Below are 114,491 nucleotides of genomic sequence, written 5' to 3'. Positions count from 1 at the left end.
TCCAGTCCAGGCTGACGCGCGTGCCGAGCACCCCGGCGACGGCCCACTCGACGTGCGGGCACAGCGCGCGCGGCGCGGAGTGCACGTACAGAACTCCACGAGTCGTCACCGGAACCTCCGGGCTGAGCGGGTCGTCTTCGATCGGGCGGAACGGTCACGGCCCGGCGGGCCGCGTTGAGGGCGAGGCTACCGTGCGACGGGGCAAGGAGTGTGACGTACCGTCCGTCCCGGTGGCGGGAAAGTCGTGCCTTTCACCCGGCAGGACGTCTGTGCGGGGGCCGGGGTTCATTCCGGACGGGTGCCTCGAAGAAGCGGGAACTCCCGCGCGTTGTTATGGGTTGGGGGACGGCACGGACGTGGTGGGACGCTCGGGGAGGCGGCGGATGACGCAGGGGACGCGGAGGCGGGGACACCGTGCGCGGGCCGTGCTCGCCGCGGTGGCGGCCGTCGCGTTCGGCGTGGCGGGCTGCGACGCGGGCGGCGGTGAGAAGCCCGGTGCGGCCGCTTCGAGGACGTCTTCTCCCCGGCCGACGCCGCTGTGGGACACCCGCCCGGACTCGGTGGCCGCGGTGGGCGACTCCATCACCCGCGGGTTCGACGCCTGCGCGGTGCTGACGGACTGTCCGCAGGTGTCGTGGGCGACGGGTGACAGCGAGGAGATCGACAGCCTGGCCGTACGGCTGCTGGGGCGGGCCGGGGCGGCAGGGCGAAGCTGGAACTACGCGGCGACCGGCGCGCGGATGGAGGACCTGCCGCGCCAGATGGCGCGCGCGGTGAAGCGGCAGCCGGAGCTGGTGGCGGTGATGGTGGGGGCGAACGACGCCTGCCGGGAGAGCGTGGCCGCGATGACGCCCGTGGAGGAGTTCCGCGCGGACTTCGAGGCGGCGATGCGCACCCTGCGCGAGGCGCTGCCGAAGACACAGGTGTACGTGGCGAGCGTGCCGGACCTCAAGCGGCTGTGGTCGCAGGGGCGGACCAGCGCGCTGGGCAAGCAGATCTGGAAGCTGGGCATCTGCCCGTCGATGCTGGGCGACGCGGACGCGACGGACACGGCGGCGACCGAGCGGCGGGCGACGGTGCAGCAGCGGGTGGAGGACTACAACGAGGTGCTGCGGGAGGTGTGCGCGAAGGACCGCCGCTGCCGCACCGACGGCGGCGAGGTGTACGCGTACCGGTTCGGCACCGGGCAGCTCAGCCGCTGGGACTGGTTCCACCCGAGCGTCGACGGACAGGCGAAGCTCGCGGAGATCGCCTACCGGACGGTCACGGCGCCGGGCCCGTGACCTATTGTTTCGCACATGAACGAACTCATCGGCACACTTTCCGACGGCACGCCGGTGCACCGCTGGACCCTGGAGCGGGCGGGCGTACGGGTACGGATCCTGTCGTACGGCGGGATCGTGCAGGACGTCGAGGTGCCGGACCGGGACGGGCGGACCGGGAACGTGGTGCTGGGGTTCGACGGCCTGGACGGCTATCTCACGCACCCGGAGCCCTTCCTGGGCGCCCTGATCGGCCGGTACGCCAACCGGATCGGCGGCGCGCGCTTCACCCTGGACGGCACCGAGCACGTCCTCGCGCCGAACGACGGGCCGAACTCGCTGCACGGCGGTGAGCGGGGCTTCGACAAGCGCGTCTGGGACGTCACCGAGGTCGCGCACGGGCTGCGGCTGTCGCTGGTCGCCGAGGACGGCGAGGAGGGCTTCCCGGGCCGGCTGGAGGTCAAGGTGACCTACACGCTGGACGAGCGGGGCGCGCTGCACATCGCGTACGAGGCGGTGACGGACGCCCCGACGCATGTGAACCTGACCAACCACACGTACTGGAACCTGGCCGGTTCCGGCACCGCGCGCGGGCACGAGCTGCGGGTGGCCGCGTCCCGGTACACGCCGTCAGGTCCCGACCTGATCCCGGCCGGCGGGCCCGCGGACGTCTCCGGCACCCGCTACGACTTCCGTGAGGCGCGCAAGGCGGGCGGCGGCTACGACGACAACTTCGTGCTGGACAAGGGGGTGACGGCGGCCCCCGAGGAGGTGGCCGAGCTGTACGACCCCGCGTCGGGCCGGGTGCTGACGGTGGCCACCACGGAACCGGGCATCCAGGTGTACACCGCGGACCACATCGGGGAGCCGTTCGAGCCGGGCGCGGGCATCGCGCTGGAGACACAGCACTTCCCGGACTCGCCGAACCGTCCGGAGTTCCCGAGCACGGTGCTGCGGCCGGGCGAGGTGTTCCGCTCGACGACGGTGTACGGCTTCTCGGTGCGGTAGCGGGCGGGCCCCGCACGGGGTCAGGACCCGGCGGGTCCCGGACACACATGAGCCCCGGTCCGGGGTCAGGGTCCCGGGCCGGGGCTGTACATGGGATACCCCGCAGGACCCCGACGTTAACCGCTGACCCGCTCCGGCGGCCGGGGATCGGGGCCACGGGAGGAATCCCGTACGAACCCTTCACATTCGGCCACGGGGTGTGCCTGCGTCGGCCGGGCGGCGCCCTTCGCACCGTGGTGTGATCCACCTCGGTCACGCGATACTGCGGGCTTCCGGCATCCACCCGTACCCCACGACGACGGAAGGCCCACCTCCTGTGATCTCACCCCGTGTGCGCATCGGTGTGCTCGGTCTGGCCCTGCTGGCCGCCCTGTCCTCCCCCGCCACCGCCACCGCCGCCGGACCGGCGGCCCCCGGTTCCGCCGCGCCGCCGACCGTCGAGGAACTGCGCCTCGACAAGGCCGCACCGCAGGAGATACTCCGGCGCTCCGGCTTCGACACGGTCGCGCCCGACTTCGCCCGCGCCCTGGACCGGGCCCGCTCCTACGCCCAGGCGCGGCGGGTCGTGGAACGGGAGGGTTCCGCGCTGTGGCGCAGGGCCGTGGACCGGGTGCAGGGCCGCGGCCCTGCGGGCGGCGACCTGAGCCGGGACGACGACCGGCCGCTGTACTGGGCGCGGCTCGGCATGACGCGTGAACTGCGCGGCTGGGAGCCCCGGTTCGGGCTGGACGCGGAGCGGCGGGCGCGGCTGATCGACACGCTGGAGCGGACCTCGCGCGGGCAGACCGCGATCCGCTACCCGCACGGCGAGGGCCTGAAGCGGGTGCTGGTGACCGGCTTCGACCCGTTCACGCTGGACCGGGACATCCGTATCTCCAACCCGTCGGGGGCCGTCGCGCTGGCCCTGGACGGCACGGTGATCGAGACGGCGAGCGGGCCGGCGCGTGTCGAGACGGCCGTGTTCCCGGTGCGCTGGCGGGACTTCACCGACGGCACGGTGGAGCGGGCACTGCGGCCGCACCTGCCCGGGGTCGACCTGTTCACGACGGTGAGCCAGGGCCGGGTGGGCCGTGTCGACGTCGAGCGCACCAACGGCGCCTGGCGGGGCGGCTTCGGGGACAACGAGAACACCGGGCGGCCCGAGACCGTCCCGGTGTCCGACCCGGCCTCGCAGCCGCAGTGGACGTCGACGACGCTGCCGTACGCGGCGATCACGGCGGCGCAGACCGGGCGGTTCCCGGTGTACGACAACACGAGCGTGACGGAGATCCCGGCGGGAGGCACGGAACCCGTCGTGCGGCCGGAGGGGCCGACGCCGGGCTCGACGGCCCGTGCCGGGGGCGGCGGCGACTACCTGTCCAACGAGATCGCCTACCGGGCGACGCTGCTGCGTGACCGGCTGGGGCTGCACGACACCCTGCCGGGCGGGCATGTGCACACGCCGGTGCTGGAGTTCGGGGCGGGCAACACCACGGAGGTCACCGACCCGCGGTTCGTGCGGAACCGGCTGGACATCGTCGCCCAGGTGCGCGCGATCGTGTCCGTCGCGGTCAGTGCGTCGGAGCGAGCGCGAGGCTGACACCGAGGCCGGCCAGCGCGGTCCCGATCACCTTGTTGAGGACGCGCTGGCCGCGCAGCATCAGGCCGCGCATCCGGTCGTGGGAGAAGAACAGCGCGACGGCGGCGAACCACAGCAGATGGGCCAGCGACATGAACAGGCCGTAGCCCGCCTGCTGGAGCGGCGGTGTCCCGGGGCCGACGACCTGCGCGAACGTCGAGACGACGAAGAGCGTCGTCTTGGGGTTGAGGACGTTGGTCAGGAACCCGGTGCGCAGCGCGGCGAGCGGGGTCAGACCGGTGCGGTGCTCCAGGTCGACGGTGACCTCGGCGCGGGTGCGGAAGGTGCGTACGCCGATGTACACCAGGTAGGCCGCGCCGGTCAGTTTGACCACCGTGAACAGGAAGGCCGAGGAGGCGATCAGCAGGCCCACGCCGAGCATGGTGTACGTGACGTGGACCAGGACCCCGGCGGCCACCCCGGCGGCGCCGAGCAGGCCGGTGCGGCGGCCGTACAGGTAGCTGTTGCGAACCACCATGGCGAAGTCGGCGCCGGGGGCGATCACCGCGAGGACGGTGATCAGGGCGACGGCAAGGATCTCGGTCACGTGCCGACCCCCTCCTCCTCCGGTTCGTCCGCGACGCCGCCCTCCTCCGTCTCCTCGCCCATCAGGTCGCGGGCCATGAGGGTGGCGCCGGCGACCGCGCCGGGCATCAGGAACACCGCGACGAACGGCACGAGGAACGCCAGCGCGAGGGGCGTGCCGAAGCCCCAGACGAGGGTCTTGCGGGAGCGCAGCAGCGCCAGCCGCTCGCGGACCTCGACGCCGCGCCGCTGAAGTGCGACGGCGGTCAGTTCCTCGGTGAGGAAGAAGCCGGTGACGAAGAAGCCGATCACCGGGACGACGGTCTGCCCGGCGACCGGGACGAAACCGAGCGCGAACAGCAGCACCGCCCACACGGCCGCCCGCGCGACGATGCGCAGGCTGTCGCGGGCGGAGATCCACAGCTCCCGCCACAGCGGCAGGTCCGACTCGGGCGCGGTGCCGTCGGGCGAGACGTCCCGGTCGACCTTCTCGGAGAGGCTCTCGTAGAAGGGCTGCCCGATGAGCAGGGTCATCGCGGTGAAGGTGAGCACGCTCAGCAGCAGGGCGAGCGCGAACAGCACGGCGGTGAGGAAGCCGCGGAAGAGACCCGCCCAGGGGTCGGCCCAGTCGTCGGCGAACGGCGTCGCCCAGCCGACGAGGTCCGCGCCCCACAGGGCGAGCGCGACCAGGGTGGCCGCGTACAGCACCAGGGTGATCAGGCCGGGCAGCAGCCCGAAGCCGTACTGCCGGCCGTGCCGGCCGACCCACTTCTGGCCCTTCAGCAAGTACCGGAATCCGGCCCCTAGATCGCGCATGGGGAGGACTGTAGCGGGACCGTGGACGCAGGCATGGGACAGGGCCGCACCCCACGTCCAGGGGTGCGGCCCCCGCCGTACGCAACGACACCGGCCGGGCAGGCGTCACGGCCGTCCCGGCCCGGGTGTCACCGGGCGAGGGTGGCCCCGGCGGCCTCCTCCTCGTCCGTGGCGGGACGGTGCGAGCCGTCCGGTCCGCGCAGGGCGACGAGGACCAGCAGGACGGTCATGACGGCGACGCCCGCCCACATGGCCCGCTGCCAGCCCTCGACGAAGGACTCCTGGGCGGCGAGCACCAGGTCCCGGGCCTGTCCGCCGGTGCTCGGGGCCACCTCGACGGCGTTGGCCACTCCCTCCCGCGCGGTGTCCGCGGCCTCCCGGGGGATGCCGTCGAGCCGGTCGTCGACGGCGGCGCGGTAGCCGCCGGCCACGAGCGCGCCGAGCAGTGCCACACCGAGGGCCGTGCCGAACTCCCGGGTGATGTCGTTGAGGGCCGAGGCGACGCCCTGCCGGTCGCGGGGCAGGGAGGCGGTGATCGTCTCGGTGGAGGGCGTCATCGACAGGCCCATGCCCGCGCCCATGGCGAGCGTGCCGGGCAGCACGGACAGGTAGCCGCCGTCGACGGAGACGAACAGGGCCATCAGCGTGAGGCCCAGGGCGGACAGGGCGATGCCCGCCGTCATGGTGGACCGCGCGCCGATCGCGGCGGCCGCTCGCGGGGCCAGGCCGGACGTGGCCATCATGGTGACGGCCATGGGCATCATCGCCGCCGTGGACAGCAGGCCCGACCAGCCCAGCACGGCCTGGAAGAACGGGAACAGCACGACGGCGACACCGGCCTGGACCCCGAACACGACGAGCAGGGTGAGGGAGCCGCCGGCCAGACCTCGCTCGCGGAAGAGGCGTACGTCCAGCAGCGAGGCGTCACGCCGGCGCAGCTCCCAGGCGACGAAGGCGACGGCCGCGACCAGTCCTGCCGCGAGGCCGATGAGCGTCCGGGGGGCGGTCCAGCCGCGCTCGGGGCCTTCCTGGAGGACGAAGATCAGGCCGACGACGGCGACGGCGGACAGCAGCGCGCCTCCCGTGTCGAAGGAGGAGGCGGGGCGTTCGCGGGAGTCGGGCACCGACTTCACGGTCGTCACCAGTGCCACGGCCGCCAGTGCCACGGGCAGCGCGAACAGCCACCGCCAGTCCGCGACGTCCACGAGGAGCGCGGAGAGGAACATCCCGAGGATGCCGCCGCCTCCGGCCACCCCGGTCCACACGCCGATCGCCCTGCCGCGTTCCTCCTCGGGGAACGTGGAGGTGATCACGGCCAGCGTGATCGGCATGATCATGGCCGCGCCGATGCCCGCGGCCACCCGGGCGCCGATCATCACGGCGGCCGACGGAGCGAACGCCGCCACCACGCCGGCCGCGCCGAAGAGGACCAGCCCCGCGATCAGCACCGGTTTGCGGCCCAGGCGGTCGCCGACCGCGCCGAGCGGCAGGAGCAGGGCGGCCAGGGCGAGGGTGTAGACGTTGACGATCCACAGGACGGTCGTCTGGGAGGCGCCCCACTCGACGGCCATATGGGTCTGGGCGACGTTCAGGCCGGACACCGACGCGACGACGGCCATCAGCGCGATCGACACGGCGGTCAGGACCGCGCGCAGTCGTCGCGCGTCCGGCGTTCCGGTGCCGCTCGGTGGCGCGTCCGCCGCCCGGAAGGGCTGGTCGCTGCTCATGTTGTCCTCCGGGAAAAGGGCATACGGGATCGGCGCCGGAGCAGGGCCGGCCGCCGAAGAGGGACGACGCGGGGCGGCGGACGCGCGGACCACCGCCCCGCTCTTCCCCGACGCCAAGCCGCATTGCGCCAAGGGCATACGATGTTGCCCATGACGCAAGAAGACGGCGGCTTGGACGGCCTCGTACGCAAACGGATCCGGGCGCTGCGGGTCGCGCAGGGGTGGTCCCTGGAGGAACTGGCGACCCGTGCCAACCTCAGCCAGTCCTCGCTGAGCCGGATCGAGAACGGGCAGCGCCGGCTCGCCCTGGACCAGCTCGTCGTCCTCGCCCGGGCCCTGGACACCACCCTGGACCAGCTCGTGGAGAACGCCGACGACGACGTCGTCGTCAGCCCGATGGTCGACGGCGCCCACGGCCTGATGCGCTGGCCCGTGAAGGGCGACCCCGGGATGAGCGTGGTGCGTCAGCGGCTGACCGCTCCCCCGCCCGACAGTCCCGCCCGGATGCGCGCCCACCCCGGCCGGGAATGGCTGGTCGTGCTCTCCGGCACCGCGGTCCTGATGCTCGGGCACCGGCGGTACCGCGTCGAGACCAACCAGGCCGCCGAGTTCCCCACCATGACGCCGCACGCGATCGGGGCGGAGGGCGGCCCGTGCGAGATCCTCGGCATCTTCGACCGCGACGCCCGCCGCGGCCACCAGCGGGACACCGGCGACCGCGCGGAGGGCGGCGGTCCGCGGGGCGCGTAGCCACGCGCGAAAGGACCGCACCCGGCGGCACGGATCGTGCGGCCGGGTGCGGTCCAGCGACTCCGGGGAGCCTGTCGTCAGAGCTTGACGATCATCTTGCCGGTGTTGTCGCCGCGCAGGACGCCGAGGAAGGCGTCCAGGTTGTTCTCGATGCCCTCCACGACCGTCTCGCGGTACTTCAGCTCGCCGGAGCGGACCCAGGCGCCGACCTCCTCCACGAACTGCGGCTGCAGGTCGTAGTGGTCGCCGACGAGGAAGCCCTCGATGCGGCCGCGGGTCTGGATGAGGCGGGCGAGGTTCTTCGGGCCGGGCGCGGGCTCGGTGTTGTTGTAGACGGAGATCGCGCCGCAGACGGCGATGCGGCCGTCCCGGTTCAGGGAGCCGATGGCCGCCTCCAGGTGGTCGCCGCCCACGTTGTCGAAGTACACGTCGACGCCGTCGGGGGCGGCGGCGCGCAGCTGCTCGCTCACGGGGCCGTTCCTGTAGTTGAACGCGGCGTCGAAGCCGTACTCCTCGGTGAGGAGCTTGACCTTCTCGTCGGAGCCGGCGGAGCCGATCACCCGGGAGGCGCCCTTGAGCTTGGCGATCTGGCCGACCTGGCTGCCGACGGCGCCGGCCGCGCCGGACACGAAGACGGAGTCGCCCTCCTTGAAGGACGCGGTGCGCAGCAGGCCCGCGTAGGCGGTGAGGCCGGTCATGCCGAGCACGCCCAGGTACGCCGACAGGGGCGCGGCCTGCGGGTCCACCTTCACGGCGGTCTTCGCGTCCACGACGGCGTACTCACGCCAGCCGAGGAAGTGCAGGACGTGGTCGCCGACGGAGATCCCCTCGGCGTTCGACGCGACGACCTCGCCGACGGCGCCGCCCTGCATGGCCTTGCCCAGCTCGTAGGGCGCGACGTAGGACTTGGCGGCGCTCATGCGGCCGCGCATGTACGGGTCGACGGAGAGGTACTCGTTGCGCACCAGCACCTGGCCCTCGCCCGGGGTCCGGACCTCCGCCTCGACCAGGGCGAAGTTCTCCGGCTCGGGCCAGCCGACCGGACGGCTCACCAGGTGCCACTCGCGGGCGGTGGCGGGGGGCGTGGGCGTGTCGGTCATACGGAGCACCTTTCCTCTAATACTTCAGTACCTGAAACAACCATGCGACTGAATATTTCAGGATGTCAAGCACATGGGTACCCTGGTGGGCATGGCCACACCCCGTTCCGCGCCCAGCCGTCCCGACGCTCTCACTCTGGAGGTCGTCGAGCTGATCGGCGCGGTCGTGGCGCGCTATCACGAGGAGTACGAGGAGGCCGCCGCGGAGCACGCGCTGACCGGCGCGCAGGCGCGGCTGCTGAGCCTGCTCAGTCTGGAGCCGCTGCCGATGCGGAGGCTGGCGCAGCGGCTGAAGTGCGAGCCGTCGAACGTGACGGGCATCGTCGACCGGCTGGAGGCCCGCGGCCTGGTGGAGCGCCGGCCCGACCCGGCGGACCGGCGCGTGAAGCTGGCTGCGGCGACGGACGAGGGGCGGCGGGTGGCGCGCGGTCTCCAGGAGTCCCTGCGGTTCGCCCGCGAGCCGCTGGCGGGGCTGTCCGACCCGGAGCGGGTCGCGCTGCGGGACGCGCTGCGGCGGATGCTGGGGATCGAGGGCGAGGTCCAGGGCGGCTAGGACCTGGGCGGGCCTGGCGCCCGCCGGCGGCGTTGTCGCGCCGCGCGCTCCCGGGGCCGACGGCCGGGGCAGGTCCTAGGGCCCGGCGCCGGGTCCTGGGCGAACATGGCCGCGCAGGGCGGTCGTCTCAGGTCAGCCCACGCGGGCCACGAGACCGGGCGCCGCGTGGGGCGCGGCGCGTCCGTGAAGTGGGCGTGGCCCGGGGGTGTTCACGTGCACCACCACAGGAACCTCTCGCACGTCTTCGTCGGTTCGGGTTCCGGCTCGGGTTCGTCCGTCGTGGGGTCCGGGTCGGGGGTGTCCGTCTCCGGGGGGTCCTGCGAGGGCTGTTCCGGGGTGGGGTCACCGGCCGTGGGGGTCTCGGCGGGGGCCGAGGACGCCGTCGCCTCCGCCGACTCCTCGTCCGCCTCCTCCGACTCCTTGTCCTCGGGGGAGGACGCGGAGGCCGAGGCGGAGCCCGACGCTTCAGGGCTGGGGGACGTCCCAGGCTCCCCCGGGCGCGGGGCGCTTCCGCTCGCCGACCCGCCGGGCTCGACCTCGTCCGCCCCGCCGTCGACCGACTCCTCACCCGCCACCGCCGGACGCGGCTCGGAGCCGGGGGCGTCCAGGCCCAGTTCCGCCAGGCTCAGTCCGCCGGCCGCGAGGACGAAACCGGCGACGATCAGCAGGGTGCGGTTGCGCCGGCGGCGGTGGGCGGCCGCCTTGCGGTCCCGGCGGCTCTGTCCGCCGTGCCGGTCCTCGTCCTCCTCCGGGTCCCGGCCCCGGCGCCGGGCGGCGCGCCGTCCGAGCGGGGCATCGGACTCGACGTCCTCCCGGTCCTCGTGCGCGTCGTCCGGTCCGTCGTCGGTATCGTCGGTATGGGCGCCCCTGCCGGCGTGGACACCGCTGTCGGCGTGGACACCGCTGTCGGCGTAGGCATCGTTGTCGGCGTAGGCGCCCTCGGCGCGGGCGTCGTCGGCACGGGGGTGGCCGTCGCTCTCGTGGTACGCGTCGCTCAGGGCGTACCCGCCGCTCTCGCCGTACCCCCCGCCCGCGCCGTGCCCGCCGCTCCCCGCGGGTGCGTACGTACCAGGGGTCTCGCCCACGGGGTCCGCCGGCGCCGCCTGCCGGGCGCGCAGCGTCTCGACGGGCGTGCCGCAACCGGGGCAGGCCAGGGCGCCGTTGAGGTGCCGTCGGCACGGGTGGCAAAAGTCCATGACGCGGGAAGGTTAGGTTCCGGTCCCGTCCGGTTCCTAGGCCTTGCTGTGAAGGTTTGGTGCGGACCTTTACGCAATGGTTTCGAAACCGGAGAAACCCTTGAGTGCGCGACCCATTGACACCCCCGCCGCACCCTCTTTACTGTCTCGCCAGCATTTCGAACGTGTGACGAAATATCGAACGCGTCGATCCGCCGCATCCGATGCCAGTCCACCACCGCAGCGAGGGGTCAACTGCCGTGCGCATCACCGGAATCAGCACACACGTGGTCGGGACGCCGTGGCGCAACCTGACGTACGTCCAGGTGCACACCGACGAAGGGATCACCGGGGTCGGCGAGACCAGGATGCTCGGCCACACCGACGCCCTCCTGGGCTACCTGAAGGAGGCCGAGGCCAACCACATTCTCGGCTCCGACCCGTTCGCCGTCGAGGACCTGGTCCGCCGCATGAAGTACGGCGACTACGGCCGGGCGGGCGAGATCGTGATGTCCGGCATCGCCGTCGTGGAGACGGCCTGCTGGGACATCAAGGGCAAGGCGCTCGGCGTCCCCGTCTGGCAGTTGCTGGGCGGCAAGGTCACCGACAAGGTGAAGGCGTACGCCAACGGCTGGTACACCACGGAGCGCACCCCGGAGGCGTACCACAAGGCGGCACGCGCGGTCATGGAGCGCGGGTACCGGGCGCTGAAGATCGACCCCTTCGGCACGGGTCACTTCGAATTCGACCACAAGGAGACCCTCTACGCCGTCTCCCTGATCGAGGCGGTGCGGGACGCGATCGGTCCCGAGGCGGAGCTGATGCTGGAGATGCACGGCCGCTTCTCCCCCGCCACCGCCGTCCGTCTCGCGCACGAGCTGGCGCCGTTCCGGCCGGCCTGGCTGGAGGAGCCGGTGCCGCCGGAGAACCTGAAGGCGCTGGAGAAGGTCGCCGCGAAGGTGGACATGCCGGTCGCGACCGGTGAGCGCATCCACGACCGCATCGAGTTCCGCGAGCTGTTCGAGAGCCAGGCCGCCGACATCATCCAGCCCGACGTCGGGCACATCGGCGGCATCTGGGAGACCCGCAAGCTGGCGGCGACCGCCGAGACCCACTACACGCTGGTCGCCCCGCACAACGTCGGCGGCCCGGTGCTCACCGCCGCGTCCCTCCAGGTCGGCTTCACCACCCCGAACTTCAAGATCCTGGAGCACTTCAACGACTTCGCGGACGCGGAGATCAAGAAGGTGGTCAAGGGCGCGCCCGTGGTCGACCCGGAGGACGGCTGCTTCCACCTCTCCGACGCTCCCGGTCTCGGCGTCGAGCTGGACGTGGACGCGGCCGCCGAGTTCCCGCAGCAGCAGGCGCGGTTCGACCTGTGGGCCGAGGGCTGGGAGCAGCGCAGGCCGAAGGGCACGGGCCGGTGAGCACCGAAGTCGTCGTCGAGGCGCCCGGCGCCCACCGCCTGGTCCCGCACGAGCCCCGCGAGCCCGGCCCCGGGGAGGCGCTGGTGCGCGTGCACGCGGTCGGCATCTGCGGCAGCGACCGCGAGGTCTACCAGGGCAACAGGCCTCAGGGGTACGTCCGTTACCCGCTCACCCCGGGCCACGAGTGGTCCGGCGCCGTCGCCGCCGTCGGTGACGGGGTGCCCGCGGGCCTGGTGGGACGCAAGGTGGTCGGCGAGGGCTTCCGCAACTGCCAGGTGTGCGACCGCTGTCACGCCGGGGAGACCACGCTGTGCACGGCGGGCTACGAGGAGACCGGGTTCACCCAGCCGGGCGCCATGGCCCCCACGCTGACCCTGCCCGCCCGGCTGCTGCACCCTTTGCCGGACGACGCCGACCTGACCGCGGCGGCGCTGCTGGAGCCGGCCGCGTGCATCGCCGCCGCCGCGCTGAAGGCGCGCGCGGTGCCCGGCGAGCGGGTCGCGGTGGTCGGCACCGGCACGCTGGGGATGTTCGCGGTGCAGTTCCTCAGGGCCGCCTCGCCCGCCGAGCTGCTGGTGGTGGGCACCCGGGACGACCGGGAGGCGCTGTCGAGGCGGTTCGGCGCCACGGACTTCCGCACCAAGGACCGGCCGCTGCCGGACGACGTGGACGTGGTGATCGAGACGGCCGGGTCCGCCGACGCGGCCCGTACCGCGGCCGGACTGCTCCGGCGCGGCGGCCGCCTGGTGCTCACCGGCATCCCGGCGCCGGGCGCGGACGGGCTGGACCCGACCGACCTGGTGGTGCGGCAGCTGGAGGTGCACACCGTGTTCGGCGCGCCGCCGGACGCCTGGGCGCACACGGTGCGGATGTTCGGCGCGGGGCTGCTCGACCCGCTGCCGCTGGTCACCCATGAACTGCCGCTCGCTGAGTTCCCCGACGCCATCGAGCTGGCGGGGTCCGGCGATCCGAAGGTGGGCAAGGTCCTGCTGCGTCCCTGAACCCGTGCCGGTACGAGGACGAGCCGACGGCCCTCGTACCGGCGCGCCCCCGACCCGAACACCCTCCGACGTCCCGCCCCGGACCCGGCCGGCCCGTGCCGCGGACCGCGAACCTCGTCCGACATATCGAACACCGAAGGACACCCTGTGACCGACGCTTCCGCCACGGCGCCCCGCAGGCCCGGTGAGCAGGCGCTCACCGCGCTCGGCCTGGGCGCGCCCGCCCTCGACCCCGCCGACGCCTCGCCGCACTCCTTCCCCGGCGGCGGCCGCTGGCGCACCGAGGTCCCCTCGTGCGAGGGGCCCGAGGCGCTGGCGGTGGTGCTGAAGGAGGCCTCCCGCCTCGACGTGCCGGTGCACCGGATCAGCCAGGGCAGCGGCGTGTGGATGCTGACCGACGCCGAGATCACCGAGATGGTGGAGGCGACCGCCGAACGGGACATCGAGCTGTGCCTGTTCACCGGCCCGCGCGGCACCTGGGACATCGGCGGCTCCACCCGCACCGACTCGCACGGCGCCGGACTGCGCGCCCGGGGCCACGACGCGGTGGCCGGCTGCGTCGAGGACGCGGTGCGCGCCACCGAACTGGGCGTGAAGTGCCTGCTGGTGGCCGACGAGGGCGTGCTGTGGACGCTGCACCGGGCGCGGGCGGCGGGCATCCTCCCGGCGGACACCACGCTGAAGGTGTCGGCGCTGGTCGGGCCGGTCAACCCGGCGTCGTTCGCGGTGCACGAGCGGCTCGGCGCGGACTCCATCAACGTGCCCAGCGATCTGACGCTCACCCATCTCACGGAGATCCGCCGGGTGTCGGCGGCGCCGATGGACATGTACATCGAGGCTCCCGACGACCTCGGCGGTTATGTGCGGATGTACGAGGTGGCCGAGCTGATCCGGCGCGGCGCCCCGGTGTACCTGAAGTTCGGGCTGGCCAAGGCGCCCGGCATCTACCCGTACGGCCACCACCTGCGGGAGGTCGCGCTGGCCACGGCGAAGGAGCGGGTGCGGCGCGGCCGGCTGGCGCTGGACCTGCTGGCGCGGCACGGCGCCGACGCCGGTATGGCGCCGCTCGGCTCGCGTCTTCCGGGAGACCTGCGCAGGTTCGACATCCCGTCATAACGTTCCGGAAACTCAGCTTCACACAAGTGGACACAGCCGCGCACAATCCCACACACCTGCTGCCCGGCTCCGGGGGTGACGCCCCCTCGGCCGCACATCCCGGCACCGCTTCGCACACGGCACCACCGACTCGTACCGAGTCACCGACTCAGCTCAACTCGCCCGAGGATCAAGGAAGATCATCATGCGTAACCGCAGAGCCGCATTCGCCGCCACGGCCACCGCCGTCGCCCTCGCCCTCTCCCTGACCGCCTGCGGCCAGAACAGCGAGGGCGGCAGCGAGAACAAGAAGGGGAGCTCCGAGGGAGCGACCATCGGCATCGCGATGCCGACCAAGTCCTCCGAGCGGTGGATCGCCGACGGCAACAACGTCGTCAAGAACCTGGAGGCCAAGGGTTACAAGACGAAGCTGGTGTTCGGCGAGGACGAGCCGGACCAGCAGGTGTCGCAGATCGAGAACATGATCACGCAGGGTGTGGACGCCCTGATCGTGGCGGCCATCGACAACAAGTCGCTGGGCAACGTGCTCCAGCAGGCCGCCGACGCCGACATCCCGGTCATCTCCTACGACCGCCTCATCCTCGGCACCGAGAACGTCGACTACTACGCCTCCTTCGACAACGAGAAGGTCGGCGAGCTGCAGGGCACCTACATCGCCGAGCAGCTGGGCCTGGCGGACGGCAGCGAGAAGGGCCCGTTCAACATCGAGCTGTTCGCGGGCTCCAACGACGACAACAACACCCGCTACTTCTTCCAGGGCGCGATGAACGTGCTGCAGCCCTACATCGACAAGAAGCAGCTCGTCGTCCGCTCCGGCCAGACCGAGCTGACCCAGGTCACCACGCTGCGCTGGGACGGCGCCACCGCTCAGCGGCGCATGGACGACATCCTCACCAAGTCGTACAAGAGCGCCAAGGTCGACGCGGTGCTCTCCCCGTACGACGGCATCTCCATCGGCATCCTGTCCGCGCTGAAGTCGGACGGCTACGGCACCGCGAGCAAGCCGCTGCCCGTCATCACCGGCCAGGACGCCGAGGTCGCCTCGGTGAAGTCGATCATCGCCGGCGAGCAGTCGATGACCGTCTACAAGGACCTCCGGCAGCTCGCGAAGGTGGCCTCCGACATGGTGGACGCCCTGCTCAACGACAAGAAGCCCGAGGTCAACGACACCAAGACGTACGACAACGGCTCGAAGGTGGTGCCGGCGTACCTGCTGGAGCCGGTCGCCGTGAACAAGGACAACTACCGCAAGGCCCTCGTCGACTCCGGCTACTACAAGGAAAGCGACCTCAAGTAACCGCCGGACCAACGGATTGGAAGGCACGACCATGGCGGGACCCGTCCTGGAAATGCGCTCGATCGTCAAGACCTTTCCCGGCGTCAAGGCGCTGTCGGACGTCAACCTGACCGTCCGGCAGGGCGAGGTCCACGCCGTCTGCGGGGAGAACGGCGCCGGCAAGTCGACCCTGATGAAGGTGCTGTCCGGCGTCCATCCGCACGGCACCTACGAGGGGGAGATCCTCTTCGAGGGGGAGGTCTGCCGATTCAAGGACATCCGGGCGAGCGAGCAGCGCGGCATCGTGATCATCCACCAGGAGCTGGCGCTGGTGCCGTTCCTCTCCCTCGCGGAGAACATCTTCCTCGGCAACGAACACGCGAAGCGCGGCTTCATCGACTGGAACGAGACGCTGAGGCACGCCACCGAGGTGCTGCGCCGGGTGGGCCTCGACGACCACCCGGAGACCCGGGTCGCCGACATCGGCGTCGGCAAGCAGCAGCTGGTGGAGATCGCCAAGGCGCTGTCCAAGAAGGTCAAGCTGCTGATCCTCGACGAGCCGACCGCGGCGCTGAACGACGAGGACAGCGGCAAGCTCCTGGACCTGATCCTGGAGCTGAAGAAGCAGGGCATCACCTCGATCGTCATCTCGCACAAGCTCAACGAGATCCGCCGGGTCGCCGACTCGGTGACCATCCTGCGCGACGGGCGGACCATCGAGACGCTCGACGTGAAGGACGCCGGGACCACCGAGGACCGGATCATCAGCGGCATGGTCGGCCGGGACCTGGAGCACCGCTTCCCGGAGCGCACCCCGCACGAGCCGGAGGAGGGCGCCGCGCCCGCCCTGGAGATCCGCGGGTGGACCGTGCACCACCCCATCGACCAGCACCGCAAGGTGGTCGACGACGTGTCGCTGCACGTGCGGCGCGGGGAGATCGTCGGCATCGCCGGGCTGATGGGCGCCGGCCGCACGGAGCTGGCGATGAGCGTCTTCGGGCGCTCCTACGGCCGGTACGCGGACGGCACGGTGCTCAAGGACGGCGAGGAGATCCGTACGAAGACGGTCCCCGAGGCGGTGCGGCACGGCATCGCGTACGTCACCGAGGACCGCAAGCACTACGGGCTCAACCTCATCGACACCATCAACCGGAACATCTCGCTGAGCGCGCTGGGCAAGGTGGCGCGGGCCGGTGTGGTCGACGAGCACGAGGAGCGGAGGGTCGCCGAGTCCTTCCGCACCTCGATGAACATCAAGGCGCCGACCGTGTTCGAGCCGGTGAGCAAGCTGTCGGGCGGCAACCAGCAGAAGGTCGTCCTCAGCAAGTGGATCTTCACGGGCCCGGACGTGCTGATCCTGGACGAGCCCACCCGCGGCATCGACGTGGGCGCCAAGTACGAGATCTACACGGTCATCGACCGGCTGGCCGCCGAGGGCAAGGCGGTCGTCTTCATCTCCTCCGAGCTGCCGGAGCTGCTCGGCATGTGCGACCGCATCTACACCATGGCCGCCGGACGGCTGACCGGGGAGTTCTCGCGGTCCGAGGCCTCGCAGGAATCGCTGATGCGTCAGATGACGAAGGACAAAGAGGTAACCCGATGAGCACGGATGTGACCGCCAAGACGCCGGCCCCGGCGCCGTCCGGCAAGGGCGGCGGTGCCGCGGGCGGCGGACTGTGGGGGCTGGTCCTGGAGGGCATGCGCCGCAACATGCGGCAGTACGGCATGCTGATCGCCCTCGGACTGATCGTGACGCTGTTCGCGGTGTGGACCGACGGCGACCTGCTGCTGCCCCGCAACGTCTCCAACCTGGTGCTGCAGAACAGCCACATCCTGATCCTGGCGATCGGCATGATGCTGGTCATCATCGCGGGCCACATCGACCTGTCGGTGGGATCGCTGACCGCGTTCGTCGGCGCGCTGGCCGCCGTGCTCATGGTCAAGAACGACATGCCGTGGCCCCTGGCCGTGGCGCTGTGCCTGGTCATCGGCGCGGTCTCCGGGGCCGTGCAGGGGTTCCTCATCGCCTACGGCGGCATACCGTCGTTCATCGTCACCCTCGCGGGCATGCTGATCTTCCGCGGACTGACGGAGATCTATCTGGAGGGCCAGACCCTCGGCCCGTTCCCCGAGGGCGAGCAGAAGATCGGCATGGGCTTCCTGCCCGAGGTCGGCCCGGAGACCAACTACCACAACCTCACGCTGCTGCTGGGTCTCGTGCTGATCGCCGCCGTGCTGCTCCAGGAGGTGCGGGACCGCAAGCGGCAGAAGTCGTTCTCGCTGGACGTGCTGCCGCGCAACCTCTTCCTGCTGAAGCTGGTCGCGGTGACCGCGGCCGTCCTCACGGTCACCCTGCTGCTCGCCAGCTACAAGGGCACACCGATCGTGCTGCTGATCCTGGGCGTGCTGGTGGTCGGTTACAGCTACGTGATGCGCAACTCCGTCTTCGGCCGCCACATCTACGCCATCGGCGGCAACCTGCCGGCGGCCAAGCTGTCCGGTGTGAAGGACAAGAAGGTCACCTTCGCCGTCTTCCTCAACATGGGCCTGCTCGCGGCCCTGGCCGGTCTGGTGGTCGCCGCCCGGCTGAACGCGGCCTCGCCGAAGGCGGGCCTCAACTTCGAACTCGAGGCGATCGCCTCGGCGTTCATCGGCGGGGCCTCCATGAGCGGCGGTGTCGGCACCGTGCTCGGCGCCATCATCGGCGGTCTCGTCCTCGGCGTGCTGAACAACGGCATGAACCTCCTCAGCGTCGGCACCGACTGGCAGCAGGTCATCAAGGGCTTCGCCCTGCTGGCCGCGGTCGGCTTCGACGTGTGGAACAAGCGCAAGGTCGGTTCGTAAGTCAGCCCGGGCCCCGCCGCGCGGCGGGGCCCCTTCCCCTCAGGGAGCCGCACTGATGGAACTGAACAGACGCACGGTCATCGCGGGAGCCGCCGCGGCGGGAGCGGCCTCAGTGGCCGGCACGGCCTGGGGCGGGACGGCGCACGCCTCGTCCAGGGGCCGGGGCCGGCCGGTCCGGGAGCTGTTCGGCAGGCTCGCCGACGGCACCCGGGTCGACCGCTGGACGCTGGAGAACGGCGGCACCCGGATGGGGGTCCTCTCCTACGGCGGCATCGTCCACTCGCTGGAGGTCCCCGACCGGCGCGGCCGGTACGCCAACATCTCCCTCGGCCTGCGCACCCTGGAGGAGTACGTCGCCTCCAGCCCGTACTTCGGGGCGCTGATCGGCCGGTACGGCAACCGCATCGGCAAAGGGACCTTCACCCTCGACGGCACCCGGTACCAGCTCTCCGTCAACGACGGCGAGAACAGCCTGCACGGCGGCGCGCAGGGCTTCGACAAGCGGGTCTGGGACGTCGAGCCGTTCACCCGCGGCTCCGACGTGGGCCTGCACCTGTACTACACGTCCGTCGACGGGGAGATGGGCTACCCGGGCACCCTGCGCACCAAGGTGACGTACACCCTCACCCGGCACGGCGACTGGCGCGTCGACTACGAGGCCGTCACCGACCGGCCCACGGTCGTCAACCTCACCAGCCACGTCTACTGGAACCTGGCCGGCGAGGGCAGCGGCAGCATCGTCGACCACGAGCTGTCGATCGCCGCCTCCCGCTACACGCCGGTCGACGCGGGCCTGATCCCCACCGGCGAGCTGGCGAAGGTCGCCGGCACCCCGTTCGACTTCCGGCGCGCCAAGCCGGTCGGCCGGGACATCCGCACCGCCCACCAGCAACTGCTGTACGGGCAGGGCTTCGACCACAACTGGGTGCTGGACAAGGGCATCACCGCGCGCCCGGAGCACGCGGCGACCCTGCGCGACCCGGCCTCGGGGCGCACCCTGCGCATCGCGACGAACGAGCCGGGCCTGCAGTTCTACTCCGGCAACTTCCTCGACGGCACCCTCGTCGGCAGCGGCGGCCGGGTGTACCGGCAGGGCGACGGGCTGTGCCTGGAGACCCAGCACTTCCCGGACTCCCCCAACCGGCCGTCGTTCCCCTCGACCGTGCTGCGGCCCGGGGAGACGTACCGGACGACGACCGTGCACAGCTTCGGGACGTGAGCCGCGCGCCGGTGTGAGCGCTCCGGTGCGGACGTCAGGGTGTGAGCGGTTCCGGTGTGAGAACGATCACGAGGCGTCCTCACATTTTCCTCACACGTGCTGAACGGCGCCCCGCTCCGCTCCGTACTCCTGGGTGGCCCGTGCTCCCCCGCGCGGGCCACCCAGGCATGACGGGCCCGTCACGTCCCCGGCGGGCCCGCCGCACACGGAGGTTCCCTTGGCCGACAACGTCACCTCGTTGTTCCGCAGCACGGCGGCGCACAGCCCGTCGATGGCGGCGCTTTCGCGGGAGAGCGACGGGGCCGGTCCGGTGGACTTCTGCATTCCCTGCAATCCGTACTTCCCCACCCCCGCCATGTTCGAGGAGATGGCGTCCCGGCTGCGCGACATCATCACGTACTACCCGAGCAGCGCGGACACCATCACCGCCGAGCTGTGCAGCCTCCTCCAACTGCCGCCGCAGTGCGTGGCGATGGGCAACGGCTCGACGGAACTCATCACCTGGATCGACCATCTGCTGGTGCGCGAGTCGCTCGCCGTGCCCGTGCCGACGTTCGGCCGCTGGACCGACCAGCCGATGGAGACAGGCAAGCGGGTCGACATGTTCCCGCTCCAGGAGTCCAGCGGCTTCGCCCTGGACCTCGCGCAGTACGCCGAGTTCATCCGCGCCCGCGGCACCCGGGTCGCCGTCATCTGCAACCCGAACAACCCCGACGGCGGCTTCCTGCACAAGCACGCGGTCGTGCAGTTCATGGACGCCATGGCCGACCTGGACCTCGTGGTGATCGACGAGTCGTTCCTGGAGTTCGCCGACGCCGAGAACGAGCCGAGCGTGGTGCAGGAGGCGATGCTGCGCCCCAACGTCATCGTGCTGCGCAGCCTCGGCAAGAACTTCGGCCTGCACGGCATCCGCTTCGGCTATCTGGTCGCCAACCCGGCGCTGGCCGGGCGGGTGCGCTCCATGCTCCCCAAGTGGAACCTCAACTCCTTCGCCGAGCACGTGGTGTTCATGCTGAAGGAGCACGGCGCCGAGTACGCGCAGAGCCTGCACCAGGTGCGCCGCGACCGGATGGACATGTCCGGTCAGCTCTCCTCGCTGCCCGGCCTCACGGTCTACCCCTCGCAGGGCAACTTCCTCTTCGTGCGCCTGCCCGTCGGCGCCGAGGGGACGGTGGTGCGCGACCGGCTGCTCACCGAGCACCGGATCCTGGTGCGTGAGTGCGGCAACAAGATCGGCTCGTCCAGCCGCTTCCTGCGTCTCGTGGTGCGCCCCCAGGTCGACGTCCGTCGCCTGGTGACCGGCCTGGAACAGGTGCTCTACGGGACGTCCAGGAGGGGAGCCGCCGTGCCCGAGCAGGCCACAGGGACCGGCTACAGCTCGGGCACGGCGGCGGTGGACCGTCTGGTGAGCCAGACCAACGGGGCCGGGACGCGCGGCCTCGCACAGGCCGCCGGCGCCGGCATGCCGCTCCCCGCCGCCGTACCCGCCCCCGCGGTGGGCCCGGGCGGCGGGATGCCGGTGCCGGCCGCGGCGGGGGTGCCGCAGCCGGAACCCCGGCCCGTGCCGCAGGAGGCGCCCCGGCCGCAGCCCGCCCCCCAGCCCGTGCCCCAGCCGGTTCCCGTGCCGCAGCCGCAGCCCGTGCCGCAGCAGTTCCCGCAGCCGGCGGCGTACCCGGAGCCGGCCCCGCAGCCCGCCCCGGCCGCGCCGCCCCTCGCCCCGGCGGCCGCGTTCGCGGCGCCCGCGCCGGCGCCCGCGCAGGTCCCGCCGGCCACCGGGCCCACCCCGCCCGGCGTCCCGGCGCGCGGCGGGCTGACGGCCGCCCAGGTACGGGGCACGGACGGGCTGTCCATGGCCCCGGCGACGGGCTGGCCGGGGGCGCAGAGCTGGCCGGACGCGGCGGGGATGGGCCAGGCGGCGGGCTGAGGCACCCGGCCCGGTACCGGCGTCCACTTCCCTCACTGCCCTGCCGAGGTCTCCGTCGGGGTCGGGCAGGGTGCTCCGGTGCCGGACGGTGAGGCCGTGGTGTCGGGCTCGGGGACGGTCGGCTGCGGGGAGCAGGTGACCGAGGTGGTCGGGTCCGGTGAGGGCTCGGCGGTCCCGGTCGGGGACTCGACGGGCGGTTCCGTGGGCTCCTGGCTCGTCGGGGGGTCCGTCGGTGTGGGGGTCGGGGACGTGCTGGGACCGGGTGACGGCGATGTGGGGTCGGGGGTGTCCGGGGCGGACGGGGAAGGACGCGGGGACGGTCCGGTCCCGCTGGAAGGGCTGGGCTGCGGTCCGATGACGACGCCTCCGCCACGGCCCCCGCTGCCGTCGTCGACCGGTTCGGTCGCCGGGGTGCCGCCGCCCGCGCCGGGGCTGCGGGGGACGACGCCCTCGCCGTCGGGCACGGCGTGGACCCCGTCGCTGTAGAACGCCAGCCAGTACCGGACCAGACGCAGGTAGGAGCGGGAGTGGTTGTAGCTCAGCACCGCCCGGTCCAGGTCCGCCGGGCGGCGCAGGTCCCGGTCGCCGGCGCACAGGTAGTGGCCGGCCGCCAGCGCCGCGTCGAAGATGTTGTTCGGGTCGGCGCGGCCGTCGCCGTTGCCGTCCGTGCCCCAGCGGGCCCAGGTGGACGGCAGGAACTGCATCGGGCCCACCGCGCGGTCGTAGACGGTGTCGCCGTCGTGGGCGCCCCCGTCCGTGTCCCGGATCAACGCGAAACCCCGTCCGTCGAGGGGCGGCCCGGTGATGCGGCCGAGCGTCGTGCCGTTCTCGTCGACCGCGCCGCCGCGGGCCTGCCCGGACTCGACCTTGCCGATGGCGGCGGGCAGTTCCCAGGGCAGCCGGCAGCCGGGGTCCGTCCTGGCGACCGAGGACTCGGCGGCACGGTAGGCGCGCAGCACGGTGGCCGGGATGCCCGACTCGGCGCGGACCTGCCGATGCAGCACGGGTGAGGCGGACGCGGCCGTCGCGGTGCGCAAGGGCGGGAGTTCGGTGTGGTATGAGCCGTCACCCGGCGGGAAGAGCTCCGCGTACGGGTCGCCCGTGGACGCCGGCCGCCCGCCGTCACCCGCCGGTTCGGCCCGGGCCTTCGTGGCGTCCCTGACGAGGGCGGGCCCCTGCGAAGCGGTCAGGGCCGTCATGGCCGCCACGGCGAGCACACTCGCCCGCAGCCCCCTGCGGGCCCGGCCGGAGTACCGGCGTCGGGATCGTCGTACGGACATGGGCGTCACTCCTGTCGGATCCGGGTGCGGTGCGGCGCCCCTGCGGGGGGCGTGCGGGGTGGTGCAGGGCCCCTACGGGGGCCGACGAGCAGGTGCCGGGTCGTGCTACGCCCCTGCCGGGGCACGTGCGGGGCGCCGGATGGCGCAGTAGCTCTGCGGGGCCGACACGCGGGGTGCCGGGTGGTGCGGGCGCCGGGGGCGCGTGGTGCGGTCGGGCGCATGGCCCGCACGTGCCGAGTCCCTGACGGTGCGGGTGTGCCGGTGGCACCGGGGAGGTGCGGCGCCCGAGGTGCGTGGCGGCGTCCCGCCGCGCCCGGCCGCCGCGCCCCTGCGGCTACGTGCGGCCGAAGGTGTCCAGGGCCGAGATGAGCCAGCGGCCGTCGCGGTGGACGGTGTCCACCGCGAGCATCGCGGCCGCGTACACGCCGTCGTCCTGCTCGGCGCCCGCCGTCCGTGCGGTGGTGGCGACGCTGCTCTGGTCGGCGTAGACGAGGACCCGCGCCCGGTCGCCGTCGATCCGTTCGACCGCGGTCTCGGTGACCGCCGTGGTGATCACCGCCTTCCGCGCGTCGGCCCGCTCGCGGACGGCGGCGAACAACTCCCGGTGCTGGGCGACGGCCTTCCCCGTCAGAAGATCCTTCGCGGCCCGGTCGAAGGCCGCGGGATCCGCGTGGTCGTAGGAGAACAGCCGGTCGACGGCCTCGGCCACCTGCCCCTTGATCTCGCTGGTGCGGGCGACGTCGGTCAACGCGGTGTTGGTCCGCGCGGGTTCGGCGCGCAGCGCCTCGGCCTCCGCGTGGGCCCACCCCGCGAAGGCTCCGAGGAGCACGGTCAGCGCGCAGAGTGCCGCCAGGCCCCAGGGACGGCGGGACCGGGCGGGGCCGTTCTCCTCGTCCCGGTGCGACGAGGGCGGCGCCTTCACGGCGGTGCGGACGGCCGCGCCGCGCGTGCCGGGGCGGGCCTCCACGGCCTGCGGGCGGGCCGCGCGGGCCTGGCGGAGCCGCTGGCGGTTGATGTGGTGACGGGTCGTCGACATGGTGGTTGTCCTCCTCGCTGCGGCCGGCCGGTGCGGTACGGGCCGGTCAGCCGGCCGGTGCGCCGCCGACGGGCGCCTGGCCGAGAGCGCTCAGCTTCCACCGGCCGTCGGTCCGGGTGAGCTCGCCGAGCATGCGGCTGTCCTTGTCGGTCCGGGTCCCGTCGGCCGCCCGGACGGTGACGCGCAGGGCGACCAGCACCCGGGCGCGCCCGGCACGGTCGTCGAGTTCGGTGACGGCTCCGGACAGCACCCGGGCCGTGCTGACCGTCCTCGCCTCCTTCACCTGGTCGGCGAAGCCGTCCCGGCCGGAGGTGAGCTGCTCGTGCAGCTCCCCCGTCGTCGACGCTTCCCAGAGGTCCAGTCCCCGGTCCAGGTCACGGTGGTCGAGGGTGTTGAGGTTCTGCACGGCCTGCTCGCCCGCGGCGAGCGCCCGGTCCCGCTGCGCGGCGTAGGCGGCGCGGTCGTCGTGGGCGGCGCCGTACCAGTCCTGGCCGGCCCACGCGGCGAAACCGCCGGCGACGAGGGCGAGAGCGAGAGCCGGCGCGTACGGGGTCCGGAGGCGGCGCGGGACACGGCGGCGGGCCGGTCGTTCCATCAGGTGCTCCTGTCTCCCGCGCGTGTCAGCGGGTTTCGATGTCGACGATCCGCCACCGGTCGTCCTCGAGCCGTGCCGTGACCGTGAGCTGCGCCGCCGCCGTGGTCGCCGCGTCCTCGCCCCGGCGGGAGGTCTGGTCGAGGAAGACCAGCAGGCGGGCCCGGTCGCCGTCGAGTTCCACCACGCCGGTGCGGACGGCGCGGGTGCTCAGGGTGACGCGCTGCGCGGTGAGGTCCTGGCGGACGCGGTCGAAGAGGGTGGCGTACTGGCGGGCGGCCTTCCCGTCGAGGGCGGTGCGTGCGGAGCGCTCGGCGGCGGCGGTGCCGTCGGGTGTGTAGGAGAAGATCCGGGCGAGGGCGTCGCCGACGTCCCCGGCTACCCGGCTGGTGGCCTCGGTGTCGGTGAGCGCCCTGTTGCGGGCGGACCCGTCCGACCGCAGCTGGTGGGCCGCGTGGAGGAAGCCGCAGCCGCCGAGGAGCAGGACCGCGACGGCTCCCGCCGCGACGGCACGCCTCAGCCGCGGTCCCGGGGAACGGCCGCTTTCCCGGCGGCTGTTCTCGGAGCCGCCGCCGAGGTCGCGCCCCTCCTGCGAGCTCTTCGTCCCTGCGTCCTCCCCGGCGGGATCCTGTTCCGTACCGGCCTCGCGGGGCGGCCACGTCCGTGTCATCGGGTCCCCTCCTGCCTGGCCGCCTGGACCGGGACGGCGCTCAGCGCCTTCACCTTCCAGACGTCCTCGCCCGTGCGGGCCAGGACCGCCTCCAGGCGCTTGCGGTCGACGGCCGGCTTTCCCGCCCCGGCCGGGACGGTCTCGACGCGGACCGTGGCGATGAGCTTCGCCGTGCCGGAGCGGGTGTCGAGCGCCGTGACGGCGGCCTCGGTGACCGTGCCGCGCGCCGAGGCGCCCGCCCGGGCCTCGGTGGCGCCGAGCTCCTCGCGCAGCGGCCCGGTGGAGACGCGGCGCCAGTCCCGGACGCTCCCCTCGGCGCGCTGCCGCGTGGAGGCGTCGATCGTGGTGAGCGCGGCGAGGGCCCGGCGCCCGTCGGCGAGCGCGGCGTCCCGTTCCCTGCCGTACGCGAGACCGTCGTCGGCGCGCGCCTGGGCGTACGTCCAGGCGCTCGTGCCGCAGAAGCCGAGGGCCAGCGCGAGCCCCGTCCCGGCGATGATCCGGGCCCGCCTCATCGGGTGCCTCCCGGGGCGGGCGCGAGGACGTGCGTCAGGTCGCGCGGCGCCTCGCCGCTCTGTCCGGGCAGGGCGAGCGCGCCGGGCGGCGCCGCGCTGCCGGACTGCCGCGCCGCGCCGCTGCCGGAGGGCAGGGAGCCGGGGCGGGCCGGTTCGGGCACCGCGCCGCCCTTGGGGGCGTTGGCCGAGCCGCGCACGTTCTTGCCCGTCGACGGCGGGGCGGTGCAGCCCGCGCCGGTGTTCAGGGGCGGGGCGGTGCCGAGGTCGAGGCCGTTGCGGTAGCGCGTGGCGCCGTACCCGGCGGTGCAGGGCAGGGGGTCGAAGAAGGTGACGGCCATGCCGATGTTCAGCTTCCCTCCGTCGACGGCGGTGGAGCCGGCGGAGACGACCGCCGGGTAGGTCACGAGCAGTTCCTCGATGCCCCGCTGCCGGGTGACGGCCACCTCGGCGGTGGTGAGCAGGTTGGCGAGCACGACACCGAGGCTCGGGTCGAGGTCCCGCAGCACGCCGCTGACCTGGGTGGCGGCCTCGGGGGTGACCGTGAGGAGACGGCGCAGGTCGGCGTCGGACCCCTTGAGGGCGCGGGCCAGTTCCTCCGCTCCCCGGGCGAAGCCGCGGATGGCCGCGCCCTCCTGCGCCTGGGTGCGCAGCACGGTCTCGCCGTCCTCGATGAGCAGGACGGTGGACGGCAGGGCGCGGTCGGCGGCCTCGACGAAGTCGCTGCCGCTGTCGAGCAGCACCTGGAGGTCGTCGCCGTGTCCCTCGAAGGCCTCCCCCAGCTCGTCGACGACCGTACGCAGATCGTCCTGCGGCACCGACCGCACCAGGTCGTCCACACGGGAGAGGACGTCGGTGACGGGGGCGGGCACCTGGGTGTCGGCCTGGTCGATGCGGGCGCCGTCCGTCAGGTAGGGGGAGCCGTCGCTCTCGGGCCGCAGGTCGATGTACTGCTCGCCCACGGCGGAGAGCGCGGCGACCACGGCCTTGGTGTCGGCGGGGATGCGGGGCGCCGACTTCTTGATCCGCAGCTCGGCGACGACCCCGTCGTCGGTCAGTCGCAGGGGGCCGACGCGGCCCACCGAGACGCCTCGGTAGGTGACGTCGGCATGGGTGAACAGGCCGCCCGTGCGCGGCAGTCGCACGTCGACGGTGTAGTGGTCGGCGACGCCGACGTGCCGGCCGAGGTCGGCGTAGCGGATCCCGAGGTAGGACAGGGCGAGCACGGCGACGAGGAGGAAGGCGAGGTTCTTCAGCCGTACGGCGAGGGTGATCACGAGCCGTCACCCGCCTCCGGTGACGCCGGTGCGGTGGTCGCGGGCGCGGAGGGCAGCGGGAGCGGGTCGTCGATCGGCGGGATCACCTGGGTCCCGGGGACGGCGACGACGCCGAGGTAGGCGTTGAGGTAGTCGCCCTTCACGCCGTTCAGCACCTCGTCGGTGAACGGGTAGGTCACCAGCACCTGAAGCGCGTCGGGCAGGTCCGCGCCGGCGTCGGCGAGCTCCTTCAGCGTCGGCGCGACGGCTCTGAGGTCGGCGATCATGTCGTCCTTGCTCGCGTCGACGGTGGACACGGCGACACCGGAGAGCGTGTCGAGGGAGCGCAGCATGGTGAGCAGGGAGCCGCGCTGCCGCTCCAGCGTCTTCAGTCCGGGCGAGAGGCCGGTGAGGACGGTTCCGACGTCGTCCTTACGGTGGGCGAGGGTGGAGGAGAGCCGGTTGACGGCGTCGAGCGCGTCGGTGATGTCCCCCCGGTGGTCGTCGAGTTCGGTCACCAGGGTGTTGACCCGCCGGAGCATGGAGCGGACCTCTGGCTCCCGGCCGCCGAGCGCCGCGTTCAGTTCCCGGGTGATGGTGCGGAGCTGGTTGACGCCACCGCCGTTGAGCAGCAGGGACAGCGCGCCGAACACCTCCTCCACCTCGGTGCTGCGGCTGGTGCGGGACAGCGGGATGACGCCGCCGTCGGCGAGCCGGCCGTTCCCGCCGCCGGGCGGCGCGGCGAGCTGCACGTACTTCTCGCCCAGCAGGCTGGACTGTCCCAGGCGCGCGGTGGCGTCGGCGGGCAGCCGTACGTCGCCGTTGATCTGCATGGTGACGCGGGCCGTCCAGTCGTCGCCGAGTTCGATGCGGCTGATCCGGCCGACGGCGACGTCGTTGACCCGGACCGCGGAGTGCGGGACGAGACTGAGGACGTCGTCGAGTTCGGCGGTGACGGTGTAGGGGCGGTCACCGAGGTCGGCGCCGCCGGGCAGCGGCAGGTCCTCGACGCCGTCGAAGCCGCGGGGCAGGACGGTGACACCGCCCACGGCGAGGGTGAAGCCGAGGCCGAGGGCGAGCAGTCCGCCCGCGGTGAGGCCGGCCACCCGGCCGGTGGTGAGGGCGCCGCGTCCGAGCGCCGAGGCGGCCCGTTCGCCGAGCCGTGTGCCGCGCCTCATCTCTCCCCCTTCCGCTCGGTCGCGGGTCCGTCGCCGCTGACGGCGGCTCCGGTGGCGGGCAACGGCAGGAGCGGGCCTCCCATGCTGATCTCGTTGAGGTTCGCGCGGCCGTCGAGGGTGCGGGTGTCGGGGCTGTAGGCGTTCACGACGTTGCCGGCGGCCAGCGGCGCCACGTCCAGCGCCTCGGCCAGCGAGGCCCGTTGCTCGACGAGGGTGCGGGTGACGGGGACGAGCCGGTCGACGTTCTTCTTCAGCTCGCCCCGGTTGTCCTCGATGAAGGTCTTCACCTGGCCGAGTGCCTTGCCGAGTTCCTCGAGCGCGCCGGTGAGGTCGTCCTTGTTGTCGGCGAAGAAGCCGACGACCTCGTCGAGGCGTTCCTGCGCGGTGCGCACGTCGGTGTCCTTGTCCTTGAGCATGGTGGTGAAGGTCTGGAGGCTGCGGAGCGTGCGGAACAGGTCGCCGCTGCTGCCGTCCAGGGTCCTGGCCGCCTTGCCGAACTCCTCGACGCCGTCGCCGATGGCCTTGCCGTTGCCGTCGAGGTTGGCGGCGCCGGTCCGCAGCAGTCCGGACAGGGCGCCCTCGGCGTTGGCGCCGTCCGGGCCGAGCGCGTCGGCGAGTTCGGTGATCGAGTCGTAGATCTGGTCGATCTCGACCGGGACGCGGTTGCGGGAGGCGGGCAGGACGGCGCCGTCGGCGAGGGCGGGGCCGGTGCTGTGGGCGGGGGTGAGCTGCACGTAGCGGTCGGCGACGACGCTGGGGGCGACGACGACGGCCCGCGCGTTCTCGGGAACCTTGATCCCCTCGTCGAGGCGCAGGTCCACGCGGACGGTGGTGCCCTGCGGCCGCACCGACTCCACCTCGCCGGCCCGTACGCCGAGGATGCGCAGGTCGGATCCGGCGTGGACGCCGACGACGCGGTCGAAGTAGGCGGTGATGCGCAGCCCTTCGGGGCGGAGGGCCGAGGCGGCGGCGAGGCCGCCGGCGGCCAGCACCACCAGGGCGAGCAGTCCGCCGATGATCTTTCTGCGTCGGGTCATCGCTCACCGCTCCCCGCGGCCGCCGTCCGCTGCTGGGGCGGCAGGCATCCGGTCTCGGGCCGGGACGTCTCCGGCAGGTAGTCGCGGGGCACGACGCCGCACAGGTAGCTGTCGAACCAGCGCCCGTTGCCGAGGGTGTTGCCGACCAGCCGGTAGTACGGGCCGACCAGGGCGAGCGTCCTGCCCAGCTGGTCGTTGTTCTTCTCCAGGACGCCGGTCACCCGGCCGAGGGCCTTGAGGGTGGGGCCGAGCTGTTTCTCGTTGTCCTTCACCAGGCCGCGCAGTTCGGCGCCGAGGTCTCGGCTGCCCTTGAGGAGGGCGCTGATGGCGGCCCGCCGCTTCCTGAGTTCGCCGAGCAGGGAGCCGCCGTCCTCGATGAGGGTCTCGAAGCTGGACTTCTTGTTCTCCAGCGTCTTGCTGAAGCGGGCGCTGCCCTGGAGGAGGCGGGAGAGTTCCGCGTCGCGTCCGGAGACGGAGCGGGACAGGTCGGACAGGCCGGTGGCGGCCTTGCTCACGTGGGGCGGTGAGTCCTCGAAGGTGTCGGAGATGGTTCTGAAGCTCTCCGCGAGCCGGCGGGTGTCGATGGCGTCGACGGTGCCGCTGAGGTCCTGGAAGGCCTGGGTGACGTCGTAGGGGGAGGTGGTGCGGGACGAAGGGATGCGGCTGGCGGGGTCCTGCGGCCGGGAGCCGAGCGGGTCGACGGCCAGGTACTTGTCGCCGAGGACGGTCTTGACGGCGATGGCGGCGGTGCTGCGGTCGCCGATCCAGGCGTCCTCGACCTCGAAGGACACCTTCACCCTGGCGCCGTCCAGCGTGACGCCGGTGACCTGGCCGACCTTGACGCCGGCGATGCGCACCTCGTCGCCCTCGTCGAGGCCCGCCGCCTCGGTGAAGTCGGCGCTGTAGCCGGTGCCGCCGGTGAAGGGGAGCCGGTCCGCGCCGTAGGCGAGGCCGCCGAGCAGGGTGAGGGCGAGCAGACCGGCGACGCCGACGGCGACGGGGTCGCGGTCCTTGACCGGTTTCATGCGCGGGCGTCTCATCCGCGGCACCTCGATTCGGTGACGGCGATGCCGGTCGGGGGTTCGGAACCGTCGGAGGTGGTCACGCCGCTCACCCGTGCCTCGCAGAGGTAGAGGTTGAACCACGATCCGTAGGAGGACAGCCGGGCCAGGGCGGTCATCTTGGCGGGGGTGCGCTCGAGGAAGTTCTCGATCTGCGGGGTGTGGTCGCCGAGGTTGCGGGAGAGGCGGCCCAGTTCGCGGATGTCCCGCTTCAGGGGCGCGCGCCCGTCGTCGAGGAGGTCGGCGGTCACGGTGGTCAGGTCGCCCATGGCCGCGACGGCCCGGCCGAGGGGTTCGCGGTCCTCGTCGAAGCCCGAGACGAGTGCGCGCAGGGTGACGACGAGGTCGTCGAAGCTGTCCTCGCGGTCGTTGAGGGTGTCCAGGACGGTGGTGAGGTTCCTGACGACCGCGCCGATCACCTTGTCCTTGGCGGCGACGGTGGTGCTGAGCGAGCCGATGCGGCGGATCAGGCTGTCGACGGTGGCGCCCTCGCCCTGGAGGACCTGCACGATCGATCCGGCGAGTTCGTTGACGTCCTTCGGGGAGAGTCCTTCGAACAGCGGCTTGAAGCCGTTGAAGAGGAGGGTCAGGTCGAGCGCGGGAGTGGTGCGGTCCAGCGGCACGGTGGCGCCCTCCTCCAGCGTGCCGCCGAGCTCGCCGCTGCCCCGCCCGAGGGAGACGTAGCGCTGGCCGACCATGTTGAGGTACTTCACCGCGGCGGTGGTCGAGCGGGGCAGCCTGCGGTCCTCGCGGACGGTGAACGTGACCTGGGCGAGGCGTCGTTGGACGACGCGTACGTCGGTCACCTCGCCGACCGTGACGCCGGACACGCGCACGCTGTCCCCCTCCCGGAGCCCGGTGACGTCGGTGAAGAGGGCCTTGTAGACACGGCCGCCGCCCGCGCCGGAGCCGGCGACACCGAGGCCGAGCAGGGTGGTGGCGACGGCGGTGACCACCACGAAGACGAGGGACTTCAGCAGGGGGCCGGTCAGCGGGCGGCGCCGGGTGTGCCCGGTGTCGGCGCCGGTCATCCGAGGGTCACCTCCGTCCCGCGGTAGACGGGGCCGACGAGGAGGGTGCTCCAGTTGGGCAGGTCGCCGGGGGCCGCGCCGGCGGCGGGCGCGAGCAGCTCGTTGACGAGGTCGTTCTCCGCCGGGGAGTTGACGGGCCCGAGGTCCTCGGCCGCCGCGGCGGACGCGGACCGCGCGGCGGGCCGGGGCAGCGCGCCGACATAGGGCACGGAGGGGCAGCGCGGCCCGCCGCCGGAGTCGTACACCGGGGTGTCGCGGCCGGGGCGGTAGGCGCCGCGCGCGGCGACGGAGGTGACGTCGACGTGGATGCCGGGCCGGCCGGTGCCCTTGCCGAGCGCCCGGTCCATGGCCGGGACGAACTCGGCGAGGGTGCGCAGGGTGCACGGGAAGGAGGAGGAGTACTCGGCGAGCAGTTCGAGGGTGGGCCGGCCGGTGGCGGCGAGGCGGATGAGGTTGCCGCGGTTCTCGCGCAGGAAGTCCGTCATGTCCTCGGCCGTCCGGGTCGTGGTGCCTAGGGTGGTGGCGAGTTCGGCCTCCTTCCCGGCGAGGGTGCCGCTGGTGGTGGTGAAGTCGGTGAGCGCCGTGAGGATGTCGGGCGCGGCGTCCGCGTAGACATGGCTGACCTTCACGAGTTCCCTGAGGTCGCGGTTGAGGGCGGGCAGGTGCGGGTTGAACGCGGCCAGGTGCCGTTCCAGCCGGCCGAGCGTCCGGCCGAGCTGGTCGCCGCGTCCTTCCAGGGCCTGGGAGACGGCGGACAGGGTCGCGGCGAGCTTCTGCGGCTGGACGGCGGTGAGCATCGGCAGGACGTCGTCGAGCACCTGCTGGAGTTCGACGGCGTTGGCGGAGCGGTCCTGGGGGATGACGGCTCCGGCTGCCAGCGGCTCGGGCGAGGGGTTCTCGGGCGGTACGAGGGCCACGAACCGCTCGCCGAACAGCGTGGTCGGCAGCATCTGGGCGCGGACGTCGGAGGGGACGGCGTCCAGCGTGCCGGGTTTCATGGCGAGGGTGAGGCGGGCGCCGTCGCCCGTGGCGTCGACGGCGCGGACCTCGCCGACGACGACGCCGCGCAGTTTCACCTCGGCGCCCGGGTGCATCTGGTTGCCGACGCTGCCGGTCTCGACGACCACCGGGTCGGACGCGGTGAACTTCTTGTCGTGGACGGCGACGGCCAGCCAGATCAGCAGGGCGGGCGCCAGCACGAACACCACTCCGGCGAGCCGGCGGCGCAGCGTGTGTCCTCGGGCTTCCCAGGGTCCGCTCATCTCACCCCGCCACCTTCACGGTCGTGGTCGCGCCCCACAGGGCGAGCGACAGGAAGAAGTCGGTGACGCTGATCAGGACGATGGCGTTGCGCACGGACCGTCCGACGGCGACGCCGACGCCGGCGGGGCCGCCCGAGGCGCGGAACCCGTAGTAGCAGTGGGCGAGGATCACCATCACGCTGAAGATCAGGACTTTCAGCACGGAGAGCAGCACGTCCGTCGGGGAGAGGAAGAGGTTGAAGTAGTGGTCGTACGTGCCGCGTGACTGGCCGTTGAACAGGACGGTCACGGAGCGGGACGCGACGTAGGAGGAGAGCAGCCCGATCGCGTAGAGCGGGACGATGGCGACGACGCCGGCGATGATGCGGGTGGTGACCAGGTACGGCATGGAGCGGATGCCCATGCCCTCCAGGGCGTCGACCTCCTCGTTGATGCGCATGGCGCCGAGCTGGGCGGTGAAGCCCGCGCCGACGGTCGCGGAGAGGGCGAGGCCGGCCACCAGGGGGGCGATCTCCCGGGTGTTGAAGTAGGCGGAGACGAATCCGGTGAACGCGGCCGTGCCGATCTGGTCGAGGGCCGCGTGGCCCTGGAGTCCGACGACGGTGCCGGTGAAGAGCGTCATCGCGATCATCACGCCGACGGTGCCGCCGACGACGCCGAGGCCGCCGGAGCCGAAGGCCACCTCGGCCAGCAGGCGCTGCACCTCCTTGAGGTACCGGCGCAGCGTCCGCGGGATCCACAGCAGGGCCCGCAGGTAGAACAGCAGGTGGTCGCCGGAGCGGTCGAGCAGGGCGAGCGGGGAGGCCATCGGACCTCAGCCTCCCTTCGGCGGGACGATCCGGAGGTAGACGGCCGTCATCACCATGTTGACGAAGAAGAGCAGGAGGAAGGTGATGACGACGGACTGGTTGACGGCGTCGCCGACGCCCTTGGGGCCGCCGCGCGGGTTGAGGCCCCGGTAGGCGGCGACGATGCCGGCGATGAACCCGAAGACCAGCGCCTTCAGTTCGCTGACGTACAGGTCGGGGAGCTGGGCGAGGGCGGAGAAGCTGGAGAGGTAGGCGCCGGGGGTGCCGCCCTGCATGACGACGTTGAAGAAGTAGCCGCCGAGGATGCCGACGACGGAGACCAGGCCGTTGAGCAGGACCGCGACGCCCATGGCGGCCAGGACCCGGGGCACGACCAGCCGCTGCACCGGGGAGACGCCCATGACCTCCATGGCGTCGAGCTCCTCGCGGATGGTGCGGGAGCCGAGGTCGGCGCAGATGGCGGAACCGCCGGCGCCGGCGATCAGCAGGGCGACGATGAGCGGGCTCGCCTGCTGGACGACGGCGAGGACGCTGGCGCCGCCGGTGAAGGACTGGGCGCCCAGCTGCTGGGTGAGGGAGCCGACCTGGAGGGCGATGACGGCGCCGAAGGGGATCGAGACGAGGGCGGCGGGCAGGATCGTCACGCTCGCGACGAACCAGAACTGCTCGGTGAACTCGCGGAACTGGAAGGGTCTTCGGAAGACGGCGCGACCGACCTCGGCGGCGAGCGCGAAGAGCCGGCCGGTCTCGCGCAGCGCACCGGTGATCATGCGCCGCTCCCGGCGGCGGGCGCCGTGACGGTGGCCGCCGCCGCGTCCCGCGCGTAGGTCTCCCGGATGGCGGAGCGCGCGGCCGGCGGCAAAGTGTCGATCATGCTCATGACACGCTCGCGCCGTCGTGCGACGGCGCGGCGAGGCGGAAGACCGGGGGACGGCTCCAGCTGCGGCACGATCACCCGGGGCGCGGCGGGCGTCGCCCGGTCCGCCTCTGCGGCGAGGGTGGCCGCGTCCTTCTCCTCGGACATCCCGATGGGCCCCTCGCGCCGGCCGCCGAGGAACTGGGAGACGACCGGCTCGTCGCTGGTGAGCAGCACCTCGCGCGGACCGAAGGTGACCAGCTCACGCCGGAAGAGCATCCCCATGTTGTCGGGCACGGTGGCGGCGATGTCGAGGTTGTGGGTGACGATCAGCATCGTCGCGTCGATCTGCGCGTTCAGGTCGATCAGCAGCTGCGAGAGGTAGGCGGTGCGGACCGGGTCGAGCCCGGAGTCCGGCTCGTCGCACAGGATGATCTGCGGGTCGAGGACGAGCGCGCGGGCCAGCCCGGCCCGCTTGCGCATGCCTCCGCTGATCTCGCCCGGGAGCTTCCCCTCCGCCCCCAGCAGGCCGACGACCTCGATCCGCTCCATGACGATGCGGCGGATCTCGGACTCCTTCTTGCGGGTGTGCTCCCGCAGCGGGAAGGCGATGTTGTCGAAAAGGGACAGGGACCCGAAAAGCGCTCCGTCCTGGAACATGAGACCGAACAGCTTACGGGTCTCGTAAATGTCTTTCTCGGGACTGTTCACCATGTCCACCCCGTCGATGAGGACACGGCCCTTTTCGGGTTTGAGGAGCCCGATGAGCGACTTCAGGAAAACGGTTTTCCCGGTACCGGAAGGCCCCAGCATCACACTGACTTCTCCGGCCGGAAGGGTGAGTGACACGTCCCGCCAGATGTTCTGCCTGCCGAAGGACTTGGTCAGCCCTTCGACGACCACTTCGATTCCCATACCACCTCCAGCGGACGTCCGTGACACACCCCGCGGGCGCGTCTCGCCCGCCGCGACTTGTCACCACGCAGACAACACACCGGCCCGGCGCCTGTCCCGGGGGACGGGGCGGGATCTCGGGCCGCCGGGGGGCGGGGCAGCGCGAGATCCCACCGACGAACGCCCCGGCCCGGCGGGAGGGTGAGGCCGGTGACACGTCCGTCGTGACTCCGTCCGCCGAGGGCCGGCGGCAGGGAGCCGAGCACCGCACCGGCACGTTACGGCCGAGTAACCTCAACGGGCAACACCGCATGCCGAGTTTTCCGGGAGACCGGCCCACGCCCCGCGGAACCTGTCAGCGGGAGCACAAGAACGCCCCTGGAAACTGTCCGCCGGTGAGCATCCCGGCTGCCGCGCGCGCCTGCCGGGAAGCGCCTCGCCGACACCGGCCGAACCCGCATTCATTGACAACGCGTGATGAGTACGGCCGAGAATTCCCTCACTCAGGGAACAGCTTGTTCCCTTTCCCGGAAGAATCATGGAACGCCGCATTGTTCGGCCGCGTTTACCGCCAGTAACGTCATGGCACGTCCCATCCGGCCGACCCTCGAGGAGATACCCGGACATGACGCATCACCTGAAGAAAACAGCCGTCGCGGCGTGTGCGGCCGCGGCCGCTCTGGCTCTCACCGCCGGCACCGCCTCGGCGGCGCCCTCCACGGTGTGGACCGTCAGCCCGTCACCGGCCTCGTTCACCGCGGTGAACGCCGGCAACATCGTGCTGACCGCCACCATCCCGATGACCTGCACGGCCTCGAACGCGGGCGGGACGATGGCGAGCACCACCGGCAACCCGGCGAACGTCGCCGCCATCAGCACCATGAACTTCGGCACCTCCGGTGCTCCGTGCACCAGCGTCCTGGGCAACGTCACCACCGTGGCCGTCACCCCCTGGAACGTCGTCGCGGTGGACTACAACTCCGCGACCGGCGTCACCACGGGCTACATCGGCAACGTCAAGGCCAACGTGAGCGCCGGCGTCTGCAAGTTCACGGTGACGGGCAAGGCCTCGGCCACCTACACCAACAGCACCGGCGTCCTCGCGGTCAACAGCGTCGCCGGTGAACTGGCGGTCAGCAACCCCGTCAACTGCGGCGCGATCGTCACGACCAGCACCAAGCCCACCTTCAAGGGGAACTACGCCGTCAAGGTGGCCGGCACGAGCACCGTCCCGACCATCGTCGGCTCCAACCCGTAGGCCGCACGCCCCCGCTCGCCCGCCCGGCCGGCCTCCCCCGGCCGGGCGTTCGCGGGCTCCGCCCCGGATCCCACCGACACCGTCCCTGCCGCCGAGCGGAGTTGTATGAGAGCCCCACGAGCCGCCACACGGCCACGCCGAACCCGCGCCGCGTTCACGTCGACGGCCGCGTTCGTCGTGCTCGCCGCCCTGATCCCGGCCACGGCCTCGGCCGCCGGCACCCAGGAGGTCGACGCCGCACTCCCCTACGTCTGCGCGTTCCCCTCGGGACCGGTTGCCGCGACGGTGCGGATCTCCGCGGAGTTCCCGCAGCACACCCGGACGGGCGAGGCGTTCTCGCCCACCGGCGTCACCACCGCCGTGGAGCTCCCGGCGGAGGCGGTGGCGGACCTGGCGGGGAGCGACGTGGCCGAGGTGCGCGCCGTCACGGCGCTCACCGTCACCGTCACCCAGGACCCGGCCACCGCCACGGCGATCTGGCGGGGCGGCTCCGACCCCGTCCCCCTGCCGGCGTCCGGGCCGCTGACGCTCACCGCGACGGGCGACGTCCCCTCGGTCACGGGACGGGGTGACGGCAACCTGACCTTCACCGCGGGCGACCTGGCGCTCGGCCTGACGCCCGGTCCGGCGGACGACTCCGCCGAGGGCCGGGCGACCGGCGTACCGGCCGTGGACTGCGCCCTCGCCGAGGACGCGCCGGACGACGGGCTGCTGGTCACCGTGCCTGCCGTCCCGGGCCCGCCGGAGACGAGCGGCCCGCCGTCCGCGCCGGCGCCCGGCGGTACGTCCCCCGCGCCGGGGAGCGGACCGCGGGAGCGGCAGGAGGGACGGTCCGCGCAGACGCCCGGAAGCGCGCCGGGGGCCGCCGCCGACCGCGGCGTCCCGCCCTGCCGCTACGGCGAGGACAACCCTCCCACGCCCCTGTCGCTCAACGCCTACGTCACGGGCTACGCCAACGTGAAGAAGCAGAAGGCCGCTTCGTACCTTCCGCCGTCCTGCGTACTGATCGACGGGGGAGAGTTCCAGCTCCCGGCCGACGAACCCCCGGACCCCGAGCACCTGGTCATGGTCCTGGAGACGTACGGCGAGTTCAGCTACCAGGGGCGCAGGGAGACCCCGCCCTACGACAGCACCTTCCTCACCTTCGACTTCACCCCGGTGAAGGCCACCATGGTGCTGAAGCAGACCGGTCCCATGAGGATCGACGCGCGGATGAAGATGCGTTACTCCGACCTGTTCATGACGACGGAGACCTACGTACGGGTCCCCCTGGTCGCCCAGGTCACCGCACTCGAGGTCAACGGCGTTCCCCTGGAGGTGGGTCCCGCCTGCCGGACCGGGAAGTCCCTCACCTCCGTCGATCCGGACCCCGCGAAGCATCCCGGCGACCACGTGGTGCTGTACGGCAAGGCGGAACAGGCCATCGGCGAGGACGTCGTCGGCTACACGCTGCTCACCGGCGGTCCGCTGGCCGGCGAGGTGAGCATCCCGGCCTTCACCGGCTGCGGGACCGGCGACGAGGACCTCGACCGGCTGCTCACCGCCTCCGTCTCCGGTCCCGGCAACCACATCAAGCAGGTCCAGGGCCAGACGTGCACCCCCCTCGTCCCGGTGTTCGAGACCCCGGAGACCAGGGGCCAGTGCACGGAGGACCTCCAGCCCTACCAGATCCCGGTCGCCGAGCGCTGAGCTGCCCGGCCCGCAGCCCCCTCCCCACGAGAAAGGCCACCACCATGCACGCGTTCACCCCCCGCACGAGACTCGCCACCGTCTCCGCGCTCACCGCGCTGGGCGCCTTCGCCTCCCTCGGCACGGCGACCGCCGCCGAGCCCGCGCTGAACGGCGAGTGGGCCCCCTTCACGCGCTGCCCCGTGGACGCTCCGGCGATGCGGGCCGCCGACGGCTTCGAGAAGACCCCGCAGTGCGTGGTGTCCACCTCCGCGGGCGGCTCCATCAAGCTGGGCGACACCACCGTCGTCACCGGGAGGACGAACCTGCAGATCGGCATCGTGCAGAACGCGGACGGCACCAGCACGGTGGTGGCCCCGCCCGGCGGCGCGCTGGTCGCCGAACCGGCCACCGTGCCCGGCGGGCTGCTCGGCCTGATGTGTCCGAGCTCCGTACCCGTCATCACAGGTCTGTGCGAGTCGCTGGAGAACTCCAGCCTCAACAAGATCACCGCGACCATGGAGTCGGTCGGCGCACCCTACGACTTCAACCAGACCGCCGGGGTCCTGACCGACATGCCCATCGTCGCCCTGCCGGTCCGCATCCACCTGGAGAACCCGCTGCTCGGCAGCAAGTGCTACATCGGCACGGCCGCCGACCCGATCGTGCTGCTGCCCGAGAACCGGACCTACCCGGAGTTCGGCATGACCTTCTTCCAGGGGGACGGCACCCCCGACCCGGCCGGTGAGATGAGCCGGATCGACCTCACCGGCGCCACCCAGAACGACCGCACCTTCGCGGTCCCGGCCGCCAGGGGCTGCGGGCTGAACATCGGCCTCATCAACGCCGCGGTCAACGCGAAGACCGGGCTGCCCTCGCCCTCCGGGAACAACAGCCTGACCCTGAACGACACGCAGACCCGCCTCACCGGCCTGAACGCCCCCGGCACCGCCGCTCCCCGCGCCGGCGAGGTGCTGGCGGAGCACTGGCACTCCGCCGTGAGGTGAAGCTCCTGTGAAGCGGTTTCCGCCCAAGAGGTGTACAAGACAATTAAGTTGACTTACCGTCAGGTTCTCAGACCGGTGCACGTGGCGGCCCGACCGGGCCTCGTCCCGCGGGGCGTAACCCGGTCGGGCCGCCTTGCCGGACAGGTCGGAGAGCAAGGGATCGGTCATGCCCTCAATCACACGTCCTTCGGTGCTCGGCGAGCCGCTCGACCCGCTCCCCCGGCAGTTCGCCGCCTTCATGCGGCCCCTGCTGCCGGGACTGCTGAACGAGATACGGACCGAGGTCACCCGCGCCTACCCGGTGTACGGCAGGCTGCTCAACGGGCCCGACGGCCACGCCATCCGCCAGGGTGTCGAGCAAGCGCTCACCGCCTTCGTGGACCGGGTGGCCGACCCCGGCACCAGCTCGGAGCTGCGCGACGACCTCCTGCGCCGGTTCGGCCGGGTCGAGGCCTACGAGGGCCGTGACCTGGAGGTGCTCCAGGGCGCCTACCGGCTCGGCGCGCGCATCGCGCTGCGCCGGGCCAAGACGCTGGGACGGCAGCACAACCTCTCCCCCGCCCTGGTCCTCGCCTTCGCCGACGCCCTGTTCGCGTACGTCGAGGAGCTGGAGGCCGTCACCCGGGAGGGGTACACGGAGGTGCGGGAGAGGGCCGCGTCCGAGGTGTCCGCGTTACGAAGACAGCTGTTACACCTCCTTCTGGCCGCCTCCCCGCTCCCCCGGACGACCGTGTCCGAGCTGTGCGCGTCCGCCGCCTGGGAACTGCCCCGGACGTGTTTCCTCGTCGCCCTGCGCCCCCCGGTCCCCGAGCACATCCAGGCGGGGCTCGACAGCGACGTCCTCGCCGACTTCGACATCCCGCAACCGCATCTGCTGGTGCCGGGCGAACTCACCCCCGAGCGCCTCCGGATGCTCGGCACGGCCCTGTCCGGCACCCGTGCCGCGGTGGGCCTGACCGTGCCGGTCGCCCAGGCCGCGGACTCCGTCCGCTGGGCCCGCAGGGTGCTGCAGCTCGTCGACGACGGCGTCGTGCCGGACGCCCCGCTGGTCCGCTGCGAGGACCATCTGACGACGCTGTGGCTGCTGTCCGACCCCGCCCTGGTCGACCATCTCGCCGCCCGCGAGCTGGCGCCGCTCGACGGGCTGACCGCCAAGCGGCGCGACCGCCTCGTCGAGACCCTCCGGGTGCACGTCTCGACCCGCGCCCCCGCCGAGCAGGTCGGCGAGATGCTGGGGGTGCACGCCCAGACCGTCCGCTACCGGCTGCGGACGCTGGACGCCCATCTGGGCGACCGGCTCGCCGACCCCGACCACCGGTTCGCCCTCGAGGTGGCCCTGCGCTCGCGCCATCTGCGGAGCGGGGACGGCGCCCGGGACAGGGCGGACCTCTCCCGCCCCGGCCCGTAGGCGGCCGGCCGGCCGCCGCTCCGGTCCAGCAGGCTGACGCCCGGCTCGGGTGCCGCCGTCGTCGCCGTCGTCGTGCCGTCGCAGGGGGGGTGGACGATCAGTCGCCGTCGACGTCGCGCAGGATCGGCCGGCCGCCGGGTCCGTCGACGCTGCCGTGCGACTCCGGCACGGACGTGGCTCCCTCGTCCGTCCTCGCCACGCCGGTGCAGTCGCGGCACGGGCCGGGGCGGGCGTTCGCCCGCCCCCGCCGTCGCGTCATCTCGCCGGACACTCCTTCCAGGCCAGGTGGTAGACCGTGCTGATGTCGCCGTCCGTGGAGTCCATCGTCATGAAGCTGACCTTGGACGGGTCGTTCCCGGCGGAGACTCTCAGCTCCGTGTTGATGTTGAAGTTGCGCTGCACGCCGCAGGGCGCGTAGACGAGCTGCGCCCAGTCGGTCTCGTCGGTGGCCTGCCAGTTGTCGTCGTACGGGCCCGCGAAGGCGTGCGTGCGGTACTCGGTGTTGGGCGACCCCTGGAAGTAGTACGACGCCCGCTGGGTGCCCCGCGCGCCGGGCTCGAGCGCGGCGAAGCCGCGGTAGTCCGCGCTGGCGATGGCGTAGGTGAAGCCGGAGGGGACGTGGACGAGCAGGCTGAGCTGGCAGTTCTTGCGGGCGGCCGTGGGGTCGGAGCCTCCGCCTGCCTGGGCGAGGTAGTCGCTGTAGGTCACGGTGAACGCGGTGTTGTCGGCCGAGACGGCGACGGCCGCGGTACCGGCGGGGCATCCCGACCCGTTCACCGTGGCGACCTTGATGACGATCTTGTCCGGCGGGGGGTCCTCGAACGAGGAGCCCGGGTCGTGCGCGGGCAGCGCGGCGGCGAGCAGCGTGGCCGCCGCGACGCCGAGGAGCAGGCCTGAAGCCATGGTTCTCCGTCCTTGGGGTGGGGGGTTGGTGCGGTGCGATGATTGAAGCGTCATGCACATGCCAAACATGCGGGCGCATGCAGCCCCGGCTTCGTGAAGGAGGCATGGAGGAGCGGTGAAGACCGGGAGCGCTCGCATCGTACGGAGCGCCACGACGGCCGGACAGGGCGAACTCCGGCCATTCACTCCCGTCCGTATACCGCCGGTGAACGCCGCGTGACACCGCCGGCGGTCGCCGCGGGCGCGGCGGGACTCCCGTGTGAACGGGGGCCGTTCCGGTTCGGGGACAATGACCCACCAGCACCGCTTGTGGCACAGACCAGGAGGCGCTCCCTTGGAGCTCAGCAGGCGCACCTTCACCGCCCTGGCCGGCACGGCCGCGCTCGGTCTCGCGCTGGCCGGCAGCGGCGGGGCGGCGACCGGCCCGCAGGGTCCGGGCGTCGTGCCGACCGGACCGCCGCCCCCGCCGCCGGAGGCCGACGGCCGGCGCCATCGCGTCACGTACGACCGGCACTCCCTGCTGGTCGACGGCAGGCGTCTGGTGCTGTGGTCCGCCGAGGTCCACCCCTTCCGGCTGCCCAGCCCGTCGCTGTGGCGCGACGTGCTGCAGAAGCTGCGCGCCCATGGCTTCACCGCGGTCGACGTGCCCGTGCCGTGGAACGTCCACTCCCCCGCGCCCGGCGTGCACGACTTCACCGGGGTGCGGGACCTGAACCGCTTCCTTACGGCCGCCGCCGAGGAGCGGCTGTACGTGGTGCTGCGGCCCGGCCCCTACCTGGGCGCGGACCTGGACGCCGGCGGCCTCCCCGGCTGGCTGACGGCCGCCCCGGGCTCCGCCCGCACCGACGACCCCGAGTACCTGCGGCACGCCGAGGCGTGGCTCGCCGCCGTCGACGCCATCGCCGTACGGCACCTGTACACCGCGGGCGGCGGGACGGTGCTGCTGTACCGGCTCGAGGACGGGCGTCCGGTGCCGGCCGGGAACCCGGCGGCGCGCGCCCACCGGGCCCGGCTGCGGGCGAAGGTGCGCGCCGACCGCATCGACGTGCCGGTGCTGGACGGCGAGGGCTTCACCGGCGGGGACGGGCCGCCCACGGCCGGTCTCACCGCCGTGGCGGGCGGGGCGGCCGACGCCTGGGGCGGGCCGCTGTCCGGCGGCGAGGGCTACGCGCGGGTGCGCGAGAGCCACGACGCGGCGCACGAGCGGCGGCGTCATCTCACCGCGCTCGCCGACCGGGTCACGGTGCACCACACCGGCATGGGGTTCGGCGGGACGTCGTGGGGCTGGCTGCCCGGACCGGGCGTCTACACCTCGTACGACTACGGGGCGGTGCTCGACGAGGGGCGCCAGCCCGCGCCGAACATGGCCGCCGTCCAGCAGCTCGGCCATCTGGTGCGCACCGTGCCCGACCTGGCCCGGCTGGAACCGGACGGGGAAGGGACGGAACGCGCCGCGGACGGCCGGCTGACGGTGCGCCGGCTGGCCAACCCCGACACCGGCGCGCGGTTCTTCGTGGTGCGCAACGACACCGGGGAGGAGGTGCGCGCCCTGCTGCCCGGCACCGGCATCGAGGTGCCGGTCACCGTGGCCGCGGGCGACACCAAGCTGGTCGCCTCCGATCTGCGCCTGGGCCACCGCAAGCTGGCGTACACCACGGCCCAGCCGATGCTCTGCGTCTCCACCGGGCGGCAGGACGTGGCCGTGTTCGTCGGCCGCCACGGGGAGACCGCCCAGCTCGCGCTGGACTGCGAGAAGCAGCCGGGCGCCGACCGCGCGGACACCGAACCCGCCTGGGCCTACGCCCAGGGCCGGCTGAACGTCGTCTCCCCGCTCGGCGTGGGCGGCCTGAGCCGGGTGCTGGTCAAGGACGGCGACTCCGAGACACCCCTCGTGCTGCTGTTCGCCGACGACGAGACCGCGCTGCGCCTGTGGACGTACGAGACCCCGGCCGGGCCGCTCGTGGTGTACGGCCCCTCGATGCTGCGCTCGGCCGAACTGCGCGACTCCACGCTCCATCTGACGGGCGACGTCACCGTCGAGACCGGCGTGGAGGTGTGGGGGCCGCGCGGCATCGCCGAGGTCACCTGGAACGGCCGGCCCGTCCCCACCTATCTCGGACGTGCCCGCAGCCGCGTGATGGAGGGGCTGATGCCCGCCGTGCGCGCGGTGGCGCTGCCCGCACTCGACGGCTGGCGGTGCCGCACCGAGAACCCGGAGTCCGACCCGGACTTCGACGACTCGGCCTGGACGGTCGCCGACCGCACCACCTCCCACAGCACCACGCCCGTGCCCGAGGGCGGGCCCGTGCTGTTCGCGGACGACTACGGCTTCCACCACGGCGACGTCTGGTACCGGGGACGTCTCGAGGACCTGGGCGGCATCCCGTCGGTGGCGCTGTCCTACAGCACCGGCACGCAGGGGCTGCTGATGGCCTGGCTGGACGGCCGGCCGCTCGGCACCCACCGCATGCCGGCGCCCGACGAGGACACCGTCTCGCGCGGCACCTGGACGGCCACGGCCCGGTTCGACGTCCCCCAGGCGGTGCGCACCCCCGGCGAGCATGTGCTGTCGGTGCTGGTGCGGCCCATGCAGCACGCCGGCACGGAGCCCGGCGAGGACGCCCACAAGGCCGCGCGCGGGCTGGTCGCCGTGGAGTTCGCGGGCGGCGACCGCAGCGTGGAGTGGCGGGTGCGGGGCGCCACCGACCCGGAGCGGGTGACCGGACCGTTCAACAACGGCGGCCTGTACGGGGAGCGGCGCGGCTGGCATCTGCCGGACCACGACGACCGCCGCTGGCGGCCGGTGGAGTTCCCGCGCGCGGAGTCGCGGCAGGGCGTCACGTGGTACCGCACCCGCTTCCGGCTCGGGTTCGAACCCGAGCTGGACGCGTCGGTCGGGCTCACCCTGGAGGACGACCCGGAGCGCGCCTACCGGGTGCAGATCTTCCTCAACGGCTGGAACCTCGGCCAGTACGTCAACGACGTCGGCCCGCAGCACACCTTCGCCCTGCCGAACGGCATCCTGCGCACCCGCGGCGCCAACACCCTGGCGCTCGCGGTGCTGTCCGACGGGACCACCCCGGCAGGACCGGGCAAGGTCACGCTGACGCTGCTGGGGGCTGCGCGCGGCGGCATTCCGGTCGAGCCGGTGGACCCACCCGGGAGGTGAGCCCACCGGCGCGCGGGCACCCGCCGCCGGGTCACGCCGCCCGCGTCACGCCAGCCGGATGACGTTCCAGGACAGCGGCTCCAGCACCGCCGACAGGCGGCCGCCGTCCAGGGTCGTGCCCTCGGCCGCGTGCGGCGTCACCCGGTCCGGCTCGGCGAGGGTGTTGCGGGCGTCGGGGTCGGCGTCCGCGAGCACGCTGTGCTCGACGACGGACGTCGGGCCGAGCCCGTTCAGCGCGACGTCCAGGGGCAGCGGCTCGGTGCGGGAGCGGTTGACGGCGAACACGGTGAGCGTGCCGTCCTCGTCCCGCACGGCGGTCGCGTGCAGCAGGTCCGCCTCCCCGTACTTCCTCGTCGCGTAGGTCGGTGAGTCCACGCGCACGTCGAGGACCTCGCCGCGGCCGTACCTCGAGGCCTGGGCGAACGGGAAGAACGTCGTCTGCCGCCAGGCCGGGCCGCCCGGCTCGGTCATGATCGGGGCGATCACGTTGACGAGCTGGGCCAGGCAGGCGACGGTGACCCGGTCCGCGTGCCGGAGCAGCGCGATCAGCAGCGAGCCGAGGACGACCGCGTCCAGGACGCTGTAGTTGTCCTCCAGCAGGCGCGGCGCCTCGGGCCAGTCGAGCGCGCTCACCTGCTCCTCGGTGCGGGACATGTACCAGACGTTCCACTCGTCGAACGAGAGGTTGATCCTCTTCCGGGACTTCAGACGGGCCCCGACGTGGTCGCAGGTGGCCACGACGTCCTCGATGAACGCCTCCATGTCGACCGCAGAGGCGAGGAAGGAGTCCACGTCGCCGTCGAGCGGCTCGTAGTAGGCGTGCAGCGAGATGTGGTCGACCAGGTCGTACGTCTCCTGGAGGACGGTGGCCTCCCACTCGGCGAAGGTCGGCATGGAGCGGCCCGAGGAGCCGCAGGCGACGAGCTGCACGCCGGGGTCGATCTGGCGCATGGCGCGGGCGGTCTCGGCGGCGACCCGGCCGTACTCGGCGGCGGTCTTGTGGCCGGTCTGCCAGGGGCCGTCCATCTCGTTGCCCAGGCACCACAGCCGGATGCCGAACGGGTCCTTGTCGCCGTGCTCCGCGCGCAGGTCGGACAGGGCGGTGCCGCCGGGGTGGTTGGCGTACTCCTGGAGCTGGAGGGCCTCCGCGACGCCCCGGGTGCCGAGGTTGAGGGCCATCATCGGCTCGGCCTGCGGCCCGATCTTCCGCAGGAAGGAGATGTACTCGGACAGGCCGAACCGGTTGGTCTCGGTGGACCGCCAGGCCGGGTCGAGGCGGCGCGGGCGCGCCTCGACGGGGCCGACGGAGTCCTCCCAGCGGTAGCCGGAGACGAAGTTGCCGCCGGGGTAGCGGACGGCGGTGACACCGAGTTCGCGGACCAGGTCCAGGACGTCGCCGCGGATGCCGTCGGCGTCGGCGGTGGGGTGGCCCGGTTCGAAGACGCCGGTGTAGACGCACCGGCCGAGGTGCTCGACGAACGAGCCGAACAGCCGGGGGTCGACCGTGCCGACGGTGAAGGCGGGGTCCAGGGTGAAGCGGGCGGTGCGCATCGTGTCCTTTCCACGGGTCGGGTCCTGCTGCGGGAGCGTCACCGGCCGGCGAGTCCGGTACGGGCGACGCCCGCCACGATCCGGCGGAGGTGTCTGCGGTCCAGGCCAGGTCGCCCCATTCCCTGCCCCCCCTGCTCATCGCGTGCCGCGAGCCTCGCATGTTCGATATTCCGGATGACGCCCGTAACTTCGAACGGGACCGTAAGTGCCGGGGGGTGACGCGTCAATGCCCCGGACAGAACTCGCCCGCCGCGCACCCCGTCCCGTCCACGGCGGTCACGGATCGCGTGACGCGGACACATCCGGCCGCGTACGCTCGAACAGCCTGAGGTGCGGCGGTCGCACGGGCGAGGGGATCCGATGGATGGCGCGGGCGCACGGACGCGGGCCGTACGGCTCGCCTCCGCGCTGCGGCGCTCCCGCACCCGCGCCGTCCTGCGCCGCCTGGCCGGTGATCTCACCACCGCGCTCCGCGTACGGCCCGATCCCCTCACGGACGTCCGGACGGCGTGCCGGGTACTGTGCGAGGAGATGAGCTCGCGGCGCGGGGGGCGGCCCGTCGTCCTGCGCTTCGAACGCTTCCCGGACGAGATCGAAGTGACCGGCCTGTGGGTGGAGTTCCAGGACTTCGACCTGGTCATCGTGGAGGAGCGAGCGGAGGCCATGCAGCAACTGGTCATCCTCGGACACGAGTTGTGGCACATGTACGCCGGTCACCGGCACCACGCCCCGACGGCGGCCGAGCAGGTCCTCACGGACGGCCTGCCGGACTGGGACGCCGCGCTCGCGATGGCCGCGCGCGACGGCTCCCGCGAGGCCGACGAGGCCGAGGCCGACGAGTTCGGGCACCGGATGGCCGCCGCCGTGCGCGCCCTCCTGGACGACCGGGACGCCGACGCCGGTCCGCTCCAGCGGGCCCTGGGCTACCGCGGGCGGCGGGGAACCCACCGGTGACCGCCCCGCTCGCCCTCACCCCGTCGGACGTCCTCGGCGACCTCTACATCTCCTTCTGGATCCCCACGGGCGTCCTCACCGCGGCACTGATCATCAAGCTGCCCACCATCGTGCGGCTGTGGCGGGACCCGCTGCTGCGCGCGGTGGGCGGGCTGCTCCTGCTCGCCTGCGCCGTCTTCGTCTTCGTCGCGCCCACGACCATCGCCCGGGTCAACCGCCTCACGGGGGTGCCGAACATATCGGCGCCGTGGTGCTATTCGCTCCTCACCGCCTTCTGCGCCTCCTGCCTGCTGCTGATCATCGCCTGGCGCAACGGGCTGTCCGACCGCTCCGCCGCCACCCGGCGGGCGATGCGCCGGGTGGTCTCGCTCTACTCCGGGGTGATCGTCGCCCTGTGGGTGCTGTTCTTCCTCGCGGACGCGTCCGAGGAGCGGCTGCGGGACCTGGACACCTACTACGCGACCACGCCGTTCATGCGCGAGCAGATCCTGCTCTACCTGCTCGCGCACACCGTCGCCGTCCTGATCACCTGCCGGCTGCTGTGGAACTGGGTGCAGACCGCCGGACTGGACGCCTGGCTCCGGTGGGGCCTGAAGTTCCTGGGCGTCGGCTACGCGCTCAACCTGGTCTTCGACGCCGCCAAGCTCACCGCCGTCGCCGCCCGCTGGACCGGGAACGACCTGGACTGGCTCAGCACCGATCTCGCGCCGCCCGTCGCCTGCCTGTCGGCCATCCTGATCGCGGTGGGCTTCATCCTCCCGCACGCCGGCCAGTTCCTGCACGAGCGCTGGCGCGTCCGGCTCGCCCACCACCGGCTCCGCCCGCTCTACCTGCTGATGCGCTCGGCCAACGGCAGGGGCGTGCCGTTCCTGCTGCGCGCCACCCCGGAGCTGCGCCTGATCCGCCGGGAGACCTTCATCCGGGACGAACTGCTCACCCTGGCACGGCACATCGACGAGGAACGGCGTGACCGCACCCGCGAGGCGGCCCTCGGCCTCGGGTTCCCGCCGGAGCGGGCCGTGGCGCTGGCGAACGCCGTGTCGATCCTGGAGGCCGTCGAGTCCCGGCGCCGCGCTCCGGACGACGAGGGCACCCAGGACCCCGACACCACCGACCTGCTGCGGGAGATCGGCGCCGTCTCCCGGGAACTGCGCCGCCCCCACGTCGTGGACGCGGTCCGCGCACGGGCCGCCGCCCTCGCCGCGGACCCCCGGGCGGCCGTGCCCCGCGGCGCGTCCGCCGAATGAAGAACCGACGACAGGTCAGGAGAACGAAGAGCGTGCCCGCCGCCCCAGAGAGAAGACGTCCGTCCGCGGACGGACGTCCCGCCACCGCCGTCGTGCTCGGCGGATCCGTCGCCGGACTGCTCGCCGCGCGGGCCCTCGCCCCGTTCGCCCGGGTCACCGTGGTGGAGCGCGACGCGCTGCCCGCCGGACCCGGGCCTCGGCGCGGCGTCCCGCAGGCCCGGCACGCGCACCAGCTGTGGTCGGGCGGGGCGCACGCCCTGGAGGACCTCGTGCCGGGCACCGTCGACCGGCTGCTGGCCGTGGGGGCCCACCGCCAGCCGGTCACCACGGACATGGTGGTGCTGTCGCCGTACGGCTGGTACCGGCGCTGGGACGAGTCCCACTTCATGCTGCTGTGCACGCGGGACCTGCTGGAGGCGACCCTGCGGGCGCAGGTGCTCGCCGACGGGCGGATCGAGCTGCTCGACCGGACCGACGTCCTCTCGCTCGACGGCACCCGCACCGCCGTCACCGGCGTCCGGGTCCGCGCCCGTGACGGCGCCGAGCGCACACTGCGGGCCGGTCTCGTGGTGGACGCCACGGGCCGCGCCTCCCGCACCGCCCGCTGGCTGGCCGACGCCGGGCTGCCCGCCCCCGAACGCCGGGAGGTGGACACCGGGCTGGTGTACGCGAGCCGTCTCTACCGCGCCCCGGAAGGGGCCAGGGACGGCTTCCCGGTCGTCAACGTGCAGCAGGACCCGAGGGCGGGCGGACCGGGCCGCGGAGGGGTGCTGCTCCCCGTGGAGGACGGACGCTGGCTGGTCACCCTGTTCGGCACCACGGGCGGCGAACCCACCTCCGACACGGCCGACTTCGAACGGTACGCCCGCGAGGAGCTGCGCCATCCGCTGATCGCCGACCTGCTCGGCGCGGCGACCCCGGAGACGGAGGTGTCGCTGACCCGGGCCACCGGCAACCGCCGCTTCTTCTACGAGCGGATGAAGGCGTGGCCGGAGAACCTGGTGGTGGTCGGGGACGCGCTGACCGCCCTCAACCCCGTCTACGGCCACGGCATGTCGGTGGCGGCGCAGGGGGCGGCGGCGCTGCGCGCGACGGTACGGCGGCACGGCTGGGGGGCGCCGGGTCTCGCCCGCAGGGCGCAGCGTGCGGTGGCCCGGCCGGCGGTCCCGGCCTGGGACCTCGCCCTGGGCCAGGACGTGTTCTACCCGGGCCCGACGCACGAGGGCCCGTCCGCGCGCGACCGGTGGGCGGCCGCGTACGTCGGCCGGCTGATGCACACGGCCACCGGGAACGGCCGCGTCGCGCGGCGGGTCACCGACGTGACGTCGCTGGAGCGGGGCCCGGGCGTGCTGCTGGCCCCGCGGGTGCTCGTGGCGGCGCTGGCGGGTCCGCTGAAGCCCGCCCTGGCGGACCCGCCGCTGACCGCCGAGGAGCGCAAGGCGGCCGGCCTGATCTGAGGTGCCTCAGCCGGCGAACGCGGGCTGGGGGACGCCCTTGCCCGCGCCCGGGACCACCAGCAGGGAACCGGCGAGCGGGTGCGGGGCGGTGAGGCCCACGCGGGCCGTGGTGACGTACAGGTCGGTCAGCCCCGGGCCGCCGAAGGCACAGCACGTGACGCGCGGGACGGGCAGCTCGATCACCCGGTCCAGCTCGCCGGACGGGGTGTAGCGGCGCACCGCTCCACCGTCCCACAGGGCGACCCACACGCAGCCGTCGGCGTCGACGGTGAGCCCGTCGGGGAAGCCGGCGCCCTCCTCGATCTCCACGAGCGGACGGCGGCCGGCGATCGTGCCGTCCTCGCCGTAGTCGCACACGTCGACCCGGCGGGTGGGCGTGTCGATGTAGTACATCAGCCGGCCGTCGGGGCTCCAGCCGGTGCCGTTGCTCACCGTCACGTCGTCCAGGAGCACGGTGACCGCGCCGTCGCCGGTCACCCGGGACAGGGTGCCGCCGCCGGGCGCCTCGTCGTAGCGCATGGTGCCCGCGAGGAGGCTGCCGTCGGGGGCGACGGCGGCGTCGTTGCCCCGGCGGCCCGCGACCGGCTCGCGGTGCAGCCAGCGGAAGGTGTCGTCGGGGTCGAGCAGTCCGACGCCGTCCCGCAGGTTCAGCACCAGTCCGCCGCCCGCGCGCGGCTTGACCGCGCCCACGTGCTGCTCGCTGCGGCGCACGGTGCGGCGGCCGGTGGCGGGGTCGTAGGTGTGCACCCGGGAGTTCAGGATGTCGATCCACAGCAGCCGCCCGGTGGCCGGGTCCCAGGTGGCCCCCTCGCCCAGTTCCGCCTCCGCGCGGACCGCGACGTCGAACGCGAGTGTCATGCCATGCTCCTGTGGCCCAGGCGCTCGGAGAGTTCGGCGGCGCCCTTGACGGCGAGCTGCTCCAGCTCGGCCAGGCGCTCGTCGCTCCAGCGGATCATCGGTACGGAAATGGACAGCGCGGCGACGACCTGCCCCGTGCGGTCGCGCACCGGAGCGGCGACGCAGGACACGTCCGGGTTGGACTCGCGGCTCTCCACCGCGACGCCCCGCGTGCGGATCTCGGCGAGGGTCTCCCGCAGGACGGCCGGGTCGGTGATGCTGTTCGGGGTCATCGCGGTCAGCTCCGCGCCGTCGGGGAAACGCGCGGCCAGTTCCGGCTCGGGAAGGGAGGCCAGCAGCATCTTGCCGACGGAGGTGCAGTGCGCGGGGAGCCGGCGGCCGGCCGCCGACACCATCCGCACCGCGTGCGTGGAGTCCACCTTGGCGATGTAGATGACGTCGGTGTCCTCCAGGATCGCCACGTGCACGGTCTCGTCGCAGGTCTCGGCGACGGACCGGGCGACCTGCTGCCCCTCGGCGGCCAGGTCCAGGTGCTCGGCGTAGCGGGCGCCCAGCTGGTACGGCCGGACGCCCAGCCGGTAGCGGCCGGGCTGACCGGCGACCGGGACGATGTACTTGCGGGCGGCGAGCGTGGTGACCAGCTCGTGGACGGTCGTGCGCGGCAGTTGCAGCTTGCGCACGATGTCGGGGGCGGAGAGCGTGCCGTCCCCGTCCAGGAAGAGCTCGAGTATGTCGAGAGCCCGGGTCACGGCTGGCACAAGTCGTCCCACGACCGGCCCCCTCCTAGCGTTCGATATACCAACAAACGATCGGCATGACGAACACAGGCTAGCCATAGCCCACGTCAGGGGCAACGCCCCGGGAGGGGCGCGGGGAACTGCGCGACAAGCCCCCGCCCACCCGCACCCGGCGGCGAACCGCCCTAATCGACGGCGTTGCCCAGCAGCCCCCGCAACCGCTGCGCCCGCAGCACCAGCTCCAGCTCGAACCGCCGGTCGGGATCGTCGACCGACCCACCGAACAACTCCCGTATCTGCCGTAACCGGTACCGCACCGTCTGCGGATGCACCCCCAGCCGAACCGCGACCTCCGGCGCCCCGCCCCGTGTCTCCAGCCACGCCAGCAGCGTCTGGGCCAGCCGCCGCCCGTGCGCGGGAGGGCAGTGCGCCAACGGCGCCAGACACCGCAGCGCGAGATCGTCGATCAGCTCCTCCGGCTGGAGCAGCACCAACGCCTCCGTGTGCTCGGTGCAGTACAGCACCTCACCGGACGGCAGCAGCCCCCGCTCCATCAGCCGCACCGCGGCCTCCGCCCAGCGCAGCGACTTCGCCGCCTCGGTGACCGGCACGGGCGGTCCGATCGCCCCGGACCAGCCGGCGAGCGCCCGGTGCAGCAGCTCCGGCCGGCCGGCCGCGTCGGGTTCGGGCACGACCATGCGGGGCCGCTCGTGCTCCATGTCGAGCAGCACCCCCTGCCCCACCGCGGGCGCGACGGCCTCCCGCGCCGGGCGCAGCAGCACCCCGGCCGCGACCCGGTCGGGCACCGGCCAGCCGATGCGGGCGGCCCGCTCCCCGAGCGCGTCGGCCGGGTCGCCCCGGTGGTGCTCGGCGAGCAGCAGGTCCATCAGCCGGCGCTGCAGCCGCAGCCGTTCGCCGGCCTGCCGGGCCGCCGCCTCGGCATAACCGCGCACCGACTGGTCGACCAGCCCGTCCAGGTACTCGTAGCCCGCGTCGACGAGTTCGTACATGGCGGGCGGCGGGATGTCGAGGCGCTGGCCGATCTCGGCGAAGCGGCGCCAGGCCATGCGGACGCCCATCCGATAGGTCGCCTGGAGCGCGTCCAGCGAGCGCCCGCCCAGCCCCTCGCCGCGCCCGAAGTCGTGGAAGACGCCGGGCGGCACGGTGGGCCGGCCCACCGTGTGGTCGCCCTGGGCGAGGTGGCGGACGAACACCTCGATGGCGCGGCGGATGCCGATGAGGGCCATCGGCTCGCCGGAGTCGTCGAGGACCACCGGCAGATGCGGGTACTCGCGCCGGATCTCGCCCATGATCTCCTCGGCCAGCGCGGGCGCCTCGGCGAGGGCGATCTCGGCGAACCGGCGCACCTGGTGGCGCGGTACGGCGTGCCAGGCGGAACGGGCGGTCAGGGTGCGGGAGGCCGTCACGGGTCAGCTCCCCTGGTCGGCCTGCTCATAGGTGATCAGTGGGGTGTTCGGCTGGTCGGGGGTGGCCTCGAGCAGGGCCACGACTCCGAACGCCGTTCCCACGGCGAGGACGGCGGCGAACGCGACCGTCAGGCAGGCGGCGAGCAGTCTGGACATCGCAGGGTCAGCCTCTCTGTCGGGGAGGTTCCCCACCCCCACGTGACCGACCACCCCTGTCCGTCGTGCCCCAGTCTCGGCACGACATTGACACTCCGTCAAGAGGCGCTTACGGTTCCCAGCTCCAGGGGGTGGGGACTCCCGCACGCGCACTGTCCCGTACGGCGGGGCCCCTCAGCGGCCCGCCGACCGAGCCTCTGGAGTGCCCGGATGCGCCGTTCAGTCTCCCCGTTCTCCCTGGTCCTGCTGGGCCTCGGCACCTTCCTCCTGGTGCTGGCGCCCCTCCTCGCCTGGTACGTGCAGCCACGGGCCGCGGTCAATCCCACCGACATCGACACCACCGCCGTCTACACCGGCCGGGGCAGCGTCTTCGACCTGGAGAAGGTCGAGACGGTGCCGAACCAGCGGATCACCGTGACCCAGCGGGTGCGCGGCGACGTCCGGGAGAGCGAGCGCAGCGGCAAGGCGGTGTGGGACGTCACCACGTCCGTCGACACCGACAGGACGCTGCCGGCCGCCGACCCGCACGACGCGCTGTCGTTCACCCCGCACCGCTGGGTGCTGGACCGCCGCACCACCGAGCCGGTGCACTGCTGCGGCGCGAAGCGCATCCAGGGCGAGGCGTATCTGAAGTTCCCCTTCGACGTGCGGAAACGCTCCTACCGGTGGTGGGACAACACCCTCGGCGACACGGTCGTGCTGCGCTACCGGGGGACCGAGAAGGTCCTGGGCCACACCGGCTACCGCTTCACCGGCTCGGTGCCGCCCACCCGCACCGGCACCCGGCTGGTGCCCGGCAGCCTCGTCGGGCTGCCGGGCGGCGGGCAGGTGGCGGCCGAGGAGTGGTACGCCAACCACGGCGTGGAGCTGATCGTCGACCGGCGCACCGGCCGGGTGCTGTACGCGCGGACGGGGCCCCGCCAGACGCTGCGCGCCCCGGGCGGGACCGAGGACGAGGCGGTGCTGCTGGACGCCGAGAGGATCTCCTTCACGGAGGAGACCCAGCGGGCGGCCGTGGAGCAGGCGAAGGACGACGGGGCCCGGCTGCGGCTGCTCGGTGAGACGGTGCCGCTCGGCGCGGCGGTGGCGGGCGGCCTGCTCGCCGCGGCCGGCGCCGTTCTCGTGGCGCGCGGCCGGAAGGTGACGGAGCGTCCGGATCCGCGCGCTTCGTCCGCGTGACCCTCACGGAAAGAAGTGACTCCCGAGTAAGAAAAGCCGGAAATTGTCACGCCGGTGAGTAGCCGTGGGGAACGCCTGGGCGAAAACTGTGCCATCCCCACCCCCTCACAGACCGTCCACACCCCCCGCCCAGGACGTCCCGGGGTCCTTCTCAGGGCCCCGGATCCGGGGCCGCCGGCCCCCCGCCCCCTGTCGCACCACCCCGCGTTCCTCCCCGACGCCGAGTCACACCGAGACGAGTTGGAGCACCGATGCCCCAGCACGTGCCGTCCTCGCTGCGCACAGCACTCCCCGGCGCGCAGCAGTCCTCCCCGGCGCTCCCCCCACATCCGCGCCGGATCGTCTTCCTCGCCCACCGGGACCTGGGCAGTCCGTCCGCCGGCGGCTCCGAGCTGCTGGTCGACCGTCTCGCCGACGGCCTGACCGGGCGGGGCCACCAGGTCACCCTGCTGTGCGGAGGGCCCGCGGCCTTCCGCGACTACCGGGTGGTGTCGGCGGGCGGACCGTACGACCACTACCTGCGCGCCCGTTCCGCGTTCGCCCGGCAGGTCGGCGACTGCGACCTGCTGGTCGAGGTCTGCAACGGCATGCCGTACCTCGCCCCGCTGTGGCACCGCGGGCCCACCCTGTGCCTGGTCAACCATGTGCACACCGACCTGTGGCCGATGCGGTTCGGCGGCCCGCTGGCCCCCGCCGCGCGACTCGGCCGGAAGCTGGAGCACTGGGCCCTCACGGGGGCCCACCGGCACGGCCTGGTCGTCGCGGTCTCCCCGTCGACGGCCCACGCCCTCCAGCGCATCGGCGTACCGCGGGAACGGATCCGCGTGGTGCACAACGGTGTGGCCGAGCCGGGCCCGCGCACGGAACGCTCCCCGGAGCCGCTGTTCGTGGCGGTGGGCCGGCTCGTCGAGTACAAGCGGATCGACCTGCTGCTGCGTCTGTGGGAGCGGGTGCGGCCGGTCACCGGCGGCACCCTGGTGATCGTCGGCGACGGGCCCGAACGGCAGCGTCTGGAACGGCTCGCCGGGCCCGGCGTCCGGTTCACCGGGCATGTCTCCGAGGCCGAGAAGCACCGGCTGCTGTGCGCGGCCTGGCTGCTGCTGCACCCCTCCGCCGTGGAGGGCTGGGGTCTCGTCGTCACCGAGGCGGCGGCCCGGGAGACCCCGGCGGTCGCCTTCGACGTGCCCGGGCTCCGCGACTCCGTGCGCGACGGCGAGACGGGGGTGCTCGCCCGCGGCGAGTCCTCCTTCGCCGCCGCGTGGATCTCCCTCACCCTGGCCGGGGAACGGCGTGCCCACATGGGCAAGGCGGCACGGGACGTCGCCGCCCGCTACCGGTGGGAGCACACCGTGCGCCAGTTCCGGGCGGTTGCCCGGGAGGCCGCCGCGGAGGCCGCGCGGTGACACGGTTCCGCCCTCCGAGACGCACCGGCACCTTGCCGGGAACCGGCAAGGATCCGTCCCTGCGGCGCTCCCTCGCGCTGTTCCGCGCCTTCCTGCGCGAGCAGGACGACCCGGACGCCTGCTACGCCCTCCTCGCCCGTGACGCCGTCGACCAGGTGGAGGCGTACGACGGGCCGGTGGCCGGGAGGATCGTCGTGGACGTCGGCGGCGGCAGCGGGTACTTCACCCGCGAGTTCCGCGCCCGGGGCGCGCTCGCCTGCCTGTTCGAGCCCGACGCGCGGGAGCTGGGCGGGAAGCCGCCCGAGGCCGCGGTGCTCGCGGACGGTTATCTGCTGCCGCTCGCCGACGGGGCCGCGGACGTCACGTTCTCCTCCAACGTGCTGGAGCACGTGGCCGATCCGCAGACCTTCCTCAGCGAGCTGGTGCGGGTGACCCGTCCCGGCGGGCTGATCTACGTGTCGTTCACCAACTGGCTGTCCCCGTGGGGCGGTCACGAGTGGGCGCCCTGGCACTACCTGGGTGCCGGGCGGGCCCGCGCCCGGTACGAGCGCCGCACCGGCCGGCCCGCGAAGCACACCCTCGGCGAGAACCTGTTCGCCGTGCACGTCGGCCCCACCCTGCGCCGGGTGCGCGCCCGCGACGACGTGCGGATCGTCTCCGCGCGCTCCCGCTACTGGCCCTTCCTGACGGAGGCCGTGGTGCAGGTGCCCGGCCTCCGCGAGTTCGCCACCTGGAACCTCCTCCTCATCCTCCGGCGGTGTCCCGCATGACGACCACGGTCCAGGCTCCCCCTCCCACCGCCGTCCCGGCCGGCCCCACGGCGGCGGGACCGCCGCGCGGCCCGCGCTCGCGCCGCTGGCTGCTCGGCTTCTGGGCGGCGGTGTTCATCCTGCTCGTGGCGGTGCGGCCGGGACGGCAGACCTTCGACACGAAACTCGGCGTCACCGTCGACCCGGGACGGTTCCTGGCCGACCTGGGCCAGTTGTGGCAGAGCCGGGGCTCGTTCGGCGGGATCGCCGACCAGTACACCGGCTATCTGTGGCCGATGCTGCCGTACTACTGGCTGGCCGATCTGGTGCGGCTGCCGGTGTGGCTGGCGGAGCGGCTGTGGATGTCGCTGATCGTGACGGCCGCGTTCTGGGGCGCGCTGCGGCTCGCGGAGCGGCTGCGCGTCGGCAGCGGCGCGTCCCGGCCGGTCGCGGCGGCGGCGTACGCGCTGTGGCCGGTGTTCACCGCGGTCGTCGGTTCCACGTCGGCCGCCGCGCTGCCCGGCGCGCTGCTGCCGTGGGTGCTGCTGCCGCTGGTGGACCAGCGGTACGCGGCCCGGGTCGCGGCGCTGCGGTCGGCGCTCCTCGTGCCGTTCATGGGCGGCGTCAACGCGGCCTCCACGCTGGCGTCCCTGCTGCCGGTCGGGCTGTACCTGCTGTCCCGCCCGCCGGGTGCGCGGAAGCGGAAGCTGATCGCGTGGTGGGCGCCCGCGGTGGCGGTGGCGACCGCCTGGTGGTGGATCCCGCTGCTGCTGCTCGGCGTCCACGGCGAGAACTTCCTCCCGTACATCGAGACCGCGCGCACCACCACCGACACGATGGCGGCGACGGAGGCGCTGCGCGGCGCCGGGAACTGGGTGGCGTATCTGCACTTCGGCGAGCCGTGGCTGCCGGCCGGCTGGGCGGTGGCGTCCTCGGCGGCGGTCGTCGTCTGCTCCGCGTGCGCGGCGGGCCTCGGGCTCGCGGGTCTGGCCCGGCGCGACATGCCGGAGCGGCGCTGGCTGGTGCTGACGGTGGTGGCGGCCGTGCTGGTGCTGCTCGCCGGGTACGGAGGCGCGTCCGGCGGTCCGTTCCACGGGACGGTGCAGGACTGGCTGGACGGGTGGCTGTCGCCGTTCCGGAACATCTACAAGTTCCAGACGGGGCTGGCGCTGGCCCTCGTCCTCGGTCTGGCGCACCTCGCCGGGCGGGGTGTGCCCGGCCGGGGGGCGCGGCGGCGGCCGGGGGCGCGGACGGCGGCCGTGCTCGCGGCTGTGCTGGTGCTGCCGGGGCTGGCCTGGCCGTACGTGAGCGGCAAGGTGCTCGGCCCCGGCTCGTTCCAGGAGATCCCCGCGTACTGGCGGGCCACCGCCGACTGGCTGGAGCGGAACTCGCCGGACGCACGCGCCCTGGTGGTGCCGGCGACCGCGCACGGCATCCACACCTGGGGATCGACGATCGACCAGCCGCTCGACGTGGTCGCCGGTTCCCCGTGGGCGCAGCGCGACTACGTGCCTTTCGGCACGCCCGGCAACCGGCGCGCCCTGGACGCGGTGGAGCAGGCGCTGCTGACCGGCGGTGAAGTGCCGGGCCTCGCCGACTACTTGAGCCGGGCGGGCGTGCACTACGTCGTCGTCCGCAACGACCTCGACCCGGACCGGCTCGGCCAGGTGCCCACGGCGACGGTGAAGCGCGCCCTGGAGCAGTCCGGGTACGAACGGGTCGAGGGGCTGGGCCCGGTGACGACCGGCGGGGTCATCGCGCCGGACACCCCGCTCCAGGTGGAGGGTCTGTACCCGCGGCAGCGCGCGGTGGAGATCTACCGCCCGGCCGGCGCCGACGCGCCCCGGCCGGGCCGGGCGGAGCTGCTGCCGGTGGCCGACACGGCCGTGGTGTCCGGCGGGCCCGAGTCGCTGCTGCCGTCGGCCAAGGAGCTGCGCGGCCGGCCGGCCGTGCTGACCGGCGACGCGCATCCGGGTCTCGGCGTCCCTGCCGTGCAGGTGACCGGTGACGGGCTGCGCCGCGCGGACACCCGGTTCGGGCTGGTCAGCTCGAACACGTCGTACACGTACACACCCGAGGAGCGCAACGCCCCGGACGCCGCCCAGGACCCGGGCGAAAGCCCCCGCCAGATCCTCCCCGTGGAGGGCGAGGAGCACCAGACGGTGGCCGAGCTGCGGGGCGCCCGCGAGGTGTCGGCGTCCTCCTACGGCAACTGGCTGTTCCATCTGCCGCAGTACGACCCGGTGCACGCCTTCGACGGCGACCCGGCGACCGGCTGGGCGGAGGGCGCCGAGGACACCCCGGACGGGCAGTGGCTGCGGATCGCCTTCGACGGCCGTTACGACATGCCGGACACGATCCGGGTCACCCCGCTCCGCCAGAACGGGGTGCGGGCGGCGCCGACCGAGGTGCGGGTGGAGACGGAGAACGGCTCCGCGACGGCGTTCCTGCGCGTCGACGGCGAGCGGGAGCGGATCGACGCGCCCGCGGGCCCCACCCGCTGGATGAAGCTCACGATCACCGGCTCGACCGTGCCGCGCCCCGGCGTCACCGGCGCCGGTTTCGCCGAGGTGGAGCTGCCGGGCGTGAAGGTGACGCGGCTGCTGCGGCTGCCCGAGGACGGCAAGGACACGGCGGCCCCGGCGCGGATCGTGTCGCTGCACCGGGCCGCCGACCCCACCGGTCTGTCCCTCGCGAGCAGCGAGTCCGGGCTGCGCCGCATCGTCGACGCCGGCCAGGCAGGGACGTACGCGGTGCGGGCGCGCGCGGTGGCGGTACCGGGCGAGGCGCTGGACCGGCTGCTGTACGAGGTGGCGCCCGGGCAGCGGCGGAGGATCGTCGCGACGGCGGACTCCACGGCGCGGCTGAGCGCGGGCCTGTCCGCGCGGAACCTCACCGACGGGGACCTCACCACCGCGTGGATCGCGGGCGACGACCCGACCGTCCGGCTGAGCTGGCCGGGGAAGCGGCCGGTCGGCGAACTGGTGCTGGCGCCCGCGGGCGGACTGTCGGCGCCGGCCGAAGAGGTGCGGATCACCTCCCCGGCCGGCGCGGTGGCCGCGGGCGTCGACGCAAACGGCTGGGTGCGGTTCCCGCCGATGACCACCGACCGCCTCGACATCACGGTCACCCGCACCGCCCCGCTCACCGTGCACAACCCGGCGGTGGGCGACGACCTCCAGCTCCCGGCCGGCTTCACGGAGGCGTACCTCCCCGCCCTGGACGACCTGCGCACGGAGCAGCCGAAGGGTGACCCCGCGTTCGCACTGGCGTGCGGCAAGGGCCCGGCGCTGACGGTGGACGGCGAGCGGTACGACACCGCCGTGCGCGGCACCGTACGGGACCTGGTGGAGCGGCGGCCCGTCGCGGTGACGCCGTGCCGCGACGGGCGGACCGTCCCCGGTCTGGAACTCGCGGCGGGACCGCACGAGATCGAAGCCGGTGACGCGGGCCCGCTCACCGCGACCGTGGTGACGCTGACCCTGGGGACCGTGCCGGACCGCGCCGCCACCGAGCGCGACCTGCGGGTGCGGGACTGGGCGGGCGACCGCCGCGAGGTGCTCGTCGGGCCGGGCGCCGCCTCGTACCTGACGATGCACGAGAACCACAACGACGGCTGGAAGGCCACACTCGACGGCGAGGAACTGACCCCGCTGCGCCTGGACGGGTGGCAGCAGGGCTGGCTGGTCCCGGCCGGCGAGGGCGGCACGCTGAAGCTCTCCTACGAGCCCGCCACGACGTACGGCGCCGCACTGGTCGCGAGCGGCGCCGGGATCGTGGCGCTGGCGGGCCTGCTGCTGTGGCGCCGCCGCGCGGAGAACCCGGACGCCCCGCAACCGGCGCCTCCGCCCCCCGGGGTGTGGCTGGGCACGGTCGCGGTGACGCTGACGGGCGTGGTGATCGCCGGCTGGTGGGCCCTGCTGCTCCCGCCCCTGGCCCTGCTCGCGTGGCGCCGCCGCTCCCTGCTTCCCCCGCTGGCCTTCGCCACCCTCACGGGAGCGGGCCTCGTGGCGGCGGTGGGCGCGGGAGGCGCGGTCCGCGCGGGCGAGGGGGCGTTCGGGCATGTGGCTCAAGTACTGGCGTTGACGGGTCTGTTCGCGGGGCTGGTGACGTTGGGCGCGGGCCATGAACGCGACGAGACGCCCACCGGCGGGGAGCCGGGCCCGGACGACGGCGACACGGGGCAGCGGCAGCCCCTGCCCCCGGAGCCCACGGCGCCTCTGCCCGCCCCGACGCACCCCGACCCCGGCTCCCAGCCTTCACGGCCCCCCGCGGCCCGGGTACGCCCCTTCCTCCCACCGCTCCCGTCCCGCGGCGAGCGAGGAGAACACGGCCCCGGCGCGGGAGGTCGCGCATGAACGTGTCCACCCGGGCCGGCGGCGGCCCCGCGCGTATCCCCTTCCCCGTCGTCGACGAGATCTCCCGGCACTGTCTGCAGCACCAGGAGCCGGAGACCGTGCACATCGAGGTCCATCTCCCCGGCGACCTGGATCCGGGGCGGCTGCGCAAGGCGTTCGCGGAGGCGTTGCGGCGGCATCCGCGGAGTCTGGTGCGGGAGGCGCCCGGACGCTGGTACCGGCGGCGCTACGAGTGGGAGGCGACCGACGGGCCGGACGCAGAGCCGGTGAGCTTCCCGGTGCCGGGCGAGCACGCCCTGCGGGACGCCCGTAGGCGGGCGCTGCGCGCGGCGCCCCCGCTCGCCCTGTCACCGCCGGTCCGGCTGGAAGCCGTGCGCGGGGAGGCGGAGGGCACCGTCCTGGTCCTCACCGTCAACCACACCGCGATGGACGGCCCCGCCTGCCTGCGCGTGCTGGCGACGGCCGCCGAGCTGTACGGCGGGCGGGACAACGAGCCGGCCGCCCCGCCCGTCCGTCCCCCGGACGCGCCGCCCGTCCCGTGGGACACCCCGTCCCCGTGGACCCGGCCCGCCCGGGTGGCACGCGGCGCGCCCGGCCCCGCGCCCGGCAACGGGCTGATCGTCACGGAGCTGCCGCTGCCGCGCCGTCCGAAGGGCGCCCCGTACACGGTGAACGACCAGCTGATGGCGGCCACCGCGCTGACCGTGGCGCAATGGAACCGGGAGCGTGGCGCCGGGCGGGGCCGGCCGCTGCGGATCACCATGCCGGTGGACGACCGGCCCCGGGACAGCGGCATGCCGATCGGCAACGGCACCCGCCTGGTCGACGTGGCCTTCGCTCCGGAGGAGCTGGACGCGGACGCGGTGCCGGAGCTGCTGCGCCGCACCGCCCTGCGCACCCGCGCCCTGAAAGCCCTCCCCCGCCCCCAGCTGGGGCACGGCGCGGCACTGTTGACCGCTCCGTGGGCGCCGGTCGCCTGCCGGGCCGCGCTGACCCGGGCGGTACGGCGGGCGGCGGCGCCGTGGACGTCGACCACGCTGCTCAGCAACATCGGCCGCGTCCCGTACCCCCTGGACTTCGGTGAGGACGCGGGCCGGGCGCGGGCCGTGTGGTTCTCGGCGCCCGCCCGGATGCCGCGCGGGCTGACGTTCACCACCGCGTCCACGGCGGGCCGGCTGCATCTGGCCCTGCGCTGGTCGAGCGCGCTGCTCGGGGACGGTGACGGGGCGCGTCTGCGCGAGCTGTTCGCGCACCACCTGCGGACCACGGAGGCGACCTGAGTGGCGACGACCTCAACCACGACCACCGGCTCCCCGAGCACGCCGTCCCCGCCCCCCGGGCTGCGCGACTTCTACGAGAACCCCGCCGTGCCCGTCGCCTCGGGCCCTTCCCGGAGTCTGCGCCAGGCCCGCATGCTGGCCCGCGCGCTGGGTCCGGCCGACGGGTCCGGACCGCGCACGGTGCTGGACATCGGCTGCGGAGACGGCACCGCGGCCGCCACCGCGGCACCGCTGCTGCGCGGCCACCGGCTGATCGGCGTCGACTGGTCGCAGGATGCCCTCACCCGGGCGCACACCCGGCTGCCGTACGCGGTGCGCGGCGAACTGGGCGGCGGGGGGCTTCCGTTCGCGTCGGGGGCGGCGGACGCGGTGCTGTTCAGCGAGGTGCTGGAGCATCTGGTCGACCCGGATGCGGCGCTCGACGAGATCCGCCGCGTGCTGCGTCCGGGCGGTCACCTCATGCTGTCCACACCGAACCTGGCGGCCTGGTACAACCGCGGCCTGCTGCTCGCGGGGGTGCAGCCGGTGTTCTCCGAGGTGAGCCTGCGCGGCATCCACGGCCGGCCCGGCACGGAGGTGGTGGGCCATCTGCGGCTGTACACCGCCCGCGCGCTGCGGGAGTTCGCCGCCGCGTCCGGCTTCACCGTCGTGACGCTCGAGGGGGCGCCGTTCCACGGGGTGCCGCGCGTGCTGCGGCCGCTGGACCGGCTGGCCTGCGCGGCGCCGTCGCTCGCGTCGATCCTGCTGCTGCACGCGCGGCGGACATGAGAGGGGCGGGGGGACATGTGGTGGGGAGTGGGCGCGGCGCTGCTGGCGAACGTCCTGTACAGCGCCGGGTTCGTGCTGGAGAAGCGGGCGCTGGGCGCGCTGCCCGAGGTGACGGTGCGCCGGCCGGCCCGGCTGCTGCGGCTGGTGCTGGGCAGCCCGCTGTGGATCGGCGGCTCGCTGGCCCTCGCGGCCGGGTTCGCGGCGCAGCTCGCCGTGTACCGCACGCTGCCGATCGCCGCCGCGCAGGGCCTGTTCGTGTCCGGTCTGGTGCTGCTGGTGCTGCTGTCGGCGCGGCTGCTGGGCGAGGAGACCAGCGGCCGGGAGCGGTACGCGCTCGGCGCGATCCTGCTGGCGCTGCTGATGGTGGTGCTGTCGCTGCGGGAGAGCGGCGCGGACGCCGACACCGTCGGCCGGGACGCGCCGTACCCGCTGATCCTGCTGGTGTGCGTGCCGGCGCTGGCGGCCGGGGTGTGGCTGTACTCCTCCGCCGAACGCAACGCCCGCCACCGGCACCGGCTGCCCACCACCGGCGTGGAGTACGGGGTGGCCGTCGGTCTGCTCTACGGGGTCAGCTCGCTCGCCGTGAAGGGCGTCTCCGGCCACCTGACGGCCGGCGTCGGCGCGTCGGCCTTCGCCCTGCTCCGCTCCCCGTACCCGTATCTGCTGCTGTTCACCGGGGCGTTCGGGCTCGTGATGTCGCAGGCGGCGCTGCAGCGCTGCCGGGCCTCGCTGATCGTGCCGGTGTGCACGACCGTCACCTGCCTGTTCACGGCGGTGCTCGGCACGCTGTCGTTCGGCGAGGAACTCCCGCACGAGCCGCTGCGGCTGGCCCTGCGCGTGCTCGGGACCGTCCTCGCGGTGACCGTGCTGCTCGCCATGCCCAAGCACGACACCGCGCCCAGGTCCCCCGCCACACCGAGGAGTTGACGTCACCGTGAAACCCGACGACCCGCTGCTGAGGATCCTCGCCTGCCCGCTCGACAAGGGGCCGCTGCGCCTGCTCGCCGCGGACGACGAGGACGGGGAGGCGCTGTACAACCCGCGGCTGCGCCGCCGTTACCCGGTCGTCGGCGGCATCCCGCAGCTGCTGCCGTCGTCCGGGGAGCAGGTGCCGGAGGAGGAGCACGAGCGGCTGCTCGCCCGCGCGGCCGAGGCCCCGGGGACGGCGCCGTGACGGGGCGGCGCACGCTCGCGGCGCGGGCGGCGTCCGTGCTGCCCGCGCGCCTGGTGGCGGCGACGGCCCGCGCGGTCTACCCGCGCTTCGAGCCCGAGCTGGCCCGCCTCTCCGACCTGTGCCCGCCGGGCTGCGACACGGCCGTGGACGTCGGCGCCTGGTACGGCCCGTGGACGCACCGGCTGGCCCGCCACGCCCGCCGGGTGGTCACCCTGGAGCCGGTGCCCCGCCTGGCCCGGCTGCTGGGTGCGACCGCCCCGCCGAACGTGCGGGTGATCCGCGCGGCAGCCTCCGACCGGCCCGGCATCGCCCGGCTGTGGCTGCCGGACGACGACGCCGGCGCCCAGGGCGTGTCGTCGCTGGTCCGCCGGGACATCCACGGTCACGCCCTGGACGTCACCTGCGTCGCCCTGGACGACCTGGGACTGCGCGACGTCGGCTTCCTGAAGATCGACGTGGACGGCAGCGAGCCGGCGGTGCTGCGCGGGGCGACCGGCATCCTGGCGCGCGACCGGCCGGCCCTGTTCGTCGAGCTGGAGTCGCGCATCCAGCCGGTCGCCCCGGTGGTGACGTACCTGTCGCTGCTGGGCTACGACGGCTGGGTGCTGCCCGCCGGCACCTGGATCCCGCTGTCCCGCTTCCCGCTGGAGGCCCACCAGGAGCGCACCGCGTACGTCGCCACGCACGGGCTGGTGCGCCGGATCGTGCCGTACGGGCGGCTGCGCGGCCCCCGTTACGTCAACTCGGTGCTGTTCCTCCCGGACGGCCGCCGCCCGGGAGAGCCTCCGGTGGGCGACGATGGGTTCCGTGCCCACCGGACGACGCCCACCTGAACCGTTCACCCCGTTCCACTTCCAGCTGGTGCTGCTGCGCCGCATGGCCGACCACAACCCCGGCCTGGTGGAGGACGCCCGGCGCACGCTGGGCGCCTCCCTCACCGACATGCGGGAGGCCAACCGCCGCTGGCAGGCCATGGTCCGCTCGCCGCGTCCCCGCCCGGCGCTGTCCCGGTACCGCTCGGTGCTCGGCGAGCCGGAGTCGCGTACCCCGCGCCGGGTCGGCGATCTGGACTGCGAGGCGTGGCGGTGGGCGCTGCCGCTCTGGCCGGACCTGCGCTTCGAGGCGCTGACCCCGGCGGGCGGGGGCGCGGTGTGGAACGAGTGGCTGGTCCGCGCGCCCGGCGCGCCGGTGCCGGCGCTGCGCACGCTGGAAGACCTCACGCCCTGGTCGTGCACGGTGGACGAGGTGGCCCGCGCCTTCGCCCCGGCCCGCCCGCTGGAGGGTTCGGCGCCCACCCGGTGGGGGCTGGCGTTCACCGCCCCGGACGCGGAGGGCCGGCCTCACGAGGTGGCCGCGGAGTTCACCTGGGGGCTGCTCCAGCGGACGGGCGTCAGCGGCCCGCCGCCTCGATGATCCGCTCCACGGCCACGGGCAGCGACTCGGGGTGCAGCCACAGGAACAGGTTCGGCTCGACCAGCTCCAGCTCCATCACCCGGGGCCGCCCGTCGTCGCCGTCCACCAGGTCCACCCGCGCGTACAGCAGCTCGGGTGCGCCGGGCACGGCGGACAACGCGGCCTCGGCCACGGCGAGTTCGTCCGACGTGGGGGTCCATCCGGTCAGGTCGGGGTGGGCCGTCTTCCGCTGGTCGTAGGGGGTGCCGGGCGCGAGCACCGGTCCCTTCCTGCTGGCGTGCAGCAGCGTCCCGCCGAAGAACTGCAGCGCCCGCTCCCCGCCGCTGTCGATCGCCCGCACGTACGGCTGCACCATCGCCGTGAACCCGTCCCCGTGCATGCGCCGCACATGCCGTACGGCGGTGTCGTGCTCGTCGGGGGTGTAGCGGGCGGCGAACCGGGCGCCGGCGCCGGAGGCCGGTTTGACCACGAACTCGTGGTCGTCCGGGAGCTCCACGGCGTCCCCGGGCGCCAGGTACGTCGTCTCCACGACGGGCACCGCGGCCGCGGCGAGGTCCGCGAGGTAGCGCTTGTCGGTGTTCCAGCGCACCACGTCCGCCGGGTTGGCCAGCCGGGTCAGCGCGCCGCACCGCTCGGCCCACGCGGTGAACTCGGCCGCCCGCCAGCTGTAGTCCCAGGTGGAGCGGATCACGGCGAGGTCGAAGCGGGCCCAGTCGACGCCGGCGTCGTCCCACACCTCGGCGGACGCCTGCGCCCCGGCCTCGTTCAACGCCCGCACCAGCACCGGGAGATCCCGGTCCTCGGCCACGTCGGGCCCGTCCGCACAGGTCACCAGCGCGACACGCACCACGCCGCCTCACCCCTCCCACGACCACTTCCGCTCCGCGAGGAGGCTAACAACCGCGGGCGGACCGTGGCGCCTGCGACGTACTGGCGTTGTCCAGCACCGTTCGTACCGGCGGTGGTGTCGCTGGTGATGGTGGTGCCCTGCCGGGGGTAGGACACCCTGGACCCGGCGGCCCCCGACGGGCCCCGGCCGCGCGACGGCGGCCGTCGACGACAGCCACGACCGACGACAGCGACGACAGCGACCCAAGGAGTACGACGCGTGTCCTCTCTCTTCCCGGCCCTCACCGACGACCCGGCCGGCGGCTCCGCCGGCCGTCCCGCCCTGCGCTTCGGCGAGCGCTCACTGACGTACGGGGAACTCGCCGCCGCGGCCGGCGCGGTGGCCGGGGACCTCAAGGGCGTGCGCACGGCCGCCGTGTGGGCCACTCCGACCCTGGAGACCGCCGTCGCCGTCACCGCCGCGCTGCTCGCAGGGGTGGTCGTCGTCCCGCTCAACCCGAAGTCGGGCGAGCGGGAGCTGGACCACATCCTCGGCGACAGCGCCCCCGACGTGCTCCTCGCCGCGCCCGGCGCCGCCCTGCCGGACGCGCCGGCCGCCTTGACCCGCGTCGGCGTGGACCCGGCCCGCGGCGCCGGCCCGGGTTCCGTGCCCGACGACCGGGAGCGCGACCCGGAGGACCCGGCCCTGATCGTCTACACCTCCGGCACCACCGGCCCGCCCAAGGGCGCGGTGATCCCCCGCCGTTCGATCGCCTCGACGCTGGACGCCCTCGCCGACGCCTGGCGGTGGACCGACGCCGACGTGCTGGTGCACGGCCTGCCGCTGTTCCATGTGCACGGCCTGGTCCTCGGCACCCTGGGTCCGCTGCGGCGCGGCGGGTCGGTGCGTCACCTGGGCCGGTTCACCCCCGAGGGCGCGGCCCGTGAGCTGAACTCCGGCGCGACCATGCTGTTCGGCGTGCCGACGATGTACCACCGCATCGCGGAGGCCCTGCCGGCCGAACCGGAGCTGGTGCGGGCGCTGTCCGGCGCCCGGCTGCTGGTGTCGGGCTCGGCCGCGCTGCCGGTGCACGACCACGAGCGGATCACGGCGGCGACCGGCGCCCGGGTCGTCGAGCGGTACGGCATGACGGAGACGCTGATGAACACCAGCGTCCGCGTCGACGGCGAGGTACGCCCCGGCTCGGTCGGCGTGCCGCTGCCCGGCGTCGAACTGCGGCTGGTCGACGAGGACGGCACCCCGGTGACGTCGTACGACGGCGAGACCGTGGGCGAGATCCAGGTGCGCGGGCCGAACCTGTTCACCGGGTACCTCAACCGTCCCGACGCCACCGCGGAGGCGTTCACCGCCGACGGCTGGTTCCGCACCGGCGACATGGCGGTCCGCGACCCGGGCGGCGACGTCCGCATCGTCGGCCGCAAGGCCACCGACCTCATCAAGAGCGGCGGGTACAAGATCGGCGCGGGCGAGATCGAGAACGCGCTGCTGGAGCACCCGGGGGTGAAGGAGGCGGCGGTCACCGGGGAGCCGGACGCCGACCTGGGAGAGCGGATCGTGGCGTGGGTGGTGCCGTCCGACCCGCAGTCCCCGCCCGGCCTGGAGGAGCTGGCGGACCATGTGGCCGCGCGCCTCGCCCCGCACAAGCGGCCCCGGGCCGTCCGCCACCTCGACGTGCTGCCCCGCAACGACATGGGCAAGATCATGAAGCGGGCGCTGACGCATGGCTGAGCGCCCGTCGGCCCGCGAGGTCCTCGCCCTGGTCACGGACACGTTCAGGGAACTGCCGTACCCGGAGCGGCAGTCGGCGCCGGACGGCCCGCTCGGCTGGCCCGGCTACGGCGAGGCCCGTTCCCGCGCCGCCGCACGCACCGGTGAGGACGAGTCCGTGGTCTGCGGGGTCGCGGACGTCGAGGGCGTCCGGGCCGTGCTGATCGCGTTCGAGTTCGGCTTCCTCGGCGGCTCCCTCGGCGAGGGCACCGGCGACCGCCTGGAGGCCGCGTACGCGCACGCCGTCGCGCACCGGCTGCCGCTGGTGTCCCTGGTCGCCACCGGCGGCAGCCGCATGCAGGAGGGCATGCTCGCCCTGACGCAGCTCCAGCGGGTGGCGCGCGCGTCGGCGCGGGCCCGCGAGGCGCGGCTCCTCCAGACAGCCGTCCTGCGGGATCCCACGACCGGCGGCGGCTGGGCCACGCTGGGCGCGGGCGCGGACGTGGTCCTCGCCCTTCCCGGAGCGCAGGTCGGTTTCGCCGGCTCCCGGGTCCGCCCGCCGGACGCGGACCCCACGGCGTACACGGCCGAGGCGCAGGTCGCGGCGGGCGCGGCGGACGCGCTGGTCCCGCCGGAGGAACTGCGCACGACTCTCGGCCGGTGGCTGCGGCTGCTGACCCGCCCCTCGGCCGACCCGGCCCCGCCGCCGCACGCGCTGGGCGACCGGGACCTGCCGGCCACCGGCTGGGGCGCGGTCCGCCGCGCCCGCGCCCCGAGCCGCCCGCGCGCCGCCGCCTACCTGGACGCGTACTTCACGTCCCGCGTCCAGCTCTCCGGCGACCGCTGCGGCGGCGCCGACCCCGACGGCATGCTCTGCGGCTTCGGCGACCACGCGGGCCGTACGGTCGCCTACGCGGCCCAGACCGGCACGGCCACGCGCCCCGCCGGCTACCGCACGGCCGCCCGTCTGATCCGTCTCGCCGACCGCCTCGGCATCCCGGTGCTGACCCTGGTGGACACCCCGGGCGCGGCGGGCGACGCGGAGGCGGAACGGCAGGGTGCGGGAGCGGCCATCGCGGACCTCTTCGCCGCCGTCGCCGCCGCGCGCACGCCGCTGACCACCCTGGTCATCGGCGAGGGCGGCTCGGGCGGCGCGCTCGCGCTGGCCGCGCCGGGCAACACATGGGCCGCCCCGGACAGCTACTTCTCGGTGATCGCCCCGGAACTGGCGGCGGCGATCCTGAAACGCCCGGCGTCGGAGGCGGAGTCCACGGCGGACGCCCTGCACGTCCGGCCGCAGGATCTGGTGGAGCTGGGGGTGGTGCGGGGGATCGTGGGACCCGAGGGTGCTTAGGCGGCGAGCTCCGGTCCCGCGGCGGGTGCTGCTCCTCGTCACCCAGGTGACCGGCCTGCCGGAGCATCTGCACGACGGCGGCGTTCCCGGCGGGCGCCTGGAGCCCCCTCGGTCCCGCGGCGTGGGCGGCCGCCTGTCGCACGGTCAGGGAGTGCTGCGGGAACGTCAGCCCGCGCTCGTCGGCCCTCCGAGCGGGGCGGGCTCGTGGTGACTCACGGAATCGCCTCTTCGCACGTGAGGTCCTGAAGCGTCATCAGAAGAACGACCAGCACGGATCGGCCGTTCGGCGCCCTCGTGCGGACCTCTGCCCGAAGGGGTCCGCACGGTGCGGCGACGCTGCCCCTCGGGGCAGTTCCGGCCGCCGCCCGGCGCCGTCGCCGACCGACTCCCCCCGTTCGGCGGCCCCTCTCCCGGCCCCCCAGAAAAGGCGCCGCCCCCGCCCGGCGCGCACGATGCGAGGAGGCCCGCCGCCCGGCGGGCGCAGGCCGCGCACTCGGGAGGAACTGCCGTGACCGCCAGTCTGGAGCAGCTGCGCCGCTGCCACTTCGCCGTCGACCTGGGCGCGGCCCGCACCCGGGTGTACGTCAAGGGCGTCGGCCTCGTCGTCGACCAGCCGTCCGTCGCCGCCGTGAACACCCGTACCGGAGCGCTGATCGCGGTCGGCGAGTTCGCGGAGAAGATGACCGGGCGCACCCCCGACTACATCCGCGTCGTCCGGCCGGTGACCGGCGGCACCGTCGTCGACATCGAGATGGCTCAGCGGATGCTGCGTCAGCTCATCGGCGACCGCACCCGCCGCGCCCTGCGCCGCAGGCCCCGGCTGCGGGCGGCCGCCTGCACCCCGCACGATGCCGACCCGCTGGCCCAGCGCGCCGCGATCGAGACGCTGGTCGGGCTGGGCGCGCGCCGGGTGGAGCTGGTGGACACGCTGATCGCGGCGGCCGTCGGGTGCGGGCTGCCGGTGGAGCGGCCCGAAGCCACCATGATCATGGTGTGCGGCGCGGCGGCCACCCAGGTGGCCGTGCTGTCGCTCGGTTCGATCGTGCGGGCCGAGCGCATCCCGGTGGGCGGCGAGGCGGTGGACGCGGCGATCGTGCAGCACCTGCGCCACCAGCACGAGCTGATGCTGCCGAGCCAGTCCGTACGGCCGCTTCAGCTGGCGCTGGAGGGGAACGGGCTGACGCCGGAGGGGCCGGAGGTCACGGAGATCCACGGCCGGGACGTCGCCACCGGGCTCGCCCGGTCGGTGAAGGTGGACACGGCGGCGGTGCGGCGGGCCATCCAGACGCCGCTCACCGCGGTCCTCGACGGCATCGGCAAGGTGCTGCGGGACTGCCCGCCCGACCTGGTCGCCGACCTGGCCGACCGCGGCATCATGATGGTCGGCGGCAGCGCCCTGCTGCCGGGCCTGGACCAGATGCTGCGTCAGGCGACCGGCATGCCGGTGCACATCGCGGAGCAGCCGGAGCTGTGCGCCGTGGAGGGGCTCGGCGCCATGCTGGAGGGCCGTATCGCCCCCATGGTCCTGGACCCGCTGGGCGCCTGAGACCCACTCCGTCCCGCCGCCCCTTCCTCCCTCTGGCCTGCCCGCATCCGTGCGGGCGGGCCGTCGTGCGTTCCCGGCCGTTCCCGCGGCGCGGTGTGTACCGCGGCTCAGGGCGGGCAGGCGCATCCGCAGCGCAGCAGTACGGTGCGCGGCCTCTCGCGCGGGTGCCGGCGGCGGCCGGGACCGCCGGGACGGCCCGGCCGGCCACCCACGAGCACCGACAGGGCGGTGACATGACTTCCGCGGCTTCCTTCCCTCCGGGACGGCAGGACACCTTGGTCATCGGCGGCCGCATGGACGCGGACCGGGCGCTGCTCGCCCCGCGCGGGGAGCTGGTCCGCGGCTGTGCCCAGATGCTGGCCGAGAAGCTGGCGGCGCTGCCCGCCGGCACGGCGCGGGTCGACCTGGACATGAGCGGCGTGCACTTCATGGACACCGCGGGTCTGGAGTTCCTGGAGGTGCTGCGCGACCACGCGCGTCGGCGGTCCATGCCGGTCACCACGTCCCGCTGGACCGGCCAGCCGCGCCGCATCCTGGAGCTGGCCGGGCTGGACACCACGGACCCGCTGCGCTCCCCCGCGCCGCGCCCCTCGCCCGCCGGATCGGCGGTGGCGCTGGAGCGCCAGGAGCGGCTGCACCTGCTCCAGGAGGAGGTCGAGCAGCTGCGGCAGGCCATCGCGTCCCGCCCGGTCATCGACCAGGCGCGCGGCATCCTGATGGCGACGTACGGCTGCACCTCGGACGAGGCGTGGCACATCCTGCGGGAGGCGTCGCAGCTGTCCAACACCAAGCTGCGCACCGTGGCGGAGTCGCTGACGGCCTGCGCGGCGGCGGAGGGCACTCCCCCGCCGCCGGAGGTGCGCACGGCGCTGGCCCGCGCCCTCGCCCGCCGCGCGGCGCGGTGACATCGCCGCGCGCGGGGTACTCGTAGTCGCCGTAACCGACGGGTCCCGCGACAGGGAGGCGGCACGATGAGCGAGCACACTCCGTCCCAGGCCGAGGGCGACCGGGACGACAGCGAATGGACGACCCCCGACGTGGTGCACACCACGCCGTCGCAGGCGGAAGGGGAGCGTGATCCGTCGGACGCCCCGTCGGCGTCCGACGACAACGCCGTACGGGGGACGCACGAAGGCGGCTGACCCCGGCTCGGGGGCGACGGTTCCGGTGAACCGTGACGTGGTGGGGCGGGTGGGACTCGAACCCACGGCCGACGGATTATGAGTCCGCTGCTCTAACCGGCTGAGCTACCGCCCCATAGCGGCGTGTCGCGTACATGTGTGCGCGCCGTCTGCCGCAGCATAGCCGCTCATACGATCTCCTGCTTCGGATGGTCGGCTGCGTACGGCCCTGTTGACCATGAAGACAGCGCCGCGCCGCGCGCGGTTCCACCGGACATGAAAAAGGACCCCTAGGGGTCCTCGTTCAGCATGCTCCCCCGACTGGACTCGAACCAGTAACCTGCCGGTTAACAGCCGGCTGCTCTGCCAATTGAGCTACGGAGGACCGAGCTCCCCCGACTGGACTCGAACCAGTAACCTGCCGGTTAACAGCCGGCTGCTCTGCCAATTGAGCTACGGAGGAATGCCTCGTTCTGCATCGAACGCACCCGCCTGGGTATCCGCCAGGGGGCGCGTGCTCGCTGCGACACATACATTAGCGCAAGCAGGGGGGTGCTTCGCCAATCGGTACTCCCCGGCCCGTCGCCGCGCCGGAGACCCACGCAGACTGGAACAACGGGAAGGGTGGCCGCCATGCGATACCGGCTCACGTTCGTCGCCGGAGCCGTCCTGGGCTACGTGCTGGGCACGAAGGCCGGGCGGGAGCGCTACGAGCAGATGAAGAGGTCCGCGCTGCAGCTGGCGCAGAATCCCGCGGTGCGCAACACCGCGGAGTCCGCGGCCCAGCAGAGCCGTGAGTTCGCCGACAAGGCGTACCACGTGGTGAGCGACAAGGTCGGGGACCGTATGCCCGACTCGGTCGCGCAGCGGGTCCACGCCCTGCGGGAGCGCACCGCCCACGGCCCGGCCGAGGACGACTGGGGCACGAGCAACACCTGACGGACACCGCACCCCTCCCCATGCGGCAAAATCGCCGTATGGGGATAGTCGCCGGGTTGGACAGTGCGCCCGATTTCACTCGCATCGTCGTCTGTGACACGGACACCGGAGCCGTGCTCAGGCAGGGGTACGCCCCGCACCCGGTGCAGGGCCCGGACACCGGCCGCTCCTCGGACGTCGACCCGCAGGCCTGGCTGCTGTCCCTGGGCGAGGCCGCGAGCGGCGGGCTGCTGGAGGGCGTGCAGGCGATCGGGGTGTCCGCGCAGGCGGGCGCGCTGGTACCGCTGGACGCGCAGGGCAACACGGTCCGCCCGGCGATGACGGGGGGCGACAAGCGCGCGCAGGTCGCGGCGGCCGATCTGGTCGACGCGCTGGGCGGGCGCGAGGCGTGGGCGCAGGCCGTGGGCTGTGTGCCGGGCGCCGCGCAGCCGGTGACGAAGCTGCGCTGGATGGCCCGTACCGAACCGGAGAACGCGGCCCGCACCGCCGTGCTGCTGCAGGCGCACGACTGGCTGGTGTGGCAGTTGCTGGGCCGGCCGGTGCGCCGGACCACCGACCGGGGCGGCGCCTCCGGCACCGGCTACTGGGCGGCGGCGACCGGCGGTTACCGGCCCGACCTGGTGGAGCTGGCGCTCGGGCACCAGGCGATGCTCCCGGAGGTGATCGGCCCGGCCGACGCGGCCGGCACCACCCCCGAGGGGCTGATGATCTCCGCGGGCACGGCGGACACCATGGCGGCGGCGTTCGGGCTCGGCATCGGGCTCGGCGACGCGGTGGTGTCGCTGGGCGCGTCCGGCTCGGTGATGGCCGTGCACCCCGAGCCGCTCGTCGACCGGAGCGGCATGATCACGTCGCTGGCCGACGCGACCGGCATGCATCTGCCCGTCGTCACCACGCTGAACGCGGTGCGCGCGCTGCGCGGCACCGCGGAACTGCTGGGGCTGCCGGACCTGGAGAGCCTGTCCGACCTGGCGATGAAGTCGACACCGGGCGCGCACGGGCTGGTGCTGCTGCCGTACCTGGAGGGCGAGCGCACCCCGAGCCTGCCGCACACCGCCGGGACCCTCGCGGGGCTGCGGCGGGAGTCGATGAGGCCGGAGCACCTGGCGCGGGCGGCGTTCGAGGGGATGCTGTGCGGGCTCGCGGACGCGCTGGACGTGCTGCGCGGCCGGGGCGTGGAGGTGCGGCGGGTGTTCCTGCTCGGTCCCGCGGCGGAACTGCCCGCCGTGCAGGCGGCGGCGCCCGCGCTGTTCGGGGCGCAGGTGGTCGTGCCGCAGCCCGCGGACTACGCCGCGACGGGCGCGGCCCGGCAGGCGGCCTGGGCGCTCGGCGTCTCGCAGGGCGCCCTCGATCCGCGGACCCCGCCGGTGTGGCCGGGTCCGGTGGCACAGGTGCTGGACCCGGGCGAGGAACTGGCGGTGGGTCAGGCGGTGCGCCAGCAGTACGTGGCGGTGCGCGAGCAGACGCATCCGGGGGCGTTCCAGCAGTAGGCGGCCGCGCGGGGGCGGCGCGCGGGGGCCCGTAAATGGGTTGAGGTAACGCGGGTGGAGTGTTCGACGATAGGGGCCACGGGCAACCGATCGGCCCCTTCCTCCACTCCGAGAGATGCAGCGTGCTCATACGACTTCTACGTGACCGCCTACGGCCCTACACAAGACCCATCGCCCTTCTGGTGGCCCTGCAGTTCCTGCAGACCTGCGCCACGCTCTACCTGCCCACGCTGAACGCGGACATCATCGACAGCGGTGTCGTCCAAGGTGACACGGGTTACATCCTGGGCCACGGCGGTCTGATGATCGGCATCTCGCTGGCGCAGGTCGTCTGCAACGTCGGCGCCGTGTACTACGGGGCCCGGACCGCGGCGGCCCTGGGGCGGGACCTGCGCGCCGCGGTGTTCGACCGGGTGCAGTCCTTCTCCGCCCGGGAGGTGGGCCACTTCGGCGCCCCGTCGCTGATCACACGGACGACGAACGACGTCCAGCAGATCCAGATGCTCGCCCTGATGACGTTCACCCTGATGGTGTCGGCGCCGATCATGTGCGTGGGCGGTGTGGTGCTGGCGCTCGGTCTCGACGTGCCGCTGTCCGGGGTGCTGGTCGCGGTGGTGCCGGTGCTGGGCGTCTGCGTGACGCTGATCGTGCGCCGGCTGCGACCGCTGTTCCGCACCATGCAGGAGCGGCTGGACACGGTGAACCGGGTGCTGCGCGAGCAGATCACCGGCAACCGGGTCATCCGGGCGTTCGTACGGGACTCGTACGAGCAGCGGCGGTTCCACGGGTCCAACACCGAGCTGACCGATGTGTCGCTGCGCACCGGCAATCTGCTCGCGCTGATGTTCCCGGTGGTCATGACGGTGGTGAACCTGTCGTCGATCGCGGTGGTGTGGTTCGGCGCGCACCGCATCGACAGCGGCGGGATGCAGATCGGCGACCTGACGGCGTTCCTCGCCTACCTGATGCAGATCGTCATGTCCGTGATGATGGCCACCTTCATGTTCATGATGGTGCCGCGCGCCGAGGTGTGCGCCGAGCGCGTCCAGGAGGTGCTGGACACCTCCTCGAGCGTGGTGCCGCCCGTCGCGCCCGTCACCGAGCTGCGCCGGCACGGGCATCTGGAGATCCGGGGTGCGGGCTTCCGCTACCCGGGCGCCGAGGAGCCGGTGCTGCGGGCGGTCGATCTGGTGGCGCGGCCCGGCGAGGTCACCGCCGTGATCGGCTCCACCGGCAGCGGCAAGTCCACGCTGCTGGGGCTGGTGCCGCGGCTGTTCGACGCGACCGAGGGCGAGGTGCTGGTCGACGGGGTGCCGGTGGCGGACGTCGACCCGGCGCTGCTCGCGCGGACCGTCGGGCTCGTGCCGCAGAAGCCGTACCTGTTCGCGGGCACGGTGGCGACCAATCTGCGCTACGGCAATCCGGACGCCACGGACGAGGAGCTGTGGCACGCGCTGGAGGTGGCGCAGGGCAAGGACTTCGTGGAGCGGCTGGAGGGCGGGCTCGACGCGCCGGTCGCGCAGGGCGGGACGAACGTCTCCGGCGGTCAGCGCCAGCGCCTGGCCATCGCGCGGACGCTGGTGCAGCGCCCGGAGATCTACCTCTTCGACGACTCCTTCTCCGCGCTCGACTACGCCACCGACGCGGCCCTGCGCGCGGCGCTCGCGCGGGAGACGGCCGAGGCGACGGTGGTGATCGTCGCCCAGCGGGTGGCGACCATCCGGGACGCCGACCGGATCGTGGTGCTGGACGAGGGCCGGGTGGTCGGCACCGGCCGGCACCACGAGCTGATGGCGGACAACGAGACCTACCGGGAGATCGTGCTCTCCCAGCTGACGGAAGCGGAGGCGGCCTGATGGCGGGGCCAGGGGGCCGGATGGCGGCGGGGGTCGCACCCGGCCAGCGGTCGATCGACTTCAAGGGGTCCGGGAAGCGGCTGCTCGGCCGCTTCGGACCGGAACGCCTCACCATGTACGGGCTGCTGGCCTGTGTGGTGATCAGCGTGGGGCTCAGCGTGGTCGGGCCGAAGATCCTGGGACAAGCCACCGACCTGGTGTTCGCGGGCATCGTGGGCCGTGACATGCCGGAGGGCGCCACCAAGGAGCAGGTGCTGGAGTCGATGCGGGAGCGCGGCGACGACCAGGTCGCCGACATGCTCCGCTCCACCGACTTCACACCGGGGCAGGGCATCGACTTCACCGCGGTGGGGCACGTCCTGCTGCTGGCGCTGGCGGTGTTCGGCGTGGCGGGGCTGCTGATGGCGGTGGCGACGCGGCTGGTGAACCGGGCCGTGAACCACACCATGTTCCGGATGCGCGAGGACGTGCAGACGAAGCTGTCGCGGCTGCCGCTGTCGTACTTCGACAAGCGGCAGCGCGGTGAGGTGCTGAGCCGGGCCACCAACGACATCGACAACATCGGACAGACGCTGCAGCAGTCGATGGGCCAGCTGATCAACTCGCTGCTGACCATCATCGGCGTGCTGGCGATGATGTTCTACGTCTCGTGGATCCTGGCGCTCGTCGCGCTCGTGACGGTGCCGCTGTCGTTCGTGGTCGCCACCCGGGTCGGCAAGCGGTCGCAGCCGCACTTCGTGCAGCAGTGGCGCTCCACCGGCACGCTCAACGCGCACGTCGAGGAGATGTACACCGGGCACGCCCTGGTGAAGGTGTTCGGGCGGCAGGAGGAGTCGGCGCGGAAGTTCGCCGAGGAGAACGAGGCGCTGTACAAGGCCGGGTTCCGGGCGCAGTTCAACAGCGGTGTCATGCAGCCGCTGATGATGTTCGTGTCGAACCTCAACTACGTGCTGGTCGCGGTCGTCGGCGGTCTGCGGGTGGCGTCCGGGTCGCTGTCCATCGGGGACGTACAGGCGTTCATCCAGTACTCGCGGCAGTTCTCGATGCCGCTGACGCAGGTCGCGTCGATGGCGAACCTGGTGCAGTCGGGCGTGGCCTCCGCGGAGCGGGTCTTCGAGGTGCTCGACGCGCAGGAGCAGGAGTCCGACCCGTCGCCCGCCGAACGTCCCGAGGAGCTGCGCGGGCGGGTGGAGCTGGAGCACGTGTCGTTCCGCTACGACCCGGACAAGCCGCTGATCGAGGACCTGTCGCTGACGGTCGAGCCGGGCCGCACGGTCGCCATCGTCGGCCCGACCGGCGCCGGCAAGACCACGCTGGTCAATCTGCTGATGCGGTTCTACGAGGTGTCCGGCGGGCGGATCACCCTGGACGGGGTGGACATCGCGCGGATGACGCGGGACGAACTGCGCGCCGGGATCGGCATGGTGCTCCAGGACACCTGGCTGTTCGGCGGCACCATCGCGGAGAACATCGCGTACGGCGCGTCGCGCGAGGTGACCCGGGAGGAGATCGAGGAGGCGGCCCGTGCGGCGCACGCCGACCGGTTCGTCCGCACCCTGCCCGACGGGTACGACACCGTCATCGACGACGAGGGCAGCGGGGTCAGCGCGGGCGAGAAACAGCTCATCACCATCGCGCGGGCGTTCCTGTCGGACCCGGTCATCCTGGTGCTGGACGAGGCGACGAGCTCCGTGGACACGCGGACGGAGGTGCTGATCCAGAAGGCGATGGCCCGGCTCGCGCACGGCCGTACGTCGTTCGTCATCGCGCACCGGCTGTCCACGATCCGCGACGCGGACACCATCCTCGTCATGGAGAACGGCGCGATCGTCGAACAGGGCGCGCACGACAAGCTGCTGGCGGCGGACGGGGCGTACGCCCGGCTGTACAAAGCCCAGTTCGCGCAGGCCGTCGCGGAGGTCGACTGAGCCCCGGGGTGCCGGAGGTGTTCCTCCGGCACCCCGCCGGCTAGTCGAGGTAGCCGCGCAGTTGGTCGGCGTAGGCGTGGTCGCGGAGCTTGCCGAGGGTCTTGGACTCGATCTGCCGTATCCGCTCGCGGGTCACCCCGAAGATGCGGCCGATCTCCTCCAGCGTGCGGGGCCGTCCGTCGACCAGGCCGTAGCGCAGCTGCACCACCTTGCGCTCGCGCTCCCCCAGCGTGGACAGCACCGCCTCCAGGTGCTGCCGCAGCAGCAGGAACGCCGCCGACTCCACGGGGCTGGCGGCGTCGCCGTCCTCGATGAGGTCGCCGAGCGCGACGTCGTCCTCCTCGCCCACGGGCGCGTGCAGCGACACCGGCTCCTGGGCCAGCCGCAGCACCTCGCCGACCCGCTCGGGCGGCAGGTCCAGATGGGCGGCGACCTCCTGCGGGGTCGGCTCGTAGCCGCGCTCCTGGAGCATCCGCCGCTGCACGCGCACCACGCGGTTGATCAGCTCCACGACATGCACCGGCACACGGATGGTGCGGGCCTGGTCGGCGAGCGCCCGGGACATGGCCTGCCGGATCCACCAGGTCGCGTACGTGGAGAATTTGAAGCCGCGGGCGTAGTCGAACTTCTCGACGGCGCGGATCAGCCCGAGGTTGCCTTCCTGCACCAGGTCGAGCATGGTCAGCCCGCGTCCCACGTACCGCTTGGCCACGGACACCACGAGCCGCAGGTTCGCCTCGATCAGCCGGCGCTTGGCCATGCGGCCCATGACGACGAGCCGGTCCAGGTCGTGGGCGAGCCGGCTGTCCAGGTCGGGGGTGAGCCGCAGCTTCTCCTCGGCGAACAGCCCGGCCTCGACCCGGCGGGCGAGCTCCACCTCCTCGGCGGCGGTGAGCAGCGGGATGCGGCCGATCTCCCGCAGGTACTGGCGGAACAGGTCGGAGGAGGGACCGCCGGTCTCGGGCCGCACCCGCGGGTCGACGGGCTCGGCCGGCTCCACGACGTCCGGCGGCCCGGCCTCGACGGGCTCCTCGGGACCGGTCCCGGGGCGCTGCCCGACGAGGCTCCGCGCGGGCATCGCCACCAGCAGATCCGCGTCCGGCGCTGCTCCGGCGACGTCCGTGTCGGTCTGGGTGAGGGTCTGGGTCTGCACGGGGGCGACCTCCAGGATGATCGCTGCCTGGGGGTGGGGCAGCGGTACTTCAGGGGCGGAGTCGACGGCCTCGCCGCTGTCCGTCCCGTACGCGATGAGCGGAACCGCGGGGGTGTGCGACCCGTCACCGACGGGCCGGCCGCGCTCCGAGGACTCAGGCACCGCCCCCCAGTGTGGGGTACGACACATCGTCCCCACGAGGGGCGTGCGATGACTTTTTGCGTCCGGCCGGTCACCGCGCGGTCATCCGGAAGCCTCAGCACCCCCCGCGGGAAACGGGTGTGTTCGCGGAGGGACCGCTGACTACAGGGCTGCCGCGCCGTGTTCGCGCAAGGCCTGGTCGTACTGTTGGAGGACCCACAACTCGTTCTGCACGGCGGACAGTTCGGCCTGGTCGGCGTGGTGCGACAGGCGGGCCAGCTTGCCGTTGACCTCGCGGACACGGCGCTCGACCGCGCGGCGCCGCACCCGGACCAGCACCTCGCCCGCGTACACCTCGTCGACCGCCCGGCGCATGATCGCCTCGACCGCCAGCTCCGTGACCATGGCGCGGACCGTGTCGTCGGGTGCCGCGTCGCGGACGCGGATCAGGTATTCCTGCGGGTCCTGGACGCCGTACTCGGCGCCGCCCGCGTCCAGGATCGCCTGGCGCACGGCCGCGTAGGGCGGGGCGGTGAACTCGTCCACGCCGTACGCGTCGAAGGCCGGGGAGACCAGCTCCGGGCGCTGGAGGGCGAGCTTGAGCAGCTCACGCTCGGTGGCGAAGACCGGGTTGCGGAGGTTCAGGGCGGGGCCGCGCGGGGCGGCCGGGGCCGCGGCGTACTGCTGGGGGCCGCCGGCGGGACGGCCACGCTCCGGGGCCGGGCCCTTGCCGCCGCGGTCGCGGGCCCAGCGGGCGAGCTGGGCGACCCGCTTGACGACGAACTGCGTGTCGAGGATGCCGAGCATCCCGGCGAGCTGGACGGCGACCTCGTGCTGGGCGCCGCTGTTCTTGATCCGGGCGACGACGGGAGCGGCCTCGTCCAGGGCGGCGGCGCGTCCGGCGGGGGTGTCCAGGTCGTAGCGGCCGACGATCTGGCGGAGCGCGAACTCGAACAGCGGGGTGCGCGGCTGGACCAGGTCGGCGACCGCCTCGTCGCCCTTGGCGAGGCGCAGGTCGCAGGGGTCCATGCCGTCGGGGGCGATGGCGATGTACGTCTCGGCGGCGAACTTCTGGTCGTCCTCGAAGGCGCGCAGGGCGGCCTTCTGCCCGGCCGCGTCGCCGTCGAAGGTGAAGATCACACGTGCCGAGCCGTTGTCCATCAGCAGGCGGCGCAGGATCTTGATGTGGTCGGTGCCGAAGGCGGTGCCGCAGGTGGCGATGGCCGTGGTGACGCCCGCGAGGTGGCAGGCCATGACATCGGTGTAGCCCTCGACGACGACCGCGCGGGAGGACTTGGCGATGTCCTTCTTCGCCAGGTCGATGCCGTAGAGGACCTGCGACTTCCGGTAGATCGCCGTGTCGGGCGTGTTGAGGTACTTCGGGCCGTTGTCCGCGTCGTAGAGCTTGCGGGCGCCGAAGCCGACGACGTCCCCGCCGATGTCGCGGATGGGCCACATCAGCCGGCCGCGGAACCGGTCGATGGGTCCGCGGCGGCCCTCCTGGGCGAGACCGGAGAGCACCAGCTCCTTGTCGCTGAAGCCCTTGCCGCGCAGGAAGCGGGTGAGGTGGTCCCAGCCCTGCGGGCTGTAGCCGACGCCGAAGTGCACGGCGGCGGCCTGGTCGAAGCCGCGCTCGGCGAGGAAGACCCGGCCGGTCTCCGCCTCGGGGCTGGTCGCGAGCTGTTCCGCGTACCACTCGGCGGCCAGCTTGTGCGCCTCGACCAGGCGGATGCGCTCCCCGCGCTGGTGGGACGGGTTGTACCCGCCCTCCTCGTAGCGCAGGGTGATGCCGGCCTGTCCGGCCAGCCGCTCGACCGCCTCCGAGAAGGTGAGGTGGTCGATCTTCATCACGAACGTGATGGTGTCGCCGCCCTCCTGGCAGCCGAAGCAGTGGAAGAGTCCCTTGCCCGGGCTGACCTGGAAGGACGGCGACTTCTCGTCGTGGAACGGACAGAGGCCCTTGAGGTTGCCGCCGCCCGCGTTCCGCAGCTGGAGGTACTCGGACACCACGGCGTCGATCGGGACCGCGTCCCGAACCGCCTTCACGTCCTCGTCGTTGATCCTCCCGGCCACGCGTGAATTCTACGGGGCCCCCGTGACATCCCCGGCCGCCCCGGCGCCCCCCGAGGGGCGCGAGGCTGTGCCATGTGCGGCTCCGCCGCGTGGGCGCGACCAGCCACGACGAGCCCGCACCCGCGACGGAACAGCCCCCGGGGCGCCCCTAGGCGACCAGACTCTCCAACGGCACATGCGGATCCGCCAGCGCGTCCATGTCCACCGGCTCGCGGGAGCGGATCAGCGCCTGGATGGGATCCGTGACATCCCACACGTTCACGTTCATCCCGGCCAGCACCCTCCCCTCGCGCACCCAGAACGCGATGAACTCCCGTTTGCCCGCGTCGCCCCGGACGACCACCTGGTCGTAGGACCCGGGCGGCGCCCACCCCGAGTACTCCATGCCCAGGTCGTACTGGTCGGTGAAGAAGTACGGGACGCGGTCGTAGATCTCGTCCCGGCCGAGCATGGAGCGCGCCGCCGCCGGGCCGCCGTTCAGCGCGTTGGCCCAGTGCTCGACCCGCAGCCGGGTGGAGAACAGCGCGTGCGGGAAGGACGCGACGTCGCCGGCCGCGTAGACGTCCGGGTCGGACGTGCGCAGCCGCTCGTCGACGAGGACGCCCCCGCCGGACGCGGGGTCCGCCAGCTCCAGGCCCGCCGCCTCCGCGAGGGCGGTGCGCGGGGCCGCGCCGATCGCCGCGAGCACGGCGTGCGCCGGGTGCTCCTCGCCGTCGTCGGTGCGGGCGGCGAGGACCATCCCGTCCTGGCCGGTGATCTCGGTGAGCGAGGCGCCGAAGTGGAACCGCACGCCGTGCTCGCGGTGCAGCTCGGCGAAGAGCGCCCCGAGTTCGGGGCCGAGCACCGAGTGCAGCGGGGCCGGCCCCCGGTGGACGACGGTGACCTCCGCGCCGTAGTGCCGGGCGGCCGCCGCGATCTCCAGGCCGATCCAGCCCGCGCCGGCGATCACGAGGTGGCCGTTGTCCCGGCCGAGGGAGGTGAGGACGCCCTTGAGGCGCTCGGAGTGCGCGAGGCGGCGCAGGTGGTGGACTCCGACGAGGTCGGTGCCCGGAATGTCGAGCCGGCGGGGCTCCGCTCCGGTGGCGAGCAGCAGCTTGTCGTAGCGGACGGTGGTGCCGTCCTCGCCGAAGCGGACGGTCTTCGCCGCACGGTCGACCGCGGCGACGGTCGCCCCCAGGTGCAGCTCCACGTCGTGCTGCGCGTACCAGGCGGGCTCGTGCACGAAGACGCTGTCGCGCTCCGCCGAGCCGAGGAGGTAGCCCTTGGACAGCGGCGGACGCTCGTAGGGGTGGTCGCGTTCGTCGCAGATCAGTATCACGCGGCCAGTGAAACCCTCCGCTCTCAGCGTCTCGGCCGCCTTGGCGCCGGCCAGGCCGCCTCCCACGATGACGAAAGTCTGATCCGCGTCGACCACGTGATGCCTCCTTCAAGCGTTGCCACCAGCGAGCCTCCCGCAAGCGGAAGGCTGCGGGAAGGGGGAGTGACCCGATCAGGCCACCCGTCTCACGCCCGTCTCACGTCCGGGCTGTGAGCCGGGCGTGCAGCGAGCGGGCCGAGGCGTCCGTCAGGGAGGCGATCTGGTCCACGACGACCCGCTTGCGGGCGCGGTCGTCCGGCGCCCGGTCGAACAGCGTCCGGAACTGCGGGTCCAGCCCCTCGGGCGCGCGGGCGGTCAGCGCCTCCGCCAGCTCCAGCACGACGACGCGCTGGTCGGCGCGGAGCCGCTCCTGCTCGGCGCGCTGCATGACGTACCGGTCGGCGACGGCCTTGAGGACCGCGCACTCCATGCGGGTGGAGCGCGGCACGACCAGCTCGGCCGCGTACCGGGTGAGGCGGCCGCCGCCCCAGGCCTGCCGGGTGGCGCCCTCGGCGGCGAGACAGAAGCGGCCGATCAGCTGGCTGGTGGCGTCCTTGAGGCGGGCCTGCGCGACGGCGGTGCCGTCGTAGCCGTGCGGCCACCACTCCTGGGCGAGCAGCCGGTCGAGGGCCTCGGCCAGCTCGGCGGGGTCGGTGTCCGCCGGGACGTACCGGCCGACGGCGACCGCGAAGACCGCGTCCCGCTCCGGGTCGGCGTGCAGGCAGTTGGGGTCGATGTGGCCCGCGTGCAGGCCGTCCTCCACGTCGTGCACCGAGTACGCCACGTCGTCCGCCCAGTCCATGACCTGCGCCTCGAAGCAGGTGCGGGTGCCGGGGGCGTCCTTGCGGAGCCATTCGAAGACCGGGCGGTCGTCGTCGTAGACGCCGAACTTCACGGAGGCCGGGTCGGTGGGGTGGGCGCCGCGCGGCCAGGGGTACTTGGTGGCCGCGTCGAGGGTGGCCCGGGTGAGGTTGAGGCCGACGGAGCCGTCGGGGGTGAACCGCTTGGGCTCGATGCGGGTGAGCAGCCGCAGCGACTGGGCGTTGCCCTCGAAGCCGCCGCAGTCGCGGGCGAACTCGTTCAGCGCCTGCTCGCCGTTGTGCCCGAAGGGCGGGTGGCCGAGGTCGTGGGAGAGGCAGGCGGCCTCCACCAGGTCGGGGTCGCAGCCGAGGGCGGCGCCCAGCTCCCGGCCGACCTGGGCGCATTCCAGGGAGTGGGTGAGGCGGGTGCGGGGGCTGGCGTCCCACACCTGGCTCTGCTCGCCGGGGGTGACGACCTGCGTCTTGCCGGCGAGGCGGCGCAGGGCGGCGGAGTGCAGCACGCGGGCCCGGTCGCGCTGGAAGGCGGTGCGGCCGGGCCGCTTGTCGGGCTCGGCGGCCCAGCGCTCGACGGCCGACGGGTCGTACCCGGCGGGCGGGAGGTGGTGTGCGGACGGGTCGGTCGTGCCGGTCGTGATGCCTTCCATGACCCGACAGTAGCCCCGGCCGGTGACATCCCGGACACCGGTGGCCGTGTCAGGCCGTCGCCAGGGCGGCCGGCCCGGCGACCGGGGCCCCGGGCCGCAGCGCCTGGTCGTAGCGGTGGAGGAGCAGGCGGGCCATCGCGGGGTGGGTGCCGAGCGGGTCGGCGACGGTGCCGGGCGCCGCGTCCGCGCACTCGGCGGCGAACCGGCCGGGCGCGGTGAAGCAGGAGGCGACGGCGACCCGGGTACGCCCGCGGGCGGCGAGGGCGCGGACCGCCTCGGGCACGGTGGGTGCGGCGGCGGAGGCGTAGGCGGGGACGACGGGCACGCCGAGCCGGGCGGCGAGCAGGGCGGCGATGCGTTCGGTGTCGGCACGGGAGGCGGGGGCGCGGGACCCGGCGGCGGCCAGCACCACGGCGCTGCGGCGGCGCTCACCCGCGTCCCGGGGCGGCTGCCAGCCGGCCTCGGCGAGCCGTGCGTGCAGGGCGTCGACGAGGAGGGGGTGCGCGCCGAGCGGGTCGGCGACGCGGGTGGGCAGCGACGCCTCGGCGGCGGCGTCGGGGATGTCCCGGGTGACATGGTGGCCGCGGCCGAACAGCAGCGGGACGAGCACGGCCGAGCCGGCGCGGGACGCGGCCAGCTCGTCGAGGGTGTGGGGGAGCAGCGGGGCGTTCAGCTCGATGTGCCCCAGGTGCACCGGCAGGCCGGGCCGCAGCGCGCGGACCCGCTCCAGCAGCCGCAGCGCGGTGGCCAGGGCGCGCGGGTCGCGGCTGCCGTGGGCCACCACGACGAGGGCGGGGGGCGGGACGGCCGGGCGGGGCCGGGCGCCGGGGTGCATCGAGTACGCCGTCATGCAGCGAGCGTGACCGGACGAGGTTGCCCTGCCGTTGCGCCGGGGTCACGGGTGTTTGCGGGGTGTTCACGCGGGGCCCGGGGGCGGTGTGAGGCGGCCTGCCCTCCCCGCCGGCGCGTGAGGCCGGTCACAGGGCGCGAACCGCAGGCCCCGGCCCGGCGTCCTACCGGGTCCAGGACCGACCCGGGGGAGGCTGTCCCATGCGCCGTATCACCGTCCGCCGCCCGCGCCTGCCGCGCACCCGTGCGGGACAGCGGCGGCTGGTGCAGGCCGCGGTGGCGGTGTGCGTGCTGGCGCTGCTGCCGGCGACCTGGCTGCGGCTGAGCACGGGCGACCGGCTGCGCACCGTCGCCGACGTGCCGCGCACCGAGGTGGCCGTGGTGTTCGGCGCGGGGCTGTGGGACGGGGAGCCGTCGCCGTACCTGGCGCACCGGCTGGACGCGGCGGCGGAGCTGTACCGCGCGGGGCGGATCCGGGTGGTGCTGGTCACCGGTGACAACAGCCGGAAGGACTACGACGAGCCGGACGCGATGCGCGCCTACCTGACCCGCCACGGGGTGCCGGACACACGGATCGTCAGCGACTACGCGGGCTTCGACACCTGGGACTCGTGTGTCCGCGCCCGGAAGATCTTCGGGGTGGACCGGGCGGTGCTGATCAGCCAGGGCTTCCACATCCGCCGCGCGGTGGCCCTGTGCGAGGCGGCGGGCGTCGCGTCGTACGGCGTCGGCGTGGACGACCGCCACGACGTCACCTGGTACTACGGGGGCGCCCGCGAGGTCCTCGCGGCGGGCAAGGCGGCCCTGGACGCGGCGTTCCGCCCGGACCCCCGCTTCCTGGGGCCGGAGGAGCCGGGGGTGCGCAGGGCCTTGGCGGACGCCGAGGGTTCCGGCACGCCGGACTGACAGCTCCGGCGCGCATACCGGAGTATGCATTCACCCATGGCGGATACGACGCGCACCACGGTGACCCTCCCGACGGAGCAGGTCGCCGAGCTGAAGAAGCTCACCGACAACGTCTCCGGCTATGTCGCCGAAGCCGTGGCTCGTCAGCTGCGGCACCAGTTGCTCCGGGCGGATCTCCTGCGTCATCAGGAGGAGCACGGCGCCTTCACCGAGGAGGAACTGGCGGAGGCCCGCTCCCGGATCTTCGACGACACCGAGGCCGGCGGCTCGGCGAGCGCGGGGTGAGCGGGCACGTCGAGACGGTCGTCCTGGACGCCGAAGGGCTCTCCGCCTGTGATCGCGCAGGACCGCAAGATCGCCGCGATGTTCCAGGTGTTCCACTCGGCGGGAGCCGACTTCGTCGTCGGAGCCAACACCATCGTCGAGGTGAGTCACGCACGGGTGAACACCGCCCGGATGCGGTGGGCGCTGTCCCGCGTCAGGGTCGAGCCGGTGACCGAGCAGGCGGCGGGAGCGGCTGCGGAGCTGCTCGAAGCGGCCGGCCTGCACGGGCACGAGTACGCGATCGACGCGACGGTGGCCGAGATGGCGCTGCGCCAGCCGGGCCCCGTGGTCGTACTGACCTCCGACATCGACGCCATGGCGCGGCTGTGCGGGGACCGTGTCCGGCTCGTCGGCATCTGAGGCAGGCGCGGCGGTGCCTCACCGGGGTCGCCCGGCGGCAGAGAGGTCGTCGTGTCCGGGGTGTAACCGCGGCCAGCGTGGTGCGTAACACCGGCACCGCAGCCTGGGCCGTATGCGAAACACCGTGACGTCCACGCACTGCCCCTACTGCGCGCTGCAGTGCGGCATGAACCTGACGCCGGCCGCCGACGGGCGGACCGTCGAGGTGAGCGAGCGCGCGGACTTCCCGGTGAACCGGGGGGCGCTGTGCGGGAAGGGGCGGACCGCGCCGGCCGTGCTGTCGCCGGCCGTGCGGCTGACCTCGCCGCTGGTCAGGTCGGCGGCGGGCACGCTGGAGCCGGCCTCCTGGGAGGAGGCGCTGGACCGGATCGCCGAGGGGATCGGCGGCGCCCGCGCGGACCACGGCGCGGACGCGGTCGGGGTGTTCGGCGGGGGCGGGCTCACCAACGAGAAGGCGTACTCCCTGGGGAAGTTCGCGCGGGTGGTGCTGGGCACCTCGCAGATCGACTACAACGGCCGCTTCTGCATGTCGTCGGCCGCCGCCGCGGGAGGCAGGGCGTTCGGTCTCGACCGGGGGCTGCCGTTCCCGCTGGAGGACATTCCGAGGACCGGCTGCGTGATCCTCGTCGGCTCCAACCCGGCCGAGACCATGCCCCCGGCGCTGCGCTACTTCACCGAGCTGAAGGAGAACGGCGGCACCCTGATCGTCGTCGACCCGCGCCGCACGCGCACCGCCGAACAGGCCGACCTGCACCTGGCGCCGCGCCCCGGCACGGACCTCGCGCTGGCCCTGGGCCTGCTGCACCTGGTCGTCGCCGAGGGGCGCACCGACGAGGAGTACATCCGGGAGCGCACGGCCGGCTGGGAGGACACCCGGGCCGCGGCGATGGCGCACTGGCCCGAGTACGTGGAGCGCATCACCGGCGTGCCCGTGCCGCATCTGCGGGAAGCCGTACGGCTGTTCTGCGAGCCGGAGAACGCGATGGTGCTCACCGCGCGCGGGCCCGAGCAGCAGGCCAAGGGCACCGACACGGTGAGCGCCTGGATCAACCTGGCCCTGGCGACCGGCCGGCCGGGCCGCCCGCTGTCCGGGTACGGCTGTCTGACCGGGCAGGGCAACGGGCAGGGCGGGCGCGAACACGGCCAGAAGGCCGATCAGTTGCCCGGCTACCGCAAGCTGACCGACCCGGCCGCGCGGGCGCATGTGGCGCAGGTGTGGGGCGTCGACCCGGACAGCCTGCCGGGACCGGGCCGCAGCGCCTACGAGCTGCTGGACGCGCTGGGCACGGACATCCGCGCCCTGCTGCTGATGGGCTCCAACCCGGTGGTGTCGGCGCCGCGCGCCGCGCACGTCGAGGAGCGCATCCGCTCCCTGGACTTCCTCGCGGTGTGCGACGTGGTGCTGTCGGAGACGGCCCGGCTCGCCGACGTCGTCCTGCCGGTGACGCAGTGGGCGGAGGAGACGGGGACCACCACCAACCTGGAGGGCAGGGTGCTGCTGCGCCGCCGCGCGATCACCCCTCCCCCGGGTGTCCGCAGCGACCTGGAGGTGCTGCACGAGCTCGCGGCACGGCTGGGCGGCGAGGGCAGCCCGGAGAAGCGCTTCCCGACGGACCCCGAGGAGGTGTTCGAGGAGCTGCGGCGGGCGAGCGAGGGCGGCCCGGCGGACTACTCGGGGATCACCTACCGGCGGCTCGCCGAGGAGAACGGGGTGTTCTGGCCCTGCCCCTCCACCGGCACGTCCGCCGCGGAGACCGTCCACCCCGGCACCCCCCGCCTCTTCCTCGACCGGTTCGCCACCGAGGACGGCCGGGCGCGGTTCGTGCCGGTGTCGCACCGGGCGGTCGCGGAGGAGCCCGACGAGGAGTACCCGGTGCTCCTCACCACCGGGCGGGTCGTGGCGCAGTACCAGTCCGGCGCCCAGACGCGGCGCGTGGACGAGCTGAACGCCGCCGCGCCCGGCCCGTTCGTGGAGCTGCACCCGCGGCTCGCGCGGCGGATCGGCGCCGCCGAGGGCGAGCCGGTGGCCGTGGTGTCGCGGCGCGGCCGGGCGGTGGCCCCGGCCCGGATCACCGCGTCGATCCGCCCGGACACGGTGTTCATGCCGTTCCACTGGGCCGGGGAGGGCCGCGCCAACACCCTCACCAACCCCGCTCTCGACCCGACCTCCCGCATGCCGGAGTTCAAGGCGTGCGCGGTACGCCTGGAGGCGGTACGCCCGTGAGCGCACCGCCTCCGGAACAGGGGGCGGGTCAGCCCACGCCCACCGCGCTCCAGGCGGCCGCGACCGCCTGGTGCTCGGCGCCGCCCTCGCCGTAGAGGTCCGCCGCCGCCTTCAGGGTGGCGGTGCGGGCGCCGGCGTAGTCGGTCGACGAGGTCATGTGGACCGTGAGTGCCCGGTACCAGATCGTGCCGAGCTTGGCACGGCCGATGCCGGTGACCGTCGAGCCGTCGCAGGTCGGGGAGTTGTGGGCGGTGCCGCCCAGGGTCTTCGCGCCGCTGCCCTCGGCGAGCAGGTAGGCGAAGTGGTTGGCGACGCCGGAGGAGTGGTGGACGTCGAGGTCCTTGACCGTCTCGTCCCAGCAGTCCGCCGAGGAACCGTCCTTGGAGGGGCGGTCCATGTAGCGCAGGGCGTCCTTCCCGAAGCCGTCGCGGACGACCTCCTCACCGATCAGCCAGTCGCCCGGGTCCTGCGGGTTGGCCGCGTGGAACTCCACCAGGGTGCCGAAGATGTCGGAGGTGGCCTCGTTCAGGCCGCCGGACTCGCCGGAGTAGGTCAGCCCGGCGGTCTTCGAGGTCACGCCGTGGGTCATCTCGTGCCCGGCGACGTCCAGGGAGACCAGCGGGCCCATCCGGGTGCCGTCGCCGTCGCCGTAGGTCATGCAGAAGCAGCGGTCGTCCCAGAAGGCGTTGTTGTAGGCGTTGCCGTAGTGCACGCGGTTGTACGAGCCCTTGCCGTCGCCGGCTATGCCCCGGCGGCCGTGCGTGTCCTCGTAGTAGTCCCAGGTGACGTTCGTGCCGTACTGGGCGTCCACGGCGACCGTGGCGCGGTCGGCGACGGTGCCGGTGCCCCAGTGGTTGTCGGTGTCGGTGACGACGGGGGCGGGGGCGCGGATCACGCAGACGACGAGGACGCACAGGTCGGTGCGGTTGCCCGCGTCGCCGGTGTAGGTGCCGCCGCGGGTCGGGTCCTTCAGCTCGTAGCCGGACGCGGTCCGCGTGGTCTCCAGCGGGACCGTGCCGCCGTACAGGGACCTGCCGTCGCCGGAGACGCTCTCCAGGCGGTCCCAGGCGTCGATGCGGGCGCCGGTGTGCGCGTCGGTGAGGACGGTGCGGGCGACCGGGTTGCCGGCGGAGTCCTGGGCGGCGGCGTCGGTGCGCCAGGCGAGGCGGGGGGCGCCGTGCAGGGCGTCGACCACCAGCTGCGGGCGGGCGGTGAGCCGGTTCAGGGTCTCGCCGAGGTGCGCGGCGCGCAGTTGGTTCGCGGCGAGGTCGGCGGCGCGGGGCGCGGCGAGGCGCGGGGAGACGGTGGGCAGGTCGATCGCGGCGCGGGTGGCGCGCGTGACGTCGCGGTAGGACCCGTCGGGGGTGAGGTGCAGCACGAAGTCCCCGCCCAGCACGGGGAGTCCGCGGTAGGTGCGGTCGTAGCGGACGTGGCGGCCGCCGTCGGCGTCGACGACGACGTCGCGGACCTTCGTGTCCTGGGCGGCGGTGAGGCCGAGGGCCGCGGCGCGGTCGGCGAGGACGGAGGCGGCGGCCTCGGCCGCGGCGGCGCGGGTGGGGCGGTCGGTTGCTCCCGCGGTGGCGGGGGTGAGGGCGGCGGCCAGCAGGGCGGCGCCGGTGACGGCGGCTCCCGCGGCGGCGGGACGGGGACGTCGGGCAGGCCGTATCGGGCTCAAGCGGTCTCCTGGAACGGGCGCCCCGACGCGGGCGGGGAACGGGGCGGCGCGGGTGGTGCCCGCGATTCAAGTGGCGGCCCGAGTGTCATGTCCATAGCGCAAATGTGGGGGTGTGTGAGGGGAGAGAATCGTTCCCGCAAGGCTCCGGTGGCACTTCCGTGCAGAGGGGCTCCGCCGACCGTCCGCGCAGGTGAAGCGAGTGAACCTCCCCTTCTTCGTCTACGGCACCCTCCGCCCCGGCGAGATCAACCACGACCGCTTCCTGCGCGGCCGCACGGCGCACGAGGAACCGGCCCGGCTGCGGGGCGCGGTGCTGTACGAGGGGCCCGGTTACCCGTACGCCGTCGAGGCCCCGGAGGGCGAGGTGCGGGGCGAACTGGTCACCGCCCGGCCGGAGGCGTACGAGGAACTGCTGACGCGGCTCGACCGCCTGGAGGAGTACGTCCCGGGCGACCCGCGCAACCTCTACGACCGGGTGGAGCGGCCGGTGGTGCGGGAGACGGACGGCGCGGCGGTCCGGGCGTGGGTGTACGTCGCCGCCCCGGCGGTCGAGGCCCGGCTGCGGGCGCGGGGGACGCGGGTGGAGGGCGGGGACTGGCGAGGGGTGGGGTGAGGCGCGCGCGGACGCGCCCTCGGACGCGCACCGGGGCGGGCGCGCCCTCGCCCGGTCAGCCCTTCGCCGCCCCGCCCGGCCCAATCCGCCCGTACGCCGCCCGACCGCCCGGTGTCACGGCGTTGACCTGCTGGAACACACCGTCGTCCGCGGTGGTCACCGACCGCCTGACACCCGTTCAGCCGCCGCCCTGACGCCCTCTCAGGGAGCGGTGACGGCCCCGGGGGTCTTACCTCGGAGGGGCAGGGACGCGGTCGACGGCGGCACATGGGGGTGCCGCGGGCCGGGTCACCTCCGTGAGCTCGAGGGAGCATCCATGCGACGTACCGCCCGGCTGCTGACCGGCACGACCGGCGCCGCACTCGCCGTGGCCGCCGCGGGGCTTCTCGCCTCCCCCGCGTACGCCGGGGAGGCCCCCGGTCCGTCGACCGCCGGTCTGCGGATGTATCCGTCGTCCGTCGCCCCGGGCGCGCAGGTCTCGGCGAACACCGCAGCGTGCGGCGAGGAGGGCACGGCGGCGGGCGACGCCTCCGCCGTCGGCGCGGGCCGGTTCACGCTGGCGCCGAGCACGCACGACGGGGAGGCGATCGGGCAGTTCCAGGTGCCGCCGAGCGCGCAGCCGGGGACGTACGAGATCGTCGTCACGTGCGCCGGGAGCGGGCGCCGGGTGACCGGGGACCTCGTGGTGACGCTGACGCCCGACGCGGAACAGGTGGTACCCCGAGGAAGCGTGAAGACGGGGGTCGGTGGCGCGCTGGGCCCCGACCCCGCACAGACCGCGGCAGGCGTGACGGCCCTCGCCGTCGCCGCCGCGGGCGGTACCTGGCTCCTGCATCGCCGGGCGAGAGGCGACGGGATCTGACGGGCATCCTCCGCTGCCCGTCCCACTGGTACCGCAAGTCCCCTCCCCCTCCGGGTCCGACGCCCCTCGCGGCCCGGAGGGGGGCACGGGGCCCACTCGAGGTGAGGTCACCCCATGCGCCGCAGGTTCCGCCGCACCGGGAGTCCCGGCAACGTGGCGATAGCCGCCGTCACGGTGTGCGCCCTGTGCGCGGGGGCCGTGCTGCTGCGGGACGGCGGGGGCGACGCCCCGCCGCAGCCGTCCGCCGCGCAGGCGCACTCGGAACTCGACGGGCACGGCCCGGCGCGGTCCGCGGCGCCCGCGCTGCCGCCGTCGCCGCCCGACCGGGTGCGCATCCCGGCGATCGGCGTGGACGCGCCCCTGACGGGCCTGGGGCTCACCCCGGCCGGCTCCCTGGACGTGCCGCCCGCGGACCGCCCGGACCTGGCCGGCTGGTACGAGGCCGGCACCACGCCCGGCGAGCGGGGCACCGCGATCGTCGCGGGCCACGTCGACAACGAGGACGGCCCGGCCGTCTTCTACTCCCTCGGCGCCCTGCGCAAGGGCAGCACCATCGAGATCGCCCGGCACGACGGCACGGTCGCCGTGTTCACGGTGGACGCGGTCGAGGCGTACGACGCCCGCCGCTTCCCCGACGAGAAGGTCTACGGCGCGGCCCCCCGTCCGGAACTCCGCGTCATCACCTGCGGCGCCGGCTACTCCCCCACGACGGGCTACCGGGGCAACGTGGTGGTGTACGCCCATCTGACGGGGACGCGGTGAGCCTCCCTCAGCCCGACGCCCCGTCCGGGCAGGACTCGGTCGTCGGGGCCACCAGGAGAGTGACCGGGTACGACGTGATCCGCTGGTTCGCCCCGGGCCTGCTGCCGCAGACGCGCCACGCCTGTGGGTCCACCACCTCGCGGTCCTTCCCCGTGGCGTCCTCGAAGCGGACCTGCGTGCCGTCCATCTGCTCCTGTGCCCGGAGCGCGTTGCCGCCGGTGACGTCGGGCATCACGGCGGTGACGGGCCGGGCGGCGGAGTCCGCGGCGGACGCGGAGGGCAGCGCCCTCCTGTCGGGCTCGGGGCTCGTTCCGCAGGCGGAGGCAGCCGCGCAGACGACCGCGGCGGCGAGAACGGCTCTCAGCGGTGCGGTGACCGTGGTTCCGGTGATGGCCGTGCCTCTCTCGAGGTGATCATGTCCGGCCCAGTATCCCCACCGGACGCCCCCGCGCCCAGGCCTACGCCAGCCACTGCTCGTACGCCATGTTCGCCACCAGCGCGAACACCACCGTCAGCAGGACCACGCGGACGAAGCCGCTGCCGCGCTTCAGGGCGGTGCGGGCGCCCAGCGTGCCGCCCGCCAGGTTGAAGACCGCCATCACCACCGCCAGTTGCCACAGCACCGCGCCCTGCCAGGCGAAGGTGGCGAGCGCGCCCGCGTTGGTGCAGCAGTTGACGATCTTGGCGGTGGCGGAGGCGGTGACCAGGTCCAGGTGGAGCAGGGCGGTGAGCGCCAGGACGAGGAACGTGCCGGTGCCGGGGCCGATCAGGCCGTCGTAGAAGCCGATGCCGAGGCCGGCCAGGCCGATCGCCGCGAGGATCTGCCGGCGGGTCGCCGGACCCGTCGCGGGCGCGGTGCCGAAGGCGGGCCGCAGGATGACGAAGGCGGCCACCGCCAGCAGCACCACCATGATCACCGGCTTGAGCACCTCGGTGCTCATCCCGGCCGCGAGGAACGCCCCGCCCGACGACCCGGCGAGGGCGGCGAGCCCGATCCGCACCGCGGTCCGCACGTCCACCGGCGCCTTGCGGGCGTACGTCACCGCCGCGCCCGTGGTGCCTACGATCGCGACCGCCTTGTTGGTGCCCAGCGCGTGCGCGGCGGGGGTCCCGGCGGGCAGGCCGAGCAGCAGGGCGGGCAGGAGCAGCAGCCCTCCGCCGCCCACCACGGCGTCGATCCAGCCGGCGGCGAGGGCGGCCACGCAGAGCAGGACGACGGTGGTCAGGGATATGTCGGGCATGGCGGTGAGCCTATGAAGGCGGTAGATGTTGCGTCCATCAAGATGAGCGTTTGTTGAGGTTGGCCTCCTCACACCCGCCCCGCGACCGCCTCCGGAAGCCTCACATGCCGCGCCCGTGACCGCTGAGGGCAGCGTTCCGCGCGGGAAACAGAAGGGATGCCACCGGGTAACACCCGCCCCGCACGCTCAGGACATGACCTCGAACGAGCGTGTGGTGGTGATCGGCTCCGGCCTCGCGGGCGTACGTCTCGCCCGGCGGCTCGGCGAGCTGGGCACGCCCGTGACGCTGATCGGCGAGGAGGAGCACCCGCCGTACAACCGGGTGCTCCTCGCCGAGGTGCTCGCCGGGCGCTACCGGCCCGAGGTGATCGCCCTGCCCGCCCCCGCGGAACTGGTCCGGGCCCGGGTCGCCGGAATCGACCGGGACCGGCGGACCGCCGTCTGCGCGGACGGCACGGAGATCGCCTACGGGCGGCTGGTGCTGGCCACCGGCTCCAACCCCGTCCTGCCGCCGCTGCGCGGCCTGTTCACCGAGGACCACGAGCTGCCCCGGGGCGTGCACGCGTTCCGCACCCTGGACGACTGCCTGGGCCTGTCCGCCGAGGTGCGGCCGGGCGTGCGGGCCGTGGTGATCGGCGGCGGGCTGCTCGGCGTGTCCGCGGCCCGCGCGCTGGCCGTGCGCGGCGCGCAGGTGGTCCTCGCCCAGCAGTCGGAGCGGCTGATGGAGCGCCAGCTCGACCCGGCCGCCTCCGCGCTGGTCCGGCGCCATCTGACCGGGCTCGGCGTGGAGGTGCACACCGAGTGCCGGGTGCGCGACGTGCGCTGCGTCGGCGGCGCGGTCCGCTCGGTGGAGATGGCCGACGGCTACGCCCTGGACGCCGACCTGGTCGTGCTGGCCTGCGGGGTGCACCCGAGGGTGTCCCTCGCCCAGACCGCCGGGCTCGACGTGGCCAAGGGCGTCGTCGTCGACGACGAGCTGCGCACCTCCGACCCGTACATCCACGCGGTCGGCGACTGCGTCCAGCACGCCGGCACCGTCTACGGACTGGCCGCCCCGGCCCTGGAACAGGCCGACGCGCTCGCCGCGCTGCTCGCCGGGGACACCGCCGCCCGCTACACCGGCACCCGCTCGCTCACCCGGCTCACCCTGACCGGCCCGGACAGCCCCTTCGACCTGGCCGCGTTCGGCGAGACCGAGGTGCTGCCGGGCGACGACGTGGTGCAGCTCGCCGACGCCACCCGCGGCACGTACCGCAAGGTCGTGGTCCGCGACGACCGCCTGGTCGGCGGGGTGCTGGTCGGCGAACTCGGCACCGTCGGCGCCCTCGCGCGCGCCTGGGAGGGAGCAGAGCCGCTCCCGTCCGACGGCGGGCCCCTGCTCCATCTGCTCACCAACGACGGAGGCTCCTGATGCCCACGGACACCTCGACCATCGTGCTCGTCGGCCACGGCATGGTCGGCCAGCGCTTCCTGGAGGCGCTCGCCGAGCGCGGCCTGACCGCCACGCACCGCGTGGTCGTGCTGTGCGAGGAGCCGCGTCCGGCCTACGACCGTGTGCAGCTCACCTCGTACTTCTCCGGGCGGACGCCCGAGGACCTGTCGCTGACGGATCCGACGTTCGTCGCGGACCACGGCATCGAGCTGCACGTCGGCGACCCGGCCGAGCACATCGACCGCGAGGCGCGCACGGTGACCGCCCGCTCGGGGACGGTCGTCGGCTACGACGTCCTCGTCCTGGCGACCGGCTCCTACCCGTTCGTGCCGCCGGTGCCGAACAAGGACGCCGAGGGCTGTTTCGTCTACCGCACGATCGAAGACCTGCTCGCCATCGAGGAGTACGCGAGGAGCAGGGCGAAGACGGGCGCGGTGGTCGGCGGCGGTCTGCTCGGCCTGGAGGCGGCCGGCGCGCTCAAAGGGCTCGGGCTCACCTCGCACATCGTGGAGTTCGCACCGCGGCTGATGCCGGTGCAGGTCGACGAGGGCGGCGGCGCGGCGCTGCTGCGCACCATCGAGGAGATGGGGCTGAGCGTCCACACGGGCGTCGGCACCCAGGAGATCGTGGTCGGCGACTCCGGCGCCGTCACCGGCATGAAGCTGTCCGACGGCTCCGAACTCGCCACCGACATGGTGGTGTTCTCCGCCGGCGTCCGCCCCCGCGACCAGCTGGCCCGCGACTGCGGCCTGGCGGTCGGCGAGCGCGGCGGCATCACCGTCGACGAGCAGTGCCGCACGGTCACCGACCCGCGCGTGTTCGCGATCGGCGAGTGCGCGCTGGCCGCCGACGGCCGGGTGTACGGCCTGGTCGCGCCCGGCTACGAGCAGGCGGAGACGGCCGCCGCGACCATCGCCGAGGACGAGGCCGCCTTCACCGGCGCCGACCTGTCCACCAAGCTGAAGCTGCTCGGCGTGGACGTGGCGTCCTTCGGCGACGCGCACGGCACCGCCGAGGACTGCCTGGACGTCGTCTACTCCGACTGCCGCGCGGGCCTGTACAAGAAGCTGGTGATCGGCAAGGACGGCACGCTGCTCGGCGGCATCCTGGTCGGCGACGCGGAGGCGTACGGCACGCTGCGCGCGTTCACCGGCTCGGTGCCGCCGGTCGCGCCGGAGTCGCTGGTGCTGCCCGCCGGCGCCGGGGCCCCGGCCGCGCTCGGCCCGTCCGCACTGCCCGACGACGCGGTCGTCTGCTCCTGCCACAACGTCACCAAGGGCACGATCCGCGGCGCGGTCACCGAGCACAGCTGCACCACCGTGCCCGAGGTGAAGAAGTGCACCAAGGCCGGTACGGGCTGCGGCAGTTGCGTCAAGGTGCTGGGCCAGCTCCTGGACGCCGAGCTGGAGGCCAACGGCGTCGAGGTCGACAAGGGCCTGTGCGGCTGCTTCTCCCAGACCCGCGAGGAGCTGTACGAGATCGTCCTCGCCCTGCGCATCGCCTCCCACCGCGAGCTGCTCGACCGCCACGGCCGGGAGGAGGCGCGCGGCGGCGACGGCTGCGAGGTGTGCAAGCCCGCGGTCGGGTCGATCATCGCCTCCCTGGCGCCCACGATCGGCGCGAGCACCTATGTGCTCGACGGCGAGCAGGCGGCCCTGCAGGACACCAACGACCACTTCCTCGCCAATCTGCAGAAGAACGGCTCGTACTCGGTGGTGCCGCGCATCCCCGGCGGGGAGATCGCCCCCGAGAAGCTGATCGTGATCGGGGAGATCGCCCGCGACTTCGGCCTCTACACGAAGATCACCGGCGGCCAGCGGATCGACATGTTCGGCGCGCGCGTGGAGCAGCTGCCGCTGATCTGGGCCCGGCTGGTCGACGCGGGCTTCGAGTCCGGGCACGCGTACGGCAAGTCGCTGCGCACGGTGAAGTCCTGCGTGGGGCAGACCTGGTGCCGCTACGGCGTGCAGGACTCGGTGCGGATGGCGATCGACCTGGAACTGCGCTACCGGGGGCTCAGGTCCCCGCACAAGCTGAAGTCGGCGGTCTCCGGCTGCCAGCGCGAGTGCGCGGAGGCCCGGTCGAAGGACTTCGGCGTCATCGCCACCGCGGCCGGCTGGAACCTGTACGTCGGCGGCAACGGCGGCGCCACCCCGCGCCACGCCGACCTGCTGGCGCAGGACCTCTCCGACGCCGAACTGATCCGCCTGATCGACCGGTTCCTGATGTTCTACATCCGCACCGCCGACCGGCTGGAGCGCACCTCCACCTGGCTGGAGCGCGTCCCCGGCGGCCTGGACCACGTACGGGACGTGGTGGTGCACGACTCCCTGGGCATCTGCGACGAACTGGAGTCGCTGATGGCCGCGCACGTGGCGCACTACCGCGACGAGTGGGCCGAGACGATCAACGACCCGGAGAAGCTGGCCCGGTTCGTGTCCTTCGTCAACGCCCCGGACACCCCCGACCCGGTGGTCGCCTTCGTCCCCGAACGCGACCAGATCAAGCCCGACCTGCCCCTGCTGAGCATCGGCCTGCGTCCCGCCGACGACGTCCTGGAAGGAACCGCACAGCGATGACCCTGGCACTCGAGACGACCACCGGCCTGACCGTACGACTCCGCCTGGCGGACGACTGGTTCGAGGTCTGCGGCCTCGACCGGCTGACCCCGGGACGGGGCGTGGCCGCCCTGCTGCCCGACGGCCGGCAGGCCGCCGTCTTCACCGACCGCGCGGGCCGCCTGTACGCCCTCGACAACCGTGACCCGTTCACGGGCGCGGCGGTCCTCTCCCGCGGCCTGACCGGCACCCACCGGGGCCGCCCGTTCGTCGCCTCGCCGCTTCTGAAGCAGCGCTTCGACCTGGAGACGGGCCGCTGCCTGGACGACGACGCGGTCCGTGTGACGACGTACGAGGTCGAGGCGGCCTGAGCGGCCGGGACTGTCGGGTCCGGGCCGCCGCGGCCCCGGGCTCCCGGTGGCGGTGCCGATGTGGGACGCGGGGCCGCCGGCCCGGTGCGCGCCTGCCCGCGGGACGGCCACCCGCCCGTACGCCGCCGGTCATGAAGCGTCCATGTCATTCCCGTAGGTTCGCTGCTCGCACGCCCCCGTCGCCGGCCGGCGGCGGGGCGGTAACGGCCACCTGGAGTGACAGTGGAACGTCGTACCTTCCTTCGTGCGACCGCCCTCGGCGGCGGCTCCGCCGTACTCGGCGGGACCCTGTGGCGCGGTGCCGCGTACGCCGCCCCCGCCCAGCCCGGCACCGGCCCGTACGGGCCGCTCGGGACGGCGGACGCCAACGGGATCGCACTCCCGGCGGGATTCACCAGCCGGGTGATCGCCCGCTCCGGGCAGCGGGTCGGGAGCACGTCGTACACCTGGCACAACGCCCCGGACGGCGGGGCCTGTTACGCCGACGGAAGCGGCTGGATCTACGTCTCCAACTCGGAGATCAACCCGTCGGGCGGCGCGAGCGCGGTGAAGTTCTCGGCCACCGGCGCCATCACGGGCGCGTACCGCGTCCTGTCCGGCACCCGGCAGAACTGCGCGGGCGGGAAGACCCCGTGGAACACCTGGCTGTCCTGCGAGGAGGTGGACCGGGGGTACGTCTACGAGACCGACCCGTGGGGTGTGAAGGCGGCCGTCCGCCGTGACGCCATGGGGCGCTTCAAGCACGAGGCGGCGGCAGCCGACCCGGTGCGCGGGGTGATCTACCTGACCGAGGACGTCTCGGACGGCTGCTTCTACCGTTTCAGGCCCACGACCTGGGGCGACCTGTCCTCCGGCACACTGGAGGTGCTGGTCGGCGGCAGCGGCACCAGCGGCCAGGTGAGCTGGGCGCGGGTCCCGGACCCGTCCGGCGCCACCGCCACCCGCAACCAGGTCTCCGGAGCCAAGCGCTTCAACGGCGGCGAAGGCTGCCACTACGCGAACGACACCTGCTGGTTCACCACCAAGGGCGACAACCGGGTCTGGCGGTACGACGCGGCCGCCCAGACCGTCGAACTCGCCTACGACGACTCGCTGGTGACCGGCGGCACGGCCCCGCTGACCGGGGTCGACAACGTCACCGGCTCCTCCTCCGGCGACCTCTTCGTCGCCGAGGACGGCGGGAACATGGAGATCTGCGTCATCACGCCCGACGACGTGGTGGCCCCGTTCCTGCGCGTCAGCGGTCAGTCGGGCTCCGAGATCACCGGCCCGGCCTTCTCCCCGGACGGCACCCGCCTGTACTTCTCCAGTCAGCGCGGTACGAGCGGGAGTTCGTCGGGCGGCATCACGTACGAGGTGAAGGGTCCCTTCCGGGCGTGACGCGCGGGAGGTGGCGGACAGCTACCTCCCGGTCACGTCACGTTCCCGTCACGGGTCCTTCATATTCCCCACGCGCCACGAGCCCCCCAGTAGCTTCGGCACCCTCGTGCCGAGCGCACACTTTCGACCGACCTGGGGGGCTCCTCACCATGATCCCGTTCCGTACCTCAGCCGCCGCACTGCTCGCCGCCGTCGCCCTGGCCGCCGTACCGGCCACCGCCGTGGCGCACGACGGCGCCCACCCGTTCGAGAACTGCACCGAGGCGTACGACAACGGGTACAGCAACATCCCCGAGGGCGACCGCCACTACGGCGAACACCTCGACCGGGACGACGACGGCATCGGCTGCGACCAGCCGCCGTCGGACTTCGTGCCGCGCGACGAGAGCGACGACGACGCGGAGGCGGGTGCCGGCGCCGGCGGCGCGAAGGAGGAGAACGGCGGCGGCGGCGCCGACCTCGCCGAGACCGGCGGCAGCGACACCACGCCGTACATCGCGGCGGGCGGCGGGGCCGTCGTGCTGCTCGGCGGCGGCCTGATGATCGCCGCCCGCAAGCGCCGCGAGAACCGGCACTGAACCCCTACCGAGGGGGCCGGCCACCCGGCCCCCTCACCCTCACAACCACCCACCGGCGAAGGCGCTCTCCACGGGTGCGGGGATCGCACGCCCAGCCACCGACCACCCGCACCTGGCGCTACAGAGGGTGCCGCTGCGCCCACCCTCCCGCCTTCTCGGCTTTGCTCGAGCGGGAGGTACCCCCATCGCCCCAGCGGCACGAATGCCCGCAGCGGCGGCATGTCCGCCCGCCTGCCCACAGCAGGGAGCGCATTCATCGGCCGCGGCGAAGACACCCTCCAGGGGCGCGGGGAACTGCGCGACCAGCCACGAACCACCCGCACCCGGCGCAACGGCGGTGCATCCGCCCGCCCGCAGCGACGGGGCGCTACAAGCGTCCGCGATGAAGACACCCTCCAGGGGCGCGGGGAACTGCGCGACCAGCCACGGACCACCCGCACCGGTCCGGGCGCGAAGACACCCGCCCCGTCATCTTCCGCTCCCCCACCGCGGTGACCCCCGCACACCCCCTCCGACCTGGCCCACTCCTGCCCAACGACAGGAAGGCACCCCTCCATTCATGGCGGTGCGCCACGATTCCGTCACATCACGTTCACATCACAGGTCGCCCGTAACCCTCCGCAGCACACCCGAACCGCCAGTAACTTCGTCTCGCCACAGCCCGGTCAACGGCACCCGCACTCGGACTTGGGGGCATTTGCCATGCGCCTGACACGAACCACCCTCACGGCCCTCGCCGCCCTCGCCCTGGCCGTTCTCCCCGCCACCGCGTCCGCCCACGACGGGGACCACCCGTTCAAGAGCTGCTCGGAGGCGTACGAAAACGGCTGGTCGAGGATCTCCAGCGGGGACGACCACTACGGTCCCGCACTGGACCCCGACGGCGACGGCATCGCCTGCGACGAGCCGCCCACCGGCTTCATCCCGCGCGACGACACCTCGGTCGACGACGGGAACACGACTCCCGTGGCCGACACCACCCAGGCCGCCACGAGCGACGACGCCGGGTCGGACGACCCCCTCACCACCTACGTGACCATAGGCGTGGCCGCCGTGGTCCTCGCCGGAGGCGCCGTCCTCATCGCCTCCCGCGTGCGCCGCGGCACCTGACCGCCCCACAGGGCGCGTCGCGCGCACGACGGAAGGGGCGGCACCCCCGCACGGGTGCCGCCCCTCCTTCGTGATCCGGAGCCGTCGCCGATCGGTGAGGGTGGTCGGGTGACAGACGACGGCCCCGGGGTCCTGCGCGCCCCGGGAGGGCTCAGCGGTGGTCGCTGCCCGCCGAGGTGACGGCGGCACGGCCGGCCTCCAGACGGGCCACCGGGATGCGGAACGGGGAGCAGGAGACGTAGTCCAGCCCGACCTCGTGGAAGAAGTGGACCGACTCCGGGTCGCCGCCGTGCTCGCCGCAGACGCCGAGCTTCAGGTCCGGGCGGGTCTCCCGGCCGGCCTTGGCCGCGGACTTCACCAGGGAGCCCACGCCGTCCTTGTCGATCGTCTCGAACGGCGACACCCCGAAGATGCCCTTCTCCAGGTAGGCCGTGAAGAAGCTGGCCTCCACGTCGTCCCGGGAGAAGCCCCACACCGTCTGGGTGAGGTCGTTGGTGCCGAAGGAGAAGAACTCGGCGGCCTCCGCGATCTGGCCGGCGGTCAGCGCGGCGCGCGGCAGCTCGATCATCGTGCCGATGGCGAGCTTGAGCCGGGTGCCGGTGGCCTCCTCGACCTCCGCGATGACCTTGTCGGCCTCCTCGCGGACGATCTCCAGCTCCTGCACCGTGCCGACCAGCGGGATCATGATTTCCGCGCGCGGGTCGCCCTTGGCGTTCCGGCGCTCGGCCGCCGCCTCCGCGATGGCCCGCACCTGCATGGTGAACAGGCCCGGGATGACGAGGCCGAGGCGGACACCGCGCAGGCCCAGCATCGGGTTCTGCTCGTGCAGCCGGTGCACGGCCTGGAGCAGCCGCAGCTCGTTCTCGTGCGGCTCCTGCCGGGACTCGGCGAGTGCGACGCGGACCGACAGCTCGGTGATGTCGGGCAGGAACTCGTGCAGCGGCGGGTCGAGCAGGCGGATGGTGACGGGCAGGCCGTCCATCGCCTCGAACAGCTCGACGAAGTCCTTCTTCTGGAGCGGCAGCAGCGCCTTCAGCGACTCCTCGCGCTCCTCCTGCGTGTCGGCCAGGATCAGCCGCTCCACCAGCTCGCGCCGGTCGCCGAGGAACATGTGCTCGGTGCGGCACAGGCCGATGCCCTGGGCGCCGAACCGGCGGGCGCGCAGCGCGTCCTCGGCGTTGTCGGCGTTGGCGCGCACCCGCAGCCGGCGCTTGCGGTCGGCGAAGGCCATCATCCGGTGCACGGCCTCGACCAGCTCGTCGGCGTCGTCGGCGCCCGGGTGCATCCGGCCCTCGAAGTACTCCACGACAGGCGACGGCACGACCGGGACCTCGCCCAGGTAGACCTTGCCGCTGGAGCCGTCGATGGAGATGAGGTCGCCCTCCTCGACGACGTGCCCGCCCGGCACGGTCATCCGGCGGCGCTTGGTGTCGACCTCCAGGTCCTCGGCGCCGCAGACACAGGTCTTGCCCATGCCGCGGGCGACGACGGCGGCGTGGGAGGTCTTGCCGCCGCGCGAGGTGAGGATGCCCTCGGCGGCGATCATGCCGTCCAGGTCGTCGGGGTTGGTCTCACGGCGGATCAGGATGACCTTCTCGCCGGAGCGTGACCACTTCACGGCGGTGTAGGAGTCGAAGACCGCCTTGCCGACCGCGGCGCCCGGGGAGGCGGCGATGCCGCGTCCGACCTGCGCGACCTTGGCGCTCTCGTCGAAGCGCGGGAACATCAGCTGGGCGAGCTGGGCGCCGTTGACGCGGGTGAGCGCCTCGGCCTCGTCGATCAGGCCCTGGTCCACCAGCTGCGTGGCGATGCGGAAGGCCGCGCCCGCGGTGCGCTTGCCGACGCGGGTCTGGAGCATCCACAGCCGGCCGCGCTCGATGGTGAACTCGATGTCGCAGAGATCCTTGTAGTGGTTCTCCAGGGTCTCCATGATCTGCATGAGCTGGTCGTACGACTTCTTGTCGATCTGCTCCAGCTCCGCGAGCGGGACCGTGTTGCGGATGCCCGCGACGACGTCCTCGCCCTGCGCGTTCTGCAGGTAGTCGCCGTAGACGCCCTGGTGGCCCGAGGCGGGGTCGCGGGTGAAGGCGACGCCGGTGCCGGAGTCGGGGCCGAGGTTGCCGAAGACCATGGAGCAGACGTTGACGGCGGTGCCCAGGTCGTGCGGGATGCGCTCCTGGCGGCGGTAGAGCTTGGCGCGGTCGCCGTTCCAGGAGTCGAAGACCGCCTTGATGGCGAGGTCCATCTGCTCGCGCGGGTCCTGCGGGAAGTCCCGGCCGCACTCGGTCTTGACGATCTTCTTGAACTTGGTGACGAGCTTCTTGAGGTCGGCGGCCTCCAGCTCGGTGTCGACGGTGACCTTCTTGGCCGCCTTGGCCGCCTCGAGCGCGTCCTCGAACAGCTCGCCGTCCACGCCGAGGACGGTCTTGCCGAACATCTGGATGAGCCGCCGGTAGGAGTCCCACGCGAACCGGTCGTCGCCGGCCTGCTTGGCCAGGCCCTGCACCGACTTGTCGGACAGACCGATGTTGAGGACGGTGTCCATCATGCCCGGCATGGAGAACTTGGCGCCGGAGCGGACCGAGACGAGGAGGGGGTCGTCGGCCTGGCCGAGCTTCTTGCCCATCCGCTGCTCGAGCGCCTCGAGGTGCGCACTCACCTCGTCACGCAGTGCCGCGGGCTCCTCGCCGCTGTCCAGGTAGACCTTGCAGGCTTCCGTGGTGATGGTGAAGCCGGGTGGCACGGGGAGACCGAGGTTGGTCATCTCGGCGAGGTTGGCCCCCTTGCCGCCGAGCAGGTCCTTGAGGTCCTTGTTGCCCTCGGTGAAGTCGTAGACGAACTTCACGCTCTCAACGCTCGTGCCCGACTGAGCTACGTGGGGATCTTTGTTTTCCGACACGGGTCTCGACTCCTCGAGGACGCGGTGGCTGCCCTGACGGCGAGGAATGTACCCAGATCAAAGGCGTCTGGGTACGTCCACTTGCGCGTCGTGCGCCTGTCACCGGCCGGGCGCCGGCGGATCGAAGGTCAAAGCTTGGCAAGCCGTGGAGGCTCGGTGTTTTCACTTCTTGAACGCGGGGCGCCTCCCAGAACTGGTCGAGTTGCTCAGGTGAGCATCCTGAACCACGTTTGATTTCGCCCGATGAACGATCATCGAGTGGCACTGAGTGCCAACCTTTGAGAAGTGCAGCCTCCTCCGATTCGCTCATCTGAGCGCAACCCCTATCAGGGGTGGTGAGAATCACGCTGCCATACGGAGCCCGGTTCCACCATGCGGACCGGTGCGATGAACGCTCCGGCCCAGCCGCCCGTACGGACTGGAGGCGGATCCGGACCCCCACGCCGGATCCGCCTCCCGCCTCACCGGTATCGGTACGGAAGGAACCTCCGGGTTGCCCGTCTTCACTCGCGTCCTCACGGGCCTGCGCGCCCTCCGTGTTCCCATGCGCCCGCGGGACACACGTGTCCTCACGCGCCTGCGCCACGCACGCGACGCGCACCCCTCCGCCGACCGTGCCCTGCGGCTCACGGGCCACGTCCTCGCCGCCGTGCTGGTGCTCGGCGCCCTGCTGATGCCGAACACCGCGCCGGGCCTGCGCCCCGACCGCTTCACCCGCATCCCCGCCGAGGCGATCGTGGGCGCGGTCCTGCTGCTCGCCCTGCCGCGCCGGCCGCGCGTGATCTTCGCCGCGCTCTACGGGACGGGCCTCGGCGTGCTCACCGTGCTCAACCTGCTGGACATCGGTTTCAGCGAATACCTGGGCCGCGGCTTCAACCTGGTCCTCGACTGGGGCCTGCTGGACGACGCCCTGTCCTACGTGCGGGACTCCATGGGCGGCTTCGTCGCCGACGCCGCGGCCGTCGGAGCGGTGCTGCTCGCCCTGCTCGTGGTTCTCGTGATGGCGCTGGCCACGGTGCGGCTCGGCAACGTGATCGCCCGGCACCGCACCCGGGCCGGCCAGGGCGCCATGATCGCCGGCACCGTGTGGATCACCTGCGCCTCGCTCGGCCTGCAGATCTCGGGGCTGCCGGTCGCCTCCGACCGCGCGGCGGACACCCTGCGCGGGCAGACCCGGCGGGTGGTGGACACCCTGCGGGACGAGGCGGCCTTCGCCAAGGAGGCCCGGACCGACACCTTCGGCGCCACCCCGCCCGGACTGCTGCTGCCGGACCTGCGCGGCAAGGACGTCGTCATCGCGTTCATCGAGAGCTACGGCCGGGTGGCCGTGGAGGACCCGCTGATCGCGCCCGGCGTCACCCGCACCCTCGACGCCCGGGGCGCCGCGCTCGCCCAGGCCGGCTACCGGGCGCGCAGCGGATGGCTGACCTCGTCGACGTACGGCGGGAGCAGCTGGCTCGGGCACTCCACGTCCCTGTCCGGCCTGTGGATCGACAACCAGCAGCGGTACCGCACCGCCACCAACAGCGACCGGCTGACCCTCACCGCCGCCTTCCGGAAGTCCGGCGCGTGGGACACCGTCGGCATCATGCCGGGCGTGCAGAAGACCTGGCCGGAGGCCGAGTGGTACGGCCTGGACAAGGTCTACGACGCCTCCGGGATGGGTTACGAGGGCCCGAAGTTCAGCTGGTCCACGATGCCGGACCAGTACGCCCTGGAGGCGTTCGAGCGTCTGGAGCACGGGAAGAAGCGGAACCGGCCGCTGATGTCGGAGGTCATCCTCACCTCCAGCCACCAGCCGTGGGCGCCGGTCCCGGAGATGATCGACTGGGAGGACCTGGGCGACGGCTCGGTCTTCGACGCCATCGAGGAGGAGGGCCGGGACGCGTCCGAGGTGATGGCCGACTCCACCGAGTCCCGCAAGGAGTACGGCAAGTCGGTCTCGTACTCGGTGACCGCCCTCACCGAGTGGCTGGAGCGCTACGGCACCGACGACACCGTGCTGGTGTTCCTCGGCGACCACCAGCCGATCGCCCGGGTCACCGGGCACACCAAGAACCGGGACGTGCCGGTGACGGTCGTCGCCAAGGACCCGGAGGTGCTGAAGAAGATCGACGGCTGGCGGTGGACTCCCGGCCTCCGGCCCGCCGACGACGCCCCCGTGTGGAAGATGGACGCCTTCCGCGACCGCTTCCTGAAGGCCTACGGATCCGTGCCCCGGCCCACCAAGGGCTGATCAGCCGCCGGAGGTGTCCAGCTCGGCGTCCTCGCCGACGCCCGCGCAGTCGTAGGGGTCCTTCAGCCAGCCGTCCGGCAGCACCACGCGGTTGTTGCCGGACGTACGGCCGCGGGGGCCGTCGGCGCCGGCCGGCCAGGGCTGGTCCAGGTCCAGCTCGTCGAGCCCGGACCGCAGCTCCTGGAGCGTGGAGGTGACGGCGAGCCGCCGGCGCATCTCGGAGCCGACCGCGAAGCCCTTCAGGTACCAGGCGACGTGCTTGCGGAAGTCGATCACGCCGCGCGACTCGTCGCCGATCCACTCGCCCAGCAGGGTGGCGTGCCGCACCATCGCGTCGGCCACCTCGCGCAGGGTGGGCCGGACGTAGTCGTCGGGGCGGCCCTCGAAGGCGGCGACCAGGTCGGCGAAGAGCCACGGCCGGCCGAGGCAGCCGCGGCCCACGACGACGCCGTCGCAGCCGGTCTCGCGGACCATGCGCAGGGCGTCGTCGGCGGACCAGATGTCGCCGTTGCCGAGTACCGGGATCTCGGGGACGTGCTCCTTGAGGCGGGCGATCGCGTCCCAGTCGGCGGTGCCGCCGTAGTGCTGGGCGGCGGTGCGCCCGTGCAGCGCGATCGCGGTGACGCCCTCCTCCACGGCGATGCGGCCGGCGTCGAGGTAGGTGATGTGGTCGTCGTCGATGCCCTTGCGCATCTTCATCGTGACCGGCAGGCCGCCCGCGCCGGCGACGGCCTCGCGCAGGATGGCGCGCAGCAGGTTCCGCTTGAAGGGGAGGGCGGAGCCGCCGCCCTTGCGGGTCACCTTGGGCACCGGGCAGCCGAAGTTGAGGTCGATGTGGTCGGCGAGGTCCTCCTCCGCGATCATGCGGACGGCCTTGCCGACGGTCGCCGGGTCGACGCCGTAGAGCTGGATGGAACGCGGCTGCTCGGAGGCGTCGAACCGGATGAGCTGCATGGTCTTCTCGTTGCGCTCGACCAGCGCCCGGGTGGTGATCATCTCGCTGACGAACAGGCCCTTGCCGCCGCTGAACTCCCGGCACAGGGTACGGAAGGGCGCGTTGGTGATCCCGGCCATGGGGGCGAGCACGACGGGCGGTTGCACGGTGTGCGGGCCGATGGCGAGGGGCGTGTTCACGGTCGGCGAGGCAGTGGGCATTCCCCCATTGTCCAGCATTCCGAGGGGCGCCCGGCACAGAGATCGTGTAGCGGTCATTAGTTAGACGCACTATCGACATCGGCGTACGATGGCGCGCATGCCCCAGCTCAGCCATGGCCGCCGCATGCTGGTGCTCGCGATCTGCTGTATGAGCCTGCTGATCGTGAGCCTGGACAACACGGTTCTGAACGTCGCCCTGCCGTCCCTCCAGCGGGAGCTGGACGCGAGCACCTCGGGACTGCAGTGGACCATCGACGCGTACACGCTCGTGCTGGCCTCGCTGCTGATGCTGGCCGGCTCGACCGCCGACCGGATCGGCCGCCGGCGGGTCTTCATGTCCGGCCTGGTGGTCTTCACCCTGGGCTCGCTGCTGTGCTCGCTCGCCCCGGACCTGAACTGGCTCGTGGTGTTCCGCATGGTGCAGGCGGTGGGCGGCTCCATGCTCAACCCGGTCGCCATGTCGATCATCACCAACACCTTCACCGACCCGCGCGAGCGGGCCCGGGCGATCGGGGTGTGGGGCGCGGTGGTCGGCCTGTCGATGGCCGCGGGACCGCTGGTCGGCGGGCTGCTGGTGGACTCGGTCGGCTGGCGCTCCATCTTCTGGGTCAATCTGCCGGTGGGCCTCGTCGCCCTGCTGCTGACCTGGCGCTTCGTGCCGGAGTCCCGTGCGCCCCGGGCCCGCCGCCCGGACCCGGTGGGCCAGGTCCTGGTCATCGCGCTGTTCGGCTCGCTCACGTACGCGATCATCGAGGCGCCGCACGGGAGCCTGGGTTCCACGCTGCCCTTCGCGGCGCTGGCCCTGATCGCCCTCCTGGCGCTCCTCCGCCACGAACCGCGCCGCCCGGAACCGCTGATCGACCTGCGCTTCTTCCGCTCGGCGCCGTTCAGCGGAGCGACGGTGATCGCGGTGAGCGCCTTCGCGGCGCTCGGCGGGTTCCTGTTCCTGTCGACGCTGTACCTGCAGAACGTGCGGGGGCTGAGCGCGATGGAGGCGGGGCTGTGGATGCTGCCGATGGCCGTCCCGACGTTCCTGTGCGCCCCGCTGTCCGGCCGCCTCGTGGGCAGCCGGGGACCGAGGCTGCCCCTGGTGATCGCGGGCGGCGCGATGACGGTGAGCGGGCTGCTGTTCGCCCTCTTCGAGGCGGAGACGTCGAACGCGACGCTGCTGGCGGGTTACCTCCTCTTCGGCGTCGGCTTCGGCTTCGTCAACGCCCCGATCACCAACACGGCGGTCTCGGGCATGCCCACCGACCAGGCGGGAGTCGCCTCGGCGGTCGCCTCCACCAGCCGCCAGCTGGGACAGACACTGGGGGTGGCGGTGCTGGGCGCGGTGCTTGCGGCGGGGGTGGGGTCCTCGTCGTACGCCGACACGTTCGTGACGGCGTCGCGGCCGGGCTGGTGGATCCTGACGGCGTGCGGGGCTGCGGTCCTGACGCTGGGCGTCGTGACGACGGGCCGGTGGGCCCGCTCCACGGCGGAACGGGCGGCTCGCCGCCTGAAGGGGGAGGAGGAGCGGGCTCGCCGGGCGGGGGTGGGCGCCTGAGGCGTCCGCGCGGGTGGTCGGTGGCTGGTCGCGCAGTTCCCCGCGCCCCTTGGGCTGCCTCCCCCGCCGCCACGGAAAGCGCCCCGGCGCTACGGGCAGCATCCCGCCTGTGCGGGTGGTCGGTGGCTGGTCGCGCAGTTCCCCGCGCCCCTGAAGGGTGCCTCCGTCAACGGCCGTTGGATCGGGGCCGTGGGCGACACCGCCGGCGCGGGTTCCGCGTACCCCCACCTGTTGATGTTGCTTTTGCTGCACACTCCGTACGGCGACAGCCATCCGCCGACCGCCGGAGGCACCATGCCCCAGATCGACTCGAGCAAGGTAAGCCGCTGGGACCTGCACGGACGTGAGCACACCGTGCTCGTCCACCGCACCGGAGTGCAGCGGACGATCAGATGTGACACGTGCGGCTGGCGCCGGTCCGCCCAGTTCCTGCCGTGGCTGAAGGCACAGGAGCACCTGGAGCAGGCCCACCAGGCGACGGTGGACCCCAGCGCAGCCTGACGGACCCGCCCGGGTCAGGCCCGCAACCCCCGCAGCAGCAGATCCACCGCCGCCGCGAAGTCGGCGTCCGCCTCAGGTCTGTCCCACTCCCCCGCGTAGGCGGGATCGTGGAACCGCCCGGTCGCCTGGAACACCGCACGCGCGCTGACCGCGGGGTCGTCGCTGTGGAAGACCCCGGCGGCCACTCCGTCGGCGACGATCCGCGTCAACTGCCCGGTCAGCTCGTCGATGTGCTCGGCGACCGCGCCCACCTGCTCACCGGCCAGCACGCTGTAGGTGGCGAACAGCTCCGGGTCGTCGCCCGCCTTGCGCCGCTTGGCCGTGAAGAGGCCGGCGAGCCAGTCCCGCAGCCGGGCCTCCGGGTCGCGGGACCCGTCGCCGGCTATCCCGTCCAGCGCCTCGGACGTACGGTCCAGCCACCGCTTGGTGACCGCCTCCCGCAGTGCCGCCTTGGTGCGGAAGTGCCGGTAGACGCTGCCGTGGCTGACGCCGAGGGCGCGGGCCACGTCCACCACGGTGGCCTTCGCGGGCCCGTGCCGGCGCAGCACCTCCTCGGTCGCCTCCAGGATGCGCTCGGCGGTCAGGGTCTCGGTCGCTGCCATGTCTAGACCGTACCCGCCGCCGGGATCACTCCTCGGTGCCGAGGTGGGCCATCATCGGCTCCGGGTAGCGGGCACCCGCCGCGGCCCCTGGCGGCACCGCCCGCTCGATCGCCGCGAGGTCGTCCGCGTCCAGCGTGACGTCCAGCGCGCCCAGCGACTCCGTGAGCCGCTCCCGCGTACGTGCGCCGACCAGCGGCACGATGTCCTCGCCGCGCGACAGCACCCAGGCGACGGCGATCTGCGCGACCGTGACGCCCTTGCGCGCGGCGATCTCGCGCAGCGCGTCGACGAGGCGGAGGTTGTGCCGGAGGTTGTCGCCCTGGAAGCGGGGCGAGTGGGCGCGGAAGTCGTCCGCGGAAAGCTGCCGGTCGGCGGTGAAGTGGCCGGAGATCAGGCCGCGCGCGAGCACCCCGTAGGCCGTGACGGAGATGCCGAGTTCACGGGTGGTGGGCAGGATCTGGTCCTCGACGGCGCGGGAGATCAGGGAGTACTCGATCTGGAGGTCGGTGATCGGCGCGGTGGCGGCGGCCCGCCGGATCGTGTCGGCGCCGACCTCGCTGAGGCCGATGTGCCGTACGTGGCCCTTCTCGACGAGCTCCGCGACGGCTCCGACGGTCTCCTCGATCGGCACGTCGGGGTCGGCACGGGAGAGGCGGTAGACGTCGATGTGGTCGACGCCCAGCCGCTGGAGGGAGTACGCGGCGAAGTTCCGCACGGCGGCCGGGCGGCCGTCGATCGGTCCCCAGCCGCCGTCCGGGTCGCGCAGGGAGCCGAACTTGACGCTGGTGAGGGCCTGTTCGCGCAGTCCGGCGGGGGCCGTGCGCAACGCCTCGCCGATCAGCAGCTCGTTGTGGCCCATGCCGTAGAAGTCGCCGGTGTCGAGCAGGGTGACGCCGGCGTCCAGGGCGGCGTGGATCGTGGCGATCGCCTCGGCCCGGTCCGCCGTGCCGTAGAGCGCGGACATGCCCATGCAGCCGAGCCCCAGGGCGGACACCCGTGGGCCGGTCTTTCCGAGAGGTCGTGTGTGCATCGTCATATCTCCACCTTGACATGACGAATGACAGATTTCAATATCTGTCATTCATTTATCTGTCACTCGCCCGTCCGTCGCCCACCCGTCGGGACGCCGGTCCGGAAACGCGGAACGCCGGGCCCCGGAGATTCCGGGGCCCGGCGTTCGTGCCGGTCAGAAGAGACGGGTCAGCAGCCGACCAGGCGGGCGGCCAGGTAGCCCTCGATCTGGTCGAGGGAGACCCGCTCCTGCTTCATGGTGTCGCGCTCGCGCACGGTCACCGCGTTGTCGTCCAGGGTGTCGAAGTCGACGGTCACGCAGAACGGCGTGCCGATCTCGTCCTGGCGGCGGTAGCGGCGGCCGATGGCGCCGGCGTCGTCGAACTCGATGTTCCAGTTCTGCCGCAGCGCCTGGGCGAGGCCCTTGGCCTTCGGGGACAGCTCCGGGTTGCGGGACAGCGGCAGCACCGCGACCTTCACCGGCGCGAGGCGGTGGTCGAGCCGCAGCACGGTCCGCTTCTCCATCTTGCCCTTGGCGTTGGGCGCCTCGTCCTCGACGTACGCGTCGAGCAGGAAGGCGAGCATCGCCCGGCCCACACCGGCCGCCGGCTCGATGACGTACGGCGTCCAGCGCTCGCCGGCCTCCTGGTCGAAGTAGGAGAGGTCCTGGCCGGAGGCCTTGGAGTGCGCGGAGAGGTCGTAGTCGGTGCGGTTGGCGACACCCTCCAGCTCGCCCCACTCGCTGCCGCCGAACTGGAAGCGGTACTCGATGTCAGCGGTGCGCTTGGAGTAGTGGGAGAGCTTCTCCTTCGGGTGCTCGTACCACCGCATGTTCTCCTCGCGCAGGCCGAGACCGGTGTACCAGTTCCAGCGCTGCTCCATCCAGTACTCCTGCCACTGCTCGTCCTCGCCCGGCTTGACGAAGAACTCCATCTCCATCTGCTCGAACTCGCGGGTGCGGAAGATGAAGTTGCCGGGCGTGATCTCGTTGCGGAAGGACTTGCCCATCTGGGCGATGCCGAACGGCGGCTTGCGGCGCGAAGTGGTCTGCACCTGGGCGAAGTTGGTGAAGATGCCCTGGGCGGTCTCGGGGCGCAGGTAGGCGATGGAGCCGGAGTCCTGCGTCGGACCGAGGTGGGTGGAGAGCAGGCCCGAGAACTGCTTGGGCTCGGTGAAGGTGCCCTTGTTGCCGCAGTTGGGGCAGCTCAGGTCGGCGAGGCCGTTCTCCGGGGCGCGGCCCTTCTTCTCCTCGTACGCCTCCTCCAGGTGGTCCGCGCGGAACCGCTTGTGACAGGAGGTGCACTCGGTGAGCGGGTCGGTGAACGTCGCGACGTGACCGGAGGCGACCCACACCTCGGGGGCCAGAATGACGGACGAGTCGATACCGACCACGTCCTCGCGCGACGTCACCATGTAGCGCCACCACTGGCGCTTCAGGTTCTCCTTGAGCTCGACACCCAGCGGTCCGTAGTCCCAGGCGGCCTTCGTGCCGCCGTAGATCTCACTACTGGGGAATACGAAGCCACGGCGCTTGCTCAGGCTGACGATGGTGTCGATCTTGTCGGCGGCCACGGTGCTCTCTTCATTACGACGACGGGCGACGAAGCGGAGATGCTTCCAGCGAATGCCTCAGGTTACCGGCGGGGACGGCCCCTCGACCAAATCGGTCCCCCCAAGCGGACCTCCGACGCACCGGCAGGGGCCGCGAAGGGGGCCGACGGGGAGCTTGTTGACAACGGTTTCCATATCAGTTGAAAATGACTGTCATGAATGTACGACGACGTCACATATCCGCGGTCGCGCTCACCGCTGTCGCCGCCCTCGGGTTCGGCACCCTCACCGCCTGCTCGTCCGACAGCGCCGCCGCGGGCGACACCGGCACGTTCGACGTCGTCGCGTCGTTCTACCCGATGGCCTTCCTCGCCGAGCGGATCGGCGGCGACCACGTCCACGTCACCAGTCTCACCCAGCCCGGCCAGGAACCGCACGACCTGGAGATCAGCGCCAGGCAGACAGCGCAGCTCGAGGAGTCCGACGCGGCCCTCTACCTCAAGGGCCTCCAGCCCTCCGTCGACGATGCCATCGGCCAGTCCCCCATCGCCACGAAGATCGACGCGGCCGAGCTGACCGCGCTGGAGGAGCACGGCACCGAGGCCGGCCACGGCGAGGAGCACGGGGACGAACACGGGGACGAGCACGCCCATGAGGACGAGCACGCCGATGAGGACGGGCACGGCCACGACCACGAGGGCGGCGACCCCCACATCTGGCTCGACCCGGTGAAGTACGCCGAGGTCGCCGAGGGCGTCGGCAAGGCCTTCCAGAAGGCCGACCCGGACCACGCCGCCGACTACCGGAAGAACACCGCGACGCTGGTCAAGGACCTCAAGGCGCTCGACCAGAAGTTCCGCGCCGGCCTCGCGAACCGGAAGACCGACGTCTTCGTCACCACCCACGCCGCCTTCGGCTACCTCGCCGAGCGCTACGGGCTGACCGAGGAGGCCATCAGCGGACTGGACCCCGACACCGAGCCCAGCGGGGCGCGCGTGAAGGAACTGCAGAAGATCGCCAAGGAGGACGGCGTCACCACCGTCTTCTACGAGACCCTCGTCAGCGACAGGACCGCGAAGACCCTCGCCGGCGACACCGGCCTGAGGACCGACGTCCTCGACCCGGTCGAGGGCATCACCGACCACTCCCGCGGCGAGGACTACTTCCAGGTCATGGAGGCCAACCTCACGGCCCTGCGCACCGCGCTGGGCGCCCGGTGACCCCGACGACGCGACAGCGGAGGACGGCATGACCACCGAACCCGTCATCACCCTGCGGGGGGTGCGCGCCGAGCTGGGCTCGCGCCCCGTGCTGCGCGGCATCGACCTCACGGTGCACCGCGGCGAGGTCGTCGCCCTGCTCGGCGCCAACGGCTCCGGCAAGTCCACGGCCGTGCGCACCGTGATCGGCCAGGTGCCGGTCACCGCCGGGGAGATCGAGCTGTTCGGCGCCGAGCGGCGCCGCTTCCGCGACTGGGCGCGCGTGGGCTACGTCCCGCAGCGCACCACGGCAGCCGGCGGGGTGCCCGCCACGGTCACCGAGGTCGTCTCCTCCGGGCGGCTCGCCCGCACCCGCTTCGGCCTGTTCCGCAAGGGCGACCGGGCGGCCGTCCGCCGGTCCCTGGAGCTGGTCGGCATGGCGGACCGCGCCAAGGACTCCGTCGACGCCCTGTCCGGCGGCCAGCACCAGCGCGTCCTGATCGCCCGCGCGCTCGCCTCCGAACCGGACCTGCTGATCATGGACGAGCCGATGGCGGGCGTGGACCTGGCCAGCCAGGAGGTCCTCGCCGAGACCCTGCGCACGCAGGTCGGCCAGGGCGCCACGGTCCT

98 protein-coding genes, 3 tRNA genes and 1 pseudogene (2 of these 102 running past the window's edge) are annotated in these 114,491 nt (G+C 73.3%); 58 read left to right on the top strand and 44 right to left on the bottom strand.

Annotated features, from left to right (window positions below):
• Positions 1-109, bottom strand: the 5' end (the start) of a protein-coding gene (locus tag ELQ39_RS22300) for a DUF3145 domain-containing protein (protein ID WP_006134787.1). The gene continues 386 nt to the left of window position 1, outside the view; only the first 109 of its 495 coding nucleotides appear in the window; its start codon is at positions 107-109; the stop codon falls past the left edge of the window.
• A gap of 274 nt (positions 110-383) precedes the next feature.
• Here ELQ39_RS22300 and ELQ39_RS22295 point away from each other — a divergent pair, with 274 nt between their 5' ends.
• The 3 genes from ELQ39_RS22295 (at position 384) to ELQ39_RS22285 (ending at position 3,849) form a co-directional block, all read left to right on the top strand.
• Complete coding sequence (locus tag ELQ39_RS22295) at positions 384-1,283, top strand: SGNH/GDSL hydrolase family protein (RefSeq protein WP_242593606.1); 900 nt, start codon at positions 384-386, stop codon at positions 1,281-1,283.
• A gap of 15 nt (positions 1,284-1,298) precedes the next feature.
• Complete coding sequence (locus ELQ39_RS22290) at positions 1,299-2,270, top strand: aldose epimerase family protein (RefSeq protein ID WP_242593605.1); 972 nt, start codon at positions 1,299-1,301, stop codon at positions 2,268-2,270.
• A 316-nt stretch (positions 2,271-2,586) separates the two neighbouring features.
• On the top strand, positions 2,587-3,849 hold the full coding sequence (locus ELQ39_RS22285) for a pyroglutamyl-peptidase I family protein (protein ID WP_190000459.1): 1,263 nt from the start codon (positions 2,587-2,589) through the stop codon (positions 3,847-3,849).
• Here ELQ39_RS22285 and ELQ39_RS22280 read toward each other — a convergent pair.
• From ELQ39_RS22280 to ELQ39_RS22270, 3 genes are all read right to left on the bottom strand, one after another.
• Positions 3,821-4,435, bottom strand: coding sequence for a LysE family translocator (locus ELQ39_RS22280; protein WP_190000460.1), 615 nt, complete (start codon positions 4,433-4,435; stop codon positions 3,821-3,823). The two genes, ELQ39_RS22285 and ELQ39_RS22280, sit on opposite strands and share 29 nt — an antisense overlap.
• Complete coding sequence (locus ELQ39_RS22275) at positions 4,432-5,229, bottom strand: EI24 domain-containing protein (protein WP_242593604.1); 798 nt, start codon at positions 5,227-5,229, stop codon at positions 4,432-4,434. The genes ELQ39_RS22280 and ELQ39_RS22275 overlap by 4 nt, the downstream gene beginning before the upstream one ends.
• Positions 5,230-5,357: 128 nt before the next feature.
• Positions 5,358-6,956 (bottom strand): MFS transporter, encoded by a 1,599-nt coding sequence (locus ELQ39_RS22270; protein WP_242593603.1) that lies wholly within the window; start codon positions 6,954-6,956, stop codon positions 5,358-5,360.
• Positions 6,957-7,106: 150 nt separating this feature from the next.
• Between ELQ39_RS22270 and ELQ39_RS22265 the strand changes: the two genes are divergently transcribed.
• Positions 7,107-7,706: a helix-turn-helix domain-containing protein gene (locus ELQ39_RS22265; RefSeq protein WP_190000463.1), complete on the top strand. Its 600-nt coding sequence runs from the start codon at positions 7,107-7,109 to the stop codon at positions 7,704-7,706.
• A gap of 77 nt (positions 7,707-7,783) precedes the next feature.
• Here ELQ39_RS22265 and ELQ39_RS22260 read toward each other — a convergent pair whose 3' ends face one another.
• Positions 7,784-8,806, bottom strand: coding sequence for an NADP-dependent oxidoreductase (locus ELQ39_RS22260; RefSeq protein ID WP_242593602.1), 1,023 nt, complete (start codon positions 8,804-8,806; stop codon positions 7,784-7,786).
• Positions 8,807-8,897: 91 nt separating this feature from the next.
• Between ELQ39_RS22260 and ELQ39_RS22255 the strand changes: the two genes are divergently transcribed.
• Complete coding sequence (locus ELQ39_RS22255; RefSeq protein ID WP_190000465.1) at positions 8,898-9,359, top strand: MarR family transcriptional regulator; 462 nt, start codon at positions 8,898-8,900, stop codon at positions 9,357-9,359.
• A gap of 209 nt (positions 9,360-9,568) precedes the next feature.
• Here the strand turns inward: ELQ39_RS22255 and ELQ39_RS22250 are convergent, their stop codons facing one another.
• Positions 9,569-10,555 (bottom strand): SCO2400 family protein, encoded by a 987-nt coding sequence (locus ELQ39_RS22250; protein WP_242593601.1) that lies wholly within the window; start codon positions 10,553-10,555, stop codon positions 9,569-9,571.
• A gap of 239 nt (positions 10,556-10,794) precedes the next feature.
• Here ELQ39_RS22250 and ELQ39_RS22245 point away from each other — a divergent pair, with 239 nt between their 5' ends.
• From ELQ39_RS22245 to ELQ39_RS22210, 8 genes are all read left to right on the top strand, one after another.
• On the top strand, positions 10,795-11,961 hold the full coding sequence (locus ELQ39_RS22245; protein WP_225627599.1) for a mandelate racemase/muconate lactonizing enzyme family protein: 1,167 nt from the start codon (positions 10,795-10,797) through the stop codon (positions 11,959-11,961).
• Positions 11,958-12,962 carry a zinc-dependent alcohol dehydrogenase gene (locus tag ELQ39_RS22240; protein WP_190000468.1) on the top strand — a complete coding sequence of 335 codons (1,005 nt, stop codon included), beginning with the start codon at positions 11,958-11,960 and terminating at the stop codon, positions 12,960-12,962. The genes ELQ39_RS22245 and ELQ39_RS22240 overlap by 4 nt, the downstream gene beginning before the upstream one ends.
• 147 nt (positions 12,963-13,109) lie before the next feature.
• The gene (locus tag ELQ39_RS22235; protein WP_190000469.1) at positions 13,110-14,078 is read left to right on the top strand and encodes a hypothetical protein; all 969 of its coding nucleotides are present in this window, start codon (positions 13,110-13,112) and stop codon (positions 14,076-14,078) included.
• 184 nt (positions 14,079-14,262) lie between these two features.
• Positions 14,263-15,375: a multiple monosaccharide ABC transporter substrate-binding protein gene (gene chvE / locus ELQ39_RS22230; protein ID WP_225627601.1), complete on the top strand. Its 1,113-nt coding sequence runs from the start codon at positions 14,263-14,265 to the stop codon at positions 15,373-15,375.
• A 31-nt stretch (positions 15,376-15,406) separates the two neighbouring features.
• Positions 15,407-16,957 (top strand): multiple monosaccharide ABC transporter ATP-binding protein, encoded by a 1,551-nt coding sequence (gene mmsA / locus ELQ39_RS22225; RefSeq protein WP_190000471.1) that lies wholly within the window; start codon positions 15,407-15,409, stop codon positions 16,955-16,957.
• Complete coding sequence (gene mmsB, locus ELQ39_RS22220; protein WP_190000472.1) at positions 16,954-18,198, top strand: multiple monosaccharide ABC transporter permease; 1,245 nt, start codon at positions 16,954-16,956, stop codon at positions 18,196-18,198. Before mmsA ends, mmsB begins: the two co-directional genes overlap by 4 nt.
• Before the next feature lie 55 nt (positions 18,199-18,253).
• A complete protein-coding gene (locus ELQ39_RS22215) occupies positions 18,254-19,417 on the top strand; it encodes an aldose epimerase family protein (RefSeq protein ID WP_190000473.1) in 1,164 nt (387 codons plus the stop codon).
• Between the two features lie 217 nt (positions 19,418-19,634).
• Positions 19,635-21,341 (top strand): pyridoxal phosphate-dependent aminotransferase, encoded by a 1,707-nt coding sequence (locus ELQ39_RS22210; protein ID WP_242593600.1) that lies wholly within the window; start codon positions 19,635-19,637, stop codon positions 21,339-21,341.
• A 32-nt stretch (positions 21,342-21,373) separates the two neighbouring features.
• Here the strand turns inward: ELQ39_RS22210 and ELQ39_RS22205 are convergent, their stop codons facing one another.
• The 14 genes from ELQ39_RS22205 to ELQ39_RS22140 all read right to left on the bottom strand — a co-directional run bounded on the left by ELQ39_RS22205 (position 21,374) and on the right by ELQ39_RS22140 (position 34,833).
• On the bottom strand, positions 21,374-22,621 hold the full coding sequence (locus ELQ39_RS22205) for a lytic transglycosylase domain-containing protein (RefSeq protein WP_242593598.1): 1,248 nt from the start codon (positions 22,619-22,621) through the stop codon (positions 21,374-21,376).
• A gap of 334 nt (positions 22,622-22,955) precedes the next feature.
• Positions 22,956-23,657: a hypothetical protein gene (locus ELQ39_RS22200; protein ID WP_242593597.1), complete on the bottom strand. Its 702-nt coding sequence runs from the start codon at positions 23,655-23,657 to the stop codon at positions 22,956-22,958.
• Positions 23,658-23,703: 46 nt separating this feature from the next.
• The gene (locus ELQ39_RS22195; RefSeq protein ID WP_190000477.1) at positions 23,704-24,252 is read right to left on the bottom strand and encodes a nuclear transport factor 2 family protein; all 549 of its coding nucleotides are present in this window, start codon (positions 24,250-24,252) and stop codon (positions 23,704-23,706) included.
• A gap of 25 nt (positions 24,253-24,277) precedes the next feature.
• Positions 24,278-24,919 carry a hypothetical protein gene (locus tag ELQ39_RS22190; RefSeq protein ID WP_242593595.1) on the bottom strand — a complete coding sequence of 214 codons (642 nt, stop codon included), beginning with the start codon at positions 24,917-24,919 and terminating at the stop codon, positions 24,278-24,280.
• Complete coding sequence (locus ELQ39_RS22185; RefSeq protein ID WP_242593593.1) at positions 24,916-25,431, bottom strand: hypothetical protein; 516 nt, start codon at positions 25,429-25,431, stop codon at positions 24,916-24,918. The genes ELQ39_RS22190 and ELQ39_RS22185 overlap by 4 nt, the downstream gene beginning before the upstream one ends.
• Positions 25,428-26,705 (bottom strand): MCE family protein, encoded by a 1,278-nt coding sequence (locus ELQ39_RS22180; RefSeq protein ID WP_225644554.1) that lies wholly within the window; start codon positions 26,703-26,705, stop codon positions 25,428-25,430. Before ELQ39_RS22180 ends, ELQ39_RS22185 begins: the two co-directional genes overlap by 4 nt.
• A complete protein-coding gene (locus ELQ39_RS22175; protein WP_242593591.1) occupies positions 26,702-27,862 on the bottom strand; it encodes an MCE family protein in 1,161 nt (386 codons plus the stop codon). Before ELQ39_RS22175 ends, ELQ39_RS22180 begins: the two co-directional genes overlap by 4 nt.
• Complete coding sequence (locus ELQ39_RS22170; protein ID WP_242593589.1) at positions 27,859-28,899, bottom strand: MCE family protein; 1,041 nt, start codon at positions 28,897-28,899, stop codon at positions 27,859-27,861. The genes ELQ39_RS22175 and ELQ39_RS22170 overlap by 4 nt, the downstream gene beginning before the upstream one ends.
• Entirely contained in the window at positions 28,896-29,939 is a 1,044-nt protein-coding gene (locus ELQ39_RS22165) for an MCE family protein (protein ID WP_190000482.1), read from the bottom strand. Before ELQ39_RS22165 ends, ELQ39_RS22170 begins: the two co-directional genes overlap by 4 nt.
• On the bottom strand, positions 29,936-30,991 hold the full coding sequence (locus ELQ39_RS22160) for an MCE family protein (RefSeq protein WP_190000483.1): 1,056 nt from the start codon (positions 30,989-30,991) through the stop codon (positions 29,936-29,938). The genes ELQ39_RS22165 and ELQ39_RS22160 overlap by 4 nt, the downstream gene beginning before the upstream one ends.
• Positions 30,988-32,253: an MCE family protein gene (locus ELQ39_RS22155; protein WP_242593587.1), complete on the bottom strand. Its 1,266-nt coding sequence runs from the start codon at positions 32,251-32,253 to the stop codon at positions 30,988-30,990. The genes ELQ39_RS22160 and ELQ39_RS22155 overlap by 4 nt, the downstream gene beginning before the upstream one ends.
• Position 32,254: 1 nt before the next feature.
• The gene (locus tag ELQ39_RS22150) at positions 32,255-33,061 is read right to left on the bottom strand and encodes an MlaE family ABC transporter permease (protein ID WP_122217158.1); all 807 of its coding nucleotides are present in this window, start codon (positions 33,059-33,061) and stop codon (positions 32,255-32,257) included.
• A 6-nt stretch (positions 33,062-33,067) separates the two neighbouring features.
• Positions 33,068-33,832: an MlaE family ABC transporter permease gene (locus ELQ39_RS22145; protein WP_190000485.1), complete on the bottom strand. Its 765-nt coding sequence runs from the start codon at positions 33,830-33,832 to the stop codon at positions 33,068-33,070.
• Entirely contained in the window at positions 33,829-34,833 is a 1,005-nt protein-coding gene (locus ELQ39_RS22140; protein WP_242593585.1) for an ABC transporter ATP-binding protein, read from the bottom strand. The genes ELQ39_RS22145 and ELQ39_RS22140 overlap by 4 nt, the downstream gene beginning before the upstream one ends.
• 604 nt (positions 34,834-35,437) lie before the next feature.
• Between ELQ39_RS22140 and ELQ39_RS22135 the strand changes: the two genes are divergently transcribed.
• From ELQ39_RS22135 to ELQ39_RS22120, 4 genes are all read left to right on the top strand, one after another.
• Positions 35,438-36,070, top strand: coding sequence for a hypothetical protein (locus tag ELQ39_RS22135; RefSeq protein WP_242593583.1), 633 nt, complete (start codon positions 35,438-35,440; stop codon positions 36,068-36,070).
• 105 nt (positions 36,071-36,175) lie between these two features.
• The gene (locus ELQ39_RS22130; RefSeq protein WP_242593581.1) at positions 36,176-37,759 is read left to right on the top strand and encodes a DUF6801 domain-containing protein; all 1,584 of its coding nucleotides are present in this window, start codon (positions 36,176-36,178) and stop codon (positions 37,757-37,759) included.
• Positions 37,760-37,803: 44 nt separating this feature from the next.
• Positions 37,804-38,745 (top strand): hypothetical protein, encoded by a 942-nt coding sequence (locus ELQ39_RS22125; protein ID WP_190000489.1) that lies wholly within the window; start codon positions 37,804-37,806, stop codon positions 38,743-38,745.
• A gap of 166 nt (positions 38,746-38,911) precedes the next feature.
• The gene (locus tag ELQ39_RS22120) at positions 38,912-40,153 is read left to right on the top strand and encodes a helix-turn-helix domain-containing protein (protein ID WP_190000490.1); all 1,242 of its coding nucleotides are present in this window, start codon (positions 38,912-38,914) and stop codon (positions 40,151-40,153) included.
• Between the two features lie 97 nt (positions 40,154-40,250).
• On the opposite strand, the gene ELQ39_RS22115 is transcribed toward ELQ39_RS22120, so the two are convergent.
• Positions 40,251-40,412: a hypothetical protein gene (locus ELQ39_RS22115; protein WP_242593579.1), complete on the bottom strand. Its 162-nt coding sequence runs from the start codon at positions 40,410-40,412 to the stop codon at positions 40,251-40,253.
• Positions 40,409-41,056 carry a DUF4360 domain-containing protein gene (locus ELQ39_RS22110; protein WP_190000492.1) on the bottom strand — a complete coding sequence of 216 codons (648 nt, stop codon included), beginning with the start codon at positions 41,054-41,056 and terminating at the stop codon, positions 40,409-40,411. Before ELQ39_RS22110 ends, ELQ39_RS22115 begins: the two co-directional genes overlap by 4 nt.
• A gap of 334 nt (positions 41,057-41,390) precedes the next feature.
• Here ELQ39_RS22110 and ELQ39_RS22105 point away from each other — a divergent pair, with 334 nt between their 5' ends.
• Positions 41,391-44,225 carry a beta-galactosidase gene (locus ELQ39_RS22105; protein ID WP_242593577.1) on the top strand — a complete coding sequence of 945 codons (2,835 nt, stop codon included), beginning with the start codon at positions 41,391-41,393 and terminating at the stop codon, positions 44,223-44,225.
• A gap of 45 nt (positions 44,226-44,270) precedes the next feature.
• Here the strand turns inward: ELQ39_RS22105 and arfA are convergent, their stop codons facing one another.
• On the bottom strand, positions 44,271-45,776 hold the full coding sequence (gene arfA / locus ELQ39_RS22100) for an arabinosylfuranosidase ArfA (protein ID WP_242593575.1): 1,506 nt from the start codon (positions 45,774-45,776) through the stop codon (positions 44,271-44,273).
• Between the two features lie 360 nt (positions 45,777-46,136).
• Here arfA and ELQ39_RS22095 point away from each other — a divergent pair, with 360 nt between their 5' ends.
• From ELQ39_RS22095 to ELQ39_RS22085, 3 genes are read left to right on the top strand one after another with little or no spacing between them, the layout of a single operon-like run.
• Positions 46,137-46,730, top strand: a complete 594-nt coding sequence (locus ELQ39_RS22095) for a toxin-antitoxin system, toxin component family protein (protein ID WP_242593573.1) — start codon at positions 46,137-46,139, stop codon at positions 46,728-46,730.
• Positions 46,727-47,977 carry an MAB_1171c family putative transporter gene (locus tag ELQ39_RS22090; RefSeq protein ID WP_190000496.1) on the top strand — a complete coding sequence of 417 codons (1,251 nt, stop codon included), beginning with the start codon at positions 46,727-46,729 and terminating at the stop codon, positions 47,975-47,977. Before ELQ39_RS22095 ends, ELQ39_RS22090 begins: the two co-directional genes overlap by 4 nt.
• A 32-nt stretch (positions 47,978-48,009) precedes the next feature.
• Positions 48,010-49,434 (top strand): NAD(P)/FAD-dependent oxidoreductase, encoded by a 1,425-nt coding sequence (locus ELQ39_RS22085; RefSeq protein WP_391664806.1) that lies wholly within the window; start codon positions 48,010-48,012, stop codon positions 49,432-49,434.
• Positions 49,435-49,440: 6 nt separating this feature from the next.
• Here the strand turns inward: ELQ39_RS22085 and ELQ39_RS22080 are convergent, their stop codons facing one another.
• From ELQ39_RS22080 to ELQ39_RS22065, 4 genes are all read right to left on the bottom strand, one after another.
• Positions 49,441-50,292, bottom strand: a complete 852-nt coding sequence (locus ELQ39_RS22080) for an SMP-30/gluconolactonase/LRE family protein (protein WP_225629087.1) — start codon at positions 50,290-50,292, stop codon at positions 49,441-49,443.
• Positions 50,289-51,062 carry an IclR family transcriptional regulator gene (locus tag ELQ39_RS22075; protein ID WP_190000499.1) on the bottom strand — a complete coding sequence of 258 codons (774 nt, stop codon included), beginning with the start codon at positions 51,060-51,062 and terminating at the stop codon, positions 50,289-50,291. The genes ELQ39_RS22080 and ELQ39_RS22075 overlap by 4 nt, the downstream gene beginning before the upstream one ends.
• 152 nt (positions 51,063-51,214) lie before the next feature.
• Positions 51,215-52,456, bottom strand: a complete 1,242-nt coding sequence (locus tag ELQ39_RS22070; protein WP_225629088.1) for a PucR family transcriptional regulator — start codon at positions 52,454-52,456, stop codon at positions 51,215-51,217.
• Positions 52,457-52,459: 3 nt separating this feature from the next.
• Entirely contained in the window at positions 52,460-52,612 is a 153-nt protein-coding gene (locus tag ELQ39_RS22065; RefSeq protein ID WP_181383012.1) for a hypothetical protein, read from the bottom strand.
• Between the two features lie 210 nt (positions 52,613-52,822).
• Here ELQ39_RS22065 and ELQ39_RS22060 point away from each other — a divergent pair, with 210 nt between their 5' ends.
• From ELQ39_RS22060 to ELQ39_RS22015, 10 genes are all read left to right on the top strand, one after another.
• A complete protein-coding gene (locus ELQ39_RS22060) occupies positions 52,823-53,791 on the top strand; it encodes a DUF3068 domain-containing protein (protein WP_190000501.1) in 969 nt (322 codons plus the stop codon).
• A 251-nt stretch (positions 53,792-54,042) separates the two neighbouring features.
• Positions 54,043-55,194: a glycosyltransferase family 4 protein gene (locus tag ELQ39_RS22055; protein ID WP_225629090.1), complete on the top strand. Its 1,152-nt coding sequence runs from the start codon at positions 54,043-54,045 to the stop codon at positions 55,192-55,194.
• Positions 55,195-55,226: 32 nt separating this feature from the next.
• Positions 55,227-55,964, top strand: a complete 738-nt coding sequence (locus ELQ39_RS22050; RefSeq protein WP_225629091.1) for a class I SAM-dependent methyltransferase — start codon at positions 55,227-55,229, stop codon at positions 55,962-55,964.
• Positions 55,961-60,301 carry an alpha-(1->3)-arabinofuranosyltransferase domain-containing protein gene (locus ELQ39_RS22045; protein WP_242593571.1) on the top strand — a complete coding sequence of 1,447 codons (4,341 nt, stop codon included), beginning with the start codon at positions 55,961-55,963 and terminating at the stop codon, positions 60,299-60,301. Before ELQ39_RS22050 ends, ELQ39_RS22045 begins: the two co-directional genes overlap by 4 nt.
• Positions 60,298-61,581 (top strand): condensation protein, encoded by a 1,284-nt coding sequence (locus tag ELQ39_RS22040; RefSeq protein WP_242593570.1) that lies wholly within the window; start codon positions 60,298-60,300, stop codon positions 61,579-61,581. The genes ELQ39_RS22045 and ELQ39_RS22040 overlap by 4 nt, the downstream gene beginning before the upstream one ends.
• The gene (locus ELQ39_RS22035) at positions 61,582-62,349 is read left to right on the top strand and encodes a class I SAM-dependent methyltransferase (protein WP_242593568.1); all 768 of its coding nucleotides are present in this window, start codon (positions 61,582-61,584) and stop codon (positions 62,347-62,349) included.
• Positions 62,350-62,364: 15 nt separating this feature from the next.
• Positions 62,365-63,276, top strand: coding sequence for a hypothetical protein (locus tag ELQ39_RS22030; protein ID WP_277994721.1), 912 nt, complete (start codon positions 62,365-62,367; stop codon positions 63,274-63,276).
• A gap of 7 nt (positions 63,277-63,283) precedes the next feature.
• Complete coding sequence (locus ELQ39_RS22025; RefSeq protein ID WP_242593566.1) at positions 63,284-63,523, top strand: Trm112 family protein; 240 nt, start codon at positions 63,284-63,286, stop codon at positions 63,521-63,523.
• Positions 63,520-64,356, top strand: coding sequence for an FkbM family methyltransferase (locus ELQ39_RS22020; RefSeq protein WP_242593565.1), 837 nt, complete (start codon positions 63,520-63,522; stop codon positions 64,354-64,356). The genes ELQ39_RS22025 and ELQ39_RS22020 overlap by 4 nt, the downstream gene beginning before the upstream one ends.
• On the top strand, positions 64,322-64,936 hold the full coding sequence (locus ELQ39_RS22015; protein WP_242593564.1) for a hypothetical protein: 615 nt from the start codon (positions 64,322-64,324) through the stop codon (positions 64,934-64,936). Before ELQ39_RS22020 ends, ELQ39_RS22015 begins: the two co-directional genes overlap by 35 nt.
• On the opposite strand, the gene ELQ39_RS22010 is transcribed toward ELQ39_RS22015, so the two are convergent.
• A complete protein-coding gene (locus tag ELQ39_RS22010) occupies positions 64,914-65,786 on the bottom strand; it encodes an ATP-grasp domain-containing protein (protein ID WP_242593563.1) in 873 nt (290 codons plus the stop codon). The genes ELQ39_RS22015 and ELQ39_RS22010 overlap by 23 nt on opposite strands.
• Before the next feature lie 258 nt (positions 65,787-66,044).
• On the opposite strand from ELQ39_RS22010, the gene ELQ39_RS22005 reads away from it, so the two are divergent.
• The 5 genes from ELQ39_RS22005 to ELQ39_RS21985 all read left to right on the top strand — a co-directional run bounded on the left by ELQ39_RS22005 (position 66,045) and on the right by ELQ39_RS21985 (position 71,535).
• Positions 66,045-67,514, top strand: coding sequence for an acyl-CoA synthetase (locus tag ELQ39_RS22005; RefSeq protein ID WP_242593562.1), 1,470 nt, complete (start codon positions 66,045-66,047; stop codon positions 67,512-67,514).
• Positions 67,507-68,847 carry a carboxyl transferase domain-containing protein gene (locus ELQ39_RS22000; protein ID WP_242593561.1) on the top strand — a complete coding sequence of 447 codons (1,341 nt, stop codon included), beginning with the start codon at positions 67,507-67,509 and terminating at the stop codon, positions 68,845-68,847. The genes ELQ39_RS22005 and ELQ39_RS22000 overlap by 8 nt, the downstream gene beginning before the upstream one ends.
• Positions 68,848-69,355: 508 nt before the next feature.
• Positions 69,356-70,393: a rod shape-determining protein gene (locus tag ELQ39_RS21995; protein ID WP_190000511.1), complete on the top strand. Its 1,038-nt coding sequence runs from the start codon at positions 69,356-69,358 to the stop codon at positions 70,391-70,393.
• Between the two features lie 233 nt (positions 70,394-70,626).
• Entirely contained in the window at positions 70,627-71,298 is a 672-nt protein-coding gene (locus tag ELQ39_RS21990) for an ANTAR domain-containing protein (protein ID WP_190000512.1), read from the top strand.
• Positions 71,299-71,364: 66 nt separating this feature from the next.
• On the top strand, positions 71,365-71,535 hold the full coding sequence (locus ELQ39_RS21985) for a hypothetical protein (RefSeq protein ID WP_190000513.1): 171 nt from the start codon (positions 71,365-71,367) through the stop codon (positions 71,533-71,535).
• Between the two features lie 38 nt (positions 71,536-71,573).
• Here ELQ39_RS21985 and ELQ39_RS21980 read toward each other — a convergent pair.
• The 3 genes from ELQ39_RS21980 to ELQ39_RS21970 all read right to left on the bottom strand — a co-directional run bounded on the left by ELQ39_RS21980 (position 71,574) and on the right by ELQ39_RS21970 (position 71,977).
• Positions 71,574-71,650 (bottom strand) — tRNA-Ile (locus tag ELQ39_RS21980).
• A 176-nt stretch (positions 71,651-71,826) separates the two neighbouring features.
• Positions 71,827-71,899, bottom strand: a tRNA-Asn gene (locus ELQ39_RS21975).
• 5 nt (positions 71,900-71,904) lie between these two features.
• Positions 71,905-71,977 (bottom strand) — tRNA-Asn (locus ELQ39_RS21970).
• A gap of 170 nt (positions 71,978-72,147) precedes the next feature.
• On the opposite strand from ELQ39_RS21970, the gene ELQ39_RS21965 reads away from it, so the two are divergent.
• The 4 genes from ELQ39_RS21965 (at position 72,148) to ELQ39_RS21950 (ending at position 77,727) form a co-directional block, all read left to right on the top strand.
• On the top strand, positions 72,148-72,453 hold the full coding sequence (locus ELQ39_RS21965) for a YtxH domain-containing protein (protein ID WP_190000514.1): 306 nt from the start codon (positions 72,148-72,150) through the stop codon (positions 72,451-72,453).
• 38 nt (positions 72,454-72,491) lie between these two features.
• On the top strand, positions 72,492-73,943 hold the full coding sequence (locus ELQ39_RS21960) for a xylulokinase (RefSeq protein ID WP_190000515.1): 1,452 nt from the start codon (positions 72,492-72,494) through the stop codon (positions 73,941-73,943).
• Between the two features lie 122 nt (positions 73,944-74,065).
• Complete coding sequence (locus ELQ39_RS21955; RefSeq protein ID WP_225629188.1) at positions 74,066-75,799, top strand: ABC transporter ATP-binding protein; 1,734 nt, start codon at positions 74,066-74,068, stop codon at positions 75,797-75,799.
• A complete protein-coding gene (locus tag ELQ39_RS21950) occupies positions 75,799-77,727 on the top strand; it encodes an ABC transporter ATP-binding protein (protein ID WP_242593560.1) in 1,929 nt (642 codons plus the stop codon). Before ELQ39_RS21955 ends, ELQ39_RS21950 begins: the two co-directional genes overlap by 1 nt.
• A 40-nt stretch (positions 77,728-77,767) precedes the next feature.
• On the opposite strand, the gene ELQ39_RS21945 is transcribed toward ELQ39_RS21950, so the two are convergent.
• From ELQ39_RS21945 to ELQ39_RS21925, 5 genes are all read right to left on the bottom strand, one after another.
• Positions 77,768-79,042: an RNA polymerase sigma factor gene (locus ELQ39_RS21945; RefSeq protein ID WP_190000518.1), complete on the bottom strand. Its 1,275-nt coding sequence runs from the start codon at positions 79,040-79,042 to the stop codon at positions 77,768-77,770.
• 141 nt (positions 79,043-79,183) lie between these two features.
• Positions 79,184-81,094 carry a DNA primase gene (gene dnaG, locus ELQ39_RS21940; protein WP_242593559.1) on the bottom strand — a complete coding sequence of 637 codons (1,911 nt, stop codon included), beginning with the start codon at positions 81,092-81,094 and terminating at the stop codon, positions 79,184-79,186.
• 148 nt (positions 81,095-81,242) lie between these two features.
• A complete protein-coding gene (locus tag ELQ39_RS21935) occupies positions 81,243-82,508 on the bottom strand; it encodes an NAD(P)/FAD-dependent oxidoreductase (protein ID WP_190000520.1) in 1,266 nt (421 codons plus the stop codon).
• Between the two features lie 100 nt (positions 82,509-82,608).
• Positions 82,609-83,916, bottom strand: coding sequence for a deoxyguanosinetriphosphate triphosphohydrolase (locus ELQ39_RS21930; RefSeq protein WP_190000521.1), 1,308 nt, complete (start codon positions 83,914-83,916; stop codon positions 82,609-82,611).
• 49 nt (positions 83,917-83,965) lie between these two features.
• Positions 83,966-84,766, bottom strand: a complete 801-nt coding sequence (locus ELQ39_RS21925) for a sirohydrochlorin chelatase (protein WP_242593558.1) — start codon at positions 84,764-84,766, stop codon at positions 83,966-83,968.
• Positions 84,767-84,966: 200 nt separating this feature from the next.
• On the opposite strand from ELQ39_RS21925, the gene ELQ39_RS21920 reads away from it, so the two are divergent.
• The 4 genes and pseudogenes from ELQ39_RS21920 (at position 84,967) to ELQ39_RS21905 (ending at position 88,579) form a co-directional block, all read left to right on the top strand.
• Complete coding sequence (locus ELQ39_RS21920; RefSeq protein WP_190000523.1) at positions 84,967-85,671, top strand: SanA/YdcF family protein; 705 nt, start codon at positions 84,967-84,969, stop codon at positions 85,669-85,671.
• A 36-nt stretch (positions 85,672-85,707) separates the two neighbouring features.
• Positions 85,708-85,956, top strand: a complete 249-nt coding sequence (locus tag ELQ39_RS21915; protein ID WP_242593556.1) for a hypothetical protein — start codon at positions 85,708-85,710, stop codon at positions 85,954-85,956.
• Positions 85,953-86,355 (top strand): annotated as a pseudogene (locus tag ELQ39_RS21910) (DNA-binding protein). The gene ELQ39_RS21915 and the pseudogene ELQ39_RS21910 overlap by 4 nt, the downstream one beginning before the upstream one ends.
• 112 nt (positions 86,356-86,467) lie before the next feature.
• Positions 86,468-88,579, top strand: coding sequence for a molybdopterin oxidoreductase family protein (locus tag ELQ39_RS21905; protein ID WP_242593554.1), 2,112 nt, complete (start codon positions 86,468-86,470; stop codon positions 88,577-88,579).
• Between the two features lie 28 nt (positions 88,580-88,607).
• On the opposite strand, the gene ELQ39_RS21900 is transcribed toward ELQ39_RS21905, so the two are convergent.
• Positions 88,608-90,254, bottom strand: coding sequence for a M4 family metallopeptidase (locus ELQ39_RS21900; protein WP_242593552.1), 1,647 nt, complete (start codon positions 90,252-90,254; stop codon positions 88,608-88,610).
• A gap of 199 nt (positions 90,255-90,453) precedes the next feature.
• On the opposite strand from ELQ39_RS21900, the gene ELQ39_RS21895 reads away from it, so the two are divergent.
• The 3 genes from ELQ39_RS21895 (at position 90,454) to ELQ39_RS21885 (ending at position 92,491) form a co-directional block, all read left to right on the top strand.
• Complete coding sequence (locus tag ELQ39_RS21895) at positions 90,454-90,867, top strand: gamma-glutamylcyclotransferase family protein (protein ID WP_190000526.1); 414 nt, start codon at positions 90,454-90,456, stop codon at positions 90,865-90,867.
• 316 nt (positions 90,868-91,183) lie between these two features.
• On the top strand, positions 91,184-91,729 hold the full coding sequence (locus ELQ39_RS21890) for a hypothetical protein (protein WP_190000527.1): 546 nt from the start codon (positions 91,184-91,186) through the stop codon (positions 91,727-91,729).
• A 114-nt stretch (positions 91,730-91,843) separates the two neighbouring features.
• Positions 91,844-92,491, top strand: a complete 648-nt coding sequence (locus tag ELQ39_RS21885; protein WP_242593550.1) for a class F sortase — start codon at positions 91,844-91,846, stop codon at positions 92,489-92,491.
• Positions 92,492-92,498: 7 nt separating this feature from the next.
• Here the strand turns inward: ELQ39_RS21885 and ELQ39_RS21880 are convergent, their stop codons facing one another.
• On the bottom strand, positions 92,499-92,723 hold the full coding sequence (locus ELQ39_RS21880; protein ID WP_190000529.1) for a hypothetical protein: 225 nt from the start codon (positions 92,721-92,723) through the stop codon (positions 92,499-92,501).
• 226 nt (positions 92,724-92,949) lie between these two features.
• On the bottom strand, positions 92,950-93,732 hold the full coding sequence (locus ELQ39_RS21875; protein ID WP_242593548.1) for a sulfite exporter TauE/SafE family protein: 783 nt from the start codon (positions 93,730-93,732) through the stop codon (positions 92,950-92,952).
• A 193-nt stretch (positions 93,733-93,925) separates the two neighbouring features.
• Here ELQ39_RS21875 and ELQ39_RS21870 point away from each other — a divergent pair, with 193 nt between their 5' ends.
• The 6 genes from ELQ39_RS21870 to ELQ39_RS21845 all read left to right on the top strand — a co-directional run bounded on the left by ELQ39_RS21870 (position 93,926) and on the right by ELQ39_RS21845 (position 101,161).
• Positions 93,926-95,143: an NAD(P)/FAD-dependent oxidoreductase gene (locus ELQ39_RS21870; RefSeq protein ID WP_242593546.1), complete on the top strand. Its 1,218-nt coding sequence runs from the start codon at positions 93,926-93,928 to the stop codon at positions 95,141-95,143.
• Complete coding sequence (gene nirB / locus ELQ39_RS21865) at positions 95,143-97,743, top strand: nitrite reductase large subunit NirB (RefSeq protein WP_242593544.1); 2,601 nt, start codon at positions 95,143-95,145, stop codon at positions 97,741-97,743. Before ELQ39_RS21870 ends, nirB begins: the two co-directional genes overlap by 1 nt.
• Positions 97,740-98,093 (top strand): nitrite reductase small subunit NirD, encoded by a 354-nt coding sequence (gene nirD, locus ELQ39_RS21860; RefSeq protein ID WP_242593542.1) that lies wholly within the window; start codon positions 97,740-97,742, stop codon positions 98,091-98,093. The genes nirB and nirD overlap by 4 nt, the downstream gene beginning before the upstream one ends.
• Positions 98,094-98,315: 222 nt before the next feature.
• Positions 98,316-99,473: an alkaline phosphatase PhoX gene (locus tag ELQ39_RS21855; RefSeq protein WP_242593540.1), complete on the top strand. Its 1,158-nt coding sequence runs from the start codon at positions 98,316-98,318 to the stop codon at positions 99,471-99,473.
• Positions 99,474-99,622: 149 nt separating this feature from the next.
• On the top strand, positions 99,623-100,051 hold the full coding sequence (locus ELQ39_RS21850) for an LAETG motif-containing sortase-dependent surface protein (RefSeq protein WP_242593538.1): 429 nt from the start codon (positions 99,623-99,625) through the stop codon (positions 100,049-100,051).
• A 702-nt stretch (positions 100,052-100,753) separates the two neighbouring features.
• Positions 100,754-101,161: an excalibur calcium-binding domain-containing protein gene (locus ELQ39_RS21845; protein ID WP_242593536.1), complete on the top strand. Its 408-nt coding sequence runs from the start codon at positions 100,754-100,756 to the stop codon at positions 101,159-101,161.
• Between the two features lie 151 nt (positions 101,162-101,312).
• On the opposite strand, the gene ppdK is transcribed toward ELQ39_RS21845, so the two are convergent.
• Positions 101,313-104,060 (bottom strand): pyruvate, phosphate dikinase, encoded by a 2,748-nt coding sequence (gene ppdK / locus ELQ39_RS21840; RefSeq protein WP_242593534.1) that lies wholly within the window; start codon positions 104,058-104,060, stop codon positions 101,313-101,315.
• 493 nt (positions 104,061-104,553) lie between these two features.
• Here ppdK and ELQ39_RS21835 point away from each other — a divergent pair, with 493 nt between their 5' ends.
• Complete coding sequence (locus ELQ39_RS21835; RefSeq protein WP_242593531.1) at positions 104,554-106,296, top strand: CDP-alcohol phosphatidyltransferase; 1,743 nt, start codon at positions 104,554-104,556, stop codon at positions 106,294-106,296.
• Here ELQ39_RS21835 and dusB read toward each other — a convergent pair whose 3' ends face one another.
• Positions 106,297-107,451, bottom strand: coding sequence for a tRNA dihydrouridine synthase DusB (gene dusB, locus ELQ39_RS21830; protein WP_190000539.1), 1,155 nt, complete (start codon positions 107,449-107,451; stop codon positions 106,297-106,299).
• A 97-nt stretch (positions 107,452-107,548) separates the two neighbouring features.
• Between dusB and ELQ39_RS21825 the strand changes: the two genes are divergently transcribed.
• Together ELQ39_RS21825 and ELQ39_RS21820 are read left to right on the top strand one after the other, a co-directional pair.
• Positions 107,549-108,997 (top strand): MFS transporter, encoded by a 1,449-nt coding sequence (locus tag ELQ39_RS21825; protein ID WP_242593529.1) that lies wholly within the window; start codon positions 107,549-107,551, stop codon positions 108,995-108,997.
• Between the two features lie 294 nt (positions 108,998-109,291).
• Positions 109,292-109,498, top strand: coding sequence for a hypothetical protein (locus ELQ39_RS21820; RefSeq protein ID WP_242593527.1), 207 nt, complete (start codon positions 109,292-109,294; stop codon positions 109,496-109,498).
• 14 nt (positions 109,499-109,512) lie between these two features.
• On the opposite strand, the gene ELQ39_RS21815 is transcribed toward ELQ39_RS21820, so the two are convergent.
• The 3 genes from ELQ39_RS21815 to ELQ39_RS21805 form a co-directional block, all read right to left on the bottom strand.
• The gene (locus tag ELQ39_RS21815; protein WP_242593525.1) at positions 109,513-110,100 is read right to left on the bottom strand and encodes a TetR family transcriptional regulator; all 588 of its coding nucleotides are present in this window, start codon (positions 110,098-110,100) and stop codon (positions 109,513-109,515) included.
• A gap of 25 nt (positions 110,101-110,125) precedes the next feature.
• Positions 110,126-111,136, bottom strand: coding sequence for an aldo/keto reductase (locus ELQ39_RS21810; protein WP_242593523.1), 1,011 nt, complete (start codon positions 111,134-111,136; stop codon positions 110,126-110,128).
• A gap of 164 nt (positions 111,137-111,300) precedes the next feature.
• The gene (locus tag ELQ39_RS21805; protein WP_190000544.1) at positions 111,301-112,683 is read right to left on the bottom strand and encodes a glycine--tRNA ligase; all 1,383 of its coding nucleotides are present in this window, start codon (positions 112,681-112,683) and stop codon (positions 111,301-111,303) included.
• A gap of 194 nt (positions 112,684-112,877) precedes the next feature.
• Between ELQ39_RS21805 and ELQ39_RS21800 the strand changes: the two genes are divergently transcribed.
• Both ELQ39_RS21800 and ELQ39_RS21795 read left to right on the top strand, forming a co-directional pair.
• Positions 112,878-113,882: a metal ABC transporter substrate-binding protein gene (locus tag ELQ39_RS21800; protein WP_242593522.1), complete on the top strand. Its 1,005-nt coding sequence runs from the start codon at positions 112,878-112,880 to the stop codon at positions 113,880-113,882.
• Between the two features lie 28 nt (positions 113,883-113,910).
• A protein-coding gene (locus ELQ39_RS21795; protein WP_225628130.1) for a metal ABC transporter ATP-binding protein crosses the window boundary here: on the top strand, positions 113,911-114,491 show its 5' portion. It continues 190 nt past the right edge of the window; only the first 581 of its 771 coding nucleotides appear in the window; it begins with the start codon at positions 113,911-113,913; the stop codon falls past the right edge of the window.

This window comes from Streptomyces sp. GB4-14 (assembly GCF_022696125.1).
GTDB lineage: Bacteria > Actinomycetota > Actinomycetes > Streptomycetales > Streptomycetaceae > Streptomyces > Streptomyces werraensis.
This window is presented reverse-complemented; position numbering and strand designations above follow the sequence as displayed.

Coding starts and splice junctions, on each gene's coding strand:
- ELQ39_RS22295 (WP_242593606.1), top strand. CDS start 384: ATGACGCAGGGGACGCGGAGGCGGGGACACCGTGCGCGGGCCGTGCTC.
- ELQ39_RS22290 (WP_242593605.1), top strand. CDS start 1,299: ATGAACGAACTCATCGGCACACTTTCCGACGGCACGCCGGTGCACCGC.
- ELQ39_RS22275 (WP_242593604.1), bottom strand. CDS start 5,229: ATGCGCGATCTAGGGGCCGGATTCCGGTACTTGCTGAAGGGCCAGAAG.
- ELQ39_RS22270 (WP_242593603.1), bottom strand. CDS start 6,956: ATGAGCAGCGACCAGCCCTTCCGGGCGGCGGACGCGCCACCGAGCGGC.
- ELQ39_RS22265 (WP_190000463.1), top strand. CDS start 7,107: ATGACGCAAGAAGACGGCGGCTTGGACGGCCTCGTACGCAAACGGATC.
- ELQ39_RS22260 (WP_242593602.1), bottom strand. CDS start 8,806: ATGACCGACACGCCCACGCCCCCCGCCACCGCCCGCGAGTGGCACCTG.
- ELQ39_RS22255 (WP_190000465.1), top strand. CDS start 8,898: ATGGCCACACCCCGTTCCGCGCCCAGCCGTCCCGACGCTCTCACTCTG.
- ELQ39_RS22250 (WP_242593601.1), bottom strand. CDS start 10,555: ATGGACTTTTGCCACCCGTGCCGACGGCACCTCAACGGCGCCCTGGCC.
- chvE (WP_225627601.1), top strand. CDS start 14,263: ATGCGTAACCGCAGAGCCGCATTCGCCGCCACGGCCACCGCCGTCGCC.
- mmsA (WP_190000471.1), top strand. CDS start 15,407: ATGGCGGGACCCGTCCTGGAAATGCGCTCGATCGTCAAGACCTTTCCC.
- mmsB (WP_190000472.1), top strand. CDS start 16,954: ATGAGCACGGATGTGACCGCCAAGACGCCGGCCCCGGCGCCGTCCGGC.
- ELQ39_RS22215 (WP_190000473.1), top strand. CDS start 18,254: ATGGAACTGAACAGACGCACGGTCATCGCGGGAGCCGCCGCGGCGGGA.
- ELQ39_RS22205 (WP_242593598.1), bottom strand. CDS start 22,621: ATGTCCGTACGACGATCCCGACGCCGGTACTCCGGCCGGGCCCGCAGG.
- ELQ39_RS22200 (WP_242593597.1), bottom strand. CDS start 23,657: ATGTCGACGACCCGTCACCACATCAACCGCCAGCGGCTCCGCCAGGCC.
- ELQ39_RS22195 (WP_190000477.1), bottom strand. CDS start 24,252: ATGGAACGACCGGCCCGCCGCCGTGTCCCGCGCCGCCTCCGGACCCCG.
- ELQ39_RS22190 (WP_242593595.1), bottom strand. CDS start 24,919: ATGACACGGACGTGGCCGCCCCGCGAGGCCGGTACGGAACAGGATCCC.
- ELQ39_RS22185 (WP_242593593.1), bottom strand. CDS start 25,431: ATGAGGCGGGCCCGGATCATCGCCGGGACGGGGCTCGCGCTGGCCCTC.
- ELQ39_RS22175 (WP_242593591.1), bottom strand. CDS start 27,862: ATGAGGCGCGGCACACGGCTCGGCGAACGGGCCGCCTCGGCGCTCGGA.
- ELQ39_RS22170 (WP_242593589.1), bottom strand. CDS start 28,899: ATGACCCGACGCAGAAAGATCATCGGCGGACTGCTCGCCCTGGTGGTG.
- ELQ39_RS22165 (WP_190000482.1), bottom strand. CDS start 29,939: ATGAGACGCCCGCGCATGAAACCGGTCAAGGACCGCGACCCCGTCGCC.
- ELQ39_RS22160 (WP_190000483.1), bottom strand. CDS start 30,991: ATGACCGGCGCCGACACCGGGCACACCCGGCGCCGCCCGCTGACCGGC.
- ELQ39_RS22155 (WP_242593587.1), bottom strand. CDS start 32,253: ATGAGCGGACCCTGGGAAGCCCGAGGACACACGCTGCGCCGCCGGCTC.
- ELQ39_RS22150 (WP_122217158.1), bottom strand. CDS start 33,061: ATGGCCTCCCCGCTCGCCCTGCTCGACCGCTCCGGCGACCACCTGCTG.
- ELQ39_RS22145 (WP_190000485.1), bottom strand. CDS start 33,832: ATGATCACCGGTGCGCTGCGCGAGACCGGCCGGCTCTTCGCGCTCGCC.
- ELQ39_RS22140 (WP_242593585.1), bottom strand. CDS start 34,833: ATGGGAATCGAAGTGGTCGTCGAAGGGCTGACCAAGTCCTTCGGCAGG.
- ELQ39_RS22135 (WP_242593583.1), top strand. CDS start 35,438: ATGACGCATCACCTGAAGAAAACAGCCGTCGCGGCGTGTGCGGCCGCG.
- ELQ39_RS22130 (WP_242593581.1), top strand. CDS start 36,176: ATGAGAGCCCCACGAGCCGCCACACGGCCACGCCGAACCCGCGCCGCG.
- ELQ39_RS22125 (WP_190000489.1), top strand. CDS start 37,804: ATGCACGCGTTCACCCCCCGCACGAGACTCGCCACCGTCTCCGCGCTC.
- ELQ39_RS22120 (WP_190000490.1), top strand. CDS start 38,912: ATGCCCTCAATCACACGTCCTTCGGTGCTCGGCGAGCCGCTCGACCCG.
- ELQ39_RS22115 (WP_242593579.1), bottom strand. CDS start 40,412: ATGACGCGACGGCGGGGGCGGGCGAACGCCCGCCCCGGCCCGTGCCGC.
- ELQ39_RS22110 (WP_190000492.1), bottom strand. CDS start 41,056: ATGGCTTCAGGCCTGCTCCTCGGCGTCGCGGCGGCCACGCTGCTCGCC.
- arfA (WP_242593575.1), bottom strand. CDS start 45,776: ATGCGCACCGCCCGCTTCACCCTGGACCCCGCCTTCACCGTCGGCACG.
- ELQ39_RS22095 (WP_242593573.1), top strand. CDS start 46,137: ATGGATGGCGCGGGCGCACGGACGCGGGCCGTACGGCTCGCCTCCGCG.
- ELQ39_RS22080 (WP_225629087.1), bottom strand. CDS start 50,292: ATGACACTCGCGTTCGACGTCGCGGTCCGCGCGGAGGCGGAACTGGGC.
- ELQ39_RS22065 (WP_181383012.1), bottom strand. CDS start 52,612: ATGTCCAGACTGCTCGCCGCCTGCCTGACGGTCGCGTTCGCCGCCGTC.
- ELQ39_RS22060 (WP_190000501.1), top strand. CDS start 52,823: ATGCGCCGTTCAGTCTCCCCGTTCTCCCTGGTCCTGCTGGGCCTCGGC.
- ELQ39_RS22055 (WP_225629090.1), top strand. CDS start 54,043: ATGCCCCAGCACGTGCCGTCCTCGCTGCGCACAGCACTCCCCGGCGCG.
- ELQ39_RS22045 (WP_242593571.1), top strand. CDS start 55,961: ATGACGACCACGGTCCAGGCTCCCCCTCCCACCGCCGTCCCGGCCGGC.
- ELQ39_RS22040 (WP_242593570.1), top strand. CDS start 60,298: ATGAACGTGTCCACCCGGGCCGGCGGCGGCCCCGCGCGTATCCCCTTC.
- ELQ39_RS22030 (WP_277994721.1), top strand. CDS start 62,365: ATGTGGTGGGGAGTGGGCGCGGCGCTGCTGGCGAACGTCCTGTACAGC.
- ELQ39_RS22015 (WP_242593564.1), top strand. CDS start 64,322: ATGGGTTCCGTGCCCACCGGACGACGCCCACCTGAACCGTTCACCCCG.
- ELQ39_RS22000 (WP_242593561.1), top strand. CDS start 67,507: ATGGCTGAGCGCCCGTCGGCCCGCGAGGTCCTCGCCCTGGTCACGGAC.
- ELQ39_RS21990 (WP_190000512.1), top strand. CDS start 70,627: ATGACTTCCGCGGCTTCCTTCCCTCCGGGACGGCAGGACACCTTGGTC.
- ELQ39_RS21985 (WP_190000513.1), top strand. CDS start 71,365: ATGAGCGAGCACACTCCGTCCCAGGCCGAGGGCGACCGGGACGACAGC.
- ELQ39_RS21965 (WP_190000514.1), top strand. CDS start 72,148: ATGCGATACCGGCTCACGTTCGTCGCCGGAGCCGTCCTGGGCTACGTG.
- ELQ39_RS21960 (WP_190000515.1), top strand. CDS start 72,492: ATGGGGATAGTCGCCGGGTTGGACAGTGCGCCCGATTTCACTCGCATC.
- ELQ39_RS21950 (WP_242593560.1), top strand. CDS start 75,799: ATGGCGGGGCCAGGGGGCCGGATGGCGGCGGGGGTCGCACCCGGCCAG.
- ELQ39_RS21930 (WP_190000521.1), bottom strand. CDS start 83,916: ATGGAAGGCATCACGACCGGCACGACCGACCCGTCCGCACACCACCTC.
- ELQ39_RS21925 (WP_242593558.1), bottom strand. CDS start 84,766: ATGACGGCGTACTCGATGCACCCCGGCGCCCGGCCCCGCCCGGCCGTC.
- ELQ39_RS21920 (WP_190000523.1), top strand. CDS start 84,967: ATGCGCCGTATCACCGTCCGCCGCCCGCGCCTGCCGCGCACCCGTGCG.
- ELQ39_RS21915 (WP_242593556.1), top strand. CDS start 85,708: ATGGCGGATACGACGCGCACCACGGTGACCCTCCCGACGGAGCAGGTC.
- ELQ39_RS21905 (WP_242593554.1), top strand. CDS start 86,468: ATGCGAAACACCGTGACGTCCACGCACTGCCCCTACTGCGCGCTGCAG.
- ELQ39_RS21890 (WP_190000527.1), top strand. CDS start 91,184: ATGCGACGTACCGCCCGGCTGCTGACCGGCACGACCGGCGCCGCACTC.
- ELQ39_RS21885 (WP_242593550.1), top strand. CDS start 91,844: ATGCGCCGCAGGTTCCGCCGCACCGGGAGTCCCGGCAACGTGGCGATA.
- ELQ39_RS21880 (WP_190000529.1), bottom strand. CDS start 92,723: ATGCCCGACGTCACCGGCGGCAACGCGCTCCGGGCACAGGAGCAGATG.
- ELQ39_RS21875 (WP_242593548.1), bottom strand. CDS start 93,732: ATGCCCGACATATCCCTGACCACCGTCGTCCTGCTCTGCGTGGCCGCC.
- ELQ39_RS21870 (WP_242593546.1), top strand. CDS start 93,926: ATGACCTCGAACGAGCGTGTGGTGGTGATCGGCTCCGGCCTCGCGGGC.
- nirB (WP_242593544.1), top strand. CDS start 95,143: ATGCCCACGGACACCTCGACCATCGTGCTCGTCGGCCACGGCATGGTC.
- nirD (WP_242593542.1), top strand. CDS start 97,740: ATGACCCTGGCACTCGAGACGACCACCGGCCTGACCGTACGACTCCGC.
- ELQ39_RS21850 (WP_242593538.1), top strand. CDS start 99,623: ATGATCCCGTTCCGTACCTCAGCCGCCGCACTGCTCGCCGCCGTCGCC.
- ELQ39_RS21845 (WP_242593536.1), top strand. CDS start 100,754: ATGCGCCTGACACGAACCACCCTCACGGCCCTCGCCGCCCTCGCCCTG.
- dusB (WP_190000539.1), bottom strand. CDS start 107,451: ATGCCCACTGCCTCGCCGACCGTGAACACGCCCCTCGCCATCGGCCCG.
- ELQ39_RS21825 (WP_242593529.1), top strand. CDS start 107,549: ATGCCCCAGCTCAGCCATGGCCGCCGCATGCTGGTGCTCGCGATCTGC.
- ELQ39_RS21820 (WP_242593527.1), top strand. CDS start 109,292: ATGCCCCAGATCGACTCGAGCAAGGTAAGCCGCTGGGACCTGCACGGA.
- ELQ39_RS21815 (WP_242593525.1), bottom strand. CDS start 110,100: ATGGCAGCGACCGAGACCCTGACCGCCGAGCGCATCCTGGAGGCGACC.
- ELQ39_RS21810 (WP_242593523.1), bottom strand. CDS start 111,136: ATGACGATGCACACACGACCTCTCGGAAAGACCGGCCCACGGGTGTCC.
- ELQ39_RS21800 (WP_242593522.1), top strand. CDS start 112,878: ATGAATGTACGACGACGTCACATATCCGCGGTCGCGCTCACCGCTGTC.